This is a genomic window from Tenacibaculum sp. IB213877, assembly GCF_034043975.1.
Classification (GTDB): domain Bacteria; phylum Bacteroidota; class Bacteroidia; order Flavobacteriales; family Flavobacteriaceae; genus Polaribacter.
Genome location: NZ_JAXCHH010000009.1, coordinates 57,672 through 171,887, shown reverse-complemented (window position 1 = coordinate 171,887; position 114,216 = coordinate 57,672). Strand labels below are relative to the sequence as shown.

Annotated in this window: 105 protein-coding genes, 4 tRNA genes and 1 pseudogene (1 of these 110 cut by a window edge); 73 read left to right on the top strand and 37 right to left on the bottom strand. The window is 31.7% G+C overall.

What is annotated here, in order from left to right; genetic code table 11:
* From SLH33_RS11055 to SLH33_RS10985, 15 genes and pseudogenes are all read left to right on the top strand, one after another.
* Positions 1–112: pseudogene (locus SLH33_RS11055) on the top strand (ferredoxin--NADP(+) reductase); the annotation flags it as partial.
* A gap of 11 nt (positions 113–123) precedes the next feature.
* Positions 124–456, top strand: coding sequence for a 2Fe-2S iron-sulfur cluster-binding protein (locus tag SLH33_RS11050; protein WP_320419166.1), 333 nt, complete (start codon positions 124–126; stop codon positions 454–456).
* A gap of 55 nt (positions 457–511) precedes the next feature.
* Positions 512–793 carry a hypothetical protein gene (locus tag SLH33_RS11045; protein ID WP_320419165.1) on the top strand — a complete coding sequence of 94 codons (282 nt, stop codon included), beginning with the start codon at positions 512–514 and terminating at the stop codon, positions 791–793.
* Between the two features lie 90 nt (positions 794–883).
* The gene (locus tag SLH33_RS11040) at positions 884–1,390 is read left to right on the top strand and encodes a ferritin (RefSeq protein WP_320419164.1); all 507 of its coding nucleotides are present in this window, start codon (positions 884–886) and stop codon (positions 1,388–1,390) included.
* A gap of 279 nt (positions 1,391–1,669) precedes the next feature.
* Positions 1,670–2,827: a homogentisate 1,2-dioxygenase gene (locus tag SLH33_RS11035; protein ID WP_320419163.1), complete on the top strand. Its 1,158-nt coding sequence runs from the start codon at positions 1,670–1,672 to the stop codon at positions 2,825–2,827.
* 135 nt (positions 2,828–2,962) lie between these two features.
* The gene (hppD, locus tag SLH33_RS11030) at positions 2,963–4,123 is read left to right on the top strand and encodes a 4-hydroxyphenylpyruvate dioxygenase (RefSeq protein WP_320419162.1); all 1,161 of its coding nucleotides are present in this window, start codon (positions 2,963–2,965) and stop codon (positions 4,121–4,123) included.
* A gap of 79 nt (positions 4,124–4,202) precedes the next feature.
* Entirely contained in the window at positions 4,203–5,120 is a 918-nt protein-coding gene (locus tag SLH33_RS11025; protein WP_320419161.1) for a tryptophan 2,3-dioxygenase family protein, read from the top strand.
* A gap of 104 nt (positions 5,121–5,224) precedes the next feature.
* Complete coding sequence (locus SLH33_RS11020) at positions 5,225–6,004, top strand: DUF3108 domain-containing protein (RefSeq protein WP_320419160.1); 780 nt, start codon at positions 5,225–5,227, stop codon at positions 6,002–6,004.
* Between the two features lie 86 nt (positions 6,005–6,090).
* Positions 6,091–7,374: a peptidoglycan DD-metalloendopeptidase family protein gene (locus SLH33_RS11015; RefSeq protein ID WP_320419159.1), complete on the top strand. Its 1,284-nt coding sequence runs from the start codon at positions 6,091–6,093 to the stop codon at positions 7,372–7,374.
* Positions 7,375–7,377: 3 nt separating this feature from the next.
* Positions 7,378–8,949 carry a glucose-6-phosphate isomerase gene (gene pgi, locus SLH33_RS11010; protein ID WP_320419158.1) on the top strand — a complete coding sequence of 524 codons (1,572 nt, stop codon included), beginning with the start codon at positions 7,378–7,380 and terminating at the stop codon, positions 8,947–8,949.
* Between the two features lie 219 nt (positions 8,950–9,168).
* Positions 9,169–11,706, top strand: a complete 2,538-nt coding sequence (locus tag SLH33_RS11005) for a TonB-dependent receptor (protein WP_320419157.1) — start codon at positions 9,169–9,171, stop codon at positions 11,704–11,706.
* Between the two features lie 11 nt (positions 11,707–11,717).
* Complete coding sequence (locus tag SLH33_RS11000) at positions 11,718–12,878, top strand: hypothetical protein (protein WP_320419156.1); 1,161 nt, start codon at positions 11,718–11,720, stop codon at positions 12,876–12,878.
* Between the two features lie 99 nt (positions 12,879–12,977).
* Positions 12,978–13,409, top strand: coding sequence for a hypothetical protein (locus SLH33_RS10995; RefSeq protein ID WP_320419168.1), 432 nt, complete (start codon positions 12,978–12,980; stop codon positions 13,407–13,409).
* A 46-nt stretch (positions 13,410–13,455) separates the two neighbouring features.
* The gene (locus tag SLH33_RS10990; RefSeq protein ID WP_320419155.1) at positions 13,456–14,199 is read left to right on the top strand and encodes a lysophospholipid acyltransferase family protein; all 744 of its coding nucleotides are present in this window, start codon (positions 13,456–13,458) and stop codon (positions 14,197–14,199) included.
* The gene (locus SLH33_RS10985; protein WP_320419153.1) at positions 14,180–15,160 is read left to right on the top strand and encodes an acyl-ACP desaturase; all 981 of its coding nucleotides are present in this window, start codon (positions 14,180–14,182) and stop codon (positions 15,158–15,160) included. Before SLH33_RS10990 ends, SLH33_RS10985 begins: the two co-directional genes overlap by 20 nt.
* A 104-nt stretch (positions 15,161–15,264) precedes the next feature.
* Here SLH33_RS10985 and SLH33_RS10980 read toward each other — a convergent pair whose 3' ends face one another.
* Positions 15,265–16,071: an amidohydrolase gene (locus SLH33_RS10980; protein WP_320419152.1), complete on the bottom strand. Its 807-nt coding sequence runs from the start codon at positions 16,069–16,071 to the stop codon at positions 15,265–15,267.
* Positions 16,072–16,130: 59 nt separating this feature from the next.
* Between SLH33_RS10980 and SLH33_RS10975 the strand changes: the two genes are divergently transcribed.
* Positions 16,131–18,884, top strand: a complete 2,754-nt coding sequence (locus SLH33_RS10975; protein ID WP_320419150.1) for a PD-(D/E)XK nuclease family protein — start codon at positions 16,131–16,133, stop codon at positions 18,882–18,884.
* Here the strand turns inward: SLH33_RS10975 and SLH33_RS10970 are convergent.
* Positions 18,885–18,958 (bottom strand) — tRNA-Ala (locus SLH33_RS10970).
* 23 nt (positions 18,959–18,981) lie between these two features.
* A complete protein-coding gene (locus SLH33_RS10965) occupies positions 18,982–19,404 on the bottom strand; it encodes a molybdenum cofactor biosynthesis protein MoaE (protein ID WP_320419149.1) in 423 nt (140 codons plus the stop codon).
* Between the two features lie 84 nt (positions 19,405–19,488).
* Between SLH33_RS10965 and SLH33_RS10960 the strand changes: the two genes are divergently transcribed.
* From SLH33_RS10960 to SLH33_RS10940, 5 genes are all read left to right on the top strand, one after another.
* Positions 19,489–21,039, top strand: a complete 1,551-nt coding sequence (locus tag SLH33_RS10960) for a hypothetical protein (protein WP_320419148.1) — start codon at positions 19,489–19,491, stop codon at positions 21,037–21,039.
* Between the two features lie 7 nt (positions 21,040–21,046).
* Positions 21,047–22,234, top strand: coding sequence for a phosphoglycerate kinase (locus tag SLH33_RS10955; protein ID WP_320419147.1), 1,188 nt, complete (start codon positions 21,047–21,049; stop codon positions 22,232–22,234).
* Positions 22,234–22,596, top strand: a complete 363-nt coding sequence (locus tag SLH33_RS10950; RefSeq protein WP_320419146.1) for a hypothetical protein — start codon at positions 22,234–22,236, stop codon at positions 22,594–22,596. The genes SLH33_RS10955 and SLH33_RS10950 overlap by 1 nt, the downstream gene beginning before the upstream one ends.
* The gene (locus tag SLH33_RS10945; protein WP_320419145.1) at positions 22,593–23,633 is read left to right on the top strand and encodes an NADP(H)-dependent aldo-keto reductase; all 1,041 of its coding nucleotides are present in this window, start codon (positions 22,593–22,595) and stop codon (positions 23,631–23,633) included. The genes SLH33_RS10950 and SLH33_RS10945 overlap by 4 nt, the downstream gene beginning before the upstream one ends.
* Before the next feature lie 94 nt (positions 23,634–23,727).
* Complete coding sequence (locus SLH33_RS10940) at positions 23,728–24,540, top strand: HAD family hydrolase (RefSeq protein ID WP_320419144.1); 813 nt, start codon at positions 23,728–23,730, stop codon at positions 24,538–24,540.
* A 54-nt stretch (positions 24,541–24,594) separates the two neighbouring features.
* Here SLH33_RS10940 and SLH33_RS10935 read toward each other — a convergent pair whose 3' ends face one another.
* The 3 genes from SLH33_RS10935 to trpS form a co-directional block, all read right to left on the bottom strand.
* Positions 24,595–24,861 carry a type II toxin-antitoxin system RelE family toxin gene (locus SLH33_RS10935; RefSeq protein WP_320419143.1) on the bottom strand — a complete coding sequence of 89 codons (267 nt, stop codon included), beginning with the start codon at positions 24,859–24,861 and terminating at the stop codon, positions 24,595–24,597.
* A gap of 3 nt (positions 24,862–24,864) precedes the next feature.
* Entirely contained in the window at positions 24,865–25,113 is a 249-nt protein-coding gene (locus SLH33_RS10930) for a hypothetical protein (RefSeq protein ID WP_320419142.1), read from the bottom strand.
* 147 nt (positions 25,114–25,260) lie between these two features.
* Positions 25,261–26,229, bottom strand: a complete 969-nt coding sequence (trpS, locus tag SLH33_RS10925; protein ID WP_320419141.1) for a tryptophan--tRNA ligase — start codon at positions 26,227–26,229, stop codon at positions 25,261–25,263.
* A gap of 108 nt (positions 26,230–26,337) precedes the next feature.
* Between trpS and SLH33_RS10920 the strand changes: the two genes are divergently transcribed.
* Together SLH33_RS10920 and trhA are read left to right on the top strand one after the other, a co-directional pair.
* Entirely contained in the window at positions 26,338–27,132 is a 795-nt protein-coding gene (locus SLH33_RS10920) for a lysophospholipid acyltransferase family protein (RefSeq protein ID WP_320419140.1), read from the top strand.
* Positions 27,101–27,739 (top strand): PAQR family membrane homeostasis protein TrhA, encoded by a 639-nt coding sequence (trhA, locus tag SLH33_RS10915; RefSeq protein WP_320419139.1) that lies wholly within the window; start codon positions 27,101–27,103, stop codon positions 27,737–27,739. The genes SLH33_RS10920 and trhA overlap by 32 nt, the downstream gene beginning before the upstream one ends.
* Positions 27,740–27,891: 152 nt before the next feature.
* Here the strand turns inward: trhA and SLH33_RS10910 are convergent, their stop codons facing one another.
* Positions 27,892–28,365: a CYTH domain-containing protein gene (locus SLH33_RS10910; protein WP_320419138.1), complete on the bottom strand. Its 474-nt coding sequence runs from the start codon at positions 28,363–28,365 to the stop codon at positions 27,892–27,894.
* Between the two features lie 70 nt (positions 28,366–28,435).
* On the opposite strand from SLH33_RS10910, the gene SLH33_RS10905 reads away from it, so the two are divergent.
* Genes SLH33_RS10905 through SLH33_RS10890 form a run of 4 tightly spaced genes read left to right on the top strand, consistent with a single transcriptional unit; the run spans position 28,436 to position 34,266 of the window.
* On the top strand, positions 28,436–30,766 hold the full coding sequence (locus tag SLH33_RS10905) for a two-component regulator propeller domain-containing protein (protein WP_320419137.1): 2,331 nt from the start codon (positions 28,436–28,438) through the stop codon (positions 30,764–30,766).
* The gene (recO, locus tag SLH33_RS10900) at positions 30,767–31,489 is read left to right on the top strand and encodes a DNA repair protein RecO (RefSeq protein WP_320419135.1); all 723 of its coding nucleotides are present in this window, start codon (positions 30,767–30,769) and stop codon (positions 31,487–31,489) included.
* 7 nt (positions 31,490–31,496) lie between these two features.
* A complete protein-coding gene (locus tag SLH33_RS10895; protein WP_320419134.1) occupies positions 31,497–33,959 on the top strand; it encodes a TonB-dependent receptor domain-containing protein in 2,463 nt (820 codons plus the stop codon).
* 10 nt (positions 33,960–33,969) lie between these two features.
* Entirely contained in the window at positions 33,970–34,266 is a 297-nt protein-coding gene (locus SLH33_RS10890; RefSeq protein ID WP_320419133.1) for a DUF3817 domain-containing protein, read from the top strand.
* Here the strand turns inward: SLH33_RS10890 and SLH33_RS10885 are convergent.
* From SLH33_RS10885 to SLH33_RS10870, 4 genes are all read right to left on the bottom strand, one after another.
* Positions 34,263–34,505, bottom strand: coding sequence for a MoaD/ThiS family protein (locus tag SLH33_RS10885; RefSeq protein ID WP_320419132.1), 243 nt, complete (start codon positions 34,503–34,505; stop codon positions 34,263–34,265). The genes SLH33_RS10890 and SLH33_RS10885 overlap by 4 nt on opposite strands.
* Entirely contained in the window at positions 34,495–35,055 is a 561-nt protein-coding gene (locus SLH33_RS10880; RefSeq protein ID WP_320419131.1) for a hypothetical protein, read from the bottom strand. The genes SLH33_RS10885 and SLH33_RS10880 overlap by 11 nt, the downstream gene beginning before the upstream one ends.
* A 27-nt stretch (positions 35,056–35,082) precedes the next feature.
* Positions 35,083–37,548, bottom strand: coding sequence for a DUF5686 and carboxypeptidase regulatory-like domain-containing protein (locus tag SLH33_RS10875; protein ID WP_320419130.1), 2,466 nt, complete (start codon positions 37,546–37,548; stop codon positions 35,083–35,085).
* Between the two features lie 68 nt (positions 37,549–37,616).
* A complete protein-coding gene (locus SLH33_RS10870; protein ID WP_320419129.1) occupies positions 37,617–40,190 on the bottom strand; it encodes an AsmA-like C-terminal region-containing protein in 2,574 nt (857 codons plus the stop codon).
* Between the two features lie 97 nt (positions 40,191–40,287).
* Here SLH33_RS10870 and queG point away from each other — a divergent pair, with 97 nt between their 5' ends.
* Entirely contained in the window at positions 40,288–41,217 is a 930-nt protein-coding gene (gene queG, locus SLH33_RS10865) for a tRNA epoxyqueuosine(34) reductase QueG (RefSeq protein ID WP_320419128.1), read from the top strand.
* 31 nt (positions 41,218–41,248) lie between these two features.
* Here the strand turns inward: queG and SLH33_RS10860 are convergent, their stop codons facing one another.
* Together SLH33_RS10860 and SLH33_RS10855 are read right to left on the bottom strand one after the other, a co-directional pair.
* Entirely contained in the window at positions 41,249–41,872 is a 624-nt protein-coding gene (locus SLH33_RS10860) for a PAS domain-containing protein (RefSeq protein WP_320419127.1), read from the bottom strand.
* Positions 41,873–41,984: 112 nt separating this feature from the next.
* A complete protein-coding gene (locus SLH33_RS10855) occupies positions 41,985–42,584 on the bottom strand; it encodes a PAS domain-containing protein (protein WP_320419126.1) in 600 nt (199 codons plus the stop codon).
* Between the two features lie 137 nt (positions 42,585–42,721).
* On the opposite strand from SLH33_RS10855, the gene SLH33_RS10850 reads away from it, so the two are divergent.
* The 6 genes from SLH33_RS10850 (at position 42,722) to SLH33_RS10825 (ending at position 54,369) form a co-directional block, all read left to right on the top strand.
* A complete protein-coding gene (locus tag SLH33_RS10850) occupies positions 42,722–45,004 on the top strand; it encodes an NADP-dependent malic enzyme (RefSeq protein WP_320419125.1) in 2,283 nt (760 codons plus the stop codon).
* A gap of 73 nt (positions 45,005–45,077) precedes the next feature.
* Positions 45,078–45,659, top strand: coding sequence for a Holliday junction branch migration protein RuvA (gene ruvA / locus SLH33_RS10845; RefSeq protein WP_320419124.1), 582 nt, complete (start codon positions 45,078–45,080; stop codon positions 45,657–45,659).
* A 6-nt stretch (positions 45,660–45,665) separates the two neighbouring features.
* Entirely contained in the window at positions 45,666–52,835 is a 7,170-nt protein-coding gene (gene sprA, locus SLH33_RS10840; protein ID WP_320419123.1) for a cell surface protein SprA, read from the top strand.
* A 25-nt stretch (positions 52,836–52,860) separates the two neighbouring features.
* Positions 52,861–53,241: a glycine cleavage system protein GcvH gene (gene gcvH, locus SLH33_RS10835; protein ID WP_320419122.1), complete on the top strand. Its 381-nt coding sequence runs from the start codon at positions 52,861–52,863 to the stop codon at positions 53,239–53,241.
* The gene (locus SLH33_RS10830; protein ID WP_320419121.1) at positions 53,207–53,590 is read left to right on the top strand and encodes a VanZ family protein; all 384 of its coding nucleotides are present in this window, start codon (positions 53,207–53,209) and stop codon (positions 53,588–53,590) included. The genes gcvH and SLH33_RS10830 overlap by 35 nt, the downstream gene beginning before the upstream one ends.
* 56 nt (positions 53,591–53,646) lie before the next feature.
* Positions 53,647–54,369 (top strand): energy transducer TonB, encoded by a 723-nt coding sequence (locus tag SLH33_RS10825; protein ID WP_320419120.1) that lies wholly within the window; start codon positions 53,647–53,649, stop codon positions 54,367–54,369.
* 352 nt (positions 54,370–54,721) lie between these two features.
* On the opposite strand, the gene SLH33_RS10820 is transcribed toward SLH33_RS10825, so the two are convergent.
* The 3 genes from SLH33_RS10820 to SLH33_RS10810 all read right to left on the bottom strand — a co-directional run bounded on the left by SLH33_RS10820 (position 54,722) and on the right by SLH33_RS10810 (position 55,039).
* A tRNA-Leu gene (locus SLH33_RS10820) sits at positions 54,722–54,807 on the bottom strand.
* 54 nt (positions 54,808–54,861) lie between these two features.
* Positions 54,862–54,947, bottom strand: a tRNA-Leu gene (locus SLH33_RS10815).
* Between the two features lie 20 nt (positions 54,948–54,967).
* Positions 54,968–55,039, bottom strand: a tRNA-Gly gene (locus SLH33_RS10810).
* 176 nt (positions 55,040–55,215) lie between these two features.
* Between SLH33_RS10810 and cyoE the strand changes: the two genes are divergently transcribed.
* The 10 genes from cyoE to tsaB all read left to right on the top strand — a co-directional run bounded on the left by cyoE (position 55,216) and on the right by tsaB (position 62,524).
* Positions 55,216–56,118, top strand: a complete 903-nt coding sequence (gene cyoE, locus SLH33_RS10805; RefSeq protein ID WP_320419118.1) for a heme o synthase — start codon at positions 55,216–55,218, stop codon at positions 56,116–56,118.
* Positions 56,119–56,120: 2 nt separating this feature from the next.
* Positions 56,121–56,705, top strand: coding sequence for a cytochrome c oxidase subunit 3 (locus SLH33_RS10800; protein WP_320419117.1), 585 nt, complete (start codon positions 56,121–56,123; stop codon positions 56,703–56,705).
* A 55-nt stretch (positions 56,706–56,760) separates the two neighbouring features.
* Positions 56,761–57,741: a cytochrome c oxidase subunit 3 gene (locus SLH33_RS10795; protein ID WP_320419116.1), complete on the top strand. Its 981-nt coding sequence runs from the start codon at positions 56,761–56,763 to the stop codon at positions 57,739–57,741.
* 18 nt (positions 57,742–57,759) lie between these two features.
* Complete coding sequence (locus tag SLH33_RS10790) at positions 57,760–58,098, top strand: cytochrome C oxidase subunit IV family protein (protein ID WP_320419115.1); 339 nt, start codon at positions 57,760–57,762, stop codon at positions 58,096–58,098.
* Between the two features lie 134 nt (positions 58,099–58,232).
* Positions 58,233–58,805, top strand: coding sequence for a hypothetical protein (locus SLH33_RS10785; RefSeq protein ID WP_320419114.1), 573 nt, complete (start codon positions 58,233–58,235; stop codon positions 58,803–58,805).
* Between the two features lie 25 nt (positions 58,806–58,830).
* The gene (locus tag SLH33_RS10780) at positions 58,831–59,478 is read left to right on the top strand and encodes an SCO family protein (RefSeq protein WP_320419113.1); all 648 of its coding nucleotides are present in this window, start codon (positions 58,831–58,833) and stop codon (positions 59,476–59,478) included.
* Complete coding sequence (locus tag SLH33_RS10775; protein ID WP_320419112.1) at positions 59,471–60,004, top strand: DUF420 domain-containing protein; 534 nt, start codon at positions 59,471–59,473, stop codon at positions 60,002–60,004. Before SLH33_RS10780 ends, SLH33_RS10775 begins: the two co-directional genes overlap by 8 nt.
* On the top strand, positions 59,994–60,215 hold the full coding sequence (locus tag SLH33_RS10770) for a hypothetical protein (RefSeq protein ID WP_320419111.1): 222 nt from the start codon (positions 59,994–59,996) through the stop codon (positions 60,213–60,215). The genes SLH33_RS10775 and SLH33_RS10770 overlap by 11 nt, the downstream gene beginning before the upstream one ends.
* A 221-nt stretch (positions 60,216–60,436) precedes the next feature.
* On the top strand, positions 60,437–61,759 hold the full coding sequence (locus SLH33_RS10765) for a TolC family protein (RefSeq protein ID WP_320419110.1): 1,323 nt from the start codon (positions 60,437–60,439) through the stop codon (positions 61,757–61,759).
* Between the two features lie 90 nt (positions 61,760–61,849).
* A complete protein-coding gene (gene tsaB, locus SLH33_RS10760) occupies positions 61,850–62,524 on the top strand; it encodes a tRNA (adenosine(37)-N6)-threonylcarbamoyltransferase complex dimerization subunit type 1 TsaB (RefSeq protein WP_320419109.1) in 675 nt (224 codons plus the stop codon).
* Here tsaB and SLH33_RS10755 read toward each other — a convergent pair.
* The 3 genes from SLH33_RS10755 to SLH33_RS10745 are packed head-to-tail and all read right to left on the bottom strand — an operon-like array spanning position 62,521 to position 63,987.
* On the bottom strand, positions 62,521–63,327 hold the full coding sequence (locus tag SLH33_RS10755; protein WP_320419107.1) for a mechanosensitive ion channel family protein: 807 nt from the start codon (positions 63,325–63,327) through the stop codon (positions 62,521–62,523). The genes tsaB and SLH33_RS10755 overlap by 4 nt on opposite strands.
* Before the next feature lie 49 nt (positions 63,328–63,376).
* A complete protein-coding gene (locus tag SLH33_RS10750) occupies positions 63,377–63,730 on the bottom strand; it encodes a DUF1304 domain-containing protein (RefSeq protein WP_320419106.1) in 354 nt (117 codons plus the stop codon).
* A 56-nt stretch (positions 63,731–63,786) separates the two neighbouring features.
* Positions 63,787–63,987 carry a dodecin family protein gene (locus SLH33_RS10745; protein ID WP_320419104.1) on the bottom strand — a complete coding sequence of 67 codons (201 nt, stop codon included), beginning with the start codon at positions 63,985–63,987 and terminating at the stop codon, positions 63,787–63,789.
* Positions 63,988–64,173: 186 nt separating this feature from the next.
* Here SLH33_RS10745 and SLH33_RS10740 point away from each other — a divergent pair, with 186 nt between their 5' ends.
* Entirely contained in the window at positions 64,174–64,521 is a 348-nt protein-coding gene (locus SLH33_RS10740; RefSeq protein WP_320419103.1) for a nicotinic acid mononucleotide adenyltransferase, read from the top strand.
* Between the two features lie 68 nt (positions 64,522–64,589).
* Here SLH33_RS10740 and SLH33_RS10735 read toward each other — a convergent pair whose 3' ends face one another.
* From SLH33_RS10735 to SLH33_RS10725, 3 genes are all read right to left on the bottom strand, one after another.
* Positions 64,590–66,809 (bottom strand): hypothetical protein, encoded by a 2,220-nt coding sequence (locus tag SLH33_RS10735; RefSeq protein WP_320419101.1) that lies wholly within the window; start codon positions 66,807–66,809, stop codon positions 64,590–64,592.
* A gap of 105 nt (positions 66,810–66,914) precedes the next feature.
* A complete protein-coding gene (locus SLH33_RS10730; protein WP_320419100.1) occupies positions 66,915–69,713 on the bottom strand; it encodes a TonB-dependent receptor in 2,799 nt (932 codons plus the stop codon).
* A 145-nt stretch (positions 69,714–69,858) separates the two neighbouring features.
* Positions 69,859–72,183 carry a TonB-dependent receptor gene (locus SLH33_RS10725; RefSeq protein ID WP_320419099.1) on the bottom strand — a complete coding sequence of 775 codons (2,325 nt, stop codon included), beginning with the start codon at positions 72,181–72,183 and terminating at the stop codon, positions 69,859–69,861.
* Positions 72,184–72,285: 102 nt separating this feature from the next.
* Between SLH33_RS10725 and SLH33_RS10720 the strand changes: the two genes are divergently transcribed.
* A complete protein-coding gene (locus SLH33_RS10720) occupies positions 72,286–72,942 on the top strand; it encodes a metal-dependent transcriptional regulator (RefSeq protein ID WP_320419098.1) in 657 nt (218 codons plus the stop codon).
* Positions 72,939–73,775, top strand: a complete 837-nt coding sequence (locus SLH33_RS10715; RefSeq protein ID WP_320419097.1) for a ZIP family metal transporter — start codon at positions 72,939–72,941, stop codon at positions 73,773–73,775. The genes SLH33_RS10720 and SLH33_RS10715 overlap by 4 nt, the downstream gene beginning before the upstream one ends.
* Before the next feature lie 120 nt (positions 73,776–73,895).
* On the opposite strand, the gene SLH33_RS10710 is transcribed toward SLH33_RS10715, so the two are convergent.
* Both SLH33_RS10710 and SLH33_RS10705 read right to left on the bottom strand, forming a co-directional pair.
* Positions 73,896–74,822 (bottom strand): hypothetical protein, encoded by a 927-nt coding sequence (locus tag SLH33_RS10710; RefSeq protein WP_320419096.1) that lies wholly within the window; start codon positions 74,820–74,822, stop codon positions 73,896–73,898.
* A gap of 4 nt (positions 74,823–74,826) precedes the next feature.
* On the bottom strand, positions 74,827–75,378 hold the full coding sequence (locus tag SLH33_RS10705; protein WP_320419095.1) for a DUF6932 family protein: 552 nt from the start codon (positions 75,376–75,378) through the stop codon (positions 74,827–74,829).
* Between the two features lie 126 nt (positions 75,379–75,504).
* Between SLH33_RS10705 and SLH33_RS10700 the strand changes: the two genes are divergently transcribed.
* The 6 genes from SLH33_RS10700 (at position 75,505) to SLH33_RS10675 (ending at position 83,736) form a co-directional block, all read left to right on the top strand.
* A complete protein-coding gene (locus tag SLH33_RS10700; RefSeq protein ID WP_320419094.1) occupies positions 75,505–78,633 on the top strand; it encodes a UvrD-helicase domain-containing protein in 3,129 nt (1,042 codons plus the stop codon).
* A gap of 48 nt (positions 78,634–78,681) precedes the next feature.
* Positions 78,682–79,878: a glycine C-acetyltransferase gene (gene kbl, locus SLH33_RS10695; protein WP_320419093.1), complete on the top strand. Its 1,197-nt coding sequence runs from the start codon at positions 78,682–78,684 to the stop codon at positions 79,876–79,878.
* Between the two features lie 117 nt (positions 79,879–79,995).
* On the top strand, positions 79,996–81,363 hold the full coding sequence (locus tag SLH33_RS10690; protein WP_320419092.1) for an OmpA family protein: 1,368 nt from the start codon (positions 79,996–79,998) through the stop codon (positions 81,361–81,363).
* Positions 81,364–81,544: 181 nt separating this feature from the next.
* Positions 81,545–83,056 (top strand): F0F1 ATP synthase subunit beta, encoded by a 1,512-nt coding sequence (gene atpD, locus SLH33_RS10685; protein ID WP_320419091.1) that lies wholly within the window; start codon positions 81,545–81,547, stop codon positions 83,054–83,056.
* A 22-nt stretch (positions 83,057–83,078) separates the two neighbouring features.
* Complete coding sequence (locus SLH33_RS10680) at positions 83,079–83,360, top strand: F0F1 ATP synthase subunit epsilon (protein ID WP_320419090.1); 282 nt, start codon at positions 83,079–83,081, stop codon at positions 83,358–83,360.
* Positions 83,361–83,454: 94 nt separating this feature from the next.
* A complete protein-coding gene (locus tag SLH33_RS10675) occupies positions 83,455–83,736 on the top strand; it encodes a twin-arginine translocase TatA/TatE family subunit (protein WP_320419089.1) in 282 nt (93 codons plus the stop codon).
* Between the two features lie 30 nt (positions 83,737–83,766).
* On the opposite strand, the gene SLH33_RS10670 is transcribed toward SLH33_RS10675, so the two are convergent.
* From SLH33_RS10670 to SLH33_RS10655, 4 genes are all read right to left on the bottom strand, one after another.
* Positions 83,767–84,408 carry an O-methyltransferase gene (locus SLH33_RS10670; protein WP_320419088.1) on the bottom strand — a complete coding sequence of 214 codons (642 nt, stop codon included), beginning with the start codon at positions 84,406–84,408 and terminating at the stop codon, positions 83,767–83,769.
* 110 nt (positions 84,409–84,518) lie between these two features.
* Positions 84,519–84,782, bottom strand: a complete 264-nt coding sequence (locus tag SLH33_RS10665; protein WP_320419087.1) for a hypothetical protein — start codon at positions 84,780–84,782, stop codon at positions 84,519–84,521.
* Between the two features lie 6 nt (positions 84,783–84,788).
* On the bottom strand, positions 84,789–85,361 hold the full coding sequence (locus tag SLH33_RS10660; protein ID WP_320419086.1) for a sigma-70 family RNA polymerase sigma factor: 573 nt from the start codon (positions 85,359–85,361) through the stop codon (positions 84,789–84,791).
* 21 nt (positions 85,362–85,382) lie between these two features.
* Positions 85,383–85,853 (bottom strand): nuclear transport factor 2 family protein, encoded by a 471-nt coding sequence (locus SLH33_RS10655; RefSeq protein ID WP_320419085.1) that lies wholly within the window; start codon positions 85,851–85,853, stop codon positions 85,383–85,385.
* A 129-nt stretch (positions 85,854–85,982) separates the two neighbouring features.
* Between SLH33_RS10655 and panB the strand changes: the two genes are divergently transcribed.
* From panB to SLH33_RS10625, 6 genes are read left to right on the top strand one after another with little or no spacing between them, the layout of a single operon-like run.
* Positions 85,983–86,801, top strand: a complete 819-nt coding sequence (gene panB, locus SLH33_RS10650) for a 3-methyl-2-oxobutanoate hydroxymethyltransferase (protein WP_320419084.1) — start codon at positions 85,983–85,985, stop codon at positions 86,799–86,801.
* Between the two features lie 6 nt (positions 86,802–86,807).
* Positions 86,808–87,746: a 2-hydroxyacid dehydrogenase gene (locus SLH33_RS10645; RefSeq protein ID WP_320419167.1), complete on the top strand. Its 939-nt coding sequence runs from the start codon at positions 86,808–86,810 to the stop codon at positions 87,744–87,746.
* Between the two features lie 24 nt (positions 87,747–87,770).
* Positions 87,771–88,235, top strand: coding sequence for a DUF1801 domain-containing protein (locus SLH33_RS10640; RefSeq protein WP_320419083.1), 465 nt, complete (start codon positions 87,771–87,773; stop codon positions 88,233–88,235).
* The gene (locus tag SLH33_RS10635) at positions 88,232–88,621 is read left to right on the top strand and encodes a VOC family protein (protein WP_320419082.1); all 390 of its coding nucleotides are present in this window, start codon (positions 88,232–88,234) and stop codon (positions 88,619–88,621) included. Before SLH33_RS10640 ends, SLH33_RS10635 begins: the two co-directional genes overlap by 4 nt.
* Before the next feature lie 31 nt (positions 88,622–88,652).
* Positions 88,653–88,934: a TM2 domain-containing protein gene (locus SLH33_RS10630; protein ID WP_320419081.1), complete on the top strand. Its 282-nt coding sequence runs from the start codon at positions 88,653–88,655 to the stop codon at positions 88,932–88,934.
* A 33-nt stretch (positions 88,935–88,967) separates the two neighbouring features.
* The gene (locus SLH33_RS10625; RefSeq protein WP_320419080.1) at positions 88,968–89,432 is read left to right on the top strand and encodes a hypothetical protein; all 465 of its coding nucleotides are present in this window, start codon (positions 88,968–88,970) and stop codon (positions 89,430–89,432) included.
* A 43-nt stretch (positions 89,433–89,475) separates the two neighbouring features.
* Here the strand turns inward: SLH33_RS10625 and SLH33_RS10620 are convergent, their stop codons facing one another.
* From SLH33_RS10620 to SLH33_RS10610, 3 genes are read right to left on the bottom strand one after another with little or no spacing between them, the layout of a single operon-like run.
* Positions 89,476–91,281, bottom strand: coding sequence for a lysophospholipid acyltransferase family protein (locus tag SLH33_RS10620; protein WP_320419079.1), 1,806 nt, complete (start codon positions 91,279–91,281; stop codon positions 89,476–89,478).
* Positions 91,282–91,328: 47 nt separating this feature from the next.
* Positions 91,329–92,582, bottom strand: coding sequence for an aspartate kinase (locus SLH33_RS10615; protein ID WP_320419078.1), 1,254 nt, complete (start codon positions 92,580–92,582; stop codon positions 91,329–91,331).
* Positions 92,569–93,054 carry a GNAT family N-acetyltransferase gene (locus tag SLH33_RS10610; protein ID WP_320419077.1) on the bottom strand — a complete coding sequence of 162 codons (486 nt, stop codon included), beginning with the start codon at positions 93,052–93,054 and terminating at the stop codon, positions 92,569–92,571. Before SLH33_RS10610 ends, SLH33_RS10615 begins: the two co-directional genes overlap by 14 nt.
* Positions 93,055–93,240: 186 nt before the next feature.
* Here SLH33_RS10610 and fbp point away from each other — a divergent pair, with 186 nt between their 5' ends.
* The gene (fbp, locus tag SLH33_RS10605) at positions 93,241–94,269 is read left to right on the top strand and encodes a class 1 fructose-bisphosphatase (protein ID WP_320419076.1); all 1,029 of its coding nucleotides are present in this window, start codon (positions 93,241–93,243) and stop codon (positions 94,267–94,269) included.
* A 114-nt stretch (positions 94,270–94,383) separates the two neighbouring features.
* Positions 94,384–94,992 (top strand): superoxide dismutase, encoded by a 609-nt coding sequence (locus SLH33_RS10600; RefSeq protein ID WP_320419075.1) that lies wholly within the window; start codon positions 94,384–94,386, stop codon positions 94,990–94,992.
* 88 nt (positions 94,993–95,080) lie between these two features.
* Here SLH33_RS10600 and SLH33_RS10595 read toward each other — a convergent pair whose 3' ends face one another.
* Both SLH33_RS10595 and SLH33_RS10590 read right to left on the bottom strand, forming a co-directional pair.
* Positions 95,081–96,229, bottom strand: a complete 1,149-nt coding sequence (locus SLH33_RS10595; RefSeq protein ID WP_320419074.1) for a cystathionine gamma-synthase — start codon at positions 96,227–96,229, stop codon at positions 95,081–95,083.
* 39 nt (positions 96,230–96,268) lie between these two features.
* Positions 96,269–96,724 carry a DinB family protein gene (locus SLH33_RS10590; protein WP_320419073.1) on the bottom strand — a complete coding sequence of 152 codons (456 nt, stop codon included), beginning with the start codon at positions 96,722–96,724 and terminating at the stop codon, positions 96,269–96,271.
* A gap of 40 nt (positions 96,725–96,764) precedes the next feature.
* Between SLH33_RS10590 and SLH33_RS10585 the strand changes: the two genes are divergently transcribed.
* The gene (locus SLH33_RS10585; RefSeq protein ID WP_320419072.1) at positions 96,765–97,112 is read left to right on the top strand and encodes an arsenate reductase family protein; all 348 of its coding nucleotides are present in this window, start codon (positions 96,765–96,767) and stop codon (positions 97,110–97,112) included.
* On the opposite strand, the gene SLH33_RS10580 is transcribed toward SLH33_RS10585, so the two are convergent.
* From SLH33_RS10580 to SLH33_RS10570, 3 genes are read right to left on the bottom strand one after another with little or no spacing between them, the layout of a single operon-like run.
* The gene (locus SLH33_RS10580) at positions 97,109–97,585 is read right to left on the bottom strand and encodes a DUF4252 domain-containing protein (RefSeq protein ID WP_320419071.1); all 477 of its coding nucleotides are present in this window, start codon (positions 97,583–97,585) and stop codon (positions 97,109–97,111) included. The two genes, SLH33_RS10585 and SLH33_RS10580, sit on opposite strands and share 4 nt — an antisense overlap.
* 53 nt (positions 97,586–97,638) lie before the next feature.
* A complete protein-coding gene (locus SLH33_RS10575; protein ID WP_320419070.1) occupies positions 97,639–98,631 on the bottom strand; it encodes a glycosyltransferase family 4 protein in 993 nt (330 codons plus the stop codon).
* A 4-nt stretch (positions 98,632–98,635) separates the two neighbouring features.
* Positions 98,636–99,409 (bottom strand): hypothetical protein, encoded by a 774-nt coding sequence (locus SLH33_RS10570; protein ID WP_320419069.1) that lies wholly within the window; start codon positions 99,407–99,409, stop codon positions 98,636–98,638.
* A 101-nt stretch (positions 99,410–99,510) separates the two neighbouring features.
* Here SLH33_RS10570 and SLH33_RS10565 point away from each other — a divergent pair, with 101 nt between their 5' ends.
* The 6 genes from SLH33_RS10565 to SLH33_RS10540 all read left to right on the top strand — a co-directional run bounded on the left by SLH33_RS10565 (position 99,511) and on the right by SLH33_RS10540 (position 104,295).
* The gene (locus SLH33_RS10565; RefSeq protein WP_320419068.1) at positions 99,511–100,116 is read left to right on the top strand and encodes a thymidine kinase; all 606 of its coding nucleotides are present in this window, start codon (positions 99,511–99,513) and stop codon (positions 100,114–100,116) included.
* The gene (gene alr / locus SLH33_RS10560; protein WP_320419067.1) at positions 100,113–101,213 is read left to right on the top strand and encodes an alanine racemase; all 1,101 of its coding nucleotides are present in this window, start codon (positions 100,113–100,115) and stop codon (positions 101,211–101,213) included. The genes SLH33_RS10565 and alr overlap by 4 nt, the downstream gene beginning before the upstream one ends.
* A 45-nt stretch (positions 101,214–101,258) precedes the next feature.
* On the top strand, positions 101,259–101,660 hold the full coding sequence (mscL, locus tag SLH33_RS10555; protein WP_320419066.1) for a large-conductance mechanosensitive channel protein MscL: 402 nt from the start codon (positions 101,259–101,261) through the stop codon (positions 101,658–101,660).
* 111 nt (positions 101,661–101,771) lie between these two features.
* Positions 101,772–102,197, top strand: coding sequence for an OsmC family protein (locus SLH33_RS10550; protein WP_320419065.1), 426 nt, complete (start codon positions 101,772–101,774; stop codon positions 102,195–102,197).
* A gap of 14 nt (positions 102,198–102,211) precedes the next feature.
* On the top strand, positions 102,212–103,897 hold the full coding sequence (gene recJ / locus SLH33_RS10545) for a single-stranded-DNA-specific exonuclease RecJ (RefSeq protein WP_320419064.1): 1,686 nt from the start codon (positions 102,212–102,214) through the stop codon (positions 103,895–103,897).
* A 53-nt stretch (positions 103,898–103,950) separates the two neighbouring features.
* Complete coding sequence (locus tag SLH33_RS10540) at positions 103,951–104,295, top strand: hypothetical protein (RefSeq protein ID WP_320419063.1); 345 nt, start codon at positions 103,951–103,953, stop codon at positions 104,293–104,295.
* A 24-nt stretch (positions 104,296–104,319) separates the two neighbouring features.
* Here SLH33_RS10540 and SLH33_RS10535 read toward each other — a convergent pair whose 3' ends face one another.
* On the bottom strand, positions 104,320–105,366 hold the full coding sequence (locus SLH33_RS10535) for an endonuclease/exonuclease/phosphatase family protein (RefSeq protein ID WP_320419062.1): 1,047 nt from the start codon (positions 105,364–105,366) through the stop codon (positions 104,320–104,322).
* A gap of 153 nt (positions 105,367–105,519) precedes the next feature.
* Here SLH33_RS10535 and SLH33_RS10530 point away from each other — a divergent pair, with 153 nt between their 5' ends.
* The 5 genes from SLH33_RS10530 to SLH33_RS10510 all read left to right on the top strand — a co-directional run.
* The gene (locus tag SLH33_RS10530) at positions 105,520–108,264 is read left to right on the top strand and encodes a TonB-dependent receptor (RefSeq protein WP_320419061.1); all 2,745 of its coding nucleotides are present in this window, start codon (positions 105,520–105,522) and stop codon (positions 108,262–108,264) included.
* A 13-nt stretch (positions 108,265–108,277) separates the two neighbouring features.
* On the top strand, positions 108,278–110,281 hold the full coding sequence (locus SLH33_RS10525) for a DUF5689 domain-containing protein (RefSeq protein WP_320419060.1): 2,004 nt from the start codon (positions 108,278–108,280) through the stop codon (positions 110,279–110,281).
* Between the two features lie 86 nt (positions 110,282–110,367).
* Entirely contained in the window at positions 110,368–111,255 is an 888-nt protein-coding gene (locus SLH33_RS10520) for a metallophosphoesterase family protein (RefSeq protein ID WP_320419059.1), read from the top strand.
* A 74-nt stretch (positions 111,256–111,329) separates the two neighbouring features.
* Positions 111,330–113,585, top strand: coding sequence for an inorganic phosphate transporter (locus SLH33_RS10515; RefSeq protein WP_320419058.1), 2,256 nt, complete (start codon positions 111,330–111,332; stop codon positions 113,583–113,585).
* 93 nt (positions 113,586–113,678) lie between these two features.
* On the top strand, positions 113,679–114,216 hold the 5' end (the start) of the coding sequence (locus SLH33_RS10510) for a histidine kinase (RefSeq protein WP_320419057.1). Its footprint extends 1,016 nt past the window's final position; only the first 538 of its 1,554 coding nucleotides appear in the window; its start codon is at positions 113,679–113,681; the stop codon falls past the right edge of the window.

The window sequence follows — 114,216 nt, the reverse complement described above, 5'->3', positions numbered from 1 at the left end:
AATTTACCCAGATAAAAAATATGTCATGAAATACACAACAGTAGGTGGTGTAGAAGGTTTTGACGGAACAAAAAAAGAAGCACCAAAAGCAGTTGTTAAAGCTATTGAATAAAGAGTTTACTAATGGAACAAGATATTACCTTAAAAATAACAGATAGAGAAGGAGTAACTCATGAAGTGCAAGCGCCAACTGATATGGCAATGAACTTGATGGAAGTTGTTAGGTCTTATGAGTTAGCTCCAGAGGGAACCATCGGTATTTGTGGTGGAATGGCTATGTGTGCATCTTGTCAGTGCTATGTGCTATCAGATCATGAGTTACCTGAAATGGGTGATGAAGAAGAAGCAATGCTAGCAGAAGCATTTTATGTTGAAGATAATAGTAGGTTAGGTTGTCAAATTCCCATTACTCCAGACTTAGATGGTTTGGAAGTTGAATTAGCACCAGAAAGCTAATTTTTATTTATTCTAAATAAATTTGTATGTTTGCACACCATAAAAACACACAATTTTGGATATAGTTAGTTTACAAGAGGTAACGTTTTGTAAATACAGGTTAACAACAATAAATAAAGAAATTTTATTAAGTTTTCCTCAGTTGCTTCAGCTAAGAAATAGCATTCAGAAATTATCAACACATTGGTCTATTCAAGAAATTATTGATACAGATAATTTTGTTTTGTTGTTTGTTGCAGATAAAAAACATCTTATTTATTTAGATATTCCTCAGCTTTTACATTTAAAACAAACAGTAGATTCCTTTTTTGCCCCTATCAAAAGAGTTTTAGTATAAGCTATGCTTATTTAGACTTTTTTCAAATTTCTACAACTAGTTTTTTACACGCTTGTATTGTGGTACTTTTGTTATAAATAAAGTACTATTATGAAAACAGCAGTAAGAAAACAAATGACAATAAATCCTGTTATTATGGATTTGTTAAACCATCAGATTGCATTAGAAATGAAAGCTTCGGCATCTTACCTAGCTATGGCTTCATGGTGCGATCAAAGAGAATTATTAAACAGCAAATCATTTTTTTATAAACAAGCAGAAGAAGAAAGAGAGCATGCTATGAAAATATTCACTTTTATCAATGATAATGGTGGATCAGCAATTTCTCCGAACGTTGAAAACGTAACTAATGATTTTGAAAGCTTAAGAGATATTTATGAAAGATCATTAGATCAGGAAATAAATGTAACAGAATCAATATTTAAAATATTTAAATCAGCAAGAAAAGAAGATGATTTTGTAACAGAAGTATTTTTACAATGGTTTATTACAGAGCAATCTGAAGAAGAAGATACATTTAGAAGCATTATTGATGTGTTTGATTTAATGGAAGGAATGCCGCTTAAAATGATTGATGAGCGCTTACCAAAAGAATAAAATTTACAAGTTAATTTTAGAATCCGAAGTTTTTACGCTTCGGATTTTTTGTTTTAACCTAACGATACATACCAGTATTCTTTTTACTTTTCTGTATATTTGTAAGACAAGCAACTACAACTAAAATGTATAAAGACTTACTTATATATTTAAAGTTTTTGATAAAACGTAACCCTGAGTGAACGTTTAATGTGTAAGTTTTTCAATGTAAAAATGTAGCAATCTTTCGCTAACGCTAATTGTTACATTGTTTTATTAACTCATTAATACATTAACAAAATGCCTTTTTATCATAAACTAGGAAAAATACCTCCTAAACGTCATACACAGTTCCGTAAAGAAGACGGAAGCTTATACTATGAGCAATTATTTGGTACCATTGGTTTTGACGGAATGTCATCGAATTTATATCATGAGCAGCGTCCGACTATGGTAAAAGCAATCAAACAACAATACAGTATTGCACCTAAAGTTGCCAAATCAAATAATATTCAATCGTACCGCTTTCGCGGATTTCAAGTACCACAAGTGGAAGATTATTTGGAAAGTAGAAAAGTGGTGTTAACTAATTCTGATTGTAACATCATTTTAGCAGCACCAAAACAATCAACCAAAGATTATTTTTATAAAAATACTGATGCAGATGAGGTAATTTTCGTTCATAAAGGAACAGGTAAGTTACGTACACACATGGGTAATCTCGATTTTAAATATGGAGATTATATAGTAATTCCTCGCGGAATGATCTATAAAATGGATTTTGATACTGAAGATAACCGTTTGTTCATAGTTGAGAGTTATCGTCCGGTTTACACGCCAAAACGCTATCGAAACTGGTTTGGTCAGTTGTTAGAACATGCTCCTTTTTGTGAGCGTGATATTCGTCAGCCACAAGAACTAGAAACACATAATGAAAAAGGAGACTTTTTGATGAAAATTAAAAAGCAAGATGAAATCATTGAAATGATCTATGCATCACATCCGTTTGATGTAGTTGGGTACGATGGTTATAACTATCCGTATGCTTTTTCAATTCATGATTTTGAACCGATAACAGGTAGAATTCATCAACCGCCTCCAGTACATCAAACATTTGAAACAGATGCATTTGTTATTTGTAGTTTTGTGCCACGTTTGTATGATTACCATCCAAATTCAATTCCAGCACCATACAACCACAGTAATATTGATTCTGATGAAGTGTTGTATTACGTAGATGGTGATTTTATGAGTAGAAATGATATTGAAGCGGGTCATATTTCATTGCATCCTGCAGGTATTCCTCATGGACCGCACCCAGGAGCAACAGAAAGAAGTATTGGGCAAACAGAAACAGAAGAATTAGCGGTAATGGTAGATACCTTTAAACCGTTAAAAGTAACTGAAGAAGCAATGAAAATTGCCGATGAAGATTATTATAAATCGTGGTTGGAGTAAAGCCCATCCCAACCTTCCCAAAGGGAAGGAGTTTAAAAAGGTTTTTATAATTAAATATAACGTATAATTAAAAGAACTCTTATGTTTTCCCGGTTAAGAGTCTCTCCCCTCAGGGGAGATTAAGAGGGGCTTATTATGAGTAAAGAAGTAAAATCAGTAAACTACGGTTTAGAAAAAATATTTGAAGGAGCGCAAGATTTCCTTCCACTTTTAGGAACAGATTATGTAGAGTTTTATGTAGGGAATGCAAAGCAAGCTGCGCATTATTATAAAACAGCATTCGGATTTGAATCGTATGCCTACAAAGGATTAGAAACAGGCTCAAAAGAAGAAGTGAGTTATGTGTTAAAACAAGATAAAATCCGATTAGTGTTAACAACTCCGTTAAACAGTAAATCACCAATCAATGATCATATTGTAAAGCATGGAGACGGAGTAAAAGTAGTAGCACTTTGGGTAGAAGATGCACGTTCGGCTTGGGAAGAAACCACAAAGCGCGGAGCAAAATCTTTCATGGAACCTAAAGTAGAGAAAGACGAACACGGAGAAGTAGTTCGTGCAGGAATTTATACCTACGGAGAAACGGTTCACATGTTTGTTGAGCGTAAAAACTACAACGGAATATTTTTACCAGGTTTCCAAGAATGGAAATCAAATTACAATCCGCCATCAGCAGGATTAAAATATATCGACCATATGGTTGGTAATGTGGGTTGGGGGCAAATGAATAAATGGGTAAAATGGTACGAAGATGTGATGGGATTCGTAAACTTTTTATCGTTTGATGATAAGCAAATCCATACCGAATACTCAGCATTAATGAGTAAAGTAATGAGTAATGGTAACGGACGTATTAAATTTCCAATTAATGAACCAGCAGAAGCAGCAAAAAGATCACAAATTGAAGAATATTTAGATTTTTACGAAGGTGAAGGAGTACAACACATTGCTGTAGCAACTGATGATATTGTAAAAACCGTAACACGTTTGCGTGATTACGGAGTGGAGTTTTTACCACCACCACCGCAAGCGTACTACGATATGATTCCTGAGCGGTTAGGAAATCATATGGAAATGATGAAAGAAGACATTTCTAAGTTGCAAGAATTGTCTATTTTAGTAGATGCAGACGAAGAAGGATATTTATTACAAATCTTTACCAAACCTGTTGAAGATCGCCCAACCTTGTTCTTTGAAATTATTCAACGTATGGGGGCCAAAGGTTTTGGTGCAGGAAACTTCAAAGCCTTGTTTGAATCAATAGAAAGAGAACAAGAAAAAAGAGGAACATTATAATTCTCAATTTATATTAAAAGTGAAAAGAACCAAGCCACAAGATTTTCTTGAAACTTGGTTCTTTTAGTCTTAAACAAATATGGAAAAAGACAAAATTTTAAAAGCCATTGAAGAAAAGTATGACGAACTTGGAGTTCCATTAAATTCAATGTTAGAAGGTTTGTTGTGGAGCAAACCCATTACGTATTGGGATTATATCCAAACCGATGCCTTATTAGGACTGCAAATTCCGCGTACCACACAACCCGATGAAATGGTATTTATCATGTACCATCAGGTAAATGAGTTATTGTTCAAAATGATTTTGTGGGAAATAGATCAAGTAGCAAAATCATCAGAAATTTCTGCAGAAAAATTCTCAAAACATTTAATGCGAATTAGTCGTTACTTTGATATGCTATGTAGTTCATTTACAGTAATGGCAGATGGTATGGATACAGAACAATATTTAAAATTTAGAAATACATTAACGCCCGCAAGTGGTTTTCAAAGTGCACAATATCGAAAAATTGAATTTGCATCCACAGAGCTAATCAATTTGATTGATGCTCGTTATAGAGAAACTATTGACAGGAATTCATCCTTTAAAAATGCCTATGATCATTTGTATTGGCAAGCAGCAGGAAAAAACTACAATACAGGTCAAAAATCCACGCTTTTAAACTTATTTGAAAAGAAGTACATGGGTGAATTTATTGACTTTATGGAAGATTATAATGATATAAACTTATCTAAAAAATTTAAGCAGCTTCCAAAAGAAATTCAGCAAGATCAAACTTTAATTAAAGCAATGCGTCATTATGATTATACAGTAAACGTAAAATGGGTAATGGCACATTATAATGCTGCAGGTAAATATTTAGGAGGAAGTGAAAAAGATATAGAAGCTACTGGAGGAAGCAACTGGAGAAAATATTTGCATCCAAAATATCAACGTAGAATATTCTTTCCCTATTTATGGTCTAAAGAAGAATTAGACAATTGGGGTGAATTTTAATAAGATGTTAAAACATTGTAAAAAAGCAGTTTAAATTAGTGAAGAAACTGCTTTTTTTATTTTTGGAACGGTAATTGTCATGCTTTTTTTATAAGTTTGATATCGTGAAAAAATTACTATACATTTTTACAATTGCAATGACAATTGCAAGTTATGGACAAGAAAAAGCGCAAGCCTTTAAAAGTGGCGAATGGCTTAGATACAGGATGAGCTATAGCGGGTTCTTTAAAGCAGGAACTGCAGAGCTTAGTTTAAAAGAAACCACTTTAGATGGTAAAAAAGTGCTGCATGCCAAAGGAGAAGGAAAAACCTCTGATGTAGTAGGGTGGTTTTTTAAAGTAGATGATACTTATGAAAGTTACTTTGATACAGAAACCGTAAAACCTTACTATTTTAAAAGAAAAATAGACGAAGGAGGCTATAAAAAACATAAACATATAAAATTTAACCATGAAAAAAACACAGCCATGGTACAAGATTTTATAAAGCAAGAAGATACAGTTATATCTGTTAACGGAGTTCAAGATATGATTTCTACCTTTTACTTTTTAAGGGCTTATGATACTCAAAGCTTAACAAAAGGAGAACAGATTGATGTTGATATGTTTTTTGACAATAAAACCTATCCTTTTAAATTAAAGTTTTTAGGAAATGAAATGGTAGAAACAAAATTTGGTAAAGTAAAAACTCAAAAATTTAGACCTTTAGTACAAGCAGGTAGAGTTTTTAAAGCTGAAGAAAGTGTTACCATTTGGATTACTGCAGATGACAATAAAATTCCCATAAAAATGAAAGCTTCACTAGCTGTAGGATCATTAAGAGCAGAACTTGAAGCGTATAAAGGTTTGGCAAATCCGTTTGAAATTGTTTTTGACCAAAACTAAAAGGCCTGCACTTTACAAACTGTTAAATAATTACATTGAACTACATTAATTTGTATTTTTGCTCTTGGAAGAAAAAATACAGGTACTTGAAACTAAAAAACATAATCCCATTTATTGTATTGTTTTTCTTTTTTTCATGTAAAAAAGAAGAAAAACAGAAAGTAATTGAACAAGTGGTTGAGGTTGAAAAACCAAAGCCAGTTATAAAATATGGCTTTAATTTTGATAACTATAAAGTAGTTAATGATACGATTAAAAATGGAGAGAGTTTTGGAATTATAATGGATAGACACCATGTAATGTACCCTAAAATTAATGCAATTGCTACAGCTATAAAAGATACATTTGATGTAAGAAGAGTAAGAACCAATAAAGCCTATACTATTTTAGCATCAAAAGATTCAACACAAACCGCACAAGTTTTTATTTACAAACACAATAAGGTTACCTCTACAATTATTGATTTTAAAGACTCAATTATAAAAGCATACACCTATAAAAAGCCTATAAAAATAATTGATAGAGAGGTTTCTGGTAAAATTACTTCAAACTTTTCTGTAGCTATTGACACGCTGGGGTTAAGACCAACATTAGCAAACACAATAGCGGATATTTACTCATGGACGTTGGATTTTTATCGTTTACAAAAAGATGATACTTTCAAACTTATTTTTGAAGAAAAGTTTATTAATGATACAGTATCTGTAGGCTATGGTAGGGTAAAAGCAGCTGTATTTAACCATAAAGGAAAAGACTTATATGCTTATAGATTCATAGCGGATACCATTCGTCAAATCCCGGAATATTTTGATGATGAAGCATCGTTACTAAGAAGACAGTTTTTAAAATCACCAATCAAATTCCAATACAGAATATCTTCAAGATATAACTTAAGAAGAAGGATTCGTTTGTATGGAAATAGAATAAGAGCACATAAAGGAACCGATTTTGCAGCTAAAATTAATACGCCAATTATGGCAACTGCAAGTGGTACTGTAGTAGAATCTGCACGAAGAGGAGGAAACGGTAATTATGTAAAAATAAGACATAACGGTACATATAGCACTCAATATTTACACATGAAACGAAGAAAGGTAAGAGTAGGAGAATATGTGCAACAAGGAGATATTATTGGTTGGGTAGGAATGACAGGTAACACTAGTGGACCTCATGTTTGCTATCGTTTTTGGAAAAATGGACGTCAAGTAGACCCGTTTAGAGAAAAATTACCTTCAGCCAAACCAATGGAAGAAAGTTTAAAGCCTAAATATTTTGAATTTATAAAACCTTTGAAAGAACAATTAGATAGTATATCTTTACCCGTTGAGGAAAAAGAGATAATACCAGAACAAATTGTAGCAAACAACTAATCAATGGCTTTACAAAATATTAACCCAACACAAACCAATGCTTGGAAGCAATTATCAAAGCATTTTTCTGATAATGAGCAAGTAACAATAAAGGAGTTATTCAATCAAAATTCTAATAGAAAATCTGATTTTACTATTCAATTAGATCAACTAGAGGTTGATTTTTCAAAGAATAGAATAACAAAAGAAACGCTAGATTTATTAGTGAAGCTTGCTAACGAAGTTGAGTTAAAAGATGCTATTCAAAAATATTTTTCTGGAGATATTATTAATGTAACTGAAGAAAGAGCGGTATTGCATACGGCTTTACGTAGCTCTTCTGAAGAACCTATTTTAATAAATGGGAAAGATATAAAGCCTAAAATTCAATCTACTCTTAAAAAAATAAGAGCTTTTAGCAATAAAGTTGTTTCAGGTAAATGGAAAGGATATACAGGTAAATCTATTACCGATATTGTAAATATAGGAATTGGAGGTTCAGATCTTGGGCCAGATATGGTGGTTGAAGCACTTCAATTTTATAAAAATAAATTAAACACACATTTTGTTTCTAATGTAGATGGAGATCATGTTCAAGAAATCTTGAAAAAAGTAAATCCTGAAACTACATTATTTGTTATAGTATCAAAAACCTTTACTACTCAAGAAACCATAACCAATGCGAATACAATTAAAGATTGGTTTATGCGCTCAGCTTCTGTATTTGATGTGGCTAAACATTTTGTGGCGGTTTCAACTAATTTAGAGGCAGTTTATAATTTTGGAATTGATAAAAACAATGTGTTCCCAATGTGGGATTGGGTAGGTGGACGCTTTTCGTTATGGTCGGCTGTAGGTTTATCAATTTCATTAGCTGTTGGATTTGATAATTTTAAAGAATTATTAGAGGGCGCAGAAAAAATGGATAATCATTTTAAATCTGCTGATTTTGATAAAAATATTCCAGTTGTTTTAGCGCTGTTGAGTGTTTGGTATAATAATTTTTATAAAGCAGAAACAGAAGCTGTTTTACCGTACACTCAATATTTATCTAAACTACCAGATTATTTGCAGCAAGCTATTATGGAAAGTAATGGTAAAAGTGTAGATAGAGATGGAAACCCTATAGATTATCAAACTGGAACTATAGTTTGGGGTAGCACAGGTACAAATATGCAACATGCATTTATGCAATTGGTGCATCAAGGAACCAAATTAATTCCTGCTGATTTTATTGGATTTAAAAAATCTTTATATGGTTTAACAGATCATCATAAAAAATTAATGGCCAATTTTGAAGCGCAAATGGAAGCCTTGGCTTTTGGTAAAACAAAAGAAGAAGTTCATCTAGAGCTTAAAACTGCGGGTCAATCAGATAAGATCAATCAATTATTACCTTTCAAAGTTTTTGAAGGGAATAGACCAAATAATGCTATTTTGTTTGACAAACTAACTCCTTTAACTCTAGGAATGCTAATAGCTTTGTACGAGCATAAGATTTTTACACAAGGAATTATTTGGAACATCTTTTCATACGACCAATTTGGTGTCGAATTAGGTAAAGAATTAGCCAAAAAAATCTTACAATCTTCCTAAAAAATTAAATTTTCTTAAAAGTTAAAATGGTGTATAGTATTTATTAATCTGTGTTAATAAAGCTGTTAACATTTAATTGGTTGCTAATCAATTACTAAAAAGGTTTAGTTGTATCTTTCAGGAGTCTTAAGGAGGTGTTAAAACTTAACATTGCCTTAACATTCGTACTGTGTAAAAGCAGGATTTTTGCAACGCATTTAATAACAATTAAATTTAACAATGAGAAAATTTAAAAATTTATTACTAGTAGCATTATTCTTTGTGACTGCTACGGTTTTAGGGCAAACTAAAATTTCAGGTAAAGTAGTTGACGAAACTGGTGAGCCATTACCTGGAGCAAGTGTAGTAGAGAAGGGTACTGGCAATGGTACATCTACAGATTTTGATGGAAAGTTTATGTTAAACACAAAATCTAATAATGGAACAGTAGTAGTTTCTTTTGTAGGGTACACAAACAAACAAGTAGCTTTTGCTAAGGGAGGAGATTTAGGCACTATTCAATTAACTGAGGATGGTCAAGTTCTTGACGAAATCGTTATTACAACAACATCTTTTGCAATTGATAGAAAGACTCCAATAGCGGTTTCAACTATAAAAGCTGCAGATATTGAGATGAAATTAGGTACTCAAGAATTTCCTGAAATATTAAAATCTACACCTGGGGTGTATGCAACTAAATCTGGTGGAGGTTATGGAGATGGTAGAATCAATTTACGTGGATTTAACTCTGAAAATGTAGCAGTAATGATTAACGGTGTTCCAGTAAATGATATGGAAAACGGTAGAGTTTATTGGTCTAACTGGGCAGGCTTAGGAGATGTAACAAGTGCTATGCAGGTTCAAAGAGGTTTAGGAGCCTCTAAGGTTGCAGTACCTTCAGTTGGGGGAACAATAAATGTTATTTCTAAAACTACAGATGTTAAACAAGGAGGGAATGTAATGTTTAGCTTCGGTAATGATGGATATCAAAAATTTGGCTTTACTTATTCAACCGGATTAAATGATAATGGTGTTGCAGCGACAGTTTCTGCAGCTCAAACAAATGGAGAGGGTTACGTTGACGGAACTCCATTTTCAGGATTTAATTATTTTGTAAATGTTTCTAAACAGTTTAACGAATCGCATAAATTATCGTTAACAGCTTTTGGAGCAAAACAACGTCATGGACAAAGACAAAATATGCACTCTATTAAAACTTTCAGAGATAGTGAAAGAGGTAGAAGATTTAATTCAGATTGGGGTTATAAACAAGGACAGTTAACTAGTTCTGAGGATAATTTTTATCATAAACCACAAATTTCATTAAACCATAACTGGACATTGAGTGATAAAACTTTTATATCAACAGCAGCGTACTATTCGTTTGGTACTGGTGGTGGTGGTGGTACAGGTGGTGCCAATAAGTTTAGATTTAATGACTCAGATTACAGGATTGGACCTTTAGGAACTATCAATTTTGATAAAATTGTAGAAGAAAATATAGCTAATGGAGTTAATGGTTCTGAAACTATTTTAAGAGCGTCAAGAAATGATCATAAATGGTATGGTATTTTATCTACATTAAAAACAGACCTTACAGATGAACTAACATTCTTGACAGGTATAGATTACAGGAATTATAAAGGAATTCACTTTACTGAAGTAACAGATTTATTAGGAGGAAGTTATTTTGCTGATGACTCAAATGTTAACAATTTAGGGAACCAAGCTCAGGTTGGAGACAAAATCTGGTATGATAATGATGGAAAAGTAGGATGGTTAGGTGGTTTTGGTCAGTTAGAATATTCTAAAGATAAAATATCTTCTTTCTTTTCATTTTCTTTATCAAACACTTCTTATCAAAGAATAGACCGTTTTCAATATTTAGATTCAGATCCTTTACAAGAGTCTGATAAGTATAATTTCTTAGGGTTTGGTACTAAAGGAGGAGTGAATTATAATATAGATGATACTCATGGGGTTTTTGTAAACTTAGGTTATTTCGAAAAAGCTCCATATTTTAATTCTGTTTTTGCAGAAAATAATAACGTTGATGTTAACTCAGACGCAGAAAATCAAAAGATTACGAGTTACGAAGTTGGTTATACGTTAAGAGGCGAAAAATTATCAGCTAACATAAACCTTTATAGAACAAAGTGGGATGATAGAACAGAAGTTGCACGTTTTGAGTTACAAGATGAATCAATAGCGTTTGCTAACATTTTAGGTGTAGGAGCACTTCATCAGGGTGTCGAGGTTGATTTTAGTTATAAACCAATTGACAAATTAACAATTACAGGAATGCTTTCGTTAGGAGATTGGAGATGGTTAAACAATGTGGAAAATGTTCAAATTTTTAATGAAGCAAATGAATTAGTAGACACTGTTGATATTTTTATAGAAGATTTACATGTTGGTGATGCTGCACAAACAACAGCATCATTAGGTTTAAATTATAAATTAACTCCAGAAACGACTTTTACTCTAGACTATAACCACTACTCAGATTTATATGCAGAGTTTGATCCTAGTGATAGAGGAACAGAAGGTGCTCCTGAGGCATGGAAAGTTCCTGCTTATAATTTATTTGATACAGCATTAAGGCATAAGTTTAAATTAGGTAATTTCGATACGACCTTAACTGCAAGACTCAATAATGTATTTGATGTAGAATATATTTCAGATGCAAGAGATGGAGGTAATTCTACAGCTACCGATGCGCAAGTATACTATGGTTTAGGAAGAACATTCAGCTTCGGAGCCAAAATTAATTTTTAAAAATTTATAAAATGAAAAAAATAATTTATTTATTAACAGTGATTACATTATTTTCTAATTGTAATCCGCTAGAAGATGTAAATGAAATTGTTGATGCTATTCCAGAAGAACCTAATGTTGGAAGCTTTGAGTATAAACTAACAGATGACGATTATGAAGCATTAGAGTTAAATTATGGTAATTTTAATTCTGAAGATGATGCTAAAGAAATATTACCAGAATTTTTATTAGAAAAGTATAGTTTATACGGTGAGGGTTCTGATGCTACAATTACATTTAATATTTATGAACCAAAGTTTACTGAAAGAAGTTTAAAGGTATATGAAGTAACAGACCAAGATTATACTGACAATGGTCATACTTATGGAAACTTTGATAGTTTTACAGATATTTCAAGTTTTTTAGATGTAAAGTACCCTGATGCACCTCATAGGATGTTAGTTTCGTTGACATATAAATATTATGATGGATCTGTATCTACTTTAGAAAACGGTTTTATTAAAATTAATGATACTTGGGAAATGGTTTCAGGTATAACTGATGATGAGTATTTTGCTATGGGTGAAAGCTACACTAACTTTTCTGATGAAGATGAAGCTTTGGTAAAAATACCTGTTTATCTAAACGACAAGTTTAAATATGAACCAAAAGAAGATGGAGATATTGAAGGTGTAATGTATAAATTATATGTAAAAGACACTGAAGATATTGATGAAGATGGTAGTGTAGATGATAATGCTGTTTATAGTTTTATAGCTTATTTCGTTTATGATGGAATGAATTGGTCTCAATACACAAATGAAGTTGAAGGTGCAGTTAAATTTGCGCACAACGGTACTACTTGGGTGCCTGATAATACAATTAGACACACTTTATCAGGAGCAGATTTTGCATTTATTGGTGATGCTTTTGCTAATGAATCAGGTTATGAAGATGCAGCATCAAGTGCAGCTAGATATGGTAATTTTGATAGAAGAGATGGTGAAGCAGCTTATTGGAGTGATGAAATGATTTTAAATGCGATTAGTAAATTGATTGATGAATCATTAAATCCATCAGCTGAAGAAGGTCAAAAGTATGTTATTACTTATGCTATCTATGATGGAAATAGTGGAGAAGAAGTAATAAGTATTATAAAAGAAAATGGTTTATGGATATACAATGAAGAATAAAATCATTGTGTGTTTTAAATTTATAACCACCTCATTTGAGGTGGTTTTTTTATGCGCAAAAATCAGTACATTTACGGTATCAAAAATTAACAAATCATGATGAAGACAGTGCATTCTTATTGGGCATATATATTATTAGCTGTATTAATTTTTACGGTTGTAAATGCAGCAGTAGGATTAATACAAAAAAAAGAATTTACTCATAAAGATTTTCGTTTAGGGTTATTCACGCTTATAGCCACACATATTCAATTATTAATTGGTTTAGGATGGTATTTTATGTCGCCTTGGTATAAAATCCTTAAAGCTGATGCAAGTACTGCTATGGGAGAACCTGCAGTTCGTTTATTAGCTGTTGAACATCCTTTAATGATGATTGTTGCTATCGTGTTAATAACAATGGGATGGTCTAAACATAAAAAAGTAGTTAAAAGCGAATCAAAATTTAAAACCTTTGCTATTTTTTACGGTCTAGGATTAGTTATAATTCTATCAAGAATACCGTGGTCAAATTGGTTTCAAAATTTATAATTAATACAAATTCCCGCGAAAGCGGGAATCTTATTTTATAATAAACATGAAAATTATTAGTTATATACTCTCAGCACTATTCGGATTAGTATTTTTTGTAATACTATTAATATTCCACCCTATTCAATGGGTGTGTTTTAATGTGTTTGGTTATAAAGCGCATAAGTTATCGGTTGATGTCTTAAACTGGTTTCTAGTAAAATCATTACTTATTCTGGGTGTACCTGTTAGGTTTAACAAAAATTATGAATTGCCAGAGAATGAAACCATTATTTTTGTTTCCAATCATCAAAGTATGTTTGATATACCTCCAATTATTTGGTATTTAAGAAAACATCATCCTAAGTTTGTGTCTAAAATAGAGTTAGGAAAAGGAATACCGAGTATTTCATACAATTTACGTCAAGGAGGAGCTGCATTAATTGATAGAAAAGATAGAGTTCAAGCAATAAAAGAGCTAAATGCTTTTGCTAAAAGAATTCATGATAACAAATGGTCGGCAGTAATTTTTCCCGAAGGAACTAGAAGTAGAAATGGTGAGCCTAAACCTTTTTCAACAGGAGGCCTAAAAACCATTATAACTCATAATCCTGAAGCCTATGTTGTGCCAATTACAGTGAATAATTCATGGAAAATCTTCAAATACGGTAAGTTTCCGTTAGGAATTTTCAGCCCGTTAACTTTAGAAGTACACGAACCAATTCATTTAAAAAATAAAAATGTTGACCAAGTGTTAACAACAGTAGAAGAACAAATAAAAAGTAAGATTAATGTCAATACAAAACATTAGAAGAGAAGTGATGCAAACTTTGGAAAAAAAGATCCATAGTTTTGTTGATGAGTTTTTAATTCCCGTTGAAAAAATTTGGCAGCCCACTGATTTTTTACCGAATTCTCAAGAAGATTCTTTTTTAGAAGAAGTAAAGGAAATCAGAGAGATCTCAAAAGAATTAGACGATGATTTTTGGGTGGTGTTAGTAGGAGATACTATTACCGAAGAAGCCTTACCAACCTACGAATCTTGGTTGATGGAATTAGACGGAGTTAAACAAGACCCTGACAATGGTTGGGCAAAATGGGTGCGTGCGTGGACCGCTGAAGAAAACCGTCATGGAGATGTGTTAAATAAATACTTGTATTTATCAGGAAGAGTAAATATGCGCGAGGTAGAAATTACCACTCAGCATTTAATTTCTGACGGATTTGACATCGGTACATCAACAGATCCGTATAAAAACTTTGTGTATACCAGTTTTCAAGAGTTAGCAACGTATATTTCACATAATAACGTTGCTAAAATTGCTCGTAAAAGCGGACATAAAGCATTGGCTAAAATGTCAAGAATTATTGCCGGAGATGAAATGCGTCATCATAAAGCATACACAGCATTTGTTAAGGAGATTTTTAAGATAGATCCAAGCGAAATGATGTTAGCATTTGAAAAAATGATGAAGCACAAAATTGTAATGCCTGCAATGCACTTACGTGAATCGTTTGGAGCAAAAGGAAGTTTATTTGATGATTTTTCAACAGTAGCACAAAGAATCGGTGTTTACACAGGTTTTGATTACGTTGATATTTTGAAAAAATTAAATGATACTTGGGAAATTGATAAAATTACAGGCTTAACTGAGGAAGCAGAAAAGGCACGTGATTATTTAATGAAATTACCAGATAGAATGTATAGAATTACAGAACGAATTGTAGTTCCAGATACAAAATTCAATTTTAAATGGATGATACCAGCATAAAAAAAGAGCCAATTAAGGCTCTTTTTTATTTTCGTCATTACGAGGAAGAATGACGAAGTAATCTCTTTATAAAACAATAACTTCACTTTGCTTATAAAATATTCTTATTTTAAAATAAAATCATCTTTATCGTTTAAAAAACCGAGTTTTTTTCGGGTATTTTGTTGCGTGACTTTATCAATTTCAAGATAAATAATATCTTCTTTTTTGTTGTTTTCTTCAGAAAGAGAGTTTCCTAAATAATCATAAACAGCAGAATGACCCACGTATTCGTAATCATTCGCGTCTGTACCAATTCTGTTTACACCAATGGTGTAACTCATATTTTCAATAGCACGAGCTTTTAATAAGGCATCCCAAGCAGCAATTCTAACTTTGGGCCAACTAGCTACATATATAAGTAAATCATAGTTTTCAATGTTTCTTGACCATACTGGAAAACGTAAATCATAACAAATCAACGGACAAATTTTCCAGCCTTTATAATCGACTATTAATTTATTTTCTCCTGCGGAATACACTTCGTTCTCTTTAGCCAAAGTAAAAGTGTGACGTTTATCGTAAAACTCGATTTTACCAGAAGGATGTAAAAATAACAAACGGTTGTAGTAATTGTCATCTTGAGTGGAGCTAAAAGGTCTTTCAGAAATAATGACGCTTCCAACAATTGCACAGCTTTTTTCAGATGCCATTTTTTGCATCCATAGTATGGTTTCACCTTCCATGGTTTCAGCTAATGCTGAAGCGTTCATGGAAAAGCCAGTTGAAAACATTTCAGGCAACACAATCAAATCAACATCATTAGTAATTGTGTTGATTTTTGCTTCAAACAGCTTTCTGTTAGCTTCAGGATTTTCCCAAACTAAATCTGATTGAATAAGCGCGATGTTTAATTTTTCAGAAGAATTCATCAATAAAAATTAGCAAATCTCTACTCTCAAAAATAAGATAAATATTGTACTTTCGGAGTATGCAAACTTTTATTTCTGAAACCATTCAAGATATTTTAAAAACTACAAAATCGTTTGAAAATGTGGTTTTTGTGTTGCCTTCTCAACGTGCAGGAGTTTTTGTAAAACAAACGCTAAAAAATGAAATTTCAGCTGGGTTTTTACCGGAAATCATCAATATTGAGCAATTTGTTGAACAAGTTTCAGAAATTAAAAAAGTAGATTCTGTTCAGTTACTATTTCATTTTTACACCATTTATAAATCTTTAGAGCCTGAACCAGATTCTTTTGATGTTTTTTCTTCATGGGCGTTTACAGTGTTGCAAGATTTTAATGAAATTGATCAGCATTTGGTAGATACTCGTGAAATTTTTGTGTACATACGAGACGTACAACGACTAAGAAAATGGTCGGTAAAAGGAACATTTCAAGAAACTGAATTGATGAAAGATCATTATGCGTTTACCGAAAAGTTGAATGATTTTTATGATGTTTTTTATCAATTTTTAATTGAAAATAAAATCGGTTATCAAGGAGTTTTGTATCGTGAAGCCACCAAAAAAATAGATGATTATCTAGCAAAAAACGCTAACAAAAAGATATTTTTTATCGGATTCAATGCATTAAACGCAGCTGAAGAAACCATTTTCCAAAAAGTACTTACCACAGGAAACGGAGATGCTTATTGGGATATGGATGCTGAATTTTTGAATTCAAATCATTCTGCAGGAAATTATGTTAGAAGGTATAAAAGCGAATGGAAACATTACCAAAACAATGAGATAAAAATCATAGGGAATTGGTTTTCGCAACCTAAAAATATTGAGTTGGTAGGAGCTTCCAAAAACATATCTCAGGTTAAATACGCGGGAGAAGTATTGTCAAAGATGCCAAATTATAACAATACTGCGCTAGTTTTAGCAGATGAAAGTTTATTGCCAATTACGCTAAACTCGTTACCGCAAAATGTTGACGCTATCAACATAACCATGGGATATCCGCTTAAAGATATGCCAACGACGAGTTTGATTTTGTCGGTTTTTTACCTGTTTTTATCTCAAGAAAAATTACAGAAGTCAAATCAAAATGTGTTTTACTATAAAGACGTAATTCGTTTCATCAAACAACCTTTAATTTATCAGTTGTTATTGGTAGATGATTTTTCGGTTTCTGATGAAATTTCTCAGCATATTTCCAAAGAAAATAATACGTTTATTTCTCAAGTTTATATCACATCTTTTTTAGAAAAAACTTCATCAGAAGTTCAAAAAACAATAATCTCTGTATTTGAAAAATACACGGATATTAATGAATTTATAGAGCGAATTTTACAATTAATCAATTCATTGAAAGATGATGTTGAAGGTTTAGAAAAAGAGTTTTTATTCCGATTTCATACAGCTTTTACACAACTTCAAAACTTACAATTAGCGTATGAATATTTCACTGATTTAAAAACGTTACATCAGTTTTTCAGGCAATTAATTTCTTCGGAAAGTTTGTCGTTTCAAGGAGAACCATTACAAGGTTTACAGTTGATGGGAATGCTAGAAACCCGTGTGTTGGACTTTGAAAATGTGATTTTAACTTCGGTGAATGAAGGAATTTTACCAGCAAGCACGCAACAAACTTCTTTTGTTCCGTTTGATGCGAAAGTGCAATTTAACTTGCCTACGTATCGAGAAAAAGATGCGATTTTCTCGTATCACTTTTTCAGATTGATTCAACGAGCAAAAAATGTGGTGTTAATCTACAATACAGAAAGCGATACGTTTGGAGGTGGTGAAAAAAGCCGTTTTGTGACGCAATTGGAATTGATGAAAGACGGAATTGAAACCAAAATTGTAAGTCCGAAAGTAGTTACAGAAGCATCAGAACTTAAAGAAATTAAGAAGAATAAATTAGTTGCATCAAAATTACAAGAGCTAGCTGAAAAAGGTATTTCACCATCGGCGTTGACCAATTATTTGTACAATCCGATTGCTTTTTACAAACAAAAAGTATTAAAAATTAAAGAGTTTGATGAAGTTGAAGAGGAAGTTGCTTTTAACACACTTGGAACCGTTGTACATGATACTTTAGATGAATTGTATAAACCGTTTTTAGGAAGATTTTTGTTGTTGGAAGATGTTAACAACATGCAGAAAAATGTAAAAACGCTAGTTGAAAAATATTTTTCACAACATTTTAGAAACGGAGATATTTCAACAGGAAAAAATAGATTGATTTTTGAGGTGGCTGTTCGGTTTGTCAACAATTTTTTAAAGCAAGAAAAAGCATTGTTGAAAGATGAAACCAATCAGTTAAAAATAATTGCCACGGAAGAAGATTATAGCATTCAAATTGAAGTTGATGGAATTAATTTCCCGATTAAAATTCACGGACAGGTGGATAGAGTTGATGAACTTAACGGAGTAACGAGAATTATTGATTATAAAACAGGTTTGGTAAAATCAACCGATTTAAAAGTTGTCGATTTTGAACAAATCCGAGATTATAAATTCAGTAAAGCCATTCAGGTGTTGTTGTACGCATACATGTACTCAAAAAATGAAAAAGTTGATGCAGATAAGCCGTTACAAGCTGGAATTTATTCTTTTAAAAACCTTAATAACGGATTTTTACAACTTAATTTTTCAGCAAACTACAGAACACCAGATTACGAAGTAACTCAAGATAAATTAGAAGATTTTATAGCAGAAATAAAAGTACTGTTGCAAGAAATTTACAACCCTAAAATTGCGTTTACAGAACCTACAGAGCTTCCGTATTAGTGGAGCATATCGGAGTCGAACCGATGACCTTTTGACTGCCAGTCAAACGCTCTAGCCAACTGAGCTAATGCCCCAAAATTTGTCAAATATACATTTTTTACGGATGTGCATTCACCCAAACCTCACCATCAGTAAAAAATTCTTTTTTCCAAATAGGTACGGTTTGTTTTAAAGTATCAATAGCAAATTCACAAGCCTCAAAAGCAGCTTTTCTATGTGGTGCAGAAGCAGTAATAATTACGGGAACCTCCCCTACTTTTAATAATCCTTCTGCATGATGAATAGCAATTTTTTGAATTGAAAATTTCTCTAAAGCAGCTTCGGCAATTTTTTGCATTTCTTTAAGTGCCATGGGTTTGTAACAACTAAAATCCAACCCAGTAACTTCTTTATTTTTAGTAGAATTCCTAACGGTTCCTATAAAAGCGGCAATTCCGCCACAAGAATCATCGGTTACAAAATCATAACACTCGTTTACATCGAGTTTTTGAGACGTTATTTTAATTGAGATTATACTCATTATAAAAAATTTAATATATAAACCAAAAAGGTTTTATGGTATTAATATAGTATTTTCGACACTTTAAACCCCAAAAATAAATTAATGAAAAAACTATTACTATTAACCGTTGCAATTTTTTTTAGTCTGAATTTTTATTGTCAAGACAACCCAATAAATGTTGAATTGAAAAAAAGTGAAGTATTTTCTGAAAAAAAAGAAAGTGTTTTAAGAACAATTTTTAAAGATGAATTAAATAATTTATATGTAATAAGAACATTAAATAACGAAACAAGCTTAATGATTGATGTTTTTGATGAAAATTTTAAAAATGTGCATTCTTATGATTATGAACTTAAAAAAAGACATAGGGTAGCAGGAGGTTTTTTAAACAATAATACTTTAGGATTTGTAGAATATTTTGAAAATAAAAAAGAAAAAAAAATTGAAGCATTTTTACATACCTCACAAAAAAACAGCTTAGATTTTTCTAAAAAAAAGATTTTTGAAGTAACAACAGATAGGTACCCTTCTTTTTTTGAATCATTATTTTCAGCAGGTAGAGTTGATAGAGATTTTGAAGGAAATATGTCTTTTTCTAAATCAGGAAAGTATAATGTTTTTAATATTGACTCTTCTGATAAAAAAAATGAGCATCATAGTATTTTAGTTTTTGATGAAGACTTTAATAAACTATGGGAAAAGGAATTTGAATTACCATATGAAGATAAACGTTTTAAATTGCAGGATATAATAGTGTCTGATGATGCAGAAGTGTTTGTGCTTGGTAAAGTGCACCCAAAAAAGAAAGAGAAAAAGAAAAAAGGAGGAAATTATCATTATGAATTATTTAAAATATCTGAGGATAAAGTAACATCAACTAAAATTTCTGTTGATGATCATTTTGTGGCTACATTAGAATTAAATTTTACTCCAGAAAATAAAATAAACTGTATTGGATTTTATTCAAATAGAAATGAAAACAGATTTAAAGGTGTGTGTTCCTTTGTAATTAAAAGCGAAAATATTCAAATTGAAAACGCGCGTTTTTCTCCCTTTACTGAACAGTTTTTAGTTGATAAGTACGGAAAATCAAAGGATAAAGAATTAAGAAATATTGAATTTAAAAATGTTTCATATACAAATGAAGGAGATGTCATAATTACAGCAGAAGAATTTTTTATAACTACAACGTATGTTTATAATCAATATGGAGGATATACAAAAATATCCTATAATTTTGATGATATTATTGTAGTGAAATTAAATCAAAATGGAGAACTACAATGGGCTAGAAATATTAATAAAGCACAAACCTCAGGATATTATTCAAATCCATTAATGTCTTTCGGAACAGCCCAAACTAATAACAATGAATATTTAATTTTAAATGCTCATAAAAACATGGGAGAATTATCTGGAGGAAGAGTAAAATTTAGAGAAAGTTTTTTATGGAAAGCAACAAAGAAAAATACTAATTTATATATTGTTAAATTTGACAAAGAAGGAAATTTTTTCTACAAAAGTTTATTGTCTAACAAAGAAGAAGTAACACCTTTTAATTGTAGGTACGTAGAACAAGTTTCAGACAACGAAGTGATTTTGTATGGTCAAAGAAAAAAGAAAAGACAATTTTTAAAAATAACAATCAACTAAAAAGCAAATGAAAACAATCAACGATTTTAACTTTGAAAACAAAAAAGCATTAATTCGTGTAGACTTTAATGTGCCTTTAAACGATGCTTTTGAAGTAACAGATATAACTAGAATTGAAGCGGCAAAACCAACCATTATCAAAATTTTAGAAGATGGGGGAAGCTGTGTGTTAATGTCGCATTTAGGACGCCCAAAAGGAGTCGAAGAAAGATATTCATTAAAACATATTGTGGATGCTGTTACTGAAGTACTAGGAGTTCAAGTTAAGTTTGTAGATGATTGCGTAGGAGCAAAAGCAGAAGAAGCTGTGGCAAATTTAGAAAGCGGAGAAGTTTTATTGTTAGAAAACTTACGTTTTTATCCTGAAGAAACAGCAGGTGATGTTGGCTTTGCAGAACGTTTATCTAAACTAGGAGATATTTATGTAAACGATGCTTTTGGTACAGCACATAGAGCACATGCATCTACAACTATTGTAGCTCAATTTTTCCCAAATAACAAATGTTTTGGAAGCTTATTAGCGAAGGAAATTGAGAGTATTGATAAGGTTTTAAATAATTCAGAAAAACCAGTAACGGCTATTTTAGGTGGAGCAAAAGTGTCCTCTAAAATCGGAATTGTAGAAAATATTATCGAAAAAGTAGATCATATTATTATTGGCGGAGGAATGACATTTACCTTTATCAAAGCCTTAGGAGGTAAGATAGGAAACTCGTTGGTTGAAGACGATAAATTACAGTTAGCATTAGATATTTTGAAGTTAGCAAAAGAAAAAAATACTGAAATCCATTTACCGGTAGATGTTGTTATTGCGGATGCTTTTTCTAATGATGCCAATACACAAATAGTAGATACAAATGAAATTCCTGATGGATGGATGGGGTTAGATTGCGGACCTAAAACTTCTGAGAAGTTTGCGGAAGTAATTGCAAAATCAAAAACTATTTTATGGAACGGGCCTTTAGGGGTTTTTGAAATGGAAAACTTTGCCAAAGGAACCATTGAATTAGGAAATGCTATTGCTGAGGCTACCGAAAAAGGAGCTTTTTCTTTAGTAGGAGGAGGAGATTCTGTAGCGGCAGTAAAACAATTCGGATTTGCTGATAAAGTAAGTTATGTTTCTACCGGTGGTGGAGCCATGTTAGAGAGCTTAGAAGGAAAAACTTTACCAGGAATTGAAGCAATTATCAAGTAATGAATTTGATTTGGATATTAATACCAATAATTATAATTGTTAATCTTTTACTGCAAAGTTTTTTTAATTCTTCAAAAGATTTTTCAGAGTTAATAAGAAGTGAACTAACGAAGCATAAACTGGAGTTTATAAGTTCAAATTATCCAGGAATTTTTAAAGTTGGACCATTTAAAAAATTTGAAATTGACATTAAACCTCAAATTAATCATGGAGCTATTCAATATGAAAAAACTTATTATAGAATTGTTAAGCTAAAAGATAGAAAAGGCAAGATTAAAGAAGTTTGGACCAAAATAGACACCACTTGGTTCGCAAAAACTAAAATTGAATTTAAGCCAAGTTTAGATAAAATCAAAAAATGAAATACACAACATTACCCAATACCGATGTAAAAGTTTCTAAAATTTGTTTAGGAACCATGACATGGGGAAATCAAAATACAGAAGCCGATGGTTTTGAGCAAATGGATTACGCTTTAGACCAAGGTGTAAACTTTTTTGATACTGCCGAATTATATTCGGTTCCAGCTAAACCAGAAACCTACGGAGCAACGGAAACTATCATTGGTAATTGGTTCAAAAAAACAGGAAATAGAGATAAAGTTGTACTAGCTTCTAAAATTGCAGGAGGCGGTGCTTATACGGCACACATTAGAACTGGTGGATTTAACAGAAAAAATATTTCTGAAGCTATTGAAGGAAGCTTAAAACGTTTACAAACCGATTATATTGACTTGTACCAATTACATTGGCCAGATCGCGGTGTAAACTGTTTTGGTGTGCGAGATTATCCGTATAAAACATCAGCAAAAGAGGCTGAAAATCATGTAGAGATTTTAGAAACTTTACAAGATTTTATCAAGCAAGGAAAAATTCGTCACGTTGGTTTGTCAAATGAAACACCTTGGGGAACCATGAAATATTTGCAAACCTCAGAGCAACACAATTTACCAAGAATGGCTACCATTCAAAATTCATACTCATTGATTCATAGAGGTTATGAAATTGGAATGAGCGAAGTTTCGATGAGAGAAAATATTGGTTTATTAGCGTATTCACCCTTAGCGCAAGGTGTATTATCAGGTAAATATTTAGGCGGAAAAACTCCTGAAGGAGCCAGAGGAACGTTGTTTCCGCGTTTTATTGCTCGTTATATGACCGAAGGTTCTTTAAAAGCAGTTGCTGAATACGAAAAAGTGGCTCATAAACACGGATTAACATTGTCGGAATTGTCCTTAGCATTTATCAATCAATTGCCATTTGTAACTAGTAATATTATAGGGGCTACCAAAATGGATCAGTTAAAAGAAAACATCAATTCTATTAACATTAATTTATCTGAAGAAATTTTAGCAGATATTGAAGCAGTTCATGCTGCAATGCCGAATCCGGCACCTTAAATTTAATAAATATTTAAATCATTAATATATAACAAAAACTCTAAAGTGTTTTACTTTAGAGTTTTTTAATTTTCATTAGTAAGTAAATAATAAAATGGACTTATCAAAAATAAAACTTGTTGCTACCGATATGGACGGCACTTTATTGAACTCAAAAGGAGAAGTTAGTAATCATTTCTTTGATCTTTTTCAAGAGTTAAAAGAATTAGGGGTTCTTTTTGTCGCAGCAAGTGGGAGGCAATATTATAGTATTATAGAAAAATTAAAACCTATAAAAGATGATATTTATGTCATAGCTGAAAACGGCGCTTTAACAATGAAACAGAATGAAGAACTTCAAATAAAAGAAATTCATAGAAATGTATATTTAGAGTTGATAGAAACCGTTAAAAAGATTGAAAATACTCAAGTTATTTTATGCGGAAGAAAAAAAGGATATATAGAAAATTACGGTTCAGACTTTATAAATTTTTTCTCTGAGTTTTATGATCGTTATGAAATTGTTGATGATTTTCTGCAAGAAATAGATGACAAGTGTTTAAAAATTGCCATTTATAATAAAGAAGGAGCAGAAAGAAATATATATCCATATGTGAAGCATTTAGAAAAGGATTTGAAGGTGAAAGTATCTGGTGAAGTTTGGTTGGATCTCTCACATAACTTAGCGGATAAAGGAAATGCATTGTCTCAAATTCAAAAGAAATACAATATTTCTGCAGATGAAACAATGGTCTTTGGCGATTATAACAATGATTTAGAAATGTTACAAAAAGCTACTTTTAGTTTTGCAATGCAAAATGCACATAGTAATGTTAAAGCAATAGCAAATTATAGTACTAAAAGTAATGATGAAAGAGGAGTTGAATATATTTTAAAGAAAATGATTGACGCTAAGAAATCACTATAGGTGAAAAGTAATTATACATAAAAAGGTGAGTTTAACTCACCTTTTTATGTATGTTTATGGAAAAAGTTTGTAAATATCATTTCTTTTTACAAAACGAGCTATGGTAATTTCATTATTAGAATAATATATTCCTAATCGATAATTTCCTACACGAATTCGGTAGGCATCAGGATGACCTGAAAGTTTCTTTACACCAGAAATTTTAAATAAATCTTCAGTTTCTTCAAGTTTAAGAAAAAGCTCTTTAAGAGATGTCAATAATTTTTTGTCTTTTACTTTTTTTAAGTCTTTAGCTAAACTTTCTAGGTAAATTACATTCATTTTTTATTCTAACAGTTTAAAAGTCTCTTCTCTATCAACTGTTTTGGTTTTATCAGCTTGTTGCATTAAGAGTAATAAACCTATATCTTCCTTTTCTTCATCGGTTAAGCTATCTAATTGTTCTCTTTCTTTTTGTAAAACGAACATTTCAATAGCTTTTTCCATTAAGGCTTTTACACTTAATCCTTCAAAAGCGGATAACACTTTCAGTTTGGTTAGAAGAGTATCATTTACTTCTACCAGTTTTTTCATTAATAATTACTTTTCGGATTTGGGTATATCAAATATATAAAATATATAATATATATACAATTGTTGGTGTATATAAAAAAATCCGAAATAAACTTATTACGGATTTTTTGCCTTATATCTTGGTTCTTGACTCTTAAAGTCTAAAAACTAATAACCCACCTTATCACGAACTCTTTTTAAAACGTCTTGAGCAATTACTCTGGCTTTTTCAGCCCCAACTGTTAACGCTTCATCAATTTCATGACGGTTTTCCATATAATGGTTGTATTTAGCTCTAACATCAGCAAACTTTTCTAAAATCAATTCGTATAAAGCTTGTTTAGCATGTCCGTAACCATAATTTCCGCCTTCATAATTTGCTCGCATCTCTGCAATTTGTTCTTCAGAAGCTAATAACTTGTAAAGCGCAAAAACATTATCGGTATCTGGGTCTTTTGGGTCTTCTAACGCTTTACTATCCGTTTGAATACCCATAATTTGTTTGCGTAATTTCTTCTCTGGCAAGAAAATATTAATGAAATTGTTACGCGATTTACTCATTTTTTCGCCATCGGTACCAGGTACTAATTTTGTTTCTTCATTTATTTTAGCTTCTGGCGGAACTAATGTGTCACCTACAATATTGTTCAATCGGTTAGCAACATCACGTGTCATTTCTAAATGTTGTAGCTGATCTTTTCCTACAGGAACAATTTCAGCGTCATATAATAATATATCTGCGGCCATTAACATTGGATACGTAAATAATCCAGTATTTACATCAGCTAACCTATCTGCTTTGTCTTTAAAACCATGAGCTAGAGTTAAACGTTGATATGGAAAAAAACAGCTTAAGTACCAAGTTAACTCAGTAACTTCCGGAATATCACTTTGGCGATAAAATACGGTTTTGTTAATATCAATACCACAAGCAAGCCAAGTAGCAGCAACACTATAAGTATTTTCTCTTAATTCATTTCCGTTTTTTATTTGAGTTAACGAGTGCATATCAGCAATAAAAATAAATGAGTCGTTTTTTGAGTCATTTGCCATTTCAATTGCAGGTAAAATAGCACCTAATAAGTTGCCCAAATGTGGAGTTCCAGTGCTCTGCACTCCTGTTAAAATTCTTGCCATTTTTGATATTTTGTGTCACAAAAATAATCAAACAAAAGAAATTACTACATTCGTATTTAGGTATTTTGCTAATAGTTTAGCTAAATAATTGAAAATAAAAATGTATTGATGAAATATTTACTGTTTCCGTTACGCTTAATTTGGCGAATATGGTTTTATCTACTCATAATTGTTACCGTATTATTAATGTCACCTTTTGTGTTGGTGCTATTATCTGATGAAAAATATTATACTTCTTTTTGGAAACTAATGCGTTTTTGGGCTTATTTTTTAATCTACGCAATGGGTTTTCGATTAAAAATTGAAAGAGAGCAAGAAATAGAACCAAATAAAAGTTACATGTTTGTGGCTAACCATGCTTCGTTATTAGATCCGTGGATTATGATTGCTATGAGTAAAAATCCGATTTTATTTGTAGGTAAAAAGGAATTAGCAAAACTGCCAATATTCGGATTTTTCTATAAAAGAGCGGTAGTAATGGTGGATAGAAAGAATCCTAAAAGCAGAAAAGAAGTATATGCACGCATCAAAAGACGATTAGATGAAGGATTAAGTATTGGTATTTTTCCTGAAGGACTAGTGCCTACAGAAAATATTCCTTTAGCTCCTTTTAATAACGGAGCATTTAGTATATCATTAGAATACCAAATGCCAATTGTTCCGCAAGTTTATTATGATGCAAAGCGTTTGTTTTCATGGGATTTTTTTAAAGGACACCCAGGAACTTTTAGAGTTAAACAGCATAAATTTATTGAAACTGCTGGATTAACCATGGATGATAAAGAAAGTTTAAAAGAAAAAACTTTCAACTTGATCAACAATGAACTCATAAAAGATGAGTTATATATGAAAGATACAAATAGACTTAACAATGAGCGAGAGTTTAAATCACCTTTATCCTAGAGAAGAAGAGCGCTTAAACATTTTAACACATGCTTTTGGCTTGTTGTTAAGCTTAATAGCTTTTCCGTTTTTGTTAATAAAAGCTTTTGAGTATAATACTGTTTGGCAAAAAGTAAGTTTGTTAGTTTATGGTTTGAGTTTAATTGTTTTATATGCAGCCTCTACTATTTATCATGCTTCATCAAAACCGAAATTACGACGTAAACTTAATATTTTTGATCATGCAGCTATTTATGTATTGATTGCAGGGAGTTATTCCCCTTTTTGTTTGATAGCTTTAAATTCTAATTTAGGTTGGTATATGTTTGTTTTTGTGTGGATTTTTGCTTTAGTAGGAGTTGTTTTGAAATTATTCTTTACAGGGAGGTTTGATAAAATATCAACAGCAATGTATTTACTTATGGGTTGGCAAGTTATGTTTTTTATTAAACCGTTGTTAAAGAGTTTAACAACTCAAGGAATTACTTACTTGTTAGCAGGAGGCTTTTTTTATACTATTGGAGCAATTTTCTACTCTGTAGGAAAGATAAAGTACAATCACGCCATTTTTCATGTTTTTGTTTTATTGGGCAGTTTTAGTCACTTTTTGGCAATTTATAAGCTTTAAAATGTTAAAAAACATCAATTTTTAAGAATTTTATATGTCAAGGATATTTTTGGCATTGTTTATGATAAGGTAATATACAAGTTCATAATAATTAGGGGATTATTAATTATGTTACTTAGAAAAGGCTCAGACTTTGCGGTTTGAGTCTTTTTTCATTTCCAGTTTTTATAAGGGTTTTTACTAATGCTAGAATTGTAGTATTTAACATCTCCTGTAACTTCTTTTCCTAACCAAACAGGTTTTATAAACGATTCATTTTCTGACGATAATTCAATCTCTGCAATTAATAAACCTTGATTATCACCTAAAAACTCATCAATTTCATAAGTGTGATTTCCAATAGTCACTAAAAAGCGGTATTTTTCAATAATACCTTGTTCACATAAATTAAATAGATTTTCCGCATCAGTTTTAGAAATTTCTTTTTCCCACTCAAAACGAGTAGTTCCTGATTTGTTTGATTTTCCTTTGATGGTTAAAAAGCCTTCATTGTCTTTTAATCGAACTCGAACCACACGATTTTTATCCGAATTTAAAAAACCTTGTTTTATATAGTGTTTTTGATGTGCTTCTTGCTTAAAATCATCAGAAGTTACTAAAAATTTACGTTCAATTTCTATACTCATAATAGCTGAATTCAATTTTGTACGAATGTATCGTTTTTTGTCGTTATTATTAAATATCTTTGGTTTTGATATGAAAAAAATTAGCACTCTTTTTTTTCTTTTTATAACACTTTTTGCCTTTTCTCAAATAGACTATAGTAATCAATGGGAAGATTTTTTTTCCTATAATAATGTTAAAGATTTTGTACTGGTTGATGATGTTATTTTTGCTTTAAGTGATAATGCTGTTTTTACCTATAATTTGCAAACTCAAGAAACACAAAAACTTTCTTCTGTTAACGGGCTTTCAGGAGAAGATACTTCAGCAATTCATTATAACGAGCAGCAAAACAGATTAATAATCGGTTATGAAACCGGATTAATAGAAGTTGTTGATGAGAATGGTAGAATCACTATTTCACCAGATATAGAAAACTTTAATCAATCAGGATTAAAAAGTATCAATTCCATTTATGAGTATAACAATAAACTTTATTTAGCTACTTCGTTTGCCATTGTGGTATATGATATACAAAATTTAGAATTTGGAGATACCTATTTTATAGGATCGGGTTCTACTAGTGTAAATGTTAATCAAGTTACAGTTTTTAACGATAAAATTTATGCAGTAACAGAAAACGGAATTTATGTTGCCAACATAAATAATTCAAATTTGATAGATGCTAATAATTGGGAGTTGAGATTCGTAGGAAATTATCAAAAAATCATTCAATTTTCAGGAGATATCTACGCTGTTTCAAATCAAAACCTCATACGATTAAATGGGAATTCACAGCAACAAGTATTAAATTTTTCTGAAAATATTGTTGATATTAAAGCGTCTGATACTAATTTGGTGGTTTCTTTACCAACTCGTGTAGTTGTGTATAATTCTTCATTAACTCAAGTAGGTGAAAACATACCTGCTACAGATTTTAATTTCACCCTGAATTCTGCTAACTTAGTAAATAATACTGTGTTTTTAGCTACAGCAGAATATGGTATTCTATCAGCTTCTGTTTCAACGCAAAACTATTCAGAAATTCATCCAAAAGGACCTTTGTCAAATGAAGTTTTTTCTATAGATGTTTATAATAATAATTTATGGATAGTATATGGAGGATACGATGCAACATATACACCTGTTCAAAAAAGACAAGGATTTACTCATTTTAATGGTGAAAATTGGTCTAATACACCTTTCAATACAACTTTTCCTTTTGGTGATTTAGTACATGTTACAATAGATAAACAGCATGATAATCGTGTTTTTATTAGTTCTTTTGGAGATACTAATAACCCCAATGAATTAAACACTCCATTAACAGGAGGATTATATGAAATTGAAAATGATCAAATATCAGTTTTTTACAATCATTTAAATAGTCCGTTAGAAGATATTGTTCCTAATGATGCATCTAGGGTTACAATACGTGTTTCTGGATCTACTTTTGATAGAGAAGGAAATTTATGGGTAACGAACTTAATTGCTAATCATAGACTTAAAAAATTATCTCTATCAGGACAATGGTCTAGTTATAATATTAATGAACTTATTTTGGTAAACAGACCAGGTTTGAATGAAATAGTTATGGATAATAGCAATTCCTTATGGATTGGATCACGTGGAAATGGAGTTTTGATTTATAATGAAAATGGAAACAGAAAACGCTCTTTTACCACAGAGCCAACAAAAGGGAGTTTGCCCAATTTGAATGTTAGGACTGTTGCTGTTGACAAAAACAATAGAGTTTGGTTAGGAACCCTTTCAGGGTTGGTAGTTTATAACAACGCAGCAGGAGTTTTTGATGCTAATATTTATGATGCAGAACCAATCATTATTCTTGATGATGGAATTGCTAAAAAGTTACTTGGTGACCAAACGATCAATTCTATAAAGGTGGATGGTGCAAATAACAAATGGTTTGGTACAGATAATGGTGGAGTACTGTACACAAATCCAAATGGGCAAAATACATTAGCTAATTTTAATAAAGATAATTCACCATTACCTTCAAACAAAATTTTAAAAATAGCAGTGGATGAGAAGTCGGGTAAAGTATATTTTGCAACCAATAAAGGTATCGTAGCTTATAATAGCAAAGTATCTCCTTTTGGGGATGTATTAGGTGAAGTATATGCATATCCTAATCCGGCACTTAAAAACCATGATTCGGTAACTATTGATGGCAGAAATGGAACTAATTTACCAAAAGGAACGAATGTTAAGATTTTAGATGTAGCTGGTAATTTGGTATATGAAACTAATGTAATTGAAGGGCAACAAGTACAAGGAGGAAAAGTAGTTTGGAACAAACGAAATTTAGCAGGAAATAAAGTTGCTTCTGGAGTATATATTGTTCTTTTAGCTACTGAAGATGGACAGCAAACATCTACTACTAAAATTGCAATTATAAACTAAATGGCAATAGTTAGTACTAAGGCAATTGTATTTAGCGCCTTAAAATACGGAGATTCCAGTTTAATTATAAAATGTTTTACTGAGAGCGAAGGGATGAAATCATATATGGTTAGGGGGATTTTAAAAAGCAAAAAAGGAAAATTAAAACCTGCTTATTTTCAGCCATTAACACAACTTTTATTAACAGCTAATCATAATAACAGAGGGAATTTAAATTCTATTAAAGAAGTACAAGTTGTCAATCCGTATGAAACCATTTATACTTCTGTGGTTAAACAAACAATTATATTGTTTTTATCAGAGGTTTTAACAGGAATTATTAAAGAAGAGGAAGAAAATAAATCGCTTTACCATTTTATTGAAACAGCTCTTATTTGGTTAGATACTCATAATTCCATTAGCAATTTTCATTTATTGTTTTTATTGAATTTATCACGGTTTTTAGGATTTTATCCTGATGCTAGCAATAGAGAAGCTTTGGCTTTTAATTTAGTTGAAGGAAGCTTTACCAATTCAGCTCACGAAAAATTAGTAATAACAGGTGGGGAATTAATGTCTTTTAAAAAGCTTTTGGGCATAAATTTTGATGCAATTCACACAATTTCTTTTAGTAAAAAAGAAAGACAAGTCATCTTAAGATTAATTGTAAAATATTTTGAGTTGCATTTAGATGGATTCAAGAAACCAAAATCTTTAGATGTATTAGAAACTGTATTTAACTAATTTATTTATGAAACTAACACTAACCACACTTTTACTTTTTATTCCATTTGCCATTTTTTCTCAGCAAATAACAGTTATAGATGCCGAATCAGGTAAGCCCATTGAAACGGTTGTTTTACACAATTTAGAGAAAACTAAAAATGCTGTTTCTGATGAAAATGGAAAAGCAGATATTTCAATTTTTAATGAAAAAGAAACTATTTATTTTTCACATGTTTCTTACGCAGAATTCACGTCTTTAAAAAATAGATTAGAGGCAAACAATTACAAAGTATACTTGTCTAAATTTTCGGAACAATTGGATGAGGTTGTTTTATCCGTTTTCAGAACGGAAGCAAAAACCAACAGAATAGCCGAACAAATTGAGGTTGTAAACACAAAAGAAATTCAAAAATTATCGCCTCAAACTTCTGCAGATTTATTAGCAAATATTCCCGGTATAAAAATTCAAAAATCACAATTTGGTGGTGGTAGTCCTGTGCTTAGAGGAATGGAGAGTAACCGTGTATTGTTGGTGGTAGACGGAGTAAGAATGAATAATGCTATTTATAGAAAAGGACATTTACAAAATTCTATTACAGTGGCTCCTTTTTTATTAGATAAAACAGAAGTTGTTTTTGGTCCTACTTCAGTTATGTACGGTTCGGATGCTTTAGGAGGTGTGGTTCATTATTATACTAAAAGTCCTAAGCTGTCAGAAGAAAGAAAAGTTAAAAGCAGTTTATTTTCTCGTTTTTCAACGGTAAATAATGAAATTACCAATGTGGTTTCAGCTGAATTAAGGTTTCCGAAATGGGCAAGTTTAACTAGTGTTTCTTATTCTGATTTTGGTGATTTAACTATGGGTGAAAATCGTTCTCATGGATTTGATGATTGGGGTAAGGTTTTTTTCTATTCAGAAAATTTACATGGCAATTATGCTGAAAACCCAACAGTGAATTCAGATCCAAATATTCAGAGAAATACTGGTTACACTCAAACAGATATTTTACAGAAATTCTATGTTCCGTTGTCTAAAAATACCGATTTAAAATTTAACATCCAATATTCAACTTCATCAGATATTCCAAGATTTGATCGTTTAACCGAAACTAAAAATGGTAGCTTGAAGTTTGCGGAATGGTATTATGGTCCGCAAGAACGGTTGCTAATTTCTCCACAGCTACAAATCAATCCAAAGAAAAACTGGTTAGATTCTGGAACGTTTACTTTGGCATATCAAAACATAAAAGAAAGTAGAATTCAAAGAAAATTTGGAAGTTTAGAACGTTCATATAGAAAAGAGCAGGTAGATGTTTTTAGTATTAATGGCGATTTTACTGTAGCCACTTCAAAAAACAGAAATTTAGGTTACGGTTTTGAAGTAGCGTATAATGATGTTTCTTCAAATTCTTACGGAAAAGTTTTAAACGTGGTTGATGGAGAAATACAAGGGTTTTCTGATGATTTTTCGGTACAATCCCGTTATCCGGATGGAGGAAGTAGTTATTTAAGTTCTGCTGTGTATGTAGATTACCGTCAAGATTTAAACACTAAATCTACCCTAAATACAGGCGTTAGATTAACCAACACCGATTTAGACGCTAAATGGATAGATGAAACATTTATTACACTTCCCGATAATAATATTTACGCAAACCATACGTCATTAACAGCAACTATAGGTTATGTGTATAAACCTAATAAAAACTGGCAATTGAACTCAGTACTATCTTCTGGATTTCGTTCTCCTAATTTAGATGATATTGGAAAAGTTAGAGAGAAAAATGGAGATGTAACAGTACCAAATGCCGACTTAAAACCCGAACAAGCGTATAGTGCTGAAATAGGTGTGTTAAAATATTTTAATAATCGACGTTTCAAAACAGGATTAACAGCTTATTATACATTGTTAAACAATTATATATACAGAGAAGATTTTCAGTTAGAAGGAAGTTCAACAATTATGTATGATGGAGAAGAAGGAAATATTGTTGCTAATGTTAACAAGGGTACTGCATATGTTGCAGGTTTAACAGCAAGCTATCATGGTAAATTAAGTAATCATTGGACAACTTCAGGTTCTGTTACCTATACCCAAGGAAAAACGTACGATACCAATTTACCTATGTCTTCCATTCCACCATTATTTGGTAATTTTGATGTGAATTATCGTTTTTCAAAACTTGAAGCTGGAGCAAATTTGCGATTTAATGCTCGTAAAAAAATTGAGGATTATAATTTAGAAGAAGGAATTGATAATCAAAATCAGAGTCCGGTGGTAAATGCAGATGCAGAAGAAGATATTGATAAATACTACGGAACCCCAAGTTGGACTACATTAGGATTGTACACAAAATATACAGTTAATGAAAATTTTGCTTTGCAAGCAAGAATGACCAATTTATTTGATGAACATTACAAAGAGTTTGCATCTGGAGTATCGGCACCAGGTAGAAACTTTTCTGTATCATTAACCGCCAATTTTTAATATAAAAGAAATGATAAATTTATTTAGAGTAGTTAGTTTTTTAGAAGGAGTTTCGTACTTGTTGTTAATGTTTTTAGGGATGCCTTATAAATATTTAGAAAGCTTAGGAAATGATCCTGTTTATGTAAAAATGTTTGGGATGCCTCACGGATTATTATTCGTGGCATACATTGTTTTAGCATTTTTATTAAAGCCTCAATTAAACTGGAATACTAAAGAATTTGGAATAGTTTGTTTGCTATCTGTACTTCCTTTCGGAACTTTCTTTGTGGGGAAATATTTAAAACAAGAAAGAGTAACTAATTAACCACCACTAACAGGCGGAATAATAGCTACAACATCATTTTGATGAAGTTTTACATTGTCGTTAGCGTATTCTTCGTTAACGGCAATTGCATAACTAGCTATTTTATCTAGTTGTGGATACTTTGTAACCAACGTATTTTTTAAATCCGATACAGAGCTGTTTTCTGATATTTCTACTTCTATAGATGGGGTTTTTAGCAAATCGGAAGTTATGCCAAACAACAATAGTTTAATTTTCATGTTTACGATTTTTGTATAAAAGCAAGCGTTTTCGGCATTCTATGTCATCAATATTATAACTAGTAATATCTTCAATTTTAAATACTGCTAAGCCTTTATCTTCTCCTAAATTTCCAATACAACGCAAGGTAAAATTATCTTCATCTTTATTTTCAATAAAACCATGAAAATAATCATCACCATTTATTTGAATGCTTAACAAAAGCTTCTTTTCATTTACATACAATTCTAATACGCTTTCTTGCCAATTATCTTCATCTAAATCGTCATAAAACTTATTGGTAAAATTAGAGGTAAACAATTTCTTCTGATTTTTAATCAAATATTCTACCGAATTGGTAAAATCATCATCAAAATCAATCCTTTCTACTTGAAATATACTTTCAATAATCACTCCGTCTTTTAGGCCATATTTGGTGTATTTTTCAACGCGAATAATTTCTTCACTATAATCCAAAACAATTCCACAAAAATAACCGGCATCTCCATAAAGATTAATACCAATTATTTTTTGTTGCGTTTTAGACATTTCAAAAATATCGTAGAGCATTCGTTTTTAGTTTAAAAATAACGATTATCAGTCTAATATACTAATACCAAACAAGAATTGGTTTTGTTTATTGCCGTTGTAATTAGACTGAACGTAATCAACTCGTAAAAAACGCCATTTACCCCAACCTATATTGGTTAATCCTACCGAATATTCATTGTAAGGTTTTCTTCCTGCGGAAAAATAGTTTTTATAGCCAATTACTGTATGAAAATCTAGCTTATTAATTAACGGAATCTTCCCTAATAAAAAGCCTTCAAAATTATGTTCTGTGTGTAATTCTGCGTATTTATCGTTGGTACTTAATTGATAGTAAGGCAATAAGTAAAAACTATTCAATCGGTCTTTTGGAGCTAAGTCAATTTCATTGGCTAACGGATGGTAATAATCCATAAAAGGAATATCTTTTTGATTGAAGAACATACCGCCACGAGCGTTGTAACTAAAAGCACCAAAATTACCTAAGTAGAAGTTTTGGTTTAATCTTGAAAAAACCATATCTGAATGTAATTCTGAACTACCAGAACCAAAAGTTTTTCTATAACCCAGCGTTACGGTTGGAAATTTTCTATTTCTAACTGTGTATTTTGAATCCGGATAACTGATGTATTTACTTCCAGGGTTAATAACAGCTGCAATTTGAGTTTTAAATAATGAGTGTTCATCAAAAACTGGAGTGATACTATTAGGGTCTATAGGATTATTACTTTCATAAGTTCTATCTCTATTAAAAAAAGAATAATCTGTAGTGTTAGAAAGAGGTTTTCGGTTTGTATATTCTAAACTGGTATACAATCGGAATCCTGTAGAAATTTCTTTTGAAAAATCAACCTTTGCAAAGGCTTTTTCATAATACTTTGCATAATTGCGTTTGCCAATTAATGAATACAAACTATTGTAAAAATTACTGATAGGATTTCTGTCATCAAACTGATTTACGGTAACACCACCACTAAAATTCAGCACAGGTCTATCAAAATTATTCCAAGTTTTATTAAAATAGATGCTCGGTCTTAGTCGTTTATCAGAAAAACCATAATTAAAATTAGAGCTTATTTGATAGCTATTTCCTTTGTCATTAATTCTTTTTGAAAAACCAATTTTAGCAGTAGTGTTAAAACCTTGAACCGTATTAAAATTGATGTTTTCAAGCAAGCCATCATAATTAATTCTCCATTTTTCATAACTGTTGTTATAACTGTAACCCAATATTGGTGAAAGCAGTTTAAACTTGTTGTTTTTAGTATCAACAGAATCTAAATACTTTTTCGATTTTTTTACAATTCCGATGCTATCTTTAATTTTATAATCTTGTTTTTCTTCTAAGGTTAAAGGCACAGTTCTTAACTTATTCCAATACACTGAGTCTTTTTTAGTGGCGCCTTCTTCAAAGTATAGAATTTCTTTTCCAAAAGTATTTTCAGTGTAATTAGGATTGAAGTCATAGTTTGCATATGATGCCGAAAATCGTCCGTTTACGTTAAAACCAAACAACCCGAAATCAAAATTGATCGTTTGTAAAATCAGAGCCCAAATTCCTGTTGAGGCTTCGTAGTTGTAGTTTTGCTTAATATTGAGTAAATTGATTATTGGGTTGTTAATCTGTGCACCAGTAGCAGTTAATTCTGCTCCGTAAACCGCCCAATCATCTTCAACAATATAAATGTAACCACCAAAAACACGATCATTTTCACGTTTCGGAATTAGTTTAATTTTATTTACCAGTTTGTTGTTTTTATCGTAAAAAGAGCCTTCTAATTTAAATCTATAATAACTAAAAGCATAATCAGAAATAGGTGAAAATAAATTGGCATTAGCAACAGGAACTTGATTTTTGTACAGATTGAAGTTTACTTCAGCAGCTCTGTTAAATGAAATTCCGTTATCTTCTCCACTAACTTTTGAAGCCACAATAACTTCTTTAAAATTCTTTGGTTTTTTCTGATAAGTAATTTTTGAAACCGTTTCTGATAGATAAATAATTCCACTACGAGTTGAATCCAATCCGCCACCTAAATCACCTACTTCTTGACCCAGAATTTTTTTTGGAGCATTTTTAATTTTAAACAATCCGCGTGAGTAAAAATCGGCAGTATATTTTCCTGATTTGTTGGTGTTTTTTTCTTTGTTAGCAATTACGTTTCTAATAATTGCATTGGCAGGATTTTCTTTAGAAGAAACATTCACTTCATTCAGTAGTTCTTGCTCTTCAATCATTTGAACGTTCAATTCAAACGGAAAAGAAGTGATTTCTACCTGTTTTTTTATCGTTTTAAAACCTAAAAACTGAAAAACAACTACATGATTACCCGTTTTTTTAAAAGGTAATTCATACAAACCGGCATCATTGGTAGTGGTTCCTGCTAAGGAATTTTCAAGATAAATACTAACATACGGCAGCGGTTGATTGTTTTTGTCGGTTACTTTTCCAATGATTTGCGCATTGGTTAAAGTATAACTTAAAAATAATAAAGCAGTAAGTAGTTTTTTCATAAGTAGTATAGCATTTACCTACGAACATAGTTTATATTGTAAAGCTAAACTGTTTAAATGATGTTAAATTATTTGTTTTTAGTTGTGTCTTTCTTCTTTTTGCCGAATAATCCACCTAATACATCTTTTACCTTATCAACAGTTTTATCTCCTTTTTCTGTTTGAGTGCTATCTTTTTTAGTACCAATAATACTGTTTAAGGTTTTGTCAATAAACTTACTTTTTTGTTTTTCTATGAGCTGAGTAGTTAATTTACTCACAGCCGATTTTAAATCTGTACTAACATTAGGTTGACTAAAACTTCCGGAGAAATTCGCTGTAATTGGTACGGTAGTATTTTGCTCTTTAGCATCTAATTTAGATAATAAACCTGTTACTTCAGAACCCAAATATTTAGCAGGAACATTAAAGGTAGCATTGTAATTCATGAGTTCATCAAAACTATGGCTACCTTCTACGGTAATATCAATATCATTATACTTTAGGTTGAACGGTTTTACCTTTACTTTTCCTTCTTCAAAAGATAAATTGGTTTTGATATCTTTTAAGTTGAGTTTGTTTAGATCGACAAAATTCAGCTTTTGATCTAATAAATTTAATGCTTTAGAATTTTCAGGATTGATATTGGATGCTAAAACTTCCGCTAAAGCTTTACCAGTTAATGAGGTTAGATTAGGAGTAAAATCATCTTTTAAATTACCTGATAAATCAATATTCGTATTCAATTCTCCTTTTAAAACAGAAGCAATGGGTGCTAAAGCCTTGAAAAGTTCTATATTTTGAAATGATTGAGAAATATCAAAAGATTGCACACCTAATTTCATATCAAAAACAGGCTTTTCATTTTGAGTATTTACGGCTCCGTTTAAAGCTATAGTTCCTCCAAACATATTTCCGTTTACGTTTTTAAACGTTGCTTTTTCATCTTTTAAAACAAGAATTCCTTTTACATTTTCTAATTTTAAATTGTCATAATGTACTTCTTTTGCAGAAGCATTAACCACACAATCTAAAAAAGCTGGAATTTTTATTTTTTCTTTTGGTTGATTTTCTTCGTTTGTTGCTTCTTCATTTTTATCAGCAGCCATAAAATCCCCTACTTTAAAAGAAGAAGAATTCAAATTGAAACTCCCTTGCAATTTTTTATCAGAAAGTAAAAATCCGAGTAAGTTTTGCAAACTACCGGTAGCTTGTAAATCACTTGTTCCTGTGATGGCATTAAACTCGGTTAATGATACTTTTTCTGGTGCAAAATTGATGTTTGCTGTATTGATTTTAATAGGATTTGCTAGCTCATCACTATTGTATAATAGATTAGAAACTTCCATTTTACCATTGTTTTTTATACGCTGATATTTGTTGTTTTGAATAGCATCCATATCAAAACTTGAGGTAAGATTTGCAGTGATAACTCCGCTCAATTCATTTTTTAAATCCATAGGATATACTTTGTTAATATCCGTTAGATCAATAGTTCCGTTTACTGTCGCATTTATGTACGGATTTTCCGTTACATTCTCAATTTTAGCTTTTCCGTTAAACGTGTTTTTATCAATGTTAAAAGCCAATTTGTCAACGGTAACAAAAGTATTTTTTACGTTTCCGGTAGTGTTTTTAATATTGGTATTGATATGAATGTTCTGTACTGATTTAGGTAAATCAGGATATTTAAAAGAAGCATTGTTAGAGCTGATAGAAATATCTAATTTCGGAATGGTAGTTTCTGTAACCAATCCATTTACTTTTCCTGTTACACTAAAATCTCCAGTAGTTTTTACGTCAGCAATATTTTTAGCATACTGCTCAGGAATCAGCGCTAAAAAGTTTCTAAAATCAGAAGAAGGAGTTTTAAAATCGATATCTACTTCTTGACTATTGTCATTCAGTTTTACAAAACCGTTAAAGATTAAAGGAAGTTGATTTATATGTGCTTCATTCTCTAAGAACGAAAACTTCATGTTTTCTAAGTCCATAGCTAAAATAGCATCTAAGTCCAATTTTTGATTTTTTAAATACGAAGCATCATCTTTAGAAAAAGAAACTAATGTTGAGGTTTGAGTATCTAATTCAGTATTTTTTTCTGAAAAATCACCACTACCCGAATGATTAAAATCGGTTAACTCAAATGTCATTTTTCCTTTTTTGTCGTTATACTTTAAAGAAGAGTTGGTAATTGCATATGAATTAAGAGATAGCTTAAAATTACTACTTTCTGTTTTTTCTTCAGTAGGGTTAGAATCAGGTTTAGCAATATTATAGTTTTCGTTTCCATTTTCATCAACAATAATATTTACCAAAGCATTATCAATAGTAAAAGAATTTAAATTTAATTGTTCACTGCTGCTTTTAAATAATTCGGTAATATTAAGTTTTAATTCAATGTTCTTTCCATACACCAAAGTATCGCCTTCAAAAGGTTTAAAAGTGGTAACTACAACATCATTTAACTCTACAGAAGCTTTTGGAAAGCTAGAAAGCAGGCTCAGATTAGCGTTTGCAAATTCAACTTTAGCATTTACATTGTTATTTATGGTTTCTTTGACTAGAGCAACTAATTTATCTTGAAAAATAAAAGGAATAGCAGCCAAAACAACTACTAAAAAAAGAACAATTCCTATTACTATTTTTAAGACTTTTTTCATAACGTAAGGGGTTTTCTATTGATAAAATTCTGTTATTGAATTAAACGATAAAGTTAAAAGATATCTGTAATATTGTAGTTAATAAAATGTTTATTTTTTGAATCAGCTACAACAATATTCGCAATTTATCAAAACTCAAGCTAAACGTTTGGGATTTAGCTCATGTGGTATTGCTAAGGCAGATTTTTTAGAAGAAGAAGCTCCTCGCTTAGAACAGTGGTTAAAAAACGGATTTCACGGTGAAATGCGTTATATGGAAAATCATTTTGACAAGCGTTTAGATCCGAGGTTATTGGTTGACGGAGCAAAATCTGTAATTTCTTTAAGTTATAATTATTTCCCTTCGGAAGTTCAGCAAGAAGGTACTTATAAAATTGCCAAATATGCGTATGGTGAAGATTATCATCATGTGGTAAAAAACAAGTTGTTTGAATTATTGGAGTGTATAAGAGAAGAGATTGGAGAGGTTAACGGGCGTTGTTTTGTAGATTCTGCTCCGGTTTTAGAGCGTGCTTGGGCAGAAAGGGCAGGTTTAGGTTGGAATGGAAAACATACGTTGCTCATTCAAAAGCAACAAGGTTCTTTTTTCTTTTTAGCGGAGTTGATAATCGATTTAGAACTGGAATACGATGCTCCGTTTGCTACTGACCATTGTGGAGAATGTACTCGTTGTATTGATGCTTGTCCAACCCAAGCTATTTTACCTAACAATCAATTAGATGGTAGTAAGTGTATTTCATATTTAACAATTGAGTTGAAAGAAAACATACCCACCGAATTTAAAAACCAAATGGATGGTTGGATGTTTGGTTGTGATGTGTGTCAAGATGTATGCCCGTGGAATCGTTTTTCAAAACCACATAACGAATCATTGTTTCAGCCAAAAGAAAATATGTTGGATATGAGTAAACGAGATTGGGAGGAAATAACAGAAGAAACCTTTAAAAAAGTATTTAAAAAATCAGCAGTGAAAAGAACAAAGTATGCTGGTTTAACAAGAAATATTACCTTTTTAAAAGAAAATTAAAAATCCGAACTATTTAGTTCGGATTTTTTTATTAGTAAGTACTAAAGAAAAATGATTTTAAGCTTCTTTTAAACTTTTCCTGACTTTCTTTTTTAGCATTTTCTTTATCTAAAATATTAATTTCGCTGCTAAATAAATCAATAACAAAGTCATCGTAACTTTTATTAACCTCTTCGTTTAAGTAAGCATTAAAATACAGTTCGCTTGCTTTTTCTCCTTTTACTTTTTCAATATCTAACAACGTTTTATAAAGAGGTTCAATTACCTCTATAACACTTTGAGGGACAGCTTTCCTTCTGGCAGTATAGCCAACAGTGTCGCCTTTTTCATTTTTATCAATAGTAAAGTCGGTGATTACCCAGTAATATTTGCCCGTTTTGGTAAGGTTTTTAACAATAGCATGAAAATTTTGCCCTTTTTTTAAAGCATCCCATAAAACTTTAAAAGCTACTTTTGGCATATCTGGATGCCTGATAATATTATGTGGTTCACCAATAACTTCTATTTTTGAGTATTCAGCAGCCTCGGAAAATGCATCATTTACATATAAAATAGTTCCATAAGCGTCGGTTTTACTTATAATGGTTTTAGACTTGTCCCATTTCACTTCTTCATTTAAAATTTCTGTGGGTCTTTTATTATTTTGTATATCCATTATTTATTATCGTAGTTTAATATTTTAATTTTTGAGTTAAGTAGGGTTGTGGTAAGATTATTTTTAAGTATGAACTAAAAAAAATCTTTGTGTGGAGTAAGTATTTTTAGGTTTAAAAATCACTAAAAAAGAACCAACTTAAACCTTTCATTCTTTTTTTATGTTCTAAGTGTTTTTTTTCTTTTTGAGATTCCTCTTCAAATAATTCAACTACAAACTCATCATAGCTTTTTCCAATTTCTTCATTTAAATAAGCATTAAAATAAAGTTCGCTCACTTTTTCTCCTTTGGTTTTTTCAATATCAAGTAAAGTTTTATATAAGGGTTCTACTTTTTTTATAACACTTTTAGGTACAGATTTTCTTCTGGCCGTATATCCAATAACTTTCCCGTTTTCATCTTTATCAATTGTGAAGTCAGTAATTACCCAATAGTATCTACCGCTTTTAGTCAGGTTTTTTACAATAGCATGGAAGTTTTCTTCTTTTTTCAAGGCATCCCAAAGCATTTTAAAAGCTATTTTAGGCATATCGGGATGTCTAATAATATTATGAGGTTCGCCAATTAGTTCTAAAGTGCTATACTCACAAGTGTTAGAAAAAACATCATTTGCATATAAAATGGTGCCGTATATATCGGTTTTACTTACAATGGTTTTTGTCTTATCCCATTTTACTTCTTCATCTATTATCTCTTTAGGCGTGGTATTCATTATAACAGTTTTTAAATTAAAGAATTACAAAGGTGAGTAATAGGGAATTTATAAAAAATGATATTTGTCATTTTTGGTGTTTATATTACTCATTTACAAACCGTATATTTGCTGGCTCACAAACAACTAAAAATCTTATGAGAAACTCTCGTAAAAGACATGAAGCACTTGTGTATCATGCAAAGCCTAAACCAGGTAAAATTGCAGTGGTACCTACTAAAAAGTATACAACACAACACGATTTATCTTTAGCATATTCACCTGGGGTTGCAGAACCTTGCTTAGAAATAGCAAAAGACAAAAAAAATGTATATAAATATACCGCAAAAAGTAATTTAGTAGCTGTAATATCTAACGGAACAGCGGTTTTGGGATTAGGTAATATTGGTCCAGAAGCCTCAAAACCAGTTATGGAAGGAAAAGGGTTGCTATTCAAAATTTTTGCAGACATAGATGTTTTTGATATTGAGGTAGATGCTACAGATGTTGATAAATTTGTTGAAACAGTTAAGGCAATTGCACCAACTTTTGGAGGAATAAATCTTGAAGATATCAAAGCACCTGAAGCCTTTGAAATAGAAAGACGTTTAAAAGAGGAATTAGATATTCCTGTAATGCATGATGATCAGCATGGAACGGCCATTATATCTTCAGCAGCCTTAAAAAATGCATTAGAACTGGCAGAGAAAAATATAGATGAGGTTAAAATAGTAGTAAGTGGTGCTGGTTCTGCGGCAATTTCTTGTGCTACCTTATACCTTTCTTTAGGTGCAAAAGCTGAAAACATTACTATGTTTGATGTGAATGGTCTTTTACATAAAAATAGAACAGATTTAGCTCCTAACCAGCAAAAGTTTGTAACGGATAAGAATTACAATAATTTAGCAGAAGCCATGGTTGATGCTGATGTTTTCTTAGGATTATCGGTTGGTGGATTGGTTACTCAAGATATGATTAAATCGATGGCTCCTAATCCAATTGTGTTTGCGATGGCAAATCCTGAACCAGAAATATCTTATGATTTGGCGGTAGATGCACGTGAAGATATTATTATGGCAACAGGGCGTTCAGACCATCCTAACCAAGTAAATAATGTATTAGGATTTCCGTTTATTTTTCGAGGAGCGTTGGATGTAAGAGCTACAAAAATTAATGAAGAAATGAAATTGGCAGCAGTTCATGCCATAGCCGATTTAGCTAAGAAAACTGTTCCGGAGCAGGTAAATATAGTGTATGATGAAGTAAGTCTTTCATTTGGTAAAGATTATATTATTCCTAAGCCATTTGACCCAAGATTAATTTATGAAATTCCACCAGCAATTGCAAAGGCAGCTATGGATAGTGGAGTAGCTCAAGAACCTATTGAAGATTGGGAAAAGTATAGAGAAGAGTTAATGGATCGCTCAGGTTCAGGAAGCAAAGAAGTTAGATTGTTGCATAACCGTGCTCGTAGAAGTCCAAAACGAATTGTATTTGCAGAAGCAGATCATTTAGATGTATTAAAAGCAGCACAACGTGTATATGAAGAAAAAATAGCAAAACCTATTTTGTTAGGAAATAGAGAAATTATTCTTGAATTAAAAGAAGAATTAGGTTTTGATGCTGAGGTGCCAATAATTGATCCTAAAGCACCACAAGAAGACGAACGAAGAAAACGATTTGCAGATATTTATTGGAAAACACGCCAACGAAAAGGGGTAACTCATTTTGAAGCAACCAAATTAATGAGAGAGCGTAATTATTTTGCTATTATGATGGTTAACGAAGGCGAAGCAGATGGTTTGGTTACAGGATATTCAAGACCGTATCCGGCAGTAGTAAGACCTGTTTTAGAATTAGTTGAAAAAGATAAAGGAGTAAACAAAGTTGCAGCAACTAATTTAATGTTAACCAAACAAGGACCTTTGTTTTTAGCAGATACAACTATCAACATCAATCCTTCTGCACAAGATTTGGCAAAAATTACACAGTACACTTGTGTATTAGCTAAGATGTTCGGGGTAAAACCAAATGTAGCTATGTTAGGTTTTTCAAATTTTGGTTCAACAAAGTCTGAGAGTTCAACAAAAATTAGAGAAGCAGTTGAATATATGCATAAAAATCATCCAAACGTAGTAGTTGATGGTGAGTTGCAGGCAGATTTTGCATTAAACCCAAGCTTGTTAGCTAAAGAATTTCCTTTTTCAAAATTAAATGGGAAAAAAGTAAATGTATTAATTTTTCCAAATTTAGAATCAGCCAATATTACCTATAAATTACTAAAGCAAGTAGATGAAGCAGAATCAATAGGGCCTATTTTGTTAGGTTTGAGTAAACCGGTTCATGTGCTACAATTGGGGGCAAGTGTAGATGAAATGGTAAATATGACTGCTGTTGCTGTGGTAGATGCGCAAGAACGAGAAAAGAATAATTACAGATAAAAATACAAGTAGGAAAATTTGAATTTTGTATAAAAAATAATTTTCCTACTTTTAAACGCATAGAAAAAGGGAAATGATTACACAAATAAAAGGTAAACTAGTTGAAAAAAATCCAACTTATGTTGTGGTTGATTGTAGTGGAGTTGGTTATTTATTACATATTTCTTTAAATACCTACAGTGCTTTACCTGCTAATGAAAATGTGTTATTATATTCACACCTTTCTATAAGAGAAGATGCACACACCTTATACGGTTTTATTAGTAAAACTGAACGAGAGGTTTTTAGGTTATTAACCTCTGTTTCTGGGGTTGGTCCTAGTACTGCAAGAACAATGCTATCTTCTATGACGTCAGAAGAAATTCAACAAGCTATTGCTTCAGAAAATGTTAAATTAATTCAATCTGTAAAAGGAATTGGAGCAAAAACAGCACAACGGGTCATTGTTGATTTAAAAGACAAAATTCTAAAAACATTTGATATTGATGAAGTTTCGGTAAATCAAAACAATACAAATAAAGAAGAAGCGTTATCTGCATTAGAGGTTTTAGGTTTTGTTAGAAAACAAGCAGACAAAGTACTTACTAATATATTAAAAGAAGATCCTAGTACGAATGTAGAAACCCTTATAAAACAGGCATTAAAAAACTTGTAATAAAAGTTGAAAAAAAGGTTTTTCCATACATTATTCACAGCACTTACTTTTTGGGTAAGTGTTGTTTCATTTTCACAAACTACTAATTCAAATGATAGTATCCCAACCAATAAATTAGATACTATTACTCCGTTAAAGTATAACTTTAACCATAACCAAAGAGGAAGCCTTTTTTTAAATTACCCTTCTAACGTACAAGTTACCTACGATAAGGATATTAATAAGTTCGTATTAGTAGAAAAGATTGGAGACTACTATGTAGGCACACCCATTTTTATGACTCCAAGAGAGTATGATAAATATCGCTTAAAAAACGATATGAAAGACTACTTTAAAGAAAAAGTAGATGCAACTTCCAATAAAAAAGGTGCTAATGACGCTCGTAAAAATTTATTACCTAAATATTACGTAAACTCAAAATTCTTTGAATCTATTTTTGGAGGAAATGAAGTAGAAGTAATTCCTAGCGGACAAATAAATATTAAACTAGGAGGTGTTTATCAGCGAACTGAAGATCCAAGAATTTCAGTTGAAAATCAAAGTAGTTTTACTTTTGACTTTGATCAGCAAATTAGTGCTAGTATACAAGCCAAAGTAGGGCAAAGATTAAAAGTAACAGCAAATTATGATACACAATCTACTTTTGATTTTCAAAATGTAATAAAGTTAGAATACACGCCTACTGAGGATGATATTATTCAAAAAATAGACGCAGGTAACGTTAATTTGCCTATAAAAAACTCGTTAATTAATGGGGCACAAGCATTATTTGGAGTTAGAGCCGATTTCCAATTTGGAAAAACAACTATAAGAACAGCATTTTCTCAGCAAAATTCACAACGTAAAACAGTTGTTGCAGAAGGAGGAGCAGTAGTTGAACAATTTGAACTTCGTGCAACCGATTATGATAACGATCGTCACTTTTTCTTATCACATTTCTTTAGAGAAACTTATGATGAAGCTCTTAGGAACTATCCATTAATTAGCAGTCCGGTAAATGTTACCAGAGTTGAGGTTTGGGTAACCAACCAAAACCAAAATGTTCAAGATTATCGCAGTATAGTTGCTTTTGCAGATATAGGGGAAACAAATTTCAATACTTCTAATAACGTAGTTTCTAACAACTTAGTAGATGACGATAACTATGTAACTCCGACAGGGCCTGCAACAGTCGCTTTTGCAGGAGGTTCTTATAATCTTCCTGATAACGAGGCTAACAATTTGTCTACCTTTTTAGCTCCAGATAGCGGCATTAGAGATGTAAGTACATTAAATACAACGTTACCTCCAGGAATGGTACAGGGTCAAGACTATTCATATTTACAAAACGCTCGTAAATTGCAATCAAATGAATATACCTTGCATCCACAATTGGGATTCATTTCACTAAACAGAAGGTTGAATGATGGAGAAGTATTAGCAGTTGCCTATGAATATACGGTAGTAGGAGCATCCAATCAAGAAACTGTTTTTAAAGTAGGAGAATTTTCTAATGACGGAATTAATGCTCCAGACAACATAGCGGTTAAGTTACTGCGTAGTGAAATACTAACCACTACAAGACCCAATACTACAGATGAAGCTTTTCCAACCTGGCGTTTAATGATGAAAAACGTGTATGCGTTAGGAGCGTATCCATTACAACAAGAAGGTTTTCGTTTTGAGTTAATGTATCGTGATGATGAAAGTGGAGTGCTGCAAAACAGCTTGCAAAGAGCAGCTGATGACGATATACAAGATAGAACTTTGTTGAATTTATTAAACCTAGATAGGTTAGATCAAAGTCAGTATTCAGTAGAAAAAGGAGACGGTTTCTTTGATTATGTTGAAGGAATTACGGTTAATTCTAATCGCGGATTAATTTTCTTTCCGGAAACCGAACCTTTTGGACAAGATTTAGATAATAAACTTACAAGTCCTGTTGACGAAGACAAATACTTATTTGACGAACTATATTTAACTACCAAAGCACAAGCAAAAAACGAATATCAAAACCTAGATAAATTCTTTTTAAAAGGATATTTTAAATCAGAAACCGCCAGAGGAATTTCCTTGGGAGCATTCAATATACCTAGAGGATCGGTTACAGTAACTGCTGGTGGTAGGCAATTGGTAGAAGGCGTCGATTATGTGGTAGATTATCAACTAGGTCGTGTGCAAATTTTAGATCCTGGGTTAGAAGCATCGGGTGTGCCTATCAATGCATCTGTAGAAAATAATACTTTTTTTAATCAGCAAAGAAAAACATTTTTAGGAGTAGATATTGAACATAAATTCAGTGAAAATTTTGTGTTAGGAGGTACGTTCTTAAATGTTAGTGAAAAACCAATTACACCTAAGGTAAATTATGGTGCAGAGCCTATAGATAATATTATGTTAGGTTTGAATGTAGATTATAGTACGGAAGTCCCATTTTTTACCAAATTAGCAAATAAATTACCATTTGTAGATACGGAAGTTCCTTCAAATTTATCGGTAAGAGCAGATATGGCATATTTAATTCCGGGATCACCAAGCGGAATTGATGTAAACGGAACTGCAACTTCGTATGTTGATGATTTTGAAGCAACACAAATACCTATCAATTTAAATTCACCACAGCAATGGTTTATAGCTAGTACACCTATTTCACAAGGATTTAATGGACAGCCTTATGATGTAAGTGTTAATTATGAAAGAGGAAAATTAGCATGGTATAATATTGATCAATTGTTCTATACTTCAAGTAGTAACAGACCTTCTAATATTAATGATATAGAGCTTTCACGTAATGAAGTAAGGCAGGTTAGATATTCAGAATTATTCTCAGAAACCGATTTAGATATTACTCAGTTAAATTTGGTACGCACATTAGATTTAGCATATTACCCATCTGAAAGAGGACCTTACAATTTTAACACAGCCACTGTTGCACCAGAAAACAAATGGGCAGGTATTATGCGCCAATTGACCACCAATAATTTTGAACAAGCTAATGTTGAGTACATTCAGTTTTGGTTAATGGATCCTTATGAAAATTATTCTATTACAGAAGAAGAAGGTTTGCCTGCAAATATTAATGCAAATGATCCCGCCAACAGAGTAGGAAAATTGGTTATTAATTTGGGTAATATTTCTGAAGATGTTTTACGAGACGGATACAAACAATATGAAAATGGATTATCAACTACTCAAAATCCAACACAAGAAACAGAAACAATATGGGGTAATGTACCGGTAAGTCCATCAATAGTGTATGCATTTAGTAGTGATTCGGATGAAAGAACACAACAAGATGTTGGGTTAGATGGTTTGAATGATGACGAGGAAAGAACAAAATTCCCTGACTTTGCAGGAGAAGATGATCCGGCGGCAGATAACTTCCAATTCTTCAGAGGTGGAGAACTAGATGCTATTAATGCGTCTATTTTAACACGTTATAAAAACTATAATGGTACTGAAGGGAACTCTCCAACAGCAGCACAATCCACAGAATCTTATCCAACTTCATCAACAACATATCCAGATGTAGAGGATATTAACAAAGACCAAACAATGAATCCGGTTAGTGCATATTTTGAGTATGAAATATCCATGAATCAATCTGATTTATCGGTTGGATCTAACCATATTGTTGATGAAAAAACAACTACTATTGAATTGCCAAATGGGCAATCAAGAACTACAACTTGGTATCAATTCCGAATTCCTGTAAGAAGTGGTTATTCTGGAACTTACGGAGGAATTACAGATTTTAACAGTATTCGTTTTATGCGTATGTTCTTAACCGAGTTTAGAATGCCGGTGGTTTTACGTTTTGGTGAGTTAGAGTTAGTCCGTGGCGATTGGCGTAGATACACAAAAACGTTAGATGATGCTAATACTCCTTTAACAACAGATCAAATCAATAATTTTGAAGTAGGAGTAGTGAGTATTGAACAAAATGAAGAACGATATGAATTACCTCCAGGAATTGTTCGTGAGCAATTACAAGGTACAAACCGTATTCAACGTCAAAATGAGCAGTCTGTAACTTTAAAAGTAACAGATTTACCTACAGATGAAGCAAGAACTATTTATAAAAATATCAGCATAGACATGCGTAGGTATAACAATTTAAAAATGTTTTTGCATGCAGAAAGCGTAACTACCAATCCTGCATTAGTAGCTGATGATGGTGAAATGGTTGCAATTATTAGAATTGGTACCGATTTAAATGACAACTATTATGAGATAGAAAAACCTTTAAAAATATCTACTGTATTAGAAAATCCTGGACCTTATGATGCGTGGCCAGAAGAAAACGATTTAAATATTCCGTTAAAAGAATTAGCAAACCTAAAATTATTACGAGACGGAGCAGGTTTGCCGGCAGGAGATATTTATGAAGGAACTTCAACAAACGGGCTAACCATTTCGGTGAAAGGTAACCCAACTTTAGCACAAGTTAGAACGGTAATGTTAGGTGTTAAAAATAATTCTGCAGAAAATAAAACTGCTGAGGTTTGGTTTAACGAGCTGCGCGCTGTTGGATTTGATAATAAAGGGGGTTGGGCAGCTGTGTTAAATGCTGATGCTAATTTTGCCGATGTTGCTGATGTTTCTTTAGCGGGTAGAATGGCAACCGTAGGTTTTGGAAATGTTGAAGATAGAGTACAAGAAAGAAGCATTGAGGAAACAAAACAATACAATGTAGCTACCAATGTTCAGTTAGGTAAAATGATGCCTAAAAATTGGAACATGCAAGTGCCTATGAGTGTTACTTATGGAGAAGAGTTCAGAGATCCAAAATACAACCCGCAATACCAAGATGTTGAGCAAAAAGATGCGTTGAACTCAGGTTCTGATGAAGTAAGAGAAAATGCTGAAAATGCACAAGATTATACGCGTAGAAAAAGTATTAGCTTTATTAATGTTAAAAAGAATAGAAATTCTGAAAGCAAGAAAAAACCTAAGTTTTATGATGTAGAAAACTTCTCGGTATCCTATGCTTTTAATGAAGAATATCATAAAGATTTCAATATTCAAAAATACATTAATCAAAATGTATTAGCTGGAGCAAGTTATAACTTCAACTTTGTACCATTTAATATTGAGCCATTTAAAAAATCAGAAAAATTAAAAAGCAAATATTGGCAGTTGATTAGAGATATCAACTTTAATCCGGTTCCAAAAACGTTGGCAATCAATTCTAGAATTAATAGAAATTACAATGCTCAACAATCAAGAAACTTAGTTGCTGGTTTTTCTGATCAACCAGAATTAACCCAACGCAGGTTTTTATTTGATTGGGATTATACCGTTGGTTTCGATCTAACAAAATCACTTCAATTGAACTTTAATGCTACCAACAATTATATTTATGATGGTTTTGGTAAAGATGAAGAATTAGAAATTTTTGATAAGTTTTTTACTATTGGTCGTCCAAATCATTACCATCAAAAATTAAATGCAACGTATAAGCTGCCAATTAATAAAATTCCATTTTTAAGTTTTGTAGATGCCGATTATGGTTATACAGCCGATTTTGATTGGCAAGCGGCATCGCAAAGTATTTTAATTGAAGATGGAGAAGAAATTAGTTATGCCGATAAAGTGGGGAACATGATTCAGAATGCTAACACGCATAACTTAAATACCACTATTGATTTTGATCGTTTTTACAAGGTTTTAGGACTAGATAAATTATTACTAAAAGGAACAAAGCAAGCCAAAACACAAAAAGGAACAGTAGCTTTAGGTGGAGCAAAACAACCAACTCAAAAACCTAAGTTGAAGAAAAATGCTTCTATCGGGCAGAAGATTTTAAAAGGAACTTATGATGTGTTAACATCTATTAAAAGAGCTAAGGTTAGCTACTCTCAAAACAACGGTACCTTGTTACAAGGATATAAGCCTTCTGTAGACTTTTTAGGTAGAGATAATTATAGTGGAGGTTTAGCGCCAACACTTGGATTTGTTTTTGGAAGTCAAACCGATATTTTACGCACCGCTATTGAAAATAATTGGTTAGTCGCTAGAGATCCGAATAATCCTGAAGATGCATATTATAATAAAACTTATGGTAAAACTAAGGCAGAAAAATTAGATTATAACATTTCAATAAAACCTCTAAAAGACTTCACTATTGATGTAATTGGTAATAAAATTAAAACTTCAAACATAACTCAACAATTGGATATTTTAGGTGATTATGATTCAGCAAACAATATTTATACTAATAGAGAACTAAATGAAGCCTTGAGACCTTATGAAACAGGAAACTTTAGTACGAGCCATTATATGTTAAGTACTACTTTTGAAGATAGTGATGTTCTATATCAAAAGTTTTTAGATTACAGAGAAACTATTTCTAATAGATTAGCAACACAATCTGGTTTACCAAACTCTCAGGTTGATGGTGAAGATGGATTCAAATACAATGGTCAGCAAGCAATGTTACCAGCATTTTTAGCAGCCTATTCTGGTAAAGATCCTAATTCGGTAAGTACTGGTATTTTTAGAAATATTCCAATTCCTAACTGGACGCTGCGTTACAACGGATTGATGAAGTACAAATGGTTTAAGAAAAACTTCTCATCTTTTACTTTATCACATGGTTATAAATCATCATACACCATTGGTAATTTTACCAATAATTTACAGTATGATGAAAATAATCTATCACAAACAAATAAATCTGGAAATTATCAACCTAAATTATTAATTTCGGCGGCAACTTTAATCGATGAATTTTCACCATTAATGAGAGTAGATATGAAAATGAGAAATTCATTCTCCTTAAAAGGTGAAATTAGAAAAGATAGAAGTTTAACCCTTAACTTTAATAACAATACGTTAACCGATATTAAAGGAACTCAGTATATTATTGGTTTGGGTTATAAGATTAGAGATGTTAAATTTGTAACTCGTATTACAGGTAAAAAAGAAACCTTAAAAGGAGATATTAATTTAAGAGCAGATATTTCTCTTAAAGATAATTTAACACTTATACGTTCTGTTGATGAAAACAACAACCAAATTACAGGAGGAGAAAAGTTATTTGGGTTGAAATTTATAGCAGATTATAATTTAAGTAAAAGTTTAACAGCATCATTTTATTATAATCATAATACCTTTGAGTATGCAATTTCAACCAATTTTCCAAGACAATCTATCAATGCCGGAATTAATTTGGTTTATAACTTAGGAAATTAAAAAAACAAATAAACAACATAATAAAATGAACTTACCATCAGAATTAAAGTATACCAAAGACCATGAATGGGTAAAGGTTGAAGGAGATACAGCTACTATCGGAATTACAGATTTCGCTCAAAGTGAGTTAGGAGATATTGTATATGTAGATGTTGATACTTTAGATGAAACTTTAGACGCAGAAGAAGTTTTCGGATCTGTAGAAGCTGTAAAAACAGTGTCAGATTTATTTATGCCATTAGCAGGTGAAATTATAGAGTTTAATGAAGAACTTGAAGATGAGCCAGAATTAGTAAACTCAGATCCCTATGGTAAAGGTTGGATGATAAAAGTAAAAATCTCAGATGCTAGTCAAGTAGCTGATTTATTAGATGCTGAAGCTTATCAAGAACTTATTAAAGCATAATAGCTTACTTATAGCAATAGCAGTTACCATTGCTATTGCTATTTTAAGTTTGATAAAAATTGGTAAAATGCCTGTTCATTTTACCTACATAGATAAGGTTGAACATACAATAGCATATTTTGTTTTAACTTTTTTTTGGCTGTTAGCTCAAGGAAAAACAAGTGCAGCTCGGATAAAAGTTGTGTTAATTTGCATAGTATATGGCATAATTATTGAGGTTTTACAAAAAGAACTCACTACATATCGAAGTTTTGATTATGCAGATATGCTAGCCAATTCAGCGGGAACAATAATTGCATTGTTGATTTTCAGCTTTTTCCTGAAAAAACGCAATGTATTTGAAGATTAGCTTGTATAAGTTGAAATAAATTAATTAAATTAGCGCACTATTAAAAACATTCTAGGATGGAAATCAAAAAAAATCCAAAATCTAACTTAGAAAACTACAGTAAGTTGTTTGTGCAACTTGGTCTAGTTTTGGCGTTGTTCGTAACGTATGTTGCAATTGAAAATAAAACATACGATAAAGAATATGGGCAATTAGACGCTGCAAATATGGCTTCTGAAATTGAAGAAGAAACTATTGTTCTTCAAAATACTCCACCGCCACCACCACCTAAAACTCCACCACCACCAGCCCCTGAAAAAATTGAGGTTGTTGAAGATGATAAGGAAATTGAAGAAACAGTTATCGAATCAACAGAAACAGATGAATCTGAAGCTGTTGAGGTTGAAGAAATTGTTGAGGTTGAAGAGGAAGAAGAAGTGGTAGAAGATGTACCTTTTGCTATTATTGAAGAAGTGCCTGTATTCCCTGGATGTACAGGAACCAATCAACAAAAGAAAGACTGTTTAAATGATAAAATGCGTAAACACGTTCAAAGATATTTTAACGCTGATTTAGCAAATGAATTAGGATTGCCTCCTGGTAAAAAAAGAATTTATGTTCAGTTTAAAATCGATAAAGATGGGTCTATTACTAGTGTAAATGCTAGAGCTCCGCATCCAAGATTAAAAACTGAAGCTATAAGAATAGCAAAAAAATTACCTAAAATGGTGCCTGGTAGACAAAGAGGAAAACCAGTACGTGTAGGATATACATTGCCAATTACATTCAACGTAGAATAGTAATATAGTTATTAAGATGATTCGTCTCCCAAAAGACGGATTCTCTTAAAACAAAATAGATACAACCAGAGTAATTATTATTGCTCTGGTTTTTTTGTGAAATGGACTTTTTAATAAAAATACAATAAGTATTGATATTAGCAGCTTTACTTATTTCGCTTTATTCTATAGAAATATTTATCTGAAGTTGCATGAGTAAATTTGAATTGTTTACTATGTAAGAAATTAAAAAATGACTCAATAGCTAAATTATAGTTGTACTAGATTTTCTTTTTACACAGCTTACAAGTTATTTTTATAGAAATTATTTTAAAATAAAAAAGCCGAAACAATTTGTTTCGGCTTTCGTTTGTACAGAAGGCGGGACTTGAACCCGCACGGGCATTACGGCCCATTGGATTTTAAGTCCAACGTGTCTACCAATTCCACCACTTCTGCGCATATAGTACTTGACTATTTTTTAAAATAAGCCTCACAAATTGTGAGGCTTAGTACTGAAGGCGGGACTTGAACCCGCACGAGCATTACGGCTCATTGGATTTTAAGTCCAACGTGTCTACCAATTCCACCACTTCAGCATATGCTTTTTAAAAACATGAGCGAAAGACGGGATTTGAACCCGCGACCCTCACCTTGGCAAGGTGATGCTCTACCCCTGAGCTACTTTCGCATAGTCATAAAATTATTTAAAATGAACGTGCATTGCCTTGAATGCGGGTGCAAATATAACACCATTTTTTTAAAAACAAAGCAGATTTTAATTTTTTTCTATTTTATTTAATGCTAAAAAGTATGGTGGTTTTTTAATAAAAAAATATCTTTGCAAAAATTTTTTTGTAAAACATAGTGAATTCATCTTCATCTGTAAATACCAAGATTTCTTTTAAAAACATTTATGTTGATTTTAAACAACTTACTAAAGTTGGATTATCAGTAAGCGTGGTGTTTACATCTATAGCTGGTTATTTATTAGGAGCAGAAAAAATTGATTATACAGTTATTTTATTACTTGCCATTGGTGGATATTTAATGGTTGGTGCTTCAAATGCTTTTAATCAGGTAATAGAAAAAGATATAGATGCATTAATGCAACGTACCAAAAACAGACCTCTTCCGGCTGGACGAATGCAACCTAATACAGCGTTGATAATAGCAACTGTATTTACCATAGCAGGTATAACTATTTTATATGTAATAAATCCGAAATGTGCTTTATTTGGTGCCATTTCAATTTTTTTATATACCAGTGCTTACACACCATTAAAGGCTATTACCCCTTTGGCTGTTTTTGTTGGAGCTATTCCTGGAGCTATCCCATTTATGCTAGGGTGGGTGGCAGCAACAGGACATTTTGGTATTGAAGCAGGGTTTTTGTTTATGATTCAATTTTTTTGGCAATTTCCACATTTTTGGGCCATAGGGTGGTTACAACATGAAGAGTACAATAAAGCAGGTTTACATATGCTTCCTATGGATAAAAAAGACAAAGGAGCTATTGTGCAAATTATTTTTTATACCTGTATAATGATATTAATGTCAGTAGCCCCTGTATTAAAAGTTACAGGAAAATTATATATATATCCAATGACGGCAGTTATTGTAGCTGTTTTAGGCGGATTAATGCTTTTTTATGCAATCAAATTGTACAAATCAGAATTAAATACTGATGCAAGAAAATTGATGTTGGCAAGTGTGTTGTACATCACATTGTTGCCAATAATATACGTAATAGATAAATTTTTACACTAATTATGAGTAGAGAGTCGGTTAATGAAGAGTTAAAACAAGCTAAGCAAAAATCAGCAAAACCTATGTTGTGGGTTTCTATGATTAGTATGGTTATGTTTTTTGCAGGATTAACAAGTGCCTATGTGGTAAGTATGAAACGCGAAGATTGGGTTACTTTTGATTTGCCTCAAGCATTTTATATTAGTACTCTATTAATTCTATTAAGTAGCGTAGCTTTGGTGATTTCTCAAAAAATGCTTAAAAAGGACGATTTACAAAAATCGTTTCTGTTTTTAGCCATCACTTTTGTACTTGGTTTAGCATTTATTTGGTATCAATACGTAGGGTTTAATGAATTAAAAGCTGCTGGTTTGTATTTTACAGGGCCAGAAAGCACTGTGTCTACATCGTTTATAATTGGAATAACTTTTATGCACGTTTTACACTTAATTGCAGGTGTAATTGTTTTATTAGTAGTAATTTATAATCATTATAAAAAGAAGTATTCATCTACCAATATGCTTGGGTTTGAACTCGGTGCAATCTTTTGGCACTTTGTAGATGTTTTATGGATTTACCTATTTTTCTTTTTCTATTTTATTAGATGATGAAAAATGCGTAATTTTGGCGGACTATTTAACAAAAATTAACTAATAGATATTTATGGAAGCAAATATTGCTGTAAATTCTGACAACAAAGAAACCTGGAGCGGAGGTGGTGTAAAACCATTTGGCGCTAGTTACGGTAAAATGATGATGTGGTTTTTCATCTTATCAGATGCATTAACCTTTTCTGGATTCTTAGCTGCGTATGGTTTAACACGTTTTAAGTTTATTGATTCTTGGCCAATTGCCGATGAAGTATTTACACACATTCCGTTTTTTCACGGTAATTACCCAATGATTTATGTTGCCTTTATGACGTTTATCTTAATTGTATCTTCTGTAACCATGGTGTTAGCTGTTGATGCAGGTCATAAAATGCAACAAAAGAAAGTAGCGTGGTATTTATTTGCTACCATTGTATTTGGTTTAATTTTCGTTGGTTCTCAAGCTTGGGAATGGAAAACTTTTATTAACGGTTCTTACGGAGCAGTTAAAACTACAGACAATCACATCATCCAATTTGTAAAAGACGGACATCAAGTAGCTTTAGCTGATTTTGTGCATGGTGATAGATTAGATGGAAGAGCGCAACACGTAAGAGAAAACGGTTTATGGTTTGAAAAAGAATCAGCCATATCAACATATTCTGTAGCTCAAGTTCAAGAGGCATTTAAAAATGATCCTAGCTTACAAATTAGATTAGAAAAATTAAATCCTGAAACAAAACAAAAAGTAGTTTTATCTAGGGAAGAAAGTTTAGCTCAATTAGCAAAAGCGAAAGAAGTAGTTGAAGGAGCAAACTTACACGTTAATGAATACGGTAATCCAATTTTTGCTGATTTCTTCTTCTTTATTACTGGTTTCCACGGATTCCACGTGTTTTCAGGAATTGTGTTAAATATCATCATTTTCTTTAATGTGGTTCTTGGTACTTATGAAAAGAGAGGGCATTATGAAATGGTTGAAAAAGTAGGATTATATTGGCACTTTGTAGATTTAGTTTGGGTATTTGTATTTACCTTCTTCTACTTAGTTTAATTATAAAAAGAAATTAAAATGGCACACGCACACGAATCAAATACTAAAAGAATATTTATTGTTTTAGCAATTTTAACCGTTGTAACTACTGTAGAGGTAATTTTAGGAATATACAAACCCGAAGCATTACACCTTCACGGTCCTGGTACTAGTTGGTTAAACTGGATCTTCATTATATTAACTTTGGTAAAAGCATATTATATTGCTTGGGCATTCATGCACTTAGAAGGTGAAAAAAAATGGTTTAGAAGATCTGTGGTTTGGACAGCAGTTTTCTTAATTACTTATTTAGTTACTTTGTTATTAATTGAAGGTGATTATTTACATGAAACTTTAGCACCATTAATTAAATGGTAAAAACATAGAATTAAAGGTGGTGTTAACCACCTTTTTTTTGCATTTAACTTTTTTATAATATGGGGAAAACTCAAAAATACATAGTGCTCTTTGCTTTGTTTATTGTTCCATTGCTATTCTATATTTTTTTATCAATGGGAATTAATAATTTTGCAAAATTACCAGTACTTACCAAAAATGTAATGGATGTTTCAGTAATTGATAAGCAGCACCAATTCAATAGAAAAATATCAATAGTTACATTTTTAGGAAATGATATTGAAGCTTCAAAAGGAGAAATTTTCAATCTGAATCAAAAAATATACAAGCCTTTTTATGGATTTAAAGATTTTCAAATGATTGTGTTTGCTCCTAAAGGAACAGAGGAACAGGTAGAAAAATTAAAAAAAGAAATTGGTAATTTTACTCCTATGGAGAAATGGAATTTTATAATAGCTGATAAAGCAGAAATTACATTCCTGTATGAAAGTTTTAATACCAATGAGTCTTTAGATGCCAATTTACACATATCTAAAGCATTTATAATTGATAAAGAGTTAAATTTAAGAGGTAGAAAAAACGATAAAGATATGGCAGATGGTATGCTATATGGATACGATATGCAATCAGTTGCTGAACTGAACAATAAAATGAAAGACGATGTTAAAGTGGTATTAGCAGAATATAGATTGGCACTGAAAAAAAACAACGCAGATAGAGAAATTTAATCGGTTTTGATTAAAAAACTAGCACATGAAAAAACAAAATTATTCATACATAGGTATATCCTTTATCATTTTATTATTTGGAATTTATTCAATTCCTAAAATAGTTAAACACTTTAAAAAAGCTGATTTACATACTTTTAATAAAGTGCCAGATTTTGAATTTATAGATCAAAACGGAAAGACTATTACAAATAGTGATTACAAAGGAAAAGTATATGTTGTTGAGTTTTTCTTTACCACATGCCCTACTATTTGTCCGATAATGAATAAAAAAATGGTGACCATTCAGGATGAATTTTTTGGTAATCCTAATTTTGGAATTGCATCTATTTCTATTACACCTGACATTGATACTCCGGAAATTTTAAAAGAATATGCCCACAGATATAAAATAACACATAAAAACTGGCATTTACTAACAGGGAAACCAGAAGATGTTGTATATAAGCTTTCTAATGATGGTTTTAAGCTATATGCAGGAAAAGGAGAGGAAGATCATGGTGGGTTTGAACATTCAGGATTATTTGCATTGGTTGATAAAAATGGTTATTTAAGGTCTAGATATGACGAACAGGGTAATCCAATTATGTTTTACAGAGCACTAGAGGAGCAAGGTTTTTCAGATCAAATTCAAGAGTTAAAAGAAGATATTAAACTATTATTAAATGAGTAACGTTTCCTTAGAAGAGAAGAAATATAAAAAGTTCATAACTATTATTTCAATAGTAATTCCAGTAGCAGTAGCAGCACTATTCGGAATTAAATTACCTAATGTAGAGCCTTTATCTTTTTTGCCACCTATTTATGCAACTATCAATGCTATAACTGCTGTTTTATTGGTAGCTTCAGTAATGGCCATAAAAAAAGGAAATAGAAAACTGCACGAACAACTAAACACTGCGGCTATTGTTTGTTCAGTATTGTTTTTAGTAATGTATGTGGCTTACCATATGACATCTAATTCTACCGTATATGGAGGAGAAGGAATTGTTAAATACATTTATTATTTTATTTTAATAACACATATTTTATTATCAATTGTAATTATTCCTTTTGTATTAATTACTTTTATGAGAGCTAGATTAGGAAATTTCCCAGCACATAAAAAAATTGCAAAAATTACATTTCCATTATGGTTATATGTAGCTGTTACAGGAGTAATTGTTTATTTAATGATTTCACCATATTATGTTCACTAACAAAAAACACATAGTATTTTTAACGTTACTTTTGTTACCAACCTTAGTAAAGGCACAATGTGCCATGTGTAAAGCTGTAGTTGAAGGAGGAAATGAAACAATAGCGGAAGGCGTGAACAACGGAATCACTTATTTAATGATTTTTCCGTATATATTAATTGGGATATTATTTTACTTTTTATACCGTCATCGTAAAAAGGCTAAAAATTAACAATTTAATAAGAGGGTTTTCCTGTAACATATTTTAATTTTAGTCGTCTTATAAAACGAACAAAGAATAAGGTTGTTCTATTTTGAGCAAAAAGTGTTCAGTATCAAAAGGTTACTTTGGTTTTTATTTCTGTAAGTTATTGAGGGACAGTTTTTACTTTTATTTTATTGTTTGGTATATCAATTAAAATTATTACACGAATTATAAAAAACTAATACGCTTTGAAAACTAAAATTGTATTTTTTATTGCAGTAATTACTTCTTTTACTGCTTTTTCACAAAAACAATGGACTTTAAAAGAATGTGTAGATTATGCATTAGCAAACAATATAACAGTTAAGCAGAACAAACTAAATGTTCAATTAGCTAAAAAAGATGTTGAAATTGCCAAAGGTAATTTTTTACCTGATTTAAATGGTTCAGCAAATTCATCTGTAAACTTTGGATCATCTATAGGGCAAAGCGGAACAAGAATTTCTGCAGATAACTTTAGATCTAGTTTTAATTTAAGCTCAAACACTACATTGTTTAATGGGTTTAGAAACCTAAACACATATAAACAATCTCAACTAGGTGTAGAAAGAAGTAAATTAGATTTGGAGGTAATTGAAAATGATATTTCATTACAAGTAATTAATTCTTATTTAAATGTATTATTTGCTAAAGAAAACCTTGCAGTAGCAGAAGTTCAAGCAGAAATTAGCAAAAAACAAATAGAAAGAGCGCAAGCTCAGTTTGATGCAGGAGCTATACCTAAAGGAGATTTACTAAATGTGCAATCTACAGCAGCTACTGACGCTCAAAATGTTGTTACACAATTAAATAATTTAAATCTATCACTATTAACGTTGTCTCAACTTTTGCAAGTTTCTTCAGATAGTTTTGACGTAGAAAAGATTGAAGTCGATTCACCATCAGTAGCTTTGTTGTATGATAATGCTAGTGTGGTTTATAACAAAGCTTTAACTAACCGACCAGAAATTGAAAGAGCCCAATTAAGTATTGAAAACTCAGACTTAAACATAGAAATTTCTAAAGGAGCATATTTACCAACCCTCTCTTTTGGAGCAAGTGCAGGAAGTTCTTATCAAAACTTTTTTAATGAAGTTTTTACAAATGATTACTTTTTTAGCCAAATAAAGGATAACATGGGGTATAGTTTAGGTTTGTCATTAAATGTACCATTATTCAATCGTTTTCAAACTAAAAACAGAGTCGCTAAATCTATTATAAACAAAGAGCAGTCAAAGTTAGATTTAGAAAATGAAAAATTGCGATTACAGCAAACTATTGAACAGGCTTTTTTAGATGCTAAAGCTGCAGCAAAAGCTTTTGAAGCTGCACAAATATCTTTAAATGCTCAACAAGAAGCATTTAAAAACGCTCAAACTAGTTATGATTATGGTGCCATGACTCAGTTTGATTTTGACCAAGTAAGAAATAGGCTGGTAAATGCAGAAGCAGCTTTAATTAGTGCTAAATATGATTATGTTTTTAAAACTAAAGTTTTAAAGTTTTATTTTGGAGAGAGTATAGTAGACTAAATAATAATTTTCAAGATATTTTAAGCCTCATAAATTTATTTATGAGGTTTTTCTTTTGCGTATAATTATCTTTGCGTAAAACTTAATTAAATGGCAATCATTTTAAATATTGAAACCGCTACTAAAAACTGTTCAGTAAGTTTAGCTAAAGATGGAGAAGTTTTAGCAATTAAAGAACTGAATGACGGTAATTATTCTCATGCAGAGAAACTGCATCCGTTTATTCAAGAAGTTTTAAATGTAGCCGATATCTCTAAAGATAGTATTGATGCTATTGCTGTGAGTAAAGGTCCAGGATCCTATACAGGTTTGCGTATTGGAGTATCAGCCGCAAAAGGATTAAGTTTTGCTTTTGATAAACCTTTGATAAGTGTTGATACATTACAATCTTTAGCCAATTCAATTACTATTGAAGAAGGATATATTTTACCGATGTTAGATGCTCGTAGAATGGAGGTGTATTCAGCGGTATTTGATAAATATCATCAACAAATAAGAGATATAAAAGCTGAAATTATTGATGAGAATTCATTTTTTGAACTTTTATCAAAGAATAAAGTTTATTTTTTAGGTGATGGGGCTGAAAAGTGTAAAGAGATTATTACGCATACAAATGCTATTTTTATAGATGCTCAATTTCCTTCAGCAAATCAAATGGCAGAATTAAGTTATGTAAAGTATAAAAAAAACGACATCGAAGATGTCGCTTATTTTGAACCTTTTTATTTAAAGGATTTTGTGGTAACACCAGAAAAAAAACGTTAGCCTTCTTTTTGAATTTCTACCGAGTGTGGATATGGAATTTCAATTCCAGCTTTATCTAAAGCTAATTTAGTGTTTTCAATTGTAGTGTAATATACATTCCAATAATCAGCTGTGTTTGCCCATGGTCTAACAGCAAAGTTAACTGAACTATCAGCCAATTCACTAACATTAACTGTAGGAGCAGGGTCTTTCAAAACTTTCGGATTAGAAGTAAGGACTTCCATTAAAATTTCTTTTGTTTGTTTGATATCAGCATCATAAGAAACACCAAAAGTTAAATCTGCCCTTAACTTTCCTTCAGTAGTATAATTAATTATGTTGCCATTAGATAAGGCTCCATTGGGAACAATAGCAAGCTTATTTCCCGGTGTATTTAAGTGTGTAGTAAAAATTTGTATTTCTTTAACGGTTCCTGATATCCCTTGAGCTTCAATAAAATCACCTACCTTATAAGGTTTAAATATCATAATTAAAGCGCCTCCTGCAAAATTGGCTAGAGATCCTTGTAAAGCTAATCCAATTGCTAAACCTGCAGAAGCAATAATAGCAGCAAAAGAAGTGGTTTCTACCCCTAATTTTGCAATCACTGTTATTAGTAATAATACTTTTAAAGTCCAGCTTAATAAATTAGATAAGAATTTTTGAAGTGTAGTGTCAACATTTTGTTGATTCATTAATTTTTTAGTTGTTTTTACTATTAGATTAATAATAAACAACCCAGCTACTAAAATAACAATAGCTGTAAGAACTTTTGGGGCATAATTAATTAAAAGCTCTTTGGCTTTTTCTATATATTTTTCCATGTTTTTAATTAGATTTTTAATTAGTAAGTTTTACTATTACTTGTTATATTTAAATTAGTAACAAGATCAAACTTATTAGAGCGGGTATTGATTGAATGTAAAAAATTCGAATTTTTTTAGTAGAATAAGCACCATATAATCCTGCAATAAAAACACAAAAACAAAAAAATATAGCTGTTTCTTTATTCATTTCTATGATAGACCAAATTAGTCCAGCAGCTAAAAATCCATTGTATAGTCCTTGATTTGCAGCTAAGACTTTAGTGCTTTCTGCAAACTCTTTTGTTTTTAATCCAAAAGACTTAATGCCCTTTGGTGTGTTCCATAAAAACATTTCTAGATACATGATGTAAACATGTATTAATGCAATTATAACAATACCCGTTAGTTGAAATATATTCATAAAAAGAAAGAACCTGTAGGTAACAAAAACTACAGGTTATTTGTTAGAAGTGTTAATTATTTAACTTCAAAAGTAATTTTTAAATTTACTCTAAATTCACTTACATCATCATCATTTACAACAACACTTTGTGACTGTACAAATGCAGATTTGATGTTTTTTACGGATTTAGAAGCTTGTTTTACTGCTTTTTTTGTTGCGTCCTCCCAACTTTTGTCTGAGTTTGCTAGAACCTCAATAACTTTCATTACTGCCATAATAATTTTTTTTGTGATTAATTTACCCCTAAAGATACACATTTTTACTTACAAGATGTAATAATGAATTTAATGAGTTTGAACTTGTGTTAATCCTAATGTTAAATTAATGTTACCAAAAAGTTTTTTAAATGTAAATTAATTTATATATTTGTTATATAAATGTTAACGGTTAAATTATTTAAGATGAAGAAATTAGTAATGATTGCATGTTTATTAACAGTAGGCTTAGTAACTGCTCAAGATGGAAAACCTTTATATGAAAAAGATGGAGATTTGGTAAAAGTTACTTTCTTCCATGAAGATGGGAGCGTTAAGCAACAAGGTTTTTACAAGAATAAATTACTAACTGGTGCTTGGGTAACATTTGATAAAAAAGGAAATAAAACAGCTATTGCTCATTATGAAAATGGTAAAAAAGTTGGTAAATGGTTTATGTGGCATAAAGATGGTTTAAAAGAAATAAACTATGAAAACCATACAATAGCGAGTGTGCAAACTTGGAAAGAAGACACCAAGATAGCAGTTAAGTAATTTAAATAGATAACAAATAAAAAACCTCGCTAATTGCGAGGTTTTTTTATTTTTATAAAGGTTATTTATTATAAACCTCTAGTCCAACCAGTAGCCCAATCTGGTGCTGCAGCACCATTTCCAGCACCTGTTGTAATACCTTGTTGTATAAAGTCTTGATTTAGTCCTGTGTAATCTGTTAATGAGAAACCTGAAAGATTATTTGCAAATTCTACATTAGTCATTACTAAATCTCCATTTTCAATTCTAGCAGCGGCTTCAGCATCTGTATCTTTTACCTTAACACCTAAATCAACTCCCGAAATATAGAAATTATCAATGTTAAAATTTCCTCCACCTTCTTTAAAGTAAAGAGCTCCTTCAGACACAGGTCCAACTACAGTGATATTTTTTAATGTAGCATTAGTCACAGGAGTAGCATTTGCATTATCACCATTATTAGATCCTTCAATACCTGCTTTAGCACCACCAGAAATGTACCAGTATTCACCAGTTCCAGCCCAACCATCAGCAAAATCAATTGAGTCATCACCTGAATTAGTAGATACCAAATATTTACCGTTTACAGTTCCACCAAAGAATTCAATACCATCATCACCCCCTTCATAAGACTGTACATATTCTAAAGTTGTACCAGCACCCACACCGAATAAAGATAACCCGTTAAACTCTTTAGAACTATTAAAAGTAGCACCAGTATATTCAATTCTTAAATAACGAATAGATCCAGAGTTGTCATTAACGTCCGTACCACCATAAGTTAGATCAGCTACTTCTGATGTAGCAACAGAACCTACATTTGTAGGAGCTTTACCACATACAACTAACCCTCCCCAATCTGCAGCAGCTGGTGTATTAGACCCAGAAGTCATTATAACAGGATTATTAGCTTCTCCATTTATAAAAATCTGTCCTCCTTGAGCGACTGCGATATAAGAAGCAGTACCTCCAGTTGCTTTAATTGTTGTACCTGCAGGAATTGTTAATTTTCCACCATCTTTAACAACAAAAGAACTAGTTAATAAATATTCAACATCAGCATTTAGGCTAACATCTCCTGTTACTTCACCCGCTAAATTTTCTGTAGTAACTCCACTATTATCTAAACCTCTAGTCCAACCAGCAGCCCAATCTGGTGCTGCAGCACCATTTCCAGCACCTGTTGCAATGCCTTGTTGGATAAAGTCTTGATTTAGTCCTGTGTAATCTGTTAATGAGAATCCAGCAGTATTATTTGCAAACTGAACGTTTGTCATCACTAACTCTCCATTTTCAATTCTAACAGCAGCTTCAGCATCAGTATCTTTTACTTTAACACCTAAATCTACACTAGCAATGTAAAAATTATCAATGCTAAAGTTTCCTCCACCTTCTTTAAAATAAAGAGCTCCTTCAGTAACTGGACCAACTACAGTAATGTTTTTTAATGTAGCGTTAGTTACAGGAGTAGCATCTCCGTTGTCACCATTATTAGATCCTTCAATACCAGCTTTAGCACCACCTGAGATGTACCAGTATTCACCTGTTCCAGCCCAACCATCAGCGAAATCAATTGAGTCATCACCTGAATTAGTAGATACTAAATATTTACCGTTAACAGTTCCTCCAAAGAACTCAATACCATCATCACCACCTTCGTAAGACTGAACATATTCTACAGTAGTTCCAGCACCTACACCGAATAAAGACAATCCGTTAAACTCTTTTGAGCTATTAAAAGTAGCACCAGTATATTCAATTCTTAAATAACGAATAGAACCTGAGTTATCATTAACATCTGTACCACCATAAGTCAAATCAGCAACTTCTGAAGTTGCAGTAGAACCAACATTGGTAGGAGCTTTACCACAAACAACTAATCCTCCCCAATCTGCTGCTGCAGGAGAAGCAGCACCAGAAGTCATAACCACTGGATTATCACTATTTCCATCTACATATATTTTACCACCTTGAGCAACAGCAATATAAGATGCTGTACCTCCTGTTGCTTCTATTCTGGTTCCAGCAGGAATTGTTAAGACCCCACCATCTCTTACTACGTATGCTCCTTTAAGCTCGTAAGTTTTTGAAGCATCTAAAGTAACATTAGAGGTTACATCACCTTCTAAAGCAGTAGCCTCTTCACAAGGTTGACAAGAAGAACCACCACAATCTACACCAGTTTCATCTCCATTTTGAATTCCATCCGAACAAGTAGCCGTTTGAATAGGATTATCGTCTCCACCACAAGATGTTAAGAAAGCAAAACTTGCAACTAACATCATTAGTGTTAAAATTTGTTTTTTCATTTTTTTGTGTTTTTATAATTAAGAGTTTAATTCTGGTTCAAATTAAATGCTTAATTGTTAAATTATTATTTGCTTAAAATTAACCTTGAGTTAGTATAATGTTAATTAAAAGTTATAAGATAATGACAGCTTAAACTCCATACCATTTTTATAAGAGTATACAAGAACATTTTGTTTTTCTTGCTTTCTTTCTATAGTCGGATTCAATAAATTTTTTGCCGATAAGCCTAAACCTAAATTTTTATTTAGTTGAGTTTTAAAAATGAAATCCAAAGTAGAAACACCTAAATCAACTATATTTCCTTTTCCTTCAGTACCTAGAGCAAAAATTCTGTCTGAAAAATAATTTAAAGCTAAAGTGGCTTGAATATTTCTTTCATTATCAAACTCTTTCATATAGCTTATATCTGCATTCAATAATAAATCAGATGCTCCAGATATTCCACTTTCGGTTTCTGTAAAGTCTACACTTATTGGAAAACCAGCTGCAGTAGTTTCGGCTGTTACTTTATCTTTATCTAAATCTTGATTAGAATACATATAAGAAACATTTAATCCTGCATTTAAACTACTTGAATTCTCGCTCTCACTATCTTCGAAAATATTTTTTCTTATTTCAAGTTCAGCTCCATAAGCTGTTGCTTTTTCCCCAGAGTTAACCCAGCTTACATCATTAGTCGCGGAGTTTATAGTTACATCGTTTATTGGATTTTGAATATATTTACCGAAAGCACCTAATGATATAATTTCACTTCTTGATGGAAAATAGTCCCATTTTAAATCAAAGTTATAATCAGTAGAAAGATATAAAGCAGGGTTTCCTATGTAAGCTTGAGTTATTTCTTCAAATTGAAATTGAGCTTTTTCTTTGTATTGTGGTAATGTGTAAGTTTTGCTAGCAGCAAACTTAAGATTTTGCTCTTCATTAAGCTCATATTTCATAGTTAACATGGGTAAAATTTCAAACTCATCTAAATCACTATTTCCATTTGATAATGAAGTGTTGAAGTTTAATGTTTGAGTTATTTTTTCTCCTCTAACTCCTACTATCGCTACAAATTTAGGCGAGAATCTATGCTCAAAAGAAATATAACCAGCATTTATATTTTGTTTACCACCATAAGTTTGTGGGAACAAGACATTTACACCTGGTGTACCTAAACCCCCTCTAAAAGTTCTAATTGAAAATAACCCTGCGTTAAAATTCTCTTGATTAAAATAAGAATCTAAATTATAAACGTCATCTATAAAAGGTTGAGCAGGATCACTTGGACTATTGTTTATTCTAAAGTTAAATTGAGTTGCCTGAAAGTCTACTGATTTGAATCTTCCACTGTATCCTAACTTTATCTTAGAAAGGTACTCTTCTTTTTCGTTTGAATTAAATTTAAAAGTTGTTAAGAAATTAGCAGCAATTTCTTCTTCTTCTAATTTTTGATAAAATCTATGGTTGTCTGAGTCGTTTATTGTTTCTCTAAACGATTTTGGCCCATTCGGCTCATCCCAGTCATCAGGAGTTACAATACTTTGTCTTCTATTAGGAGTTCTATTGTCTACAAAATTGTATGATCCTCCCCAATTGATATCGAATTGTTCTCCTATTTTGTGTTCTCCAAGCAATTGGTGTACAAAAAGTTGTGTTCTGTCAAAAGTAGCTCTTTGAACAACGGCACCTCCATTTGGGGCATAATCAAAAATATCTACTATACCATTATATTCATCTTGTTTTTGAGATGACGTATTAATAAACAAACCATTATATTTGAAAGTATGTTGTTTATGTTTTAAGCTTAAATTCCCCATTCCAGTAGTATTTGTACCGTAAGCATAGTTATTAAAAGTGTAATTTCTTCTAGCTACCCCTGAAACATTAACACTTCCTCTGGATATTCCTTCTTTATACTTGTAAAAATTATCAAAAGAACCAACAGCAAAAACATTTAATTTAGTATTTTCTCCAATGTTGAAAGACTTTCCTCCTTTTATTGATATACTATTGTTGAAAGGAGGGTTTGATTTTTCCCTATCCCAACTTGTTGAAAAATTGTAATTGTTAAGAGGGAAAGCAGGAGGATTAATATTATAAAATCCACTAGTGTTTGGACCATCATTTAAATAAAAATTATCAACAGAAATAGCTTCAGTATTTCCACCGAAACCCAATCCAACTTCTACAAACCCTTTTCCTCTATAATTCTTTGAAGAGATGTCAATATTAGCACCAGAAAAATCACCATAATTTTCTACATCAAAAGTTTTATCAATACCAATAAACTCTACAATGTCAGTAGAAAAAATACCTAAATCAATATTCTTTTTTGATGGATCATTAGAAGGCAGAGGTAATCCATTTAAAGTAGTGACATTGTATCTATCACCTAAACCTCTAACAAATACACTTCCGGTTCCTTCTTGTTTTGAAATACCTGTTGTTTTAGTTACAGCGGTTGCAACATCGCTAACTCCTTTTCTAGTTAATTCCTGAGCACCAATATTTGTTTTTATTGAAACTGCTTTCTTTTGTTCAAGCAATAAGGCACTTTCTTTTTCTTTACTAACGGTAGCTTTAACTTCAACTTCGTCTAAAGCTACACCTTGGCTTGCTCCAATTTCTTGATTTATAGTTAATGTTTGTCCAGCAACTACATTAATAGGTTTTTCAATAGTTTGATAACCAATAAAACTAAAAACTAAGGTATGCTTACCAGCAGGAACAGAAATAGTGTATTTACCATCCATATCTGTTGTACCGCCAATGGAGGTTCCTTTGATAAAAATATTTGCAAATGGTAAAGATTCACCACTCATTTCTTTATCAGTTACAATTCCTGTAACAGTTCCTCTATCTTGAGAAAAGGCTAATTGACAAATACTTAATAAAGCAATTAATAAGATTTTTTTCATTTTAATGAATTTCTAATATCAATTGCAAAAGTCAGGGTATATTGTAAAGATAATGTTACTTGAAAATTATGGTTCCATTACTAGAATGTTTCTTAATTGTTATGAAAATGATTCTGTTTGTTAACAAAGCTTAACATTTCAAAAATCAAAAAAGTTTAATTCCAAAGATTAATGTTCTAGGAATTGCTGCTCCGTATATGAAATTACTATCTCGGTCTCTACCTATATCAAAGTTAGTTTGATAATTATCAAAAACATTTTTAATTCCACCTGACAACTCAATATTTGCTTTTAACTCAGGAAGATTAAATGTATAACTCGATTTTAATCCTACTTCGGTAAAGTTTGGAGAAGTAAAATATTCATCTGAAGATAGATTATTAGGAGAGGCTAAATGCAAAACATCCATTTTACCAGTATAAACAACATTTACTGAAGTTTTAAACTTCTGATTAGGTTCATAAGATAAAGTTGCATATCCGTAGTTGGTTGGCGTGCGTAAAAATTCCTTTTTAGGGGTTAGTATATCAGAATACAAAACTGGATTTGTATTTTCACTTGATTGAATGGTAAATCCACTTTCTAACTGAAAAATTCCATCATAATTTAAACGAGCTTCTAAGGTTAATCCTTTAACGGTAGCTCCGTCTCCATTTCTTTTTTCAAATAATTCACCAAACTCATCAGTGCCAATATTTTCTAAAATAAAAGCATCATCTAGCTTTGTGCAAAAGCCTTCAAGAGTGAATCCATAAATGTAATGTTCAGTAGGTTTGTCATAGTTGAACGATAAACTATAGCTGTTAGATCGTTCTCTTTTTAAATCATCAGCTAAAACAACGCGAGATATTCCACCACCAGCAAAAGCAATATGTAAATCAGCATCAAAAGCTTGCGGAGCTCTAAATCCTGTTCCCCACGTTGCACGAATCTGCGTTTTTTCAAAAGGTTTGTATAGCAAAGAAACTCGCGGACTGAAAACATTGTTAGTAATCGATTTTTCAGAACCATCAATTTTAAGAGCGTTTAAAGTATGATTGTCAAATCGAACTCCTGCTAATAAATTCCATTTCTCAGAAATCTCCCAATCACTCTGGAAAAAGAACCCTATGTTTTTAGTGGTTTGATCTATTTTGTAATTATACGCCTCAATAACATCAAACACATCATCTTGTACAAATTCACTTCCGATAGTGAATACAGCATTACCATTTAAAAATTCTTCTAATTTGTGATTTAGCTGAATTCCCCCTTGAAAAGTTGAGCTTTCCGAGGATCCGTAAGGAGGATTTGCTAAATGTTCAAAATCTTCTGGAGTTCCAATATCAGGTATAACTCCGGTATAATGTTCGCGACCAGTAAATTGAGAAGCTACGTAGGTTATCAATGAGCTTTTGTCGTCGTTAAAATTGATTTGATAATCAACATTGCTAACATATACATCGTGTTTACGTTCTTCAGATTGTAATGCTAAATGCGGAGCATCATCATTCATTTCACCACCGTAACGATATTCATTTAATTTACTGAAATTAACTTCTAATTTTTGATTTTCAGTAGGAATATAAAACACATTAGCGCCAAAAGCAGTGTTTTTTAATTCTGGTAGCTCAGAAAAATTGTCACCATTTGCATCAAACAAATCACGATTTCTAACATTAAAAAAGAAAGTTCCGCCGAAGCTTTTATCCTCATTGACCAAAGTTCCATTTCCAGAAATAATATTGTCCGAAGTTCCTTTACTATTTTGATAGGTGTAACCAACACTATAATTATCTCTCTTCGGAATTTTAGTAATCACATTCACCGTTCCGCCAATGGCACTCGAACCGTACAAAGCAGATCCTCCACCGCGAACTACTTCAATGCGCTCAATCATATTAGTAGGAATTTGCTCCAATCCGTATAAACCAGTCAACGGACTAAAAATTGGGCGACCATTTATTAATATTTGTGAATAGCCACCTGCTAATCCATTCATGCGTAGTTGTGTATAATTACAGGTTTGGCAATCGGTTTCTACGCGTAAACCAGTTTGGAATTTTAATCCTTCTGATAAATTACATGCTTGTACGTTAGCGAACGTTTCGCTATTAATTACATTCACAATTACCGGACTATTCGTTCTTCGTTTGTCGGTTCTCGTTCCGGTTATAGTAACTTGATCTAAAATTTCAGCAGTTTCGGTTAGTGTAAAATTGATAATTTTTTCTTCGGATGAATTGATAGTAACTGTTTTTCTTTCTGATAAAAATCCAACTGAAGAAGCTACTAAAACAACTCTATTTTGTTTGGCAGAAAGTTCATAAAAACCATTTTCATCAGCAGTTGTTCCTGTTTGAGTTCCTTTAATGTATATGTTGGTAAATGGTAAAATTTCACCTGAAGATGAAATTACTTTTCCCTTAATGGTTTGTCCGTTTGTAATTATTGAGAAACAAAAAAATACAAGTGCAATAACCCTCCTCATGGCCTTAAATATTTTTGCAAAGGTAAATAAATTTTTAGATAAGACTAAAAATATGTTTTTGTAAAGCAAAATTTTGTATGTTTGTAACTAGAAAACAAGTATATGTTTAGTCAATCAGAAGAAAATTATATAAAAACCATTTATCATTTAGCTTCGGTTTCTGAAAAAGGAATTAGCACCAACGCTATTGCTAAAAAGTTAGAAACGAAAGCATCGTCGGTTACTGATATGATTAAAAAGCTATCGGAAAAAAAGGTAGTGGTTTATAAGAAGTATCAAGGAGTAACCTTGACTGATTTTGGTAAAAAAACAGCTGTTTCAATCATTAGAAAGCATCGTTTATGGGAGGTTTTTTTGGTTGATAAATTAAATTTTTCTTGGGATGAGGTACATGAAGTTGCTGAACAACTAGAGCACATTAAATCACCAAAACTGATTAATGAGTTAGATGCTTTTTTAGGTTTTCCAAAGCAAGATCCGCATGGAGATCCAATTCCGGATAAAGATGGAAATTTCCAACAAATAGAAAAAAGTTTATTAGCAACCTTAGTTAAAGATGAAGCAGGAGTTTGTGTGGGAGTTAACGATAGTTCTTCTGAATTTTTACAGTTTTTAGACAAACAAGGAATTGCGTTAGGGCAAAAAATAACCGTGTTAGAAAAAGAACCTTTTGATGGTTCGTTATCCATAAAATTAGATGGTAAAACCATTACCGTATCCAACAAAATTGCCAATAATTTATATATTCAAAAATTATGAGTTTATTAGATCAAGCAGTAGAATTTTGTAAAGAGAATCCGATTTTAGGAGCGTTATACGCATCTCTTTTCACGTGGGGATTAACCGCAGCAGGAGCAGGTTTAGTCTTCTTTTTTAAAAAATTAAACCGTGCTGTGTTAGACGGAATGCTAGGATTCACCGGAGGTGTAATGGTAGCAGCGAGTTTTTGGAGCTTGTTGGCGCCTGCTATTGATAATAGTCCTGGGGAAGGATTTATAAAGGTAATTCCGTCTGCGTTAGGTTTTGCTCTCGGTGCGTTAGCACTTTTCGGTATGGATAAATTGTTACCTCACTTGCATATTAATTTCGGAGAAGACGAAGCAGAAGGAGTCAAAACCAACTGGCATAAAACCATTTTATTAGTGTTGGCAATTACTTTGCATAATATTCCGGAAGGATTAGCTGTAGGAGTATTGTTTGGTGCAGCATCAACGTTGGTGGGTGTGGAGCAAACAGAAATGATCATTGCGGCCATTTCGTTAGCTATTGGAATCGGAATTCAGAATTTTCCTGAAGGATTTGCAGTAGCAATGCCTTTACGAAGACAAGGAATGAGCCGATTAAAAAGCTTTTGGTATGGACAAATGTCTGCCGTTGTGGAACCGGTTGCTGCGGTTTTAGGCGCGTTGGCAGTTTCGTTTTTTACGCCGCTTTTACCTTATGCTTTGGCTTTTGCAGCAGGAGCAATGATTTTTGTGGTGGTGGAAGAGGTAATTCCTGAAACTCAACGTGACAAATATACAGACATCGCAACCCTTGGTTTTATCGGTGGGTTTATCGTAATGATGTCTTTGGATGTTGGACTTGGATAGAAAACAATGTCTTCAAATAGATATTTAAAAGCAGAATTTTTTGATTAAAGTTCTGCTTTTTCTCTTTTCTTGATTCTCACCTCTTGACTCTAAAAAATGTGCTTTGCATAAAAAGTATTTCTAAAATCCTTGTTTTAAAGATCTAATTTCTAATAATTCGTATTCTGTTTTTTCAAAACCGGTTTTGAAAGTAGTTTTATGTATTTTGAGATGTACTAAACATTCATTGTTTAAAAATGTTTTGTCATATCTAATGAGATCATCTTCAGTTAAGTCTGGGTTTATAAATCCAGAAATTTTTTTACCTAATTCATCTTGTATTTCAAACTTACCTGAATCGAGTAGTATGCCACGAAAAATACCAGTTACTATTTTTTCAGATTCATTATCAATTGTTTCAGAAACTCTTTGAAAAGCTTCCTTAATTTGCTTTTCTGTTATATAAATTCCAATTTCATTTGTTTCCATCTTTAGTATTGAGTTTTCTTCAGAAACTACTTCTAGGAGTTTTTTTAAATTACTCAAATTTCGTTTTGGAACTTTTTCAAAAGCCTTTTCAAACACATTATCGTTTTGTGCAGAACTAGCAATCAAATTGACAACTTGTTTTATTGCGTTTGAAACATCCATACTGTCAAATAAATCATTTGATTCAAGTTGAGATAATTCAATTCCAAAAGATCCAATAGGTAATGCTGTTAAAAATAAATCAGTATTTGCACTTTTTTTTGTTCTTCCTCTTTTACCTACTTTGCCAAATCTTAATAAAGTAGTTTGAGTCTTTACCATTTCTTGAAAAGGAGCTATTGTTTTACTTACAAAACCAGATTTGATACCTTTAGAGCCTTTAACGGCACTTCCGCTAAACAAAAGCTGTATTTTAGGTTCAGAGGTAATTTTTGGAAGTGATTCTAGTTCAGTCTCAAGAGCGTTTATTTTTTCTTTTAAACCTTCAGACATTAACGGATGATCAATTACCAATTCCAACATTCTTCTGCTGTCAACTAATTGTGCTTTAATATTTTCAATCTTTCTAAAAAGGCTCATAACTCTATAACGAATTTAGATAATTTTTAGCATGTTCGTCGTCAATAGGAGTATTTATTTCTAACTTTAAAATACCTTTCCAAATACTATTTCGATTATGAGTAAATAGTTGAAGCCAATATCGTGTCATTTCTACTGTAACATTTGGATTGTAAGTATAATCAACTGCATAATGATCCACTTTATATTTGTTTTTAGAAAGAGTAGGACTAATAAATTCAGGAAAATTAGCATTTAAATTAATTTGAACATTTTGAGGGATTCCTCCATAAAAAGTTACTGCATCTATATCTTTTGGAGGTCTGTTTTCAATTTTTTCTATGTCTTCTATAAAACTACCATCAATCCATTGAAATCCATGAATTATACCATTTTTGGTCATTTTTTTTCTAAAATCAATTAAACCTTTTAAAATTTCAATCCTTTCTTTGCTGGTCGAAAATTTATGACATAGTTCTAAAATAGTACAAGTATATGGTGATAAGTGTGTTCTTTGAGTTGGATTTCCTAGGTGTGGAGGTAAAACATTATTATGATCAAAATTTGGAATTGGCATTTCTTTCTTTTTAAATAGCTATTAGTTAGGCTAATATAAATAATTATTGATGTTTTTTATAATAATTCTGTTTTTACACCCTTTTGTTAAAGGTTAAAAAACTGTACTTTGCATAAAAATTAATCTGTGCAAAATCCATCAACTTTTCAGGTTTACAATGCATCTGCGGGTAGCGGTAAAACATTTACGCTTGTAAAAGAATATCTCAAAATTTTATTACAGTCAGAAGATATTTTCCGCTTTCAAAAAGTATTGGCAATTACTTTTACCAACAAAGCTGCTGGAGAAATGAAAGAACGTGTAATGAAAAATTTACACGAATTTTCTGAAGGAGAAACCAACGATTTGTTAGAGCAAATCCTGAAAGAAACTTCGTTAGACAGAACTGTAATTCAAGAACGAAGCAAAAAGATTTTAGATGCGGTTTTGCAAAATTATTCGGCGTTTTCCATCACTACTATTGATAGTTTTACACATAAGATCATCAAAAACTTTGCGTACGATTTAGGTTTAACGCTCAATTTTGAGGTAGAAATGGATGCGGTTTCGTTGCTCAACGAAGCGGTGGATTTATTGATTTCAAAAATCGGAACCAATAAAGAGTTAACCGAGTTGTTGATTGATTTTTCATTATCGAAAATTGATGAAGATAAATCGTGGGATATTTCTCATGAGTTAAAAGAGTTTTCTAAAATCTTATTGAAGGAAGATGATGTAAAACATTTTAGAAAGTTAAGTGATAAGACCATTGACGATTTTAACCAGTTACAACAAAAACTCAAAAAACATCAGCAAGAAATTACCAAACGATTAAAAGAAATTGGAGCAGAAGGATTGCAGGTAATTAAAACCATGAATTTAGATCATAAAGATTTTTATTATTCATTGTTGCCTAAGCATTTTGTGTCGTTAAAAAAGGATCCGATTTCAGCTAAATTTTTCGATCAAAATAAGTTGAGAGAACGTATTGAAGAAAACACGTTTTACTCAAAATCAAAATCTGAAGATATTAAAACTGCCATTGAAGGAATTCTTCCAACGTTATTAGGATTATACATGGAATCCGAGCAATTGTATCAGCAGTTATTAATGAATCAATTGGCGTTGAAAAGCATCATTCCGTTAGCGGTTTTAAACAATATCAATTTTGAGTTGAATTATTTAAAAGAAGAAAATAATATCCGTTTAAATGCTGAGTTTAATCAACTAATTTCTGATAATATTAAAGATCAACCTGCTCCATTTATTTACGAGAGAATCGGGCAGCGTTTTATGCACTATTTTATTGATGAAATGCAAGATACTTCGGTGTTACAATGGCAAAATTTAGTTCCGTTAATTGATAATGCGTTGGCGCAAGAAAATAGCAATTTGTTGTTAGTGGGTGATGGAAAGCAAGCAATTTATCGTTGGCGAGGAGGAAAAGCAGAGCAATTCATCAATTTAGGTTTGGAAGGAGAAGACGGAATGAATCCGTTTTTTATTCCGAAAGAAATAAAAGAATTAGAGCGAAATTATAGAAGCTATTCTGAGGTTATCAGTTTTAATAACGATTTTTTTCAGCATACAGCTAATTTCTTCCAAAATGAAAACTACAAAAAGTTGTTTGTTGAAGGAAACAAGCAATTAGAAAATGCTAAAAAAGGTGGATTTGTTTCGCTTTCATTTTTAGAAAAAGAAGAAGAGAAGGAAGAAGAAAAAGCAAAATATCCTAAAAAAGTGTTGACTAAGATCAATGAACTGAAAAAGGATTTTTCTCTAAATGAAATTTGTGTTTTAGTAAGAAAAAAGAAAGATGGAATTGCAGTTGCAAACTATTTATCAGAAAACGGAATTAATATAGTTTCTTCAGAAACACTGTTGCTAAAAAACAGTCCGAAAGTAAGTTTTATTACCAATTTGTTACAAATCATTTTGCATCCAAATGATGAAGAAACACGCTTTGAAGTGTTGTACTTTTTACATCATCATTTAAATGTACAAGAGGATGCGCACACGTTTTTAGATTCGTTGGTTAAAAAGACATTGCCACAAATTTTTGAGGATTTAGCCAATTTTGGAGTTTCATTCAATATAAATGAGTTTCATCAGCTTCCTTTTTATGAGAAAATAGAAGAAATCATCCGAGGGTTTAAATTGATAACTTCTTCAGATGCTTATGTGCAATTCTTTTTAGATGTGGTGTTAGATCAACAGCGAAAGGGAACCAGTATTCAAGAGTTTTTAGAATATTGGAACGACAAAAAAGAATCGTTAAGTATTGTTGCTCCTGAAAATTCAGATGCGGTAAGTGTTATGACCATCCATAAATCAAAAGGATTGGAGTTTCCTGTGGTTATTTTTCCGTATGACTTAGATATTTATCAGCAACTAAAACCTAAAGTTTGGTTTGATCAGTTGTCAGAATCGTTCAATGATTTTGATGAATTGTTGGTAGATTACAATAAAAACCTGAGTTATATAAATGATAGAGGTGCGGAAATTTATCAGCATCAACGAGAAGAATTGGAATTGGATAATTTCAATCTATTATATGTAGCGCTAACCCGTGCGGTTGAACAATTACATATTATTACCGAGAAACGATTCACACGAGAAGGAGAGAATACCAATTATTACTCGGGAATTTTCATCAATTTTTTAAAGAAAAAGCATCTTTGGCAAGATGACTCATTAGAGTATTCCTTCGGAAATGAAGAGCGAGTGAGTGTTAGGCAAGAAGTAGCATCTTCAGTAACACTGCAAGAGGAATTTATTTCTACACCTTGGCACGACCATAATATTGTAATGTTGGCAAGTTCCTCTAAGTTGTGGGATACCGAACAAGGAAAAGCAATCGATTATGGTAATTTGGTGCATGAGTTGATGGCTAAAATCATAACTAAGAATGATGTAGAGAAAGTTGTTGAGTTGTCTGAACAACAAGGAGAAATTCCGCAAGACAAATCATCAGAAATAAAAAAACAGATTTTCAATATTGTAAATCATGAACAATTACAATACTATTTCTCTGATGAGGTAGTCATATATAATGAAAGAGAAATTGTAACGGTTGATAATCAAATTATCATTCCAGATAGATTGGTGTTTGAAAACGAAAGCGTAACAATTATAGATTATAAAACAGGAAAACCCGATAAAAAATATCATCAGCAGGTGTTAAAATATGCACATGTATTACAATCCATGAATTTTAAAATCAATAAAAAATTGTTGGTTTATATAGATGATGAAATTTTAGTAGAAGAAGTTTAACCGAAAACTTTCAAACTTGTAACTTTACATTTTCAAACAACAAACAACATGTACGGTAAAATAAAAGAAAATTTACAAAAAGAGATTCAGGATATCAAAGATGCTGGATTGTATAAATCAGAAAGAATTATTACGTCTTCGCAAGACGCGGTGATTAAAATTTCTACCGGAGAGGAAGTAATCAACTTTTGTGCAAATAACTATTTAGGGTTGTCAAACAATCCAGAAGTGATTCAAGCAGCAAAAGACACTATGGATACTCATGGTTTCGGAATGTCATCAGTTCGTTTTATTTGTGGAACGCAAGATATTCATAAAGAATTGGAAGCAAAAATTGCAGAATTCTACCAAACAGAAGACACCATATTATATGCAGCGGCTTTTGATGCTAATGGTGGAGTTTTTGAACCGTTATTAACTGCGGAAGATGCAATTATTTCAGATAGTTTAAATCATGCATCTATTATTGATGGTGTTCGTTTATGTAAAGCGGCACGTTATAGATACAATAATAATGATATGGCTTCACTGGAAGAACAATTGATTGAAGCGAATAAAAACAACCATCGTTTTAAAATTATTGTTACTGATGGGGTTTTCTCTATGGATGGAATTGTAGCCAAATTAGATGAGATTTGTGATTTAGCAGATAAGTATGATGCTATGGTGATGGTGGATGAATGTCACGCTGCTGGATTTATTGGTAAAACTGGTCGCGGAACATTAGAGTTAAAGAATGTAATGGGGCGTGTTGATATTGTAACTGGAACTTTAGGAAAAGCTCTTGGAGGTGCCATGGGAGGTTACACTACAGGTAAAAAAGAAATCATTGAAATTTTACGTCAGCGTTCTCGTCCGTATTTATTTTCAAATTCATTAGCTCCAGCAATTGTAGGCGCATCATTAAAGGTATTTGATTTATTATCTAATGATACTTCTTTAAGAGATAAGTTAGAATTGAATACCAATTATTTCCGTTCAGAAATGGAAAAAGCAGGATTTGATTTGGTTGGAGCAGACTCGGCAATTGTTCCTGTTATGTTATATGATGCTAAGCTTTCGCAAGTAATGGCTGATAAACTTTTAGAAGAAGGAATATATGTAATCGGATTTTTCTATCCGGTAGTTCCTAAACAAAAAGCGAGGATACGAGTGCAATTGTCTGCGGCTCATGAAAAAGAACATTTAGATAAGGCGATTAAAGCGTTTATCAAAGTAGGTAAAGAGTTAAAGATTATTACCTAAATAAAGAATAAAAACTTGTTTTTTTCATAAGATTTTGTAGATTTGTTTTTGTAAATAAGTTTTTAGAACTTACATTTGCGTTATATATAAACGAACTTTTAATTTAAATTTTTGATAATGAAACAATTAAAATTAGCTATGTTAGCTATGGTTGCGTTCCTTACTGTTGGTACGGTAAACGCACAAGACGAAAACAATCCTTGGGCTGTGAGTTTTGGTATCAATACTATTGATGTTAGAATTCCAACTGAATTCGGAGACTACGCAAAGGATTATATCGGAACAGGTGAATGGGCAGACAATACATTGCCTTCTATTTCTAGAATTTCTGCAGAAAGATACCTAAATGATGGGTTTACTTTACAGTTAGCAGGATCTTTAAACAAAATTAAGACTTTCAGAACTAAAGATGACTCAGATTTATTATACTGGGCTGTTGATGCAAACGTAAAGTATGACTTAAACGGACTATTTGGTGAAACAGGATGGTTTGATCCTTTCGTTTATTTAGGTGGTGGTTATGCTGATATGGATGACTTAGGTGGTGAAGGTACTTTAAATGCAGGTCTTGGTTTCAATACTTGGTTTAATGACAACTTAGGTTTATCTTTCCAAACAGGAGGTAAAAAAGAATTTGCAGACAAAATTCAAGATCACTTCCAACACTCTTTAGGCTTAGTATTCCGTTTCGGAGGAAAAGATTCTGATGGAGATGGTGTATTTGATAAGAATGATGCTTGTCCAGATGTTCCAGGTTTAAAAGAATTCAACGGATGTCCTGATACTGACGGTGACGGAATCAAAGATTCTGACGATGCTTGTCCAGATGTTGCTGGTTTAGCTGCATTAAACGGTTGTCCAGATGCTGATGGTGACGGTATTGCTGATAAAGATGATGCTTGTCCTAACGACGCTGGTACAAAAGCAATGAACGGTTGTCCTGATACTGACGGTGACGGAATCGCTGATAACAAAGACAAGTGTCCACAAGAAGCTGGTCCAGCTGAAAATGGTGGATGTCCTTGGGGAGATAAAGATAATGATGGAGTTAAAGATAACGTAGATCAATGTCCAGATGTACCTGGTGTTGCTTCTAACAACGGTTGTCCTCCAAAGCCAGTAATTACTGAAGAAGCTACTGCAAAATTAAATGAGTTTGCAAGAGCTATTTACTTTAACTCTGGTAAATCTACTTTCCGTAGAGGTGTTACAGGAAAATTAGACATGATTGCTGAAATCATGAACGAATATCCAGAAGCAAACTTCAATATTGAAGGTCACACAGATAGTCAAGGTGCTGCTTCTTATAACTTAAATTTATCATCTAAAAGAGCTGCAGCTGTAGTTACTTACTTAATCGGTAAAGGAATTCCTTCTTCAAGAATCTCTTCTGCTGGTTACGGTGAAGATTATCCAATTGCTTCTAACGCAACTAGAGATGGTAGAGCTCAAAACAGACGTGTTGAGATTAAATTAAGAAAGTAATTAATTTAATTACACCATATTTTAAAGCCTCGCAATTGCGAGGCTTTTTTATTGTTTTATATTTTTAGTGAAAAATACATCGAAACGTTTTTAAAATTGTTTTAAAAAAATTACCTTTGCGCTCTGAAAAAGTGAGGTAAATATCACTCAATAAATAAAATAACTTAATTACACAAAAGTAATGTCTACAATAACAGGTAAAGTTTCTCAAATTATTGGTCCAGTTATCGATGTTGAGTTCAACACTGAAAATGCTGAATTACCAAAGATTTATGATTCATTAGAAATCAAAAAAGCTGATGGTTCAATCTTAGTTTTAGAAGTTCAACAACACATTGGTGAAAATACAGTTCGTACAATTTCTATGGATGCAACTGATGGTTTACAAAGAGGGCAAGAAGTAATTGCTACTGGTAATCCAATTCAAATGCCAATAGGTAATGATATTTACGGGCGTTTATTTAACGTAACTGGTGAAGCTATTGATGGATTAGGGAATTTACCAAAGTCTGGTGATGCTGGTTTGCCAATTCACCGTCAAGCTCCAAAATTTGAAGAATTATCTACATCTACTGAAGTATTATTTACTGGTATTAAAGTAATTGATTTAATTGAGCCTTATGCAAAAGGAGGTAAAATTGGATTATTTGGAGGTGCTGGAGTAGGTAAAACTGTATTAATTCAGGAGTTAATTAACAACATTGCAAAAGGACACGGAGGTTTATCTGTATTTGCAGGAGTTGGAGAAAGAACTCGTGAAGGAAATGATTTATTACGTGAGATGTTAGAGTCTGGAATTATCAAATATGGTGATGATTTTATGCATTCTATGGAAGAAGGAGGATGGGATTTATCAAAAGTAGATAAAGCTGGAATGAGAGATTCAAAAGCTACTTTCGTATTCGGTCAGATGAATGAGCCACCAGGAGCACGTGCTCGTGTAGCTTTATCAGGATTAACAATTGCTGAATATTTCCGTGATGGAGCAGGAGAAGCACAAGGAAAAGACGTTCTTTTCTTCGTTGATAATATCTTCCGTTTTACACAAGCAGGTTCAGAGGTATCAGCTTTATTAGGTCGTATGCCTTCTGCGGTAGGTTACCAACCAACATTAGCAACAGAGATGGGTGCAATGCAAGAGCGTATTACTTCTACTAAAAAAGGATCTATTACATCTGTACAGGCAGTATATGTACCTGCGGATGATTTAACGGATCCTGCACCGGCAACAACGTTTGCTCACTTAGATGCAACAACGGTATTATCTCGTAAAATTGCTGAGTTAGGTATTTATCCAGCGGTAGATCCATTAGATTCAACTTCAAGAATCTTAACTCCAGAAATTTTAGGTGCAGAGCACTATAATACTGCACAAAGAGTAAAAGAGTTATTACAACGTTACAAAGAATTACAAGATATTATTGCAATTTTAGGTATGGAAGAATTATCTGAAGAAGATAAGTTAGTAGTTCACAGAGCAAGACGTGTACAACGTTTCTTATCTCAACCATTCCACGTTGCAGAGCAGTTTACAGGAATACCAGGTGTTTTAGTTGATATTAAAGACACTATTAAAGGATTTAACATGATTATGGATGGTGAGTTAGATCACCTACCAGAAGCAGCATTCAACTTAAGAGGGTCAATTCAAGATGCAATTGATGCTGGAGAGAAAATGTTAGCCGAAGCATAATCAATAATTATCAATTAGAATTATGTTTTTAGAAATTGTAACTCCAGAAGCGGTTTTATTTTCGTCAGAAGTAACTTCTGTAGCAGTACCAGGTACAAATGGTGAGTTTCAAATGTTGAATAATCATGCGCCAATAGTATCATCATTGACTGCCGGAACTATTAAAATTGAAGCTTCAAATGTATCAATAGATGAGAAATTTGAAGATAAGTTTACAAAAACTAATGACGGAAGATTAAGTTTTGAGATCAATTCTGGAACATTAGAAATGAAAGATAATAAAGCAATTATTTTAGCTGATTAATTGCTTTACATCAATATTAAAAAAGCCAAACTAATTTAGTTTGGCTTTTTCATTTAACATTACTTTGAAGGTTAATTTATGTATCTTTGTACCTATGAATGTACCATTTTTATTTATTAGCGGACCTGAGATTTTTGTAGTCTTATTAATTGTGGTGATGCTTTTTGGAGCCGATAAAATTCCTGAAATAGCTCGTGGATTAGGAAAAGGAATGCGTCAGGTAAAAGATGCTACAAATGAAATTAAGAGAGAAATTAATGAGAGTGCACAAAAGCAAGGTATAGATACCGATTTGGTTTCAGATATAAACAAACAAGTAAATGAGGTTAAAGATAATATTGATGATTTAACCGGACCTATAAAACGAAATATGTAAAAAAAATCCCGAGAATTTTCTCGGGATTTTTTATTTTACTCTACTAATTGTTAATCCATCTCTAATGGGTAGTAATACAGTTTCTAAGCGATCATCTGTATTTAAAAGATGATTGTATTCTAATAAGACTTTAGTATCTATATCTTTTGGATCTAATTCTTCTACAACCTTTCCACTCCATAATACATTATCAGATAAAATTACTCCGCCTTTATTCATTTTATTTATTATCAAATGAAAATAATTGATGTAGTTTGATTTATCAGCATCAATAAAAACCAAATCGAACTTTGCATCAATCGTCGGAATGATATCAATAGCGTTACCTATATGTTGTATGATTTGATCTTTATAATCAGACTTCTGAAAATATTTATATTGAAGCTCTTCCAATTCTTCGTTTTTATCAATGGTGTGAAGCATTCCATTAGATTGCATACCTTCTGCTAAACATAAGGCAGAATAGCCTGTATAGGTGCCTATTTCAAGTATGTTTTTAGGTTGAATTAATTTAGATAGCATAGACAAGATCCTACCTTGAAAGGAGCCACTAAGCATTCTAGGATTTAAAACCTTCTGCCAAGTTTCTTTATTTAACTCTTTTAATAAAACAGGTTCTTGTTGTGAGTGTTTTATAACGTAATTATCAATTTTTTCTGGTAAAAAATGCATAAAAAAATAATTTATGCAAAAGTAAAAAAACGGAGTTTACTTTTAAGGTAAACTCCGTCTCAATCTAACAAAAAATCAAAAAAACGGTTTCATAAAAACCGAAAAAGTTGTTATATAGATACTTTTTTGAATTCTTCTTTTAGTATTTCTTTGTCTTTCTTTTTAAGACATTTAGTGCCATTTTTTATGTCAACAGATTTGCATTTATAAGCTTTGGTTAAAACTCTATTTTGTTTGGTATATAATGCACATACTTTACAAACTAGCAAATGCCATTTTAGTTTCATTTTTTCTGTAAAAGTAGCTTCATTATATTGTGCTTTATTACATATATGGTTAGCTTCTTCGCATTTAATGTTAAAAAAATTACCCATGCAATCTTATTTATTAAACCAATTTTGTTCTAAACACTCACGTAGTTGAGTGCGTGCTCTGTGTATGATAACCCATAGGTTTGACGGTGTTATACCCAGTTCCTTACAAATGTCTTCAGTTTCAAACTCTTGAATGGTCTTCATCCTAAATACCATAGCATGTTTTTCTGGAAGCTTATCAATACATTTATCTATTTGAGCTTTTAACTCATCATTTTCAATATCTTTTTCTGCTTCAGCATCCCATGATTGTGGTACGCGTTCTTCAATCCAACTTCCTTCATTATCACCATTATCATAAAAACTCATTCTCACTTCTGCTTTTCCTTTTGCAGAGTTTATTTTACGATAATAATCAATAATTTTTCGCTTTAAAATAGAAATTAACCAGGTTCGTTCTGTTGATTTTCCTTCAAAATTTTTAGCAGATTTTAAGCCTGCAAAAAAAGTGTCTTGAACCAAATCTTTGGCAATATCGTAATTATTTACCCTAGCAATAGCGTAATTAAATAAATAATCAGCATAATTATCAATCCAATTATCTGGGTGTAATAAATTTTGGTGGTTAGTGTTGCTCACGTTTTAAAGATACAATATATTTTAGTTAGAAGGATTACAATTGCTGTGTCTTCTCATATCAACAATGTAAATAATTTGCCATGTTCCATTGTTATTAAATAGCTGAAAAGAATTAGCACCACAATGACTAAAATTGTTATTGTAATAAAACTCGTAAGGAGTCCAAACTGAGGCTAGATTTCCATCAATTTTTATATCGTACAAAAGTAATTTTTCTAAATAAGTATCTTCGGGTTTTTTAGCAGCAATACTTGTTAATACTTTATCCTTAGTTTCAGTAACTAATACTTTCTTTCCTTCTTTATTAGTAAAAGTAGTTTGCATTTTTATAGAAGGATGTAAAGTTTTAACTACAATAGTACTGTCTCCTTTATGTAATCCTTCAAAAAAAGTATCTATAGTTTTTTTAATAGCTATTTCTTCGGAAGTTGCTTGAGCATTTACCATAAAGTTAACCACTAATACGGCTACTAGAGTAATTATACGCTGCATAGTTTTTTGTAGGTTTGATGACTATAAAACTATAGAAAATATAATGGTGAAAAATTAAATTAACAGAAGATTAACGTATAAAACCTATTGCTAAAATACTTATTTTTACAATTCAATAAAAACAAACCAATGTCAACAGCAAAAAAGCAATATAAAAGAGTTACCGTAAAATCGTTGGTAGATATGAAAGCTAACGGTGAAAAAATATCTATGTTAACTGCCTATGATTATACTATGGCTAAAATAGTTGATAGTGCAGGGATTGATGTCGTTTTAGTAGGTGATTCAGCATCAAACGTTATGGCAGGACATGAAACCACATTGCCTATTACGTTAGACCAAATGATTTATCATGCTAGTTCGGTAATTAGAGCTGTTGAGCGTTGTTTAGTAGTGGTTGATCTACCTTTTGGTACCTACCAAGGAAATTCTAAAAACGCTTTAGATTCTGCTATTAGAATTATGAAAGAATCAGGCGGACATGCAGTTAAACTGGAAGGAGGAAGTGAAATTGGCGAATCTATTTCAAGGATTTTAACCGCAGGTATTCCAGTAATGGGACACTTAGGTTTAACACCACAATCTATTTATAAATTCGGAACCTATACAGTACGCGCCAAAGAAGAAGAAGAAGCAGATAAACTTAAAAAAGATGCTAAATTATTGGAAGAATTAGGTTGTTTTGCCATTGTATTAGAAAAAGTGCCTGCTAAGTTAGCCAAAGAAGTTGCGGAGAGTATTTCTATTCCGGTTATTGGTATTGGAGCAGGAAATGGTGTTGACGGTCAGGTATTGGTAATGCATGATATGTTAGGGATGACACACGAATTCAATCCGCGTTTTTTACGCCGTTATTTAGATTTACATACAGAAATGACGAATGCTTTTAAACAATATATAAAAGACGTAAAGTCATTAGATTTTCCTAATGATGATGAGCAGTATTAAACGATGATGAAAATTCTTCACATAGATACAAATCATCCTTTATTACTAACTCAACTTAATGAGTTAGGTTTTGTAAATGATGAAGATTATACTTCTTCTAAACAAGAAATTGAAGCAAAAATAGGTAGTTATGACGGTATCATAATTCGTAGTCGATTTACAGTTGATAAGCAATTTTTAGACAAAGCAACTAACCTGAAATTTATTGGTCGTGTAGGTGCTGGATTGGAAAATATAGATTGTGAGTATGCCAAGAAAAAAGGAGTGTATTTAATTTCTGCTCCAGAAGGTAACCGCAATGCTGTAGGAGAACATGCATTAGGAATGCTATTGTCTTTATTCAATAAGTTTAACAAAGCAGATGTAGAAGTGAGAAATGGCAAATGGTTGCGAGAAGACAATAGAGGAATTGAGCTTGATGGTAAAACAGTTGGACTGATCGGTTACGGAAATATGGGAAAAGCCTTTGCTAAAAAGCTAAGAGGTTTTGATGTAGAAGTAATCTGTTATGATATAAAACCGAATGTTGATGATGAGAATTGTAAGCAAGTATCTTTAGAAGAATTGCAACAAAAAGCAGATGTGCTAAGTTTACATACTCCACAAACAGAACTTACCATAAATATGGTAAATTCTCATTTTATTAATGTGTTTGCCAAACCTTTTTGGTTAATTAATACTGCTAGAGGAAAATCGGTAGTAACTAAAGATTTGGTTAAAGCCTTACGATCAGGAAAGGTTTTAGGAGCAGGTTTAGATGTTTTAGAGTATGAAAAATCATCATTTGAAAATTTATTCACTGAAGAAAATTTACCGGAAGCTTTTCAATATCTAATAAATTCTCAAAATGTACTGTTAACTCCCCATGTAGCTGGTTGGACGGTAGAAAGTAAACAAAAACTGGCACAAACTATTGTAGATAAAATCAAAGCAAAATTTTGTTAACTTGTAGCTTCAGAATTCATAAATATGAAATACGAAGCATCTACACCAGAAGAATATATTAGTCAAGTTCCTGAAGAAAGGAAACCGGTATTAAAAAAGTTAAGAAACACTATAAAAAAGAACTTACCCAAAGGATTTGAAGAAGGGATACAGTATAACATGATAGGTTATTATGTACCACATTCCATTTATCCAGATGGGTATCATTGTACTCCTAAAGAACCTTTACCGTTTATGAGTTTTGCTTCTCAAAAAAACTCTATCAATCTATATCATAGCGGTATGTATGCAATTCCAGAAATACATAATTGGTTTGTAACCGAATATCCAAAGCATTCAAAACGAAAGTTAGATATGGGTAAAAGTTGCGTCCGATTTAAAAAAATAGATGAAATTCCGTTTGATTTAATTGCTGAATTATGTACTAAAGTATCAGTTGAAGATTGGATTAAAGTATATGAAAACAATATTAAAAACAGAAAAAAATGAAAAAAGGTAAAGTAACAGGAGTAGGTGGAGTTTTCTTTAAGACAGAAGATCCAAAAGCTACTAAAGAATGGTATAAAAAGCATTTAGGATTTAATACAGATGATTGGGGTTGTACTTTCTGGTGGCAAGATGAAAAAGGAAACAAAGCCTCAACACAATGGAGTCCGTTTGCAAAAGATACTAAGTATTTTGAACCATCAAAAAAAGACTTTATGTTTAATTATAGAGTTGAAAATTTAGTTGAATTGTTAGCAGAACTAAAAGAACAAGGAGTAACAGTAATAGATAAAGTTGAGGAATTTGATTATGGAAAATTTGGTTGGATACTTGATTTAGAAGGAAATAAAATTGAGCTTTGGGAGCCAAAAGATGAAGCTTTTTTATAAATTTAACAAAATAAATTATAAAATTCTAACTATGAACATAATAGATGAAAACGGAAAAACGGTACCAAATGTTGAAAGTAAAAGAATCATAACTGGTATTTTAGCTATCTTTTTTGGTTCCTTAGGAATTCACAAATTTGTATTAGGCTACACTACACAGGGCATTATTTTATTAGCACTCACTGTAATTACTTTTGGGGTGGCTAGTGCATTAACAGGGTTAATAGGGCTAATAGAAGGAATTATTTATCTGACAAAGAGCGATGATGAGTTTGTGTACACCTATCAAATCAACAAAAGAGCATGGTTTTAAACTTGTGTATAACCCACTTAAAATTTCAATAAAATGTCTGAAGAAAAAAAGAATTTAGAAGAAAAAGCACACGATGCAGCAGAGAATGCTAAAAAAATAACATCTAATGTGGCTAATGAAGCAAAAGAAGCTTTTGATAATGTTGCTGACAAAGCAGGAGATTATGCAAAAGCAGCTGAGGAAAAAGTTTCAGAATTTGCAGGTGAAGCAGGAGAAAAAATAGCTGATTTTGCAGATGATGCTAAAGAAGCATTTACAGAAGCAAAAGAGAAAGTAAATGAAATGCTTTCAAGTGAAGAAGTACAAAAAGCAAAAGCGAAGGCTAATGAATTTGCTCATGATGCGAAGGAAGCTCTAGATGATGTTGGAGAAAAAGCAGCAGAAATAGCGGGAGAAGCGGGAGAAAAACTTGCTGATTTTGCAGAAGATGCAGCTGAAGAATTGAAAGAAGCTAAAGGAAAAGCTAAAAATTTCTTCCAGCGGTTATTTAGAAAGTAAGAAATTTATAAGACAATAAAAAAGCGACCATTTGGTCGCTTTTTTATTTATTGCTTTCTTCTAAAGCTTTCTTTTCTAGTTCCGCCTGAAATTCTTCTAAAACAGGTTTTACAGTGCTTTCAGGTAAATCAGCTACTTTAATATACATTAATCCATCAACAGAATTATTGAATTTAGGATCTACATTAAAAGCCACCAAACGAGCATTTTGTTTAACGTATTTTTTAATTAAAACAGGTATTCGTAAAGCACCAGGTTCTAACTCATCAATAACTTTATCAAATTTTTGCATATCAGCTTCTGTAGCATCAAAAACAAAATCCTTATCACCATCCTTTAATTTTACTTTAAATTCTTTCTTCGGGTGAATGTATTGTGCTACATACGGATCATAATAATGAGATTTCATAAACTCAATCATTAAAGATTTTGAAAAATCAGAAAATTGATCACTTATACTTACGCCACCCATTAAATATTTATATACAGGGTAACGAAGCGTAACATGCACAATACCTTTCCATAATAAGAAAAGAGGCATGGGCCTTTGTTGGTATTCTTTGATAATAAAAGCACGTCCCATTTCAATGGTTTGTTCCATCATTGGGTGTAGCTCTGGTTCAATTTTAAATAACGTTTGAATATAAAAACCATTAATTCCATAACGTTTAAAAATTTCTTTACCTAACCCCATACGATAAGCGCCCACAACTTTATTCGTGTTATTATCCCACAAAATTAAATGATGATAATATTTGTCAAACTTATCTAAATCTAAAGAATTATTAGTTCCTTCACCAACTTCTCTAAAGGTTATTTCACGTAAACGACCTATTTCATGTAAAATATTAGGTATTTCTTTAGCAGAAGAAAAAAACACTTCATAATTTTTACTTTCTAATAAACGTTTGCCTCCATCTCTTAGATCATCAATTTCTTTTACAAAGAGCGTAGGGTTTTTTTGTGAACTAATTTTTTTTACTTTTTTGGGTATTTTTAGGTTTTGAGTCGACAAAATCTTCTGAGTTTTATCAAAAGGATTTGCCAGCATATATGTTTTCTTACGTAAAAATTCTGAAAAAGCAGGAATTTCAGAATATGTATTTTGATCTTCAATAGAAATAGGCCTTCCAATTCGAACTTTAATTACGCGTTTTTTTTGAGATAATAATTCTGATGGTAATTTTGCGGTTCTTAAAGTATCACTTATACGAGATAAGAAATAAAATAATTTACTGTTTTTAGCGTGAAAATAAATTGGAATTACGGGTACTTGTGCTTTTTTAAGCAAACGTACAGCACCTTCTTCCCATGGTTTATCTACCATTAATTTTCCATCTCTATAAGTAGAAACTTCACCGGCAGGAAACAACCCTAATGGTTTTCCTTCACGTAAATGAAGCAATGCACTTTTTATTCCTGCCACACTTGATTTTGCATCTTTATGATTTTCAAAAGGGTTAACAGGCATTACATAGGGCTTTAAAGGCTCAATTCTATGTAATAAAAAGTTAGCTATAATTTTATAATCAGTTCTGTGTTCTAATAGTAATTTTAATAATAAAATACCATCAATACCTCCCAAAGGATGATTTGAAATAGTAATAAAAGGACCGTCTTTAGGAATACGTTTTAAATCTTCTTCGGGAATTTCAAATTCTATTTGAAACTCATTTAACAAACCATTTAAAAATTCTAAATCCTTTTTATGTTTGTGTTTATTGTAAATGTCGTTAGCAGTAGATATGCGTAGCACTTTTAACAATAACCAACCCATAAAAGTTCCGAAAATTCCGAACTTATCAACATTAATTGCTTTCGCAACTTCTTTAGATGAAACTAAACCCATACGTTGTCATTAGAGGTAACTGCAAATATAGGAGAAAAATGTTTTGGTTATACGTTTTCTTGTATTACTAATTGTGCAGTTTCTGTATTAATTTGTCTAATAACAGGCCTCCCTTTTTGTTTAATACTTTCAATAGCATCATTATCAAAATGTCTTATAGTGTAAAGGGTAGCATTTTCGTAGGATTTAATAGTGTAAGAAGATGTTAAATCGTTTAAAAAATGCTGATAGTTATTAAATTTATCTTCCACACAAACAGAAAAACTGATTGCGGAATTCTGAATTAGATTCACTTTGAGTTTATACTGATGTAATTTTTTGAATACATGACTAATATTATCTTCCACCATAAAAGAAAAATCTTTTGCAGAAATGGAAATCAAAATCTGATTTTTCTTTACAATAAAACACGGAATCATTGGCTCAATTCCTTCTGAATTTGAAACCTGAGTTCCTTCTTGCTGCAAATCATCAAAAGAACGAACAAAAAGCGGAATTTGTTTCTGTTCTAATGGTTGAATGGTTTTTGGATGTATAACAGATGCTCCATAAAAAGCCATTTCAATAGCTTCGGTATACGATATGTTCTTTAGGAGTTCGGTTTGCTCAAACACACGCGGGTCTGCATTTAATACTCCGGGAACATCTTTCCAAATAGTAACACTATCAGCATGTAAACAATAGGCAAAAATTCCTGCGGTATAATCAGATCCTTCTCTACCTAAAGTAGTAGTTTTTTCATCATAAGCTCCTAAAAAACCTTGTGTAATATTAAGTGTTGAAGGATCTACTTTTTTAGTGATAATGTCTTTGGTTAAATCCCAATAAACTTTAGCATCTCGGTAACTACCATCGGTTTTTATGTACTCACGCACATCTAACCAATTGTTTTTTATTCCAATATCAGATAAGTAGTCGCTAACAATAGTAGTTGAAATTAACTCACCAAAACCTACCATTTGGTCATAAATATAATTGTAATCTTCAGAGGTGTTGGTAGCCATAAAACCACTTAGTTCTCCAAAAAAGTAGTTTACTTTGTTGTAAACTTCATGCTCTTTTTGAAAAAGACCGTCCATCATTTCTTGATGAAAATCTTGAACAAAAGCAAGTGCTTCTTTAAGATCTTCTTTCTTATAGCAATAGGCTTCAACAATGCGCTCAAAGGCATTGGTCATTTTTCCCATTGCCGAAATAACTACTAAGGTATTTTCTGTTCCTTCGTGTTGTAACACACGAGCTACATTTTTAACAGCATCTGGATTTTTAACTGATGCTCCACCAAACTTAAAAATTCTCATTAATAAACTTGTCTAAATTTTGTTCATTCATATGTACTACACGCCAATCGGGTAACACATTTGCTCCTGTACTTTCATAAAAATTAATGGCGTTGGTATTCCAGTCTAACACATCCCAAGCTACTCGTTTGCATTCATTATCGTGAGCATGTTTTAAAACAGCTGTATACAAAGCTTTACCGGCACCAATTCCTCGCTTTGATTCGCGCACCATTAAATCTTCTAAATGTATGGTTGTACCTTTCCAGGTAGAATAACGTTCGTAAAAAAGTGCCATTCCTATAATTGTTCCATCAGTTTCTTCAGCAACAAATGTTTTAAACTTAGGTTGGTCAGAAAAACCATCGCGAAGCAAATCATCCGTTGTTAATTCTACTTCATTAGGTAATTTTTCAAATATGGCTAATTCAACAATTAAATCTAAAATGGCTTGAACGTCTTTTTTTTTGCCTGTTCTAATACTAAAACTCATACTTTTAAATTTAGCGCAAAGATACTTTTTATAATAGGTTGTTAAAGTAAATAAGAAATTACAACACATCCAATTTGATTTGTTGAAAATTTTAAGTAAAACAATTAAAATAAAACAACGAAAACGTTGTAGTTGCCTAAAAAAGTTGGCATCTTTGTGGCGCAACACAAAAAAAGTATATGCTATATGTCTAAGCAAAATCAAACATTAGGCGAGTTTATTATAGAAAACCAAGCCTATTTTAAATACACTTCGGGTGAGTTATCACGTTTAATTAATTCTATTCGATTGGCTGCCAAAGTGGTCAACCATGAAGTAAATAAGGCAGGATTGGTTGATATTATTGGCGCTGTAGGAGAAACAAATATACAAGGAGAGGATCAGCAAAAATTAGATGTATATGCCAATGATAAATTTATTCAAACCTTAATAAACCGAAATATTGTATGTGGTATTGCTAGTGAAGAAGAAGATGATTTTATAACAGTAAATAGTCAAGATGAAAATCATCAAAACAAATATGTGGTTTTAATTGATCCGTTAGATGGTTCATCAAATATAGATGTAAATGTTTCTGTAGGTACCATTTTTTCAATTTATAGACGTGTAACTCCTGTAGGCACTCCTGTAAAAAAAGAAGATTTCCTGCAAAAAGGAAATCAACAAGTAGCTGCGGGTTATGTGGTGTATGGAACATCAACAATGATTGTATACACAACAGGTCATGGTGTAAACGGTTTTACATTAAACCCTGCTATTGGAACCTTTTATTTATCACACCCTAATATGCAATTTCCAGAAGACGGGAAGATTTACTCGGTAAACGAAGGAAATTATATTCATTTTCCGAAGGGAGTAAAAAATTATATTAAATATTGTCAGGAAGAAGAAGGAGATCGTCCGTATACTTCAAGGTATATAGGTTCTTTAGTGTCCGATTTTCATAGAAATATGATTAAAGGAGGTATTTATTTATATCCGAAAAGTTCCAAAAATTCTAACGGTAAATTACGTTTGTTGTATGAATGCAATCCTATGGCATTTTTAGCAGAACAAGCTAACGGAAAAGCCAGCGATGGTTTTACAAGAATATTAGATATTGAACCGACAGAATTGCATCAACGTGTTCCTTTTTTCTGCGGAAGCAAGAACATGGTAGCAAAAGCAGAAAGTTTTATGAAAGAGTTTTCTGACGATGAAAAACCACAATATTAAAGAATAGTTATTTTTTATACATTCATAAAAATCAAATAGGACTAACGGTTGTTAGTCCTATTTTTTTATGGTAAATTCGTATTCAAAAGATTTATTAACCAAAAAACATAAAAAATGGCTTTTAAGTTACCAGAATTAGGCTACGCTTACGATGCGTTAGAGCCTCATATTGATGCTAGAACTATGGAAATTCACCATACAAAACACCATAACGGATATACAACTAAACTAAATGCTGCAATTGAAGGAACTGATTTAGAAGGAAAATCAATTGAAGATATTTTAGAAAACTTAGACATGAGTAATAGTGCTGTTAGAAATAATGGAGGCGGGTTTTATAATCACTCATTATTTTGGTCAGTGATGAACCCAGAAGGAAAAGGACGTTTATCAGGAGAGTTAAAAGATGCTATTGAAGCAGAGTTTGGTTCTTTTGATGCTTTCAAAGATGCTTTTTCTAAAGCAGCAGCTACTCAATTCGGTTCAGGTTGGGCATGGTTATGTGTTCATAAAGGAGGAAAAGTTGAAGTATGTTCAACTCCAAATCAAGATAATCCATTAATGTCAGGTGTTACCTGTGAAGGAACTCCAATTTTAGGATTAGATGTGTGGGAACACGCATATTATTTAAACTATCAAAACCGTCGTCCGGATTATATTGAAGCATTTTTCAATGTAATTAACTGGAACGAGGTTGAAAGAAGATATGCTGAAGCTAAATAATTAGCATATTTTATACCCTTATAATTTAAATTAAAATCCCGCAACTTTGCGGGATTTTTAGTCTTATGTCTTGAATCGAAACGGTCTTTTATCTATCCAGAGCTTGCTCTAAATCTGCTAATAAATCATCAATATCTTCCACACCAACACTCAAACGGATTAAAGAGTTGGTAATCCCTATTTTTAAACGTTTAGATTCTGGGATTGAAGCATGTGTCATCGTTACAGGATGATTCACTAAACTTTCTACCCCACCTAATGATTCTGCTAAGGTGAAAATTTTTGTGCTTTCTAAAAATTTAAAGGTAGCTTCTTTACTTTCATCTTTTAAACGGAAAGAAACCATGCCTCCAAAATCATCCATTTGCTTTTTAGCAATATCATGATTTGGATGATTTTTTAATCCGGGATAATACACTTCACCAACTTTAGGATGATTTACTAAATACTCAGCCACAACACGACCATTTTCACAATGACGTTGCATACGTAAGTGTAATGTTTTTATGCCGCGAAGCGCTAAAAAAGCATCCATAGGAGCTGCAATAGCACCCGCTGCAAACTGAATGAAATGTAAATCTTTGGCTAAATTTTCATCTTTTACCATTAATGCTCCCATAACCAAATCGGAATGACCACCTAAATATTTAGTGGCAGAATGCATAACAATATCTACTCCCAAATCTAACGGGCGTTGTAAATACGGAGTTGCAAAAGTGTTATCTACCGCAACTAAAATATTGTTGTTTGTTGCTTTTACGGCTTTGGTGATAGCAGCAATATCTGCAATTTTCATTAACGGATTTGTTGGAGTTTCAATCCAAATTAGCTTAGTGTTAGATGTAATTGCGTTGGTAACATTTTCAATTTCATCCATGTTTACAAACAGAAATTTCAGTCCGTATTGTTGAAATAAGCGAGTGAACATTCGATACGTTCCGCCATACAGATCATCGCCAGCAATTACTTCATCTCCTGGATTTAATAAGCGTAAAACACAATCGATAGCCGATAATCCAGATGAAAAAGCAAAACCGTGTGTTCCGTTTTCAATAGCTGCAAAAGCGTTTTCTAAAGCCGTACGCGTTGGATTTGCTCCACGTGAATATTCATATCCTTTATGAACTCCTGGACTTGATTGTGCATACGTTGAGGTTAAAAATATGGGAGGCATTACAGCACCCGTTGCTTCTTCGTGTTTTTGACCGCCATGTATGGTTTTGGTATTGAACTTCATTATGAATAATTTCTGATTAGGCTTAAAATTTAGGATGCTTTACACCAATTTTGCAAGAGACATTATAACGCCTAAATGCAAGCCTTCATGTAAATTGTTGAAAGCAATAGCATCTTTTATAGAAGTTAATACAAATCCTGTACTTGTTTGATATTCATTATATAGTTTAAAAATACCTGCTTCATAATCTTCCTGTAAAGTATCAGGTAAGCCAATAAATAATTCTTTTACTTCTTCAAATTCTTCTTCCGACATTTCTTCCGAAGGAAAAGTTCCTTTTCTATATTTATCAATCAAATCATCAGGAATTAAGCATTGTAATCCGGATAATTTATAGTGCAACAATTGTTGTGTTACTAATAGATGAGTAAAGTTCCAGATTATATTGTTTTTAAAACCTTCAGGAATAGTGTGTAATTGGTCAAGAGTTAGATTTTGTATAGTTTTTAAAACTAATTCTCTTGATTTTTTTAAAACATCGAATTCGGTTGTCATTTTGTTGTTATTTTAGCGATGATAAAGATACTTAATTACCATGAAGAAAGTTTATTTTTTACAAACTTGTGATACTTGTAGAAGAATTTTAAAAGAAGTGAATTTAGAAGGATTTGAAAAGCAAGAAATAAAAATGAATCCTGTAACAGTTGCTCAGTTAGAAGAAATGTATTCGTATACTAAAAGCTATGAAGCACTATTTAATAAACGTGCAAAACTGTACAGAGAAATGGGGTTAAATGATCAAAATTTAACAGAAAAGGATTTTCGTCAGTATATATTAGATGAGTATACGTTTTTAAAACGACCCGTTTTTATTGTTGATGATGAAATTTTTGTTGGAAACAGTAAAAAAACAGTTGACAGTCTAAAAGCGAAGCTTCTTTAATTAGAAGCTACGCTATTATTTGATTCTATTTTACCTAAGATAGTTGCAAATTCCTCTTTGGTAAGATTAGTTTTTAAGGCTACAAAAACGAGTTCAGATGTGCTATGCGCTTTGATAATAATTTCTTTAATTCTATCTTTACGCTCAATAAAGTAGATGTCAACTTTTTCTCCGTTGTCTTTTACTTTAATTAAAGGTTTTAGTTTGTTTTCTTTTGCAAACTGATCAAAGTTACTTCCAACAGAACTTTGATGATTTTCAAAAACTAAAATTTTATAGTTTTTGGCTTTCTTTACTAAATCGTCTAAATCTTCATCCTCATCAGAAATAAAAGCATTAGCAATAAAAGCAGGTAAGTTAATACTGAATTCTGATTTATGTTTATTGGCTTTATAGAAAGTTTTAAATGTTGCGTCCTGCGCAAAAGAATTTAAAGTAAATAAGCTGAAAAGTACAATGGCTAAATGTCTCATAATAATAGTAGTTTTTATCTAGAGACGAGGCAAAATATTTTTTGTTACAGTTATTATTGTTTGTATACTTTTTCTAGCAATTCAGCTTCTTTTTTAGCGCTCCAGTTCTTTATGATTTCGTTTCTTGCATCATTACCTAAAAGCGGTAATTTACCTGAAATTACATCATTTAATATTAAACTAAGTTCTTGATAATTGCCAGCTTCGAACAAATACCCTGTTTTTTTATGATTAATAAGGCTTGAGTGAATTCCAACTTCTTTGGTGGCAATGGTAGTTATACCACAACTCATAGCTTCAGCACAAACTAATGAAAACCCTTCAGAAAAAGACGGAACAACAACTATTTTTGCTGATTGGTAAAAAGAGATGATATTAGAAGTTTCATCAATAAAATATACTTGAGACGAAATTCCGTTTTCAGTAACAAGGTTTTGAAGTTCTTTTAGATAGTCTTCTTTATCAATCTTGCCTACAATTACTAATGCATAATCAGGGTTACTTTTTAAAATAGATACAGAAGCTTCTAGTAATACTTTTTGTCCTTTAGCTTTTCGAACTCTTCCTGCACAAAGAATATAGTTTTTTTGTTGAATAGGTTCAGGGATTGATGTATCTGTTTTGGGTATAAAAAGATTGGTATCTACTCCGTGAGGGATTAAAACATTATTGATTCCAATTAGATCACTCATTTTTTGGGTGAGTGTTACTAAGACATTTGATTTTTTAAATAAGTAAAGCGAAAGCTTTGACGGAAAAGTTTCAGCATGCCTTGTTGATACCATTTTAAATTTAGCCCCTAACAACCTAAAAAAAAGCATTCGTAACATCTCATTATTACGATGGCAATGAACGGTTACTTTTTTATCTGAGAATAATAATTTAAGTAGTTGAGAGGTAGAAATTCTATCTCCTTTAACATTGTAACCATATATGTAGGTGTTAAAACTGGTTGATAAATATGGTAAAATGTTCTCTATACTTCGAGTTACTCCTGTTCTTCTTTTATGAAAGTGTGTATGAATTACAATTGGTTTTTCTAACATGAAGCTATGCAAATCTACGTTCTATAATTTCAATAAGGCGTGTTTCGTATTCTTCTTTTTCAGTCCAATCATAATCGGGTTTTACCATTTTTGAAATAAATTTTTTGGCTTCTTTTTCTGTATTGAAAGTATTTAATTGAGAAATAACTCTGTTGAAATCTTCTTGATTACCATCAAATAAATTTTTTACAAAAGCAATTCTATCATTCAATCCTATTTGAATAGTATCTTGAGTTTGATCATTTACTGTTTTTTTAGGCTCTACTTTTTGAAAAAGATCAGCCATAACATCTACCGATATGGTGTCTTTTAACTCGTCTTCTAAAGTGGGAGTTTTAGTTTCTTCAATAAACTGAGCTTCGTCTTTATGTTGCGGATCATTAAAGAGTAATCCTTCTAGTTCATCAAAAGGCTGCTCTATAATTTCTTCAACTTTTGCAGATTCTTTAGGTTCTTCAATAATCGTTTCTTCAACAAGATTTTGTGTTACTTCAACCGATTCTTCAACTATATTTCCAACCTCTACAAAAATTTCTTCTTGCTGTTGGTTTTCTGTCTCTTTTTGAGCTTCAGCTAAAGCAATTTTTTCTAGCAACTCTTCTTTAGAAACTTCAGCATTAGGAGTCGTGTTAATATATTCTTCAACATAGGCTAGTACAGAAAGCTTTTCATAAACTTCATAGGCTTTTTGTTTCAAAGCATGCACATCATCTTTATTTTTCATTTGTAAAATACTGTGTGCTAAACTGGTTAAGTCAGATGCTAATTTTTTGTGCATAAGTTATAATCGGTTTTTATTTTATGCTGTTAAATTTTAATAAATTTGCTCGTTGCCTTAAAGGCGCACAAAATTAATATTTCGAGCTTTAAAATTACAAAATGTTTCTTGAAAATACAGTAAATCATACAGAACAATTTGGGTGGATAGAGGTAATTTGTGGCTCAATGTTTTCCGGAAAAACTGAAGAGTTAATCAGGCGCTTAAAAAGAGCGCAGTTTGCCAAACAACGAGTTGAAATTTTTAAACCAGCAGTAGATACTCGTTATGATGATGAGGAAGTGGTATCGCACAACGATAGTCGTATTAGATCAACGCCAGTACCAGCATCTTCAAATATCAGGTTATTAGCTAATGATGTAGATGTAGTAGGTATTGACGAAGCACAGTTTTTTGATGATGAAATTGTAGCGGTTTGCAACGATTTGGCAAATAGGGGGATTCGTGTAATTGTTGCTGGGTTAGACATGGACTTTAAAGGAAAACCTTTTGGGCCAATGCCTGCACTTATGGCAACTGCCGAATATGTAACTAAAGTACATGCAGTTTGTACCAGAACCGGTAACTTAGCGCATTATAGTTTTAGAAAAGCACAAAGTGATGACCTAGTATTGTTAGGTGAAACTTTAGAATATGAACCGTTAAGTAGAGCGGCATACTATAAAGCTATGAGAGTGCAAGAAGCTCAAAATCAAGAAGAAGAATGAACAACCACGTAACTGTTTTAGAAATTGATGCAAATGCGGTTTTGCACAATTTGAACTATTTCAAACAAAAACTACAGCCAGAAACTAAAATTTTAGCGGTTGTTAAAGCCTTTGGTTATGGTAGTGACGGTGTAGAAATAGCAAAGATCATTCAAAATGAAGTAGCCTATTTTGCGGTTGCTTATACAGATGAAGGCGTTGCATTAAGAGAAGCCGGAATTAAAAACCCGATTTTAGTATTACATCCACAAAAACAAAATATTCCAACTATTGTTAGTTATCGATTAGAACCTAATTTATATAGTTTTAAAATATTTGAAGCATTTTTGGAGTATGCTGATAATGTACCCTTAATTAATTATCCCATCCATTTAAAATTTAATACCGGACTTAACCGACTTGGTTTTTGGCATACCGATGTGCCTAATATTTTATCAGAGTTAAAGAAGTCAAACAACGTTAAAGTTCAGTCTATTTTTTCACATTTAGCAGCTAGTGAAGATCTTAATGAGCAGGAGTTTACTGTTAACCAAATTAACAATTTTGCATACATTGTCAAACAAATGTATGAGCATTTAGGATATGAACCAATGATTCACATCTTAAATACATCCGGAGTTATCAATTACCCGAAAGCACAGTTTGATATGGTTAGAATTGGTATTGGTTTGTATGGTTTTGGTAATGATGATCAAGAAACAGCCCAATTGAAAAACACACACAATCTTAAATCAATCATATCTCAAATCCATTTAATACAGCCAGGAGAAACTGTTGGTTATAATAGAGCTTTTGTAGCTAGTAAACCTACAAAAACAGCTACTGTACCTATTGGGCATGCCGATGGTATTTCACGTAAATTAGGTAACAAAAATGGTTTTGTAATTATAAACAATCAGGCAGCGCCCATTATTGGGAATGTGTGTATGGATATGATTATGGTTGATGTAACAAATATCGATTGTAAAGAAGGTGATGAGGTAATTATTTTTAATCACCAACAACAAATTGAATACATTGCACATAAATGTGAAACAATACCATATGAAATCTTAACGGCTTTGTCTCAAAGAATAAAAAGATTTGTTAAATCTTAAAATTTTCTTAAATTTCCGCTCAATTAACTATTAAAAATTAATCATATGGGAATGCTAAAAGAGTTTAAAGACTTTGCAATGAAGGGTAACCTTGTAGACATTGCAGTAGGTTTTGTAATGGGAGCTGCTTTCAACAAAGTAGTATCTTCTTTTACAGGAGGAATTGTTTCTCCTTTAATCGGTTTATTATTTAATGCTGATTTTAAAGATTTGAAATATGTAATTAAAGAAGGGGTTGCAGATGCAGAAGGAAATGTTGCAGGGGAAGTTGCAGTATTGTATGGAGAGTTTATTACCAATGTAATTGATTTCTTAATTGTTGCTTTTGTAATGTTTATGATTGTAAAAGCAGTAAATTCAATGAAAAAACCAGCACCTCCAACACCTCCGGCGGGTCCAACTCAAGAAGAGTTATTAGCAGAAATTAGAGATTTATTAAAGAAATAATTCTTTTTAATACATAGAAAAAGGCTCGCATTGCGAGCCTTTTTTGTTTAGAATTCCTTTTAAATTTTTAATTTAAGTAAATTTGTATTTATACTTATAAATAATAAATAAATGGCGTCACATATAGTTACAACAGAATGGAAAAAGAATTTACTTTTTAAAAGTGATAATCCGAATGGACATACTATTTTAATGGATACTTCTCAAGAAATGAGAGGCAATGGTGCAGGTGCTTCACCCAAAGCATTAATGTTGTCATCTATAGCGGGTTGTTCAGGATTAGATATTATTATGATTTTAAATAAAATGAGGGTGCAACCAGATGATTTCCATATAAAAATTGAGGCAGAATTAACAGAAGAACATCCTAAAGTATATAAAAAAGTACATGTAGATTATCTTTTTTATGGAAATGATTTGGATGAAGAAAAAGTAAATAAAGCTGTTCGTTTATCAGTAGAAAAATATTGTGGTGTTATGGAAATGTTTCGTCAATTTTCAGAAGTAACTACACAGGTTCATATTCATAATAAATAAAAGGAAGAATATTAATGCGTTGGACCTTAAAGCCAGAACCTAAAAAAGAATTTGTAGACCAATTAGCTAAAGAACTTTTTATTGATGAAACATTAGCAAAAATTTTAGTTCAAAGAGGAATTACCACTTTTAAAGAAGCAAAAACATTTTTCAGACCTTCTTTAAATGATTTGCATGATCCGTATTTATTAAAGGATATGGATTTAGCAGTTGGTAGAATTGAAAAAGCTATTGAAAATGGTGAGAATATTCTAGTGTTTGGAGATTATGATGTTGATGGTACCACAGCTGTATCTTTGGTTTCTTCTTATTTAAAATCGTACTACCCAAATGTGGCTACCTACATTCCAGATAGGTATGAAGAAGGTTATGGCGTTTCTTTTCAGGGAATTGATTTTGCGCACGACAATGATTTCTCACTCATTATAGCGCTTGATTGTGGTATCAAAGCAATTGATAAGGTATCTTATGCAAAAGTAAAAGACATCGATTTTATTATTTGTGACCATCACAAACCCGGAGATGAATTACCAAATGCAATTGCAGTTTTAAATGCAAAAAGAATAGATTGTACCTATCCGTATGATGAATTATGTGGTTGCGGAGTTGGTTTTAAATTGATTCAAGCTTTGGCTTCCAAAAGAAATCAAACTATTGAAGATCTTATACCGTATTTAGATTTGGTAGCTACCGCCATTGCTGCGGATATTGTCCCTATCACAGGAGAAAATAGGATATTGGCTTATTTTGGACTGCAGGTAATTAATTCTCAATCAAGAAACGGGATTAAAGCATTAATTCATCAATTACAAAAAAAAGAATTAACCATTACCGATGTGGTTTTTATCATCGCTCCGCGGATTAATGCTGCAGGTAGAATGAAACATGGTAATTATGCGGTTGAATTATTAACAGAAATGGATTTCGACGCTGCTGTTGAAGTGGCATCATCCATAGAAAAGTTCAATTCAGATAGAAAAGAACTCGATCAGCAGATTACAAAATCAGCGTTATATCAAATAGAAGATAATAATGAAACGGATACTTTTACCACAGTTGTTTTTAATGAAGATTGGCATAAAGGAGTGATTGGTATTGTGGCTTCTCGATTAACGGAAACCTATTATCGCCCAACTATTGTATTTACCAAAAGTGGTGATAAATTAGCAGCATCTGCACGTTCAGTAAAAGGTTTTGATGTATACAATGCTATTGAGCAGTGTTCTGAGTTTATTGAACAATTTGGTGGACATAAATATGCAGCAGGATTAACTATTTTACCAGAAAATTACGAGAATTTTAAGTTTAAGTTTGAAGAAGTGGTTAAAACTACGATTGATAAGGAATTATTAACTCCTGAAATTACTATTGATGCTGAACTTGAACTAGCAGATATAACTCCAAAATTCTTTCGTATTATTCAGCAAATGGCTCCGTTTGGTCCATTAAATATGAAGCCGGTTTTTAAAACAAGTTCCGTACGAGATAATGGTTGCGGAAAGAAAGTTGGAGCAGATGAAAGTCATTTAAAACTGAATGTATTCCACGGTTCTCCTGATTTAGTTTTTGGAGCTATTGGATTTGGTTTAGGTTCTAAGTTTGAAACTACTCAAAATGAATTTGATGTTGTGTATACTCTAGATGAAAATGTATGGAATGGAAAAACATCTATTCAGTTAGTGTTAAAAGATTTGAAATAATTATTTAGATTTATTCTAAATAATTATATTTGTTTTCATAAAGTAATTACGTTATGGAAAACATCTTAAAAATTTACGATAACAAAATTGGAATTTCTTTTCAGTGGAAGCATATACAAACTCACCTTACACAAATTATTTTTAGAGATACAGGTTTTCATTTGTCTATAGATGAAATTGAAATTTTTATTGATAAAATTTCTGATGCAAAACAACAAAAAAACTGTATCACATGTGAAGCAGGAGATTACTGTAAGTCTATTTTATTACAAACACCGTCAAATAGAGTAAGTATGGCAGTTTCTATGGTAGAGTTGGGGCAGATAGAAGATTTGCTCAAAGGAACATTGTTTCAACTTCGATTAAATAATTATTTAACAGAAATATGTAAAAACTAAAAGGCTCGCATTTGCGAGCCTTTGTTATTTTTTTTCTTTTATTAAATATAAATATACAGGGTAATGATCACTGTAACCTCCAGTATACTTGCCGTAAGAAAAACTTCTAAAAGGATATCCTTTATAACGTCCGGTTTTTTGAGTTAAAAAACGCTTGTTAAAAATTCCTGACTTAAACATTTTATAACTTGAGTAGTCTTTTTCTCCTTCTTTATTTAATAATGGAGATGTGAACATAATCTGGTCAAATAGATTGATATTATCTCTATAACCTAAAGTGTTAAAACCTTTTTTAAACATTTCTTCGTAAGGGTTGTAAATATCTCCTTCAGCAACATCTTCCTTATCTGCTTTAGTTTTTAAAACGTTTTTAAAACTAGAATTAATAGGATCATCATTAAAATCACCCATAATAATGATTTTGGCATTTTCATCAGTTTCTCTAATTTTTTCCATTATTTGAGTCACCTTATAAGCAGCTTTCTCTCGTAAAGGTCTACTTTTTGCTTCACCACCTCGTCTCGAAGGCCAGTGATTTACGATTATATGTACCAATTCATCATCTAAATAACCAGTTACCCATAAAATGTCTCTGGTGTGTACTTTAAAATTTTCATCATAAATATTTGGATCAAAATTTTCATAATGAATAGGTTTAAAATATCTGGTTTGGTATAGTAAAGCAACATCAATTCCACGTTTGTCTGGAGAATCAAAATGAATGATTCCGTAGCGTTTCTTTTTTAAGTTTTCAGAGTTGACCAAATCTTGTAAAACGGCTTCATTCTCAATTTCAGCAACTCCTAAAATAGCTGGACTCGTACGTGCTTTCTCAGCACCCAATTGAAGAATAACACTACCTAATTTATCTATCTTATCCCAATAAACTTTTGATTTGTTTTCTTTTAGCTCCATCATAGGGCTGAATTCATCATCTTTAGTAACATCATTTATAGTATCAAATAAGTTTTCAAGATTATAGAAAGCAACAGTTCTAATATTATACTGTTTTTGAGAATATCCTATATAAATATTTAGTAAAGCAATTACAATTAAAAGTAATTTTTTCATTTTTTGTTTATTTAGTTCGCAAAAGTAAAACAAATTTTGAGCCATTTTTTAATAAATTGTAAACTTACTTACTTGTTGAGTAAATTTTTTGGAAAAAAATGTAAATTTGACAGCATTTTAAATAATGAAAAACGTTAAAAACAAATTACTTTTATGAAACAAATTATCTTAACAATGTTTGTAAGTGTTTTTTTAACCATAGGGTTAAATGCACAAAACGTTGTAAAAGGTGTTGTTAAAGACAGCAGCACTGAGGATTTATTGCAAGGTGTTTCAGTAAGTGTAGAGGGGACAAATATTAGTAGTGTAACTACTGCTGATGGAGTTTTTGTTTTACAAAACTTACCTGAAGGGAGGCAAATTGTAGTAATTAAAAAAGAAGGTTTTGAAATACAGAATTATCCAGTTAATATGTCGGGTAATGAAGTGGATTTAGGAACCATTTTTATGTATGAAGAAGAATTTTCTGAAATACAGGATTTAAGTACTATCACCATTACAGATGATGAACTAAGTGGAGACACCAGTGCAGCAGACAACATTTCTGGATTATTACAAGCTTCTAGAGGAACTTTTTTAAGAACAGCAGCTTTTGAATGGAGTCAATCATTTTTTAGAGTTAGAGGTTTAGATTCTGAAAACGGGAAGGTGTTAATTAATGGTGTTGAGATGAATAAGTTGTATAATGGTCGCCCGCAGTGGAGTAATTGGGGAGGTTTAAATGATGTATTAAGAAACCAAGAGTTTTCCAATGGCTTAACACCGTCTAACTTTACCTTTGGAGGTGTTTTGGGTTCAACAAATATTACAACTAGAGCTTCTGAATATAGCCAAGGAGGTAGAGTTTCATATGCATCTTCTAATAGAAGTTATACACATAGAATCATGGCTAGTTATTCCTCTGGACTTATGCAAGATGGATGGGCGTTTACTGTAGCAGGTAGCAGAAGAGCAGGTAATGAAGGTTATGTTGATGGAACATTTTATGATGCAAACTCTATCTTTTTATCCTTAGAGAAAAAGATAAACGATAGTCATAGCATCAATTTTACTTCAATTTATGCGCAGAATAAAAGAGGAAAATCTTCATCAAATACAGAGGAAGTATTTGATTTAAAAGATAGAAGATACAATTCATATTGGGGCTATCAATCAGGTAAAATGCGAAACTCACGCATTAAACGGGTAGAAGAACCAATTTTAATGTTAAATCATTATTGGAATATTGATGATGATACAAAATTAACTACAAGTGTAGCGTATCAGTTTGGTGAAATAGGAAATAGTCGTTTAGATTATAATGGAGCTAATAATCCAGATCCAACCTATTACAGAAATTTACCAAGCTGGTTTTTGTCAGACCCTAATGGACCTGATTATACGAATGCCTATAAAGCATTGACAAATTTTCAAGAAAATGGACAAATAAATTGGGATGATTTAATTATTGGAAACGAAGGATCTCCAGAGAATGCCAGAGTAATTTTATATGAAGATAGAAATGATGATAAACAATTAACTATAAATTCCATCTTATCTTCAGAATTGACCCAAAATATAACATTAAATGCAAGTGTAGAATATAGAAAACTAAAGTCTGAAAACTTTGCAACACCTATTGATATGTTAGGTGCTACAGGTTATTTAGATGTTAATACATTTGGAGATACATTTGAACAGCAACAAAATAACCTGTTAACTCCTAATAGAACAGTTAGAGTTGGAGATAAGTTTAAATATAATTATATTTTTAATTCAGAAATTTATGGAGGCTTTGCACAGTTACAGTTTAAATATAATAAAATAGATTTTTATCTAGCGGGTCAAGCAAACCAAACCAGCCATCAAAGAGAAGGATTGTTTCAAAACGGATATGACCCCGCAAATTCTTTAGGAAAATCAGAAAAGTTGAATTTTTTTAATTTTGGAGCTAAAGGAGGTTTAACATATAAATTTTCTGGACGACATTTATTAGATTTTAACGCAGGTTATATCACAAAAGCTCCTTCTTTAAGAAATTCTTTTGCCAATTCTAGAATTAAAAACTTAACGGTTAAGGATGTTGCTAATTTAAATAGTGAAAAAATACTATCAGGAGACCTTAGTTATATATTTAGAAGTCCAATAGTTACCTCTAAAATAACAGGTTATTATACAGATGTTAAAGATGCTACTGAAATTTCATTTTTCTTTGCTGAAGGAATAAGTGGTAGTAGCTCTTATTTTATCCAAGAAATTTTAACAGGAATTGATAAAAGACATTTTGGAGTTGAGATAGGTGTCGAAGCAAAAGTAACACCAACATTAACACTTAAAGGAGCTGCAAATATAGGTCAGTATACTTATAGCAATAATCCAAATGTAACCCTTAGAGCCGATAATCCAGAATTTGAATTTGAAAGTACAACCTCATTTTTGAAAGATTATCATGTAGCATCGGGTCCTCAAAAAGCTTATTCTTTAGGGTTTGATTATAGAGACCCTGATTATTGGTGGTTTGGAGCTACAGTAAATTATTTAGATGACTCTTATGTAGACATATCACCTCTAAAAAGATCTTCAAACTTTTTAGCTGATGTAGATGGACAACCTTTTGCAGATTACGATCCAGTACTAGCAAGACAATTACTACAGCAAGAGCAATTTGATGATTACTTTATAGTAAATGCTGTTGGAGGTAAATCTTGGAAAGTAGGAGATAATAAATATATTGGACTATTTGCAAGTATAAACAATATTCTTAATCAAGAATATAAAACGGGAGGATATGAACAAGGAAGAACAGCAAATTATATTGAACTCCGTGACGATAACGCAAATGAAAAACCAGCTTTTGGTAATAGGTACTGGTACGGTAGAGGAACCACCTATTTTATTAATTTAAACTACAGATTCTAAAACTCTTAATAAAATGAAAAATAGTAACTTATATAAATTATTTGCAATTCTGTTTATTGCAATATCTGCATCATGTGTAGATAATAATGATTTTGACCTGCCAACAACAGGAGCAGATAAAGAATATACTAATCTTATGTCTTTAAGTGATATTGTTAGTATATATAATAGTAATTATGGAGGAAGTGTATTAAATTTTGAACAATACATAGCAGATAATAATTTAGAAGATATCAATACTTATGGTTATGTAGTGTCTGATGACAGAGAAGGAAATTTCTTTAAAACCTTAATCATTCAAGATAAACCAGAAAACCCAACAGTGGGTGTAGAAATTAGAGTAGATGCTACCAACTTAAGCGCAATTTATAATGTAGGAAGAAAAGTATATATAAAACTAAACGGTTTAGCTTTTAGTAAATATTTTACCAGTTACCAAATAGGAGTTAGTAATGGATATAGTGTTGACAGAATAGATGAATTAGAATATAGAAACTATATTGACCGTTCCTCTGAGTTGAGTAATATAGTGCCCACTAATTTAACTATTGGTGAGTTAACAGAAAACCATATTAATACACTTATAAAAATTGACGATTTACAATCTCAAACACAAGGGTTACAATATGCATATCCAGAGCAAGATAATTATATAACCAGAACATTTACATCTTGTGGTACTTTTGAGAAGATTGATATTTCAACAAGTAAATATGTTAATTTCAAAGAACATTATATTCCTAATTTTAAAGGAAGTATTACTGCTGTTTTAGATGAGTATAGTGGAAATTATCAACTAGTTCTTAGAGATACTGATGATGTTGATTTTACACAAGAATATGGATGTAATAACAATTTATCTGATGCTTCAGTAGCAGATATTAAAGCACTATATACAGGAGCAGAAACTACTATTACAGAAAATTCTAAAATTAAAGTTGTTGTAACTTCAGATTTATCACAAGGAAATACCTCAGACAGAAATGCTTTTGTTCAAGATGCAACAGCAGGTTTAGCATTAAGATTTAGTGATTCTTATAACTTAAATTTGGGAGATGAAATTGAAATAGCTGTAGGAGGATTAAGATTAAGTGAATACAGAGGTTTATTACAATTAAACTTATCAACTTCAGACATAATTGCTACTACAACAGGTACGTTACCAGCACCAGAAGTAATTACTATAGATCAAGCAATGACTGGAGATTATCAAGGAAAATTAGTGCAAATAGAAGGAGTTCAATTTAAAGATATTACTAAAACATATTCTGGTAATAATGAATTAACTTCTGATTGTACTAATTCATTAGTAGTATTTGTAAACAGTAATGCGGTATTTGCAGGTGAGCAAGTTAATGACAAAAAAGGAACGATCACTGGTGTGATGAGTAATTTTGACACTCCCCAATTATATATTAGAAATACAACAGATGTGAATTTTACAGAAGATTATGATTGTGATTCTACCGGAGGAGGAACCACTACAAATGCTATTTTCTTTTCAGAATTAGCTGATCCAAATAATAATGATGCTGCAAGGTTTATAGAAATATACAATGCAGGTACAGAAAATATTGATTTAACAGGATGGGTTATAAAAAGATATACAAATGGTAACCCAGAATCCACTTCATCAATAGATTTGACAGGTAGTACAATTAATGCAGGTCAAGCATTTGTAATAGCAGCACAAGCAACAGCTTTTGAAACAGCTTTTGGGTTTGCTCCTGATTTAGCTGCAGATACAGGAGGGCCAGCAGATTCAAATGGTGATGATAATTTAGAGTTAGTGAGTCCTGATGGCACTGTAGTAGATGTTTTTGGTGTTCCTGGTGAAGATGGATCTAACACAAATCATGAATTTGAAGATGGTAGAGCCAATCGAAAAGCTTCAGTAACTCAAGGAAATGCAACATACACATTTGAAGAATGGGATGTTTGGAATGATACGGGTGATGCAGGAACTACGAATGAACCTCAAGACGCTCCAGGAACGTTCACTCCTAAAGTGAGATAATCCTTCTTTATAATAAAACAACCTAACCCAAGTTTTAAAACTTGGGTTTTTTTATGCATCTTTATCTCGCTAAAACAAGTAACTAAATGTCTGCTGAAAGTAGAATAAACAGAGCTTTTAAAAAAGCTAAAAAACTACCGTTAAATACCAACTCTAAGTATATCATATTTTCTGACTGCCATAGAGGAGATAACAGTTTTGCTGATGATTTTGCCCGTAATAGATATATATATCAGTATGCACTATCACAGTATTTTTCAAAAGACTATACCTATATAGAATTAGGAGATGGTGATGAGCTTTGGGAAAATTCCTTCGATAAAATTTTTCAAGCAAATAAAGACGTGTATCTCCTGTTAAAAAAATTTCATGATAAAAACCGGTTACATTTTGTTTGGGGAAATCATGATATGGACTATAAAAAGCAAAAAAATGTAAAGAAAAACTTACATTATTATTATGATTCAGCAGAAGGAACATTAAAAGAACTACTTGTAAACGCATCTTTTTCAGAAGCGATCAAATTAGAAATAGATAATGGTAAATGTATGTTTTTACTGCATGGACATCAAGCAGATTGGTTTAATTATTCATTCTGGAAGCTAAGTCGATTTTTAGTTAAGATTTTATGGCGTCCATTGCAAACCATAGGAATTGATGATCCTACAAGTCCCGCTAAAAATTTTAGGGAGCTAATTCGTGTAGAAAGACATATAGAACGATGGATTCGAAAAAACAATAATCAGGTATTGGTTACAGGGCACACACACCGCCCAAGATTTCCTCAGCCCAATGAATTACCCTATTTTAATGATGGAAGTTGTGTGCATCCGCGTTGTATTACAGGTTTAGAAATTGAAAACGGACAAATAACTCTTATTAAATGGCATTTAATTACTACAGATGATGGTGTTATGCAAGTAAAAAGAACAGTGTTAGAAGGACCAAGAAACGTAACAGACTATACGGGTTAATAGGTATTTGATAACATTAAATTAACATTGCCAATCGTAATGGTTCATAAATTTGTCGAGTTTAAATTTATAGCATGGGAGATCCATATATTTTAATGCTAGTTGCCTTAGCTGCTTTAGCAATTTTAGATTTAGTAGTTGGGGTAAGCAATGATGCAGTTAATTTTTTAAATTCTGCTATTGGTTCAAAGGCAATTCCTATTAAAACAATTATGATAATTGCTAGTGTAGGAGTATTTTTTGGGGCAATTACTTCCAGTGGAATGATGGAAGTTGCACGTAAAGGAATTTTTAATCCAAATATGTTCATGTTCGATGAAATCATGTACATATTCATGGCAGTAATGGTTACTGATATTTTACTGTTAGATGTTTTTAATAGTCTTGGAATGCCTACATCAACCACGGTATCTATTGTGTTTGAATTGTTAGGAGCTGCAGTAGCTATTGCATTAATAAAAATTTCTGGCAGTGACCACTCAGTATCAGAAATATGGAGTTATATTAATTATGAAACGGCAACTAAAATTATTTTAGGTATTATACTGTCGGTAGTAGTCGCTTTTACAGTAGGTGCTATTGTACAGTATTTTTCAAGATTAATATATTCATTTGATTTTGAAAAAAGACCTATATATATCAATGCGCTTTTTGGTGGTTTTGCAATTACAGCAATAACTTATTTTATCATTATTAAAGGATTGAAAGGAACCCCTTTTTATGATAGCATTTCTGGAGTCATTGAAGGAAATACTATTTCAATTATTTTAGGAAGTTTTGTGTTTTTTTCAGCAGTTTCCTATGCATTAATCAAGTTTTTTAAAATCAACATATTGGTGGCTATTATAGCTGTAGGAACGTTTTCTTTAGCAATGGCTTTTTCAGGTAATGATTTAGTAAACTTTATTGGAGTGCCTATTGCAGCATTAAATTCGTATGATGCATGGCAATTATCAGGCTTAGAGGCTAATGAGTTTTCAATGGGAGTATTAGCTAAAAAAGTACCGTCAAATACATTACTTTTATTACTTGCAGGATTAATAATGGTAATTACCTTATGGACCTCTAAAAAAGCACGGGCAGTTATTGATACTGGTATTAATTTATCAAGACAAGGAGATGGGCAAGAAAAATTTCAACCTAATAACTTATCTAGAATTGTAGTTAGAGCAGCAATGTTTGCTAACCAGGGTTTTAACTTTTTAATTCCCCAAAAAACACAAGAGTTTGTTAACTCTAAATTTGAAAAACCTATAATTAAATTACCGAAAGATAAAACGTATGAATTACCAGCGTTTGATTTGGTAAGAGCATCTGTAAATTTAATTATGGCAAGTGTTTTAATATCAATTGCTACTTCAATGAAACTACCATTATCTACTACTTATGTAACATTTATGGTAGCTATGGGTACTTCATTGGCAGATAGAGCATGGGGGCGTGAAAGTGCTGTGTATAGAGTTGCAGGAGTATTTAATGTAATAGGAGGCTGGTTTTTAACAGCAATTATAGCATTTACAGCAGCGGGTATTGTAGCATATTTTATTAGTTGGCATATAGCTATGGTTCCTGTTTTATTAATGGTTGTAATAGGTATGTTAATTAGGTCTTCATTACAATATACGCAAAAAGCAAAAGAGGAAAAGAAACAAGTTTTTGCAGAAAGAGCTGAACTAATTTCAATAAGCGGTGTTATTGATGAAAGCTCAAGTCATATTGCAGAAGTTGCTCATCGAGTTAATAAATTATATTCAAATGTAGTAAATGACTTAGCAAATCATGATCTAAATAAATTAAGAAAAACGGATAAACATGTTACAAAGCTTAATGATGAAATAGATAATTTAAAAGATGGAGTTTTTTATTTCATTAAGTCTTTAGATGATTCTTCTGTTCAAGCAAGTAGGTTCTATATTTTAATTTTAGGTTATTTACAAGATGTAGCACAATCAATTAGTTATATTTCAAGAGCTACATATAAACATGTTAATAACAATCATAAAAACCTAAAAAAAGGACAGTTAAAAGATTTAAAAGAAATTGATAATGAAATATCTAAGCTTTTAAAAGATATTACAGTTGCTTTTGAAAATCAATCTTTTGATGATTTATCCGGAATTTTAGCAGAAAAAAGAGAATTGTTAAAAAGTGTTTCTAAATCTATTGAAAGACAAGTAGAAAGAATTCGTTCTGATGAAACAAGTCCTAAAAATACAACGCTGTACTTTAGTATATTGTTAGAAACTCAAGATCTGGTTTCAGCATTAATTAGCTTGCTAGAAACGTATGAAGAGTTTCATATAAGCACAAAAGTTATAGAAGTAGTTTAATAAAAAAAACTTTTTTAAAAAAAATCTCGAGCTTTTGCTTGGGATTTTTTAGTTATTTGCACTCTTAATTATATCAGCTAAAAGAGATAAAATTTGTTTCAAAAAAAATATAGCTTAATAGTTTTTATAGCCATTCTAATTACTATAGGAGCAACTTATACAATAAATAAGTTAATTTCAGAAAAAGCTACTATAGTAAGCCAAAGCATAGCGCAAAGAAGTTTTTATAAAAAATACAATAACATACAGCATCAATTTAAGCTTTTAGAAAAACCTTTTTATGAAGTTAAAAATATTGTTTCTAAGCAAACTAGTTTAGAACAAATAACTCAAAAGCTAAAAACCTTAAGAGAAATACATCAGCTAAACAATAGTACGGTTAATAGTTGGTTTGGTATTGTTAAAAGTAATGATATAAAAGTTTTTGAAGGTAAAGGGTTATTTAATAATGACTCTACTTTAAAAAAAGAAATATTATTAAAGCAACATACTTTATCAGAACAAACATTTTATAATAAAATATATAAAAGAGCTAATCATAGCTTGGTGTGGAGAAACATGATGTTTTTTAACACAGCACACGGAACAGTTTTTTACGGCTATGATTTAGATTTATTAAAAGTTCAAAAAG

Bases quoted from the DNA above. Each gene is read 5' to 3' on its own strand.
- kbl (WP_320419093.1), top strand. From the start codon at position 78,682: ATGTACGGTAAAATAAAAGAAAATTTACAAAAAGAGATTCAGGATATC.
- SLH33_RS10525 (WP_320419060.1), top strand. From the start codon at position 108,278: ATGAAAAATAGTAACTTATATAAATTATTTGCAATTCTGTTTATTGCA.
- SLH33_RS10775 (WP_320419112.1), top strand. From the start codon at position 59,471: ATGAGTAACGTTTCCTTAGAAGAGAAGAAATATAAAAAGTTCATAACT.
- fbp (WP_320419076.1), top strand. From the start codon at position 93,241: ATGTCTAAGCAAAATCAAACATTAGGCGAGTTTATTATAGAAAACCAA.
- SLH33_RS10600 (WP_320419075.1), top strand. From the start codon at position 94,384: ATGGCTTTTAAGTTACCAGAATTAGGCTACGCTTACGATGCGTTAGAG.
- SLH33_RS10920 (WP_320419140.1), top strand. From the start codon at position 26,338: ATGAAATATTTACTGTTTCCGTTACGCTTAATTTGGCGAATATGGTTT.
- SLH33_RS10640 (WP_320419083.1), top strand. From the start codon at position 87,771: ATGAAATACGAAGCATCTACACCAGAAGAATATATTAGTCAAGTTCCT.
- SLH33_RS10955 (WP_320419147.1), top strand. From the start codon at position 21,047: ATGAAAACAATCAACGATTTTAACTTTGAAAACAAAAAAGCATTAATT.
- SLH33_RS10595 (WP_320419074.1), bottom strand. From the start codon at position 96,229: ATGAAGTTCAATACCAAAACCATACATGGCGGTCAAAAACACGAAGAA.
- SLH33_RS10745 (WP_320419104.1), bottom strand. From the start codon at position 63,987: ATGGCAGTAATGAAAGTTATTGAGGTTCTAGCAAACTCAGACAAAAGT.
- SLH33_RS10905 (WP_320419137.1), top strand. From the start codon at position 28,436: ATGAAAAAAATTAGCACTCTTTTTTTTCTTTTTATAACACTTTTTGCC.
- SLH33_RS10890 (WP_320419133.1), top strand. From the start codon at position 33,970: ATGATAAATTTATTTAGAGTAGTTAGTTTTTTAGAAGGAGTTTCGTAC.
- SLH33_RS10985 (WP_320419153.1), top strand. From the start codon at position 14,180: ATGTCAATACAAAACATTAGAAGAGAAGTGATGCAAACTTTGGAAAAA.
- SLH33_RS10680 (WP_320419090.1), top strand. From the start codon at position 83,079: ATGTTTTTAGAAATTGTAACTCCAGAAGCGGTTTTATTTTCGTCAGAA.
- SLH33_RS10625 (WP_320419080.1), top strand. From the start codon at position 88,968: ATGTCTGAAGAAAAAAAGAATTTAGAAGAAAAAGCACACGATGCAGCA.
- recJ (WP_320419064.1), top strand. From the start codon at position 102,212: ATGCGTTGGACCTTAAAGCCAGAACCTAAAAAAGAATTTGTAGACCAA.
- SLH33_RS10515 (WP_320419058.1), top strand. From the start codon at position 111,330: ATGGGAGATCCATATATTTTAATGCTAGTTGCCTTAGCTGCTTTAGCA.
- SLH33_RS10850 (WP_320419125.1), top strand. From the start codon at position 42,722: ATGAGAAACTCTCGTAAAAGACATGAAGCACTTGTGTATCATGCAAAG.
- mscL (WP_320419066.1), top strand. From the start codon at position 101,259: ATGGGAATGCTAAAAGAGTTTAAAGACTTTGCAATGAAGGGTAACCTT.
- SLH33_RS10725 (WP_320419099.1), bottom strand. From the start codon at position 72,183: ATGAGGAGGGTTATTGCACTTGTATTTTTTTGTTTCTCAATAATTACA.
- SLH33_RS10670 (WP_320419088.1), bottom strand. From the start codon at position 84,408: ATGCATTTTTTACCAGAAAAAATTGATAATTACGTTATAAAACACTCA.
- SLH33_RS10830 (WP_320419121.1), top strand. From the start codon at position 53,207: ATGCTGAAGCTTATCAAGAACTTATTAAAGCATAATAGCTTACTTATA.
- recO (WP_320419135.1), top strand. From the start codon at position 30,767: ATGGCAATAGTTAGTACTAAGGCAATTGTATTTAGCGCCTTAAAATAC.
- SLH33_RS10980 (WP_320419152.1), bottom strand. From the start codon at position 16,071: ATGAATTCTTCTGAAAAATTAAACATCGCGCTTATTCAATCAGATTTA.
- SLH33_RS10675 (WP_320419089.1), top strand. From the start codon at position 83,455: ATGAATGTACCATTTTTATTTATTAGCGGACCTGAGATTTTTGTAGTC.
- SLH33_RS10935 (WP_320419143.1), bottom strand. From the start codon at position 24,861: ATGAATGTAATTTACCTAGAAAGTTTAGCTAAAGACTTAAAAAAAGTA.
- SLH33_RS10950 (WP_320419146.1), top strand. From the start codon at position 22,234: ATGAATTTGATTTGGATATTAATACCAATAATTATAATTGTTAATCTT.
- gcvH (WP_320419122.1), top strand. From the start codon at position 52,861: ATGAACTTACCATCAGAATTAAAGTATACCAAAGACCATGAATGGGTA.
- SLH33_RS10550 (WP_320419065.1), top strand. From the start codon at position 101,772: ATGGCGTCACATATAGTTACAACAGAATGGAAAAAGAATTTACTTTTT.
- SLH33_RS10855 (WP_320419126.1), bottom strand. From the start codon at position 42,584: ATGAATACCACGCCTAAAGAGATAATAGATGAAGAAGTAAAATGGGAT.
- SLH33_RS10570 (WP_320419069.1), bottom strand. From the start codon at position 99,409: ATGCACAAAAAATTAGCATCTGACTTAACCAGTTTAGCACACAGTATT.
- alr (WP_320419067.1), top strand. From the start codon at position 100,113: ATGAACAACCACGTAACTGTTTTAGAAATTGATGCAAATGCGGTTTTG.
- SLH33_RS10870 (WP_320419129.1), bottom strand. From the start codon at position 40,190: ATGAAAAAAGTCTTAAAAATAGTAATAGGAATTGTTCTTTTTTTAGTA.
- SLH33_RS10750 (WP_320419106.1), bottom strand. From the start codon at position 63,730: ATGAATATATTTCAACTAACGGGTATTGTTATAATTGCATTAATACAT.
- SLH33_RS10735 (WP_320419101.1), bottom strand. From the start codon at position 66,809: ATGAAAAAACAAATTTTAACACTAATGATGTTAGTTGCAAGTTTTGCT.
- SLH33_RS10585 (WP_320419072.1), top strand. From the start codon at position 96,765: ATGAAGAAAGTTTATTTTTTACAAACTTGTGATACTTGTAGAAGAATT.
- SLH33_RS10665 (WP_320419087.1), bottom strand. From the start codon at position 84,782: ATGGGTAATTTTTTTAACATTAAATGCGAAGAAGCTAACCATATATGT.
- SLH33_RS10710 (WP_320419096.1), bottom strand. From the start codon at position 74,822: ATGAGCCTTTTTAGAAAGATTGAAAATATTAAAGCACAATTAGTTGAC.
- SLH33_RS10520 (WP_320419059.1), top strand. From the start codon at position 110,368: ATGTCTGCTGAAAGTAGAATAAACAGAGCTTTTAAAAAAGCTAAAAAA.
- SLH33_RS10655 (WP_320419085.1), bottom strand. From the start codon at position 85,853: ATGCAGCGTATAATTACTCTAGTAGCCGTATTAGTGGTTAACTTTATG.
- ruvA (WP_320419124.1), top strand. From the start codon at position 45,078: ATGATTACACAAATAAAAGGTAAACTAGTTGAAAAAAATCCAACTTAT.
- SLH33_RS10880 (WP_320419131.1), bottom strand. From the start codon at position 35,055: ATGCTCTACGATATTTTTGAAATGTCTAAAACGCAACAAAAAATAATT.
- SLH33_RS10790 (WP_320419115.1), top strand. From the start codon at position 57,760: ATGGCACACGCACACGAATCAAATACTAAAAGAATATTTATTGTTTTA.
- SLH33_RS10785 (WP_320419114.1), top strand. From the start codon at position 58,233: ATGGGAATTAATAATTTTGCAAAATTACCAGTACTTACCAAAAATGTA.
- SLH33_RS10565 (WP_320419068.1), top strand. From the start codon at position 99,511: ATGTTTCTTGAAAATACAGTAAATCATACAGAACAATTTGGGTGGATA.
- SLH33_RS10800 (WP_320419117.1), top strand. From the start codon at position 56,121: ATGAGTAGAGAGTCGGTTAATGAAGAGTTAAAACAAGCTAAGCAAAAA.
- SLH33_RS11035 (WP_320419163.1), top strand. From the start codon at position 1,670: ATGCCTTTTTATCATAAACTAGGAAAAATACCTCCTAAACGTCATACA.
- SLH33_RS10530 (WP_320419061.1), top strand. From the start codon at position 105,520: ATGAAACAAATTATCTTAACAATGTTTGTAAGTGTTTTTTTAACCATA.
- SLH33_RS10990 (WP_320419155.1), top strand. From the start codon at position 13,456: ATGAAAATTATTAGTTATATACTCTCAGCACTATTCGGATTAGTATTT.
- SLH33_RS10730 (WP_320419100.1), bottom strand. From the start codon at position 69,713: ATGAAAAAAATCTTATTAATTGCTTTATTAAGTATTTGTCAATTAGCC.
- SLH33_RS10795 (WP_320419116.1), top strand. From the start codon at position 56,761: ATGGAAGCAAATATTGCTGTAAATTCTGACAACAAAGAAACCTGGAGC.
- SLH33_RS11040 (WP_320419164.1), top strand. From the start codon at position 884: ATGAAAACAGCAGTAAGAAAACAAATGACAATAAATCCTGTTATTATG.
- SLH33_RS10930 (WP_320419142.1), bottom strand. From the start codon at position 25,113: ATGAAAAAACTGGTAGAAGTAAATGATACTCTTCTAACCAAACTGAAA.
- trhA (WP_320419139.1), top strand. From the start codon at position 27,101: ATGAGCGAGAGTTTAAATCACCTTTATCCTAGAGAAGAAGAGCGCTTA.
- SLH33_RS11005 (WP_320419157.1), top strand. From the start codon at position 9,169: ATGAGAAAATTTAAAAATTTATTACTAGTAGCATTATTCTTTGTGACT.
- SLH33_RS10755 (WP_320419107.1), bottom strand. From the start codon at position 63,327: ATGGAAAAATATATAGAAAAAGCCAAAGAGCTTTTAATTAATTATGCC.
- SLH33_RS10780 (WP_320419113.1), top strand. From the start codon at position 58,831: ATGAAAAAACAAAATTATTCATACATAGGTATATCCTTTATCATTTTA.
- SLH33_RS10535 (WP_320419062.1), bottom strand. From the start codon at position 105,366: ATGAAAAAATTACTTTTAATTGTAATTGCTTTACTAAATATTTATATA.
- SLH33_RS10720 (WP_320419098.1), top strand. From the start codon at position 72,286: ATGTTTAGTCAATCAGAAGAAAATTATATAAAAACCATTTATCATTTA.
- SLH33_RS10635 (WP_320419082.1), top strand. From the start codon at position 88,232: ATGAAAAAAGGTAAAGTAACAGGAGTAGGTGGAGTTTTCTTTAAGACA.
- SLH33_RS10645 (WP_320419167.1), top strand. From the start codon at position 86,808: ATGAAAATTCTTCACATAGATACAAATCATCCTTTATTACTAACTCAA.
- SLH33_RS10940 (WP_320419144.1), top strand. From the start codon at position 23,728: ATGGACTTATCAAAAATAAAACTTGTTGCTACCGATATGGACGGCACT.
- SLH33_RS10615 (WP_320419078.1), bottom strand. From the start codon at position 92,582: ATGAGAATTTTTAAGTTTGGTGGAGCATCAGTTAAAAATCCAGATGCT.
- SLH33_RS10885 (WP_320419132.1), bottom strand. From the start codon at position 34,505: ATGAAAATTAAACTATTGTTGTTTGGCATAACTTCCGATTTGCTAAAA.
- SLH33_RS11000 (WP_320419156.1), top strand. From the start codon at position 11,718: ATGAAAAAAATAATTTATTTATTAACAGTGATTACATTATTTTCTAAT.
- pgi (WP_320419158.1), top strand. From the start codon at position 7,378: ATGGCTTTACAAAATATTAACCCAACACAAACCAATGCTTGGAAGCAA.
- SLH33_RS10910 (WP_320419138.1), bottom strand. From the start codon at position 28,365: ATGAGTATAGAAATTGAACGTAAATTTTTAGTAACTTCTGATGATTTT.
- SLH33_RS10740 (WP_320419103.1), top strand. From the start codon at position 64,174: ATGAAGAAATTAGTAATGATTGCATGTTTATTAACAGTAGGCTTAGTA.
- SLH33_RS10975 (WP_320419150.1), top strand. From the start codon at position 16,131: ATGCAAACTTTTATTTCTGAAACCATTCAAGATATTTTAAAAACTACA.
- SLH33_RS10690 (WP_320419092.1), top strand. From the start codon at position 79,996: ATGAAACAATTAAAATTAGCTATGTTAGCTATGGTTGCGTTCCTTACT.
- SLH33_RS10540 (WP_320419063.1), top strand. From the start codon at position 103,951: ATGGAAAACATCTTAAAAATTTACGATAACAAAATTGGAATTTCTTTT.
- SLH33_RS10770 (WP_320419111.1), top strand. From the start codon at position 59,994: ATGTTCACTAACAAAAAACACATAGTATTTTTAACGTTACTTTTGTTA.
- SLH33_RS10590 (WP_320419073.1), bottom strand. From the start codon at position 96,724: ATGACAACCGAATTCGATGTTTTAAAAAAATCAAGAGAATTAGTTTTA.
- SLH33_RS10630 (WP_320419081.1), top strand. From the start codon at position 88,653: ATGAACATAATAGATGAAAACGGAAAAACGGTACCAAATGTTGAAAGT.
- SLH33_RS10995 (WP_320419168.1), top strand. From the start codon at position 12,978: ATGAAGACAGTGCATTCTTATTGGGCATATATATTATTAGCTGTATTA.
- tsaB (WP_320419109.1), top strand. From the start codon at position 61,850: ATGGCAATCATTTTAAATATTGAAACCGCTACTAAAAACTGTTCAGTA.
- SLH33_RS10875 (WP_320419130.1), bottom strand. From the start codon at position 37,548: ATGAAAAAACTACTTACTGCTTTATTATTTTTAAGTTATACTTTAACC.
- SLH33_RS11050 (WP_320419166.1), top strand. From the start codon at position 124: ATGGAACAAGATATTACCTTAAAAATAACAGATAGAGAAGGAGTAACT.
- SLH33_RS10895 (WP_320419134.1), top strand. From the start codon at position 31,497: ATGAAACTAACACTAACCACACTTTTACTTTTTATTCCATTTGCCATT.
- SLH33_RS11025 (WP_320419161.1), top strand. From the start codon at position 4,203: ATGGAAAAAGACAAAATTTTAAAAGCCATTGAAGAAAAGTATGACGAA.
- panB (WP_320419084.1), top strand. From the start codon at position 85,983: ATGTCAACAGCAAAAAAGCAATATAAAAGAGTTACCGTAAAATCGTTG.
- SLH33_RS10610 (WP_320419077.1), bottom strand. From the start codon at position 93,054: ATGAGTTTTAGTATTAGAACAGGCAAAAAAAAAGACGTTCAAGCCATT.
- hppD (WP_320419162.1), top strand. From the start codon at position 2,963: ATGAGTAAAGAAGTAAAATCAGTAAACTACGGTTTAGAAAAAATATTT.
- atpD (WP_320419091.1), top strand. From the start codon at position 81,545: ATGTCTACAATAACAGGTAAAGTTTCTCAAATTATTGGTCCAGTTATC.
- SLH33_RS10620 (WP_320419079.1), bottom strand. From the start codon at position 91,281: ATGGGTTTAGTTTCATCTAAAGAAGTTGCGAAAGCAATTAATGTTGAT.
- SLH33_RS10825 (WP_320419120.1), top strand. From the start codon at position 53,647: ATGGAAATCAAAAAAAATCCAAAATCTAACTTAGAAAACTACAGTAAG.
- SLH33_RS10575 (WP_320419070.1), bottom strand. From the start codon at position 98,631: ATGTTAGAAAAACCAATTGTAATTCATACACACTTTCATAAAAGAAGA.
- SLH33_RS10705 (WP_320419095.1), bottom strand. From the start codon at position 75,378: ATGCCAATTCCAAATTTTGATCATAATAATGTTTTACCTCCACACCTA.
- SLH33_RS10715 (WP_320419097.1), top strand. From the start codon at position 72,939: ATGAGTTTATTAGATCAAGCAGTAGAATTTTGTAAAGAGAATCCGATT.
- trpS (WP_320419141.1), bottom strand. From the start codon at position 26,229: ATGGCAAGAATTTTAACAGGAGTGCAGAGCACTGGAACTCCACATTTG.
- SLH33_RS10580 (WP_320419071.1), bottom strand. From the start codon at position 97,585: ATGAGACATTTAGCCATTGTACTTTTCAGCTTATTTACTTTAAATTCT.
- SLH33_RS10960 (WP_320419148.1), top strand. From the start codon at position 19,489: ATGAAAAAACTATTACTATTAACCGTTGCAATTTTTTTTAGTCTGAAT.
- SLH33_RS10945 (WP_320419145.1), top strand. From the start codon at position 22,593: ATGAAATACACAACATTACCCAATACCGATGTAAAAGTTTCTAAAATT.
- SLH33_RS10965 (WP_320419149.1), bottom strand. From the start codon at position 19,404: ATGAGTATAATCTCAATTAAAATAACGTCTCAAAAACTCGATGTAAAC.
- SLH33_RS10860 (WP_320419127.1), bottom strand. From the start codon at position 41,872: ATGGATATACAAAATAATAAAAGACCCACAGAAATTTTAAATGAAGAA.